The sequence below is a fragment of the Actinomycetota bacterium genome (assembly GCA_040881665.1).
In the GTDB taxonomy this organism is placed as follows: Bacteria; Actinomycetota; UBA4738; order UBA4738; family HRBIN12; genus JBBDWR01.
The window spans coordinates 434,453-546,276 of the sequence record JBBECT010000004.1; the positions used below are offsets into that span (position 1 = coordinate 434,453).

General features: G+C 68.2%; 112 protein-coding genes, 5 tRNA genes and 1 other RNA gene (1 of these 118 cut by a window edge). 73 read left to right on the top strand and 45 right to left on the bottom strand.

Going from position 1 to position 111,824, the window contains the following annotated elements:
• Window positions 1–593: 593 nt before the first annotated feature.
• Complete coding sequence (locus tag WEF05_03060; protein MEX1100879.1) at window positions 594–917, bottom strand: hypothetical protein; 324 nt, start codon at window positions 915–917, stop codon at window positions 594–596.
• Between the two features lie 243 nt (window positions 918–1,160).
• On the opposite strand from WEF05_03060, the gene WEF05_03065 reads away from it, so the two are divergent.
• Window positions 1,161–1,496, top strand: coding sequence for a DUF1801 domain-containing protein (locus WEF05_03065; GenBank protein ID MEX1100880.1), 336 nt, complete (start codon window positions 1,161–1,163; stop codon window positions 1,494–1,496).
• A gap of 121 nt (window positions 1,497–1,617) precedes the next feature.
• On the top strand, window positions 1,618–2,208 hold the full coding sequence (locus WEF05_03070; protein ID MEX1100881.1) for a hypothetical protein: 591 nt from the start codon (window positions 1,618–1,620) through the stop codon (window positions 2,206–2,208).
• A 2-nt stretch (window positions 2,209–2,210) separates the two neighbouring features.
• Here the strand turns inward: WEF05_03070 and WEF05_03075 are convergent, their stop codons facing one another.
• The 5 genes from WEF05_03075 to larB all read right to left on the bottom strand — a co-directional run bounded on the left by WEF05_03075 (window position 2,211) and on the right by larB (window position 7,491).
• Window positions 2,211–2,837, bottom strand: coding sequence for a hypothetical protein (locus tag WEF05_03075; protein MEX1100882.1), 627 nt, complete (start codon window positions 2,835–2,837; stop codon window positions 2,211–2,213).
• A 43-nt stretch (window positions 2,838–2,880) separates the two neighbouring features.
• Window positions 2,881–4,446 carry a HAMP domain-containing sensor histidine kinase gene (locus tag WEF05_03080; GenBank protein ID MEX1100883.1) on the bottom strand — a complete coding sequence of 522 codons (1,566 nt, stop codon included), beginning with the start codon at window positions 4,444–4,446 and terminating at the stop codon, window positions 2,881–2,883.
• Between the two features lie 44 nt (window positions 4,447–4,490).
• On the bottom strand, window positions 4,491–5,063 hold the full coding sequence (locus tag WEF05_03085; protein ID MEX1100884.1) for a DUF5317 domain-containing protein: 573 nt from the start codon (window positions 5,061–5,063) through the stop codon (window positions 4,491–4,493).
• Window positions 5,064–5,420: 357 nt separating this feature from the next.
• The gene (gene larC / locus WEF05_03090) at window positions 5,421–6,686 is read right to left on the bottom strand and encodes a nickel pincer cofactor biosynthesis protein LarC (GenBank protein ID MEX1100885.1); all 1,266 of its coding nucleotides are present in this window, start codon (window positions 6,684–6,686) and stop codon (window positions 5,421–5,423) included.
• Between the two features lie 4 nt (window positions 6,687–6,690).
• On the bottom strand, window positions 6,691–7,491 hold the full coding sequence (gene larB, locus WEF05_03095; GenBank protein MEX1100886.1) for a nickel pincer cofactor biosynthesis protein LarB: 801 nt from the start codon (window positions 7,489–7,491) through the stop codon (window positions 6,691–6,693).
• Window positions 7,492–7,551: 60 nt separating this feature from the next.
• Between larB and WEF05_03100 the strand changes: the two genes are divergently transcribed.
• The 3 genes from WEF05_03100 to serS all read left to right on the top strand — a co-directional run bounded on the left by WEF05_03100 (window position 7,552) and on the right by serS (window position 9,888).
• Window positions 7,552–8,052: a DUF4446 family protein gene (locus tag WEF05_03100; protein MEX1100887.1), complete on the top strand. Its 501-nt coding sequence runs from the start codon at window positions 7,552–7,554 to the stop codon at window positions 8,050–8,052.
• Window positions 8,049–8,558, top strand: a complete 510-nt coding sequence (locus WEF05_03105; protein ID MEX1100888.1) for a polymer-forming cytoskeletal protein — start codon at window positions 8,049–8,051, stop codon at window positions 8,556–8,558. Before WEF05_03100 ends, WEF05_03105 begins: the two co-directional genes overlap by 4 nt.
• 61 nt (window positions 8,559–8,619) lie before the next feature.
• Window positions 8,620–9,888 carry a serine--tRNA ligase gene (gene serS, locus WEF05_03110; GenBank protein ID MEX1100889.1) on the top strand — a complete coding sequence of 423 codons (1,269 nt, stop codon included), beginning with the start codon at window positions 8,620–8,622 and terminating at the stop codon, window positions 9,886–9,888.
• 9 nt (window positions 9,889–9,897) lie between these two features.
• Here serS and WEF05_03115 read toward each other — a convergent pair whose 3' ends face one another.
• The 4 genes from WEF05_03115 to WEF05_03130 form a co-directional block, all read right to left on the bottom strand.
• Complete coding sequence (locus WEF05_03115) at window positions 9,898–10,497, bottom strand: TetR/AcrR family transcriptional regulator (protein MEX1100890.1); 600 nt, start codon at window positions 10,495–10,497, stop codon at window positions 9,898–9,900.
• 269 nt (window positions 10,498–10,766) lie between these two features.
• Window positions 10,767–11,327, bottom strand: coding sequence for a hypothetical protein (locus WEF05_03120; GenBank protein ID MEX1100891.1), 561 nt, complete (start codon window positions 11,325–11,327; stop codon window positions 10,767–10,769).
• Window positions 11,328–11,388: 61 nt separating this feature from the next.
• Window positions 11,389–11,808 carry a PAS domain-containing protein gene (locus WEF05_03125; protein MEX1100892.1) on the bottom strand — a complete coding sequence of 140 codons (420 nt, stop codon included), beginning with the start codon at window positions 11,806–11,808 and terminating at the stop codon, window positions 11,389–11,391.
• Window positions 11,751–13,988 carry a PAS domain-containing protein gene (locus WEF05_03130; protein ID MEX1100893.1) on the bottom strand — a complete coding sequence of 746 codons (2,238 nt, stop codon included), beginning with the start codon at window positions 13,986–13,988 and terminating at the stop codon, window positions 11,751–11,753. Before WEF05_03130 ends, WEF05_03125 begins: the two co-directional genes overlap by 58 nt.
• A 168-nt stretch (window positions 13,989–14,156) precedes the next feature.
• Between WEF05_03130 and WEF05_03135 the strand changes: the two genes are divergently transcribed.
• From WEF05_03135 to WEF05_03165, 7 genes are all read left to right on the top strand, one after another.
• Window positions 14,157–15,956, top strand: a complete 1,800-nt coding sequence (locus WEF05_03135) for an ABC transporter substrate-binding protein (GenBank protein MEX1100894.1) — start codon at window positions 14,157–14,159, stop codon at window positions 15,954–15,956.
• Window positions 15,957–16,002: 46 nt separating this feature from the next.
• Window positions 16,003–16,980: an ABC transporter permease gene (locus WEF05_03140; protein ID MEX1100895.1), complete on the top strand. Its 978-nt coding sequence runs from the start codon at window positions 16,003–16,005 to the stop codon at window positions 16,978–16,980.
• Window positions 16,980–17,891: an ABC transporter permease gene (locus WEF05_03145; protein ID MEX1100896.1), complete on the top strand. Its 912-nt coding sequence runs from the start codon at window positions 16,980–16,982 to the stop codon at window positions 17,889–17,891. The genes WEF05_03140 and WEF05_03145 overlap by 1 nt, the downstream gene beginning before the upstream one ends.
• Window positions 17,888–18,871 carry an ABC transporter ATP-binding protein gene (locus WEF05_03150; protein MEX1100897.1) on the top strand — a complete coding sequence of 328 codons (984 nt, stop codon included), beginning with the start codon at window positions 17,888–17,890 and terminating at the stop codon, window positions 18,869–18,871. The genes WEF05_03145 and WEF05_03150 overlap by 4 nt, the downstream gene beginning before the upstream one ends.
• 32 nt (window positions 18,872–18,903) lie before the next feature.
• Window positions 18,904–19,875 (top strand): ABC transporter ATP-binding protein, encoded by a 972-nt coding sequence (locus tag WEF05_03155; protein ID MEX1100898.1) that lies wholly within the window; start codon window positions 18,904–18,906, stop codon window positions 19,873–19,875.
• A gap of 9 nt (window positions 19,876–19,884) precedes the next feature.
• Window positions 19,885–19,971 (top strand) — tRNA-Ser (locus WEF05_03160).
• Window positions 19,972–20,030: 59 nt separating this feature from the next.
• The gene (locus WEF05_03165; GenBank protein ID MEX1100899.1) at window positions 20,031–20,954 is read left to right on the top strand and encodes an IS481 family transposase; all 924 of its coding nucleotides are present in this window, start codon (window positions 20,031–20,033) and stop codon (window positions 20,952–20,954) included.
• 10 nt (window positions 20,955–20,964) lie between these two features.
• Here the strand turns inward: WEF05_03165 and WEF05_03170 are convergent, their stop codons facing one another.
• Complete coding sequence (locus WEF05_03170; protein ID MEX1100900.1) at window positions 20,965–21,321, bottom strand: hypothetical protein; 357 nt, start codon at window positions 21,319–21,321, stop codon at window positions 20,965–20,967.
• 555 nt (window positions 21,322–21,876) lie between these two features.
• On the opposite strand from WEF05_03170, the gene WEF05_03175 reads away from it, so the two are divergent.
• The 11 genes from WEF05_03175 to hemQ all read left to right on the top strand — a co-directional run bounded on the left by WEF05_03175 (window position 21,877) and on the right by hemQ (window position 29,868).
• Window positions 21,877–22,386: a DinB family protein gene (locus WEF05_03175; protein MEX1100901.1), complete on the top strand. Its 510-nt coding sequence runs from the start codon at window positions 21,877–21,879 to the stop codon at window positions 22,384–22,386.
• Window positions 22,387–22,489: 103 nt separating this feature from the next.
• Complete coding sequence (locus WEF05_03180; protein MEX1100902.1) at window positions 22,490–22,654, top strand: hypothetical protein; 165 nt, start codon at window positions 22,490–22,492, stop codon at window positions 22,652–22,654.
• On the top strand, window positions 22,651–23,190 hold the full coding sequence (locus WEF05_03185) for a hypothetical protein (protein ID MEX1100903.1): 540 nt from the start codon (window positions 22,651–22,653) through the stop codon (window positions 23,188–23,190). Before WEF05_03180 ends, WEF05_03185 begins: the two co-directional genes overlap by 4 nt.
• A complete protein-coding gene (locus WEF05_03190) occupies window positions 23,190–23,462 on the top strand; it encodes a hypothetical protein (GenBank protein ID MEX1100904.1) in 273 nt (90 codons plus the stop codon). The genes WEF05_03185 and WEF05_03190 overlap by 1 nt, the downstream gene beginning before the upstream one ends.
• The gene (locus WEF05_03195) at window positions 23,459–23,638 is read left to right on the top strand and encodes a YetF domain-containing protein (GenBank protein ID MEX1100905.1); all 180 of its coding nucleotides are present in this window, start codon (window positions 23,459–23,461) and stop codon (window positions 23,636–23,638) included. Before WEF05_03190 ends, WEF05_03195 begins: the two co-directional genes overlap by 4 nt.
• 83 nt (window positions 23,639–23,721) lie before the next feature.
• Window positions 23,722–25,263, top strand: coding sequence for a GAF domain-containing sensor histidine kinase (locus WEF05_03200; GenBank protein MEX1100906.1), 1,542 nt, complete (start codon window positions 23,722–23,724; stop codon window positions 25,261–25,263).
• On the top strand, window positions 25,260–25,706 hold the full coding sequence (locus tag WEF05_03205; GenBank protein MEX1100907.1) for a response regulator transcription factor: 447 nt from the start codon (window positions 25,260–25,262) through the stop codon (window positions 25,704–25,706). The genes WEF05_03200 and WEF05_03205 overlap by 4 nt, the downstream gene beginning before the upstream one ends.
• 44 nt (window positions 25,707–25,750) lie before the next feature.
• Complete coding sequence (gene hemE / locus WEF05_03210; GenBank protein ID MEX1100908.1) at window positions 25,751–26,815, top strand: uroporphyrinogen decarboxylase; 1,065 nt, start codon at window positions 25,751–25,753, stop codon at window positions 26,813–26,815.
• Window positions 26,812–27,786 (top strand): ferrochelatase, encoded by a 975-nt coding sequence (gene hemH, locus WEF05_03215; GenBank protein MEX1100909.1) that lies wholly within the window; start codon window positions 26,812–26,814, stop codon window positions 27,784–27,786. Before hemE ends, hemH begins: the two co-directional genes overlap by 4 nt.
• Window positions 27,787–27,790: 4 nt before the next feature.
• Entirely contained in the window at window positions 27,791–29,200 is a 1,410-nt protein-coding gene (gene hemG / locus WEF05_03220; protein ID MEX1100910.1) for a protoporphyrinogen oxidase, read from the top strand.
• The gene (gene hemQ / locus WEF05_03225) at window positions 29,197–29,868 is read left to right on the top strand and encodes a hydrogen peroxide-dependent heme synthase (protein MEX1100911.1); all 672 of its coding nucleotides are present in this window, start codon (window positions 29,197–29,199) and stop codon (window positions 29,866–29,868) included. The genes hemG and hemQ overlap by 4 nt, the downstream gene beginning before the upstream one ends.
• On the opposite strand, the gene WEF05_03230 is transcribed toward hemQ, so the two are convergent.
• Complete coding sequence (locus WEF05_03230) at window positions 29,865–30,239, bottom strand: carboxymuconolactone decarboxylase family protein (GenBank protein MEX1100912.1); 375 nt, start codon at window positions 30,237–30,239, stop codon at window positions 29,865–29,867. The two genes, hemQ and WEF05_03230, sit on opposite strands and share 4 nt — an antisense overlap.
• Before the next feature lie 111 nt (window positions 30,240–30,350).
• Between WEF05_03230 and WEF05_03235 the strand changes: the two genes are divergently transcribed.
• Window positions 30,351–30,701, top strand: coding sequence for a 4a-hydroxytetrahydrobiopterin dehydratase (locus WEF05_03235; GenBank protein ID MEX1100913.1), 351 nt, complete (start codon window positions 30,351–30,353; stop codon window positions 30,699–30,701).
• Entirely contained in the window at window positions 30,698–31,069 is a 372-nt protein-coding gene (locus WEF05_03240) for a nuclear transport factor 2 family protein (protein ID MEX1100914.1), read from the top strand. Before WEF05_03235 ends, WEF05_03240 begins: the two co-directional genes overlap by 4 nt.
• A gap of 113 nt (window positions 31,070–31,182) precedes the next feature.
• Here the strand turns inward: WEF05_03240 and WEF05_03245 are convergent, their stop codons facing one another.
• Both WEF05_03245 and WEF05_03250 read right to left on the bottom strand, forming a co-directional pair.
• Window positions 31,183–33,225 carry an ATP-dependent helicase gene (locus WEF05_03245; GenBank protein ID MEX1100915.1) on the bottom strand — a complete coding sequence of 681 codons (2,043 nt, stop codon included), beginning with the start codon at window positions 33,223–33,225 and terminating at the stop codon, window positions 31,183–31,185.
• A 76-nt stretch (window positions 33,226–33,301) separates the two neighbouring features.
• Window positions 33,302–33,805, bottom strand: coding sequence for a GNAT family N-acetyltransferase (locus WEF05_03250; protein ID MEX1100916.1), 504 nt, complete (start codon window positions 33,803–33,805; stop codon window positions 33,302–33,304).
• Between the two features lie 27 nt (window positions 33,806–33,832).
• On the opposite strand from WEF05_03250, the gene WEF05_03255 reads away from it, so the two are divergent.
• Both WEF05_03255 and WEF05_03260 read left to right on the top strand, forming a co-directional pair.
• A complete protein-coding gene (locus WEF05_03255) occupies window positions 33,833–34,381 on the top strand; it encodes a GNAT family N-acetyltransferase (protein MEX1100917.1) in 549 nt (182 codons plus the stop codon).
• A 60-nt stretch (window positions 34,382–34,441) separates the two neighbouring features.
• Window positions 34,442–36,118, top strand: a complete 1,677-nt coding sequence (locus WEF05_03260) for an amidohydrolase (protein MEX1100918.1) — start codon at window positions 34,442–34,444, stop codon at window positions 36,116–36,118.
• Between the two features lie 22 nt (window positions 36,119–36,140).
• Here the strand turns inward: WEF05_03260 and msrA are convergent, their stop codons facing one another.
• Window positions 36,141–36,641 carry a peptide-methionine (S)-S-oxide reductase MsrA gene (msrA, locus tag WEF05_03265; protein ID MEX1100919.1) on the bottom strand — a complete coding sequence of 167 codons (501 nt, stop codon included), beginning with the start codon at window positions 36,639–36,641 and terminating at the stop codon, window positions 36,141–36,143.
• A 151-nt stretch (window positions 36,642–36,792) separates the two neighbouring features.
• On the opposite strand from msrA, the gene WEF05_03270 reads away from it, so the two are divergent.
• The 4 genes from WEF05_03270 (at window position 36,793) to WEF05_03285 (ending at window position 40,420) form a co-directional block, all read left to right on the top strand.
• The gene (locus WEF05_03270; protein MEX1100920.1) at window positions 36,793–37,479 is read left to right on the top strand and encodes a CDGSH iron-sulfur domain-containing protein; all 687 of its coding nucleotides are present in this window, start codon (window positions 36,793–36,795) and stop codon (window positions 37,477–37,479) included.
• Between the two features lie 158 nt (window positions 37,480–37,637).
• Window positions 37,638–39,359: a long-chain fatty acid--CoA ligase gene (locus WEF05_03275; GenBank protein ID MEX1100921.1), complete on the top strand. Its 1,722-nt coding sequence runs from the start codon at window positions 37,638–37,640 to the stop codon at window positions 39,357–39,359.
• On the top strand, window positions 39,356–40,027 hold the full coding sequence (locus WEF05_03280) for a GAP family protein (GenBank protein MEX1100922.1): 672 nt from the start codon (window positions 39,356–39,358) through the stop codon (window positions 40,025–40,027). Before WEF05_03275 ends, WEF05_03280 begins: the two co-directional genes overlap by 4 nt.
• Before the next feature lie 168 nt (window positions 40,028–40,195).
• The gene (locus tag WEF05_03285; protein MEX1100923.1) at window positions 40,196–40,420 is read left to right on the top strand and encodes a hypothetical protein; all 225 of its coding nucleotides are present in this window, start codon (window positions 40,196–40,198) and stop codon (window positions 40,418–40,420) included.
• Between the two features lie 359 nt (window positions 40,421–40,779).
• On the opposite strand, the gene WEF05_03290 is transcribed toward WEF05_03285, so the two are convergent.
• Window positions 40,780–44,409 carry a hypothetical protein gene (locus tag WEF05_03290; protein ID MEX1100924.1) on the bottom strand — a complete coding sequence of 1,210 codons (3,630 nt, stop codon included), beginning with the start codon at window positions 44,407–44,409 and terminating at the stop codon, window positions 40,780–40,782.
• A 54-nt stretch (window positions 44,410–44,463) separates the two neighbouring features.
• Between WEF05_03290 and WEF05_03295 the strand changes: the two genes are divergently transcribed.
• A complete protein-coding gene (locus tag WEF05_03295) occupies window positions 44,464–44,934 on the top strand; it encodes a hypothetical protein (protein MEX1100925.1) in 471 nt (156 codons plus the stop codon).
• A 78-nt stretch (window positions 44,935–45,012) separates the two neighbouring features.
• Here WEF05_03295 and WEF05_03300 read toward each other — a convergent pair whose 3' ends face one another.
• Together WEF05_03300 and WEF05_03305 are read right to left on the bottom strand one after the other, a co-directional pair.
• Entirely contained in the window at window positions 45,013–45,354 is a 342-nt protein-coding gene (locus tag WEF05_03300) for a hypothetical protein (protein ID MEX1100926.1), read from the bottom strand.
• Window positions 45,355–45,570, bottom strand: a complete 216-nt coding sequence (locus WEF05_03305) for a hypothetical protein (GenBank protein ID MEX1100927.1) — start codon at window positions 45,568–45,570, stop codon at window positions 45,355–45,357.
• Between the two features lie 1,507 nt (window positions 45,571–47,077).
• Here WEF05_03305 and WEF05_03310 point away from each other — a divergent pair.
• Together WEF05_03310 and WEF05_03315 are read left to right on the top strand one after the other, a co-directional pair.
• Window positions 47,078–47,914, top strand: coding sequence for a hypothetical protein (locus tag WEF05_03310; GenBank protein ID MEX1100928.1), 837 nt, complete (start codon window positions 47,078–47,080; stop codon window positions 47,912–47,914).
• Between the two features lie 475 nt (window positions 47,915–48,389).
• Window positions 48,390–50,006, top strand: a complete 1,617-nt coding sequence (locus WEF05_03315; GenBank protein MEX1100929.1) for an NAD(P)/FAD-dependent oxidoreductase — start codon at window positions 48,390–48,392, stop codon at window positions 50,004–50,006.
• 56 nt (window positions 50,007–50,062) lie between these two features.
• Here WEF05_03315 and WEF05_03320 read toward each other — a convergent pair whose 3' ends face one another.
• The gene (locus WEF05_03320) at window positions 50,063–51,286 is read right to left on the bottom strand and encodes a hypothetical protein (protein MEX1100930.1); all 1,224 of its coding nucleotides are present in this window, start codon (window positions 51,284–51,286) and stop codon (window positions 50,063–50,065) included.
• Window positions 51,287–51,448: 162 nt separating this feature from the next.
• On the opposite strand from WEF05_03320, the gene WEF05_03325 reads away from it, so the two are divergent.
• Both WEF05_03325 and WEF05_03330 read left to right on the top strand, forming a co-directional pair.
• Window positions 51,449–51,901 (top strand): VOC family protein, encoded by a 453-nt coding sequence (locus WEF05_03325; GenBank protein MEX1100931.1) that lies wholly within the window; start codon window positions 51,449–51,451, stop codon window positions 51,899–51,901.
• A gap of 177 nt (window positions 51,902–52,078) precedes the next feature.
• A complete protein-coding gene (locus WEF05_03330; GenBank protein MEX1100932.1) occupies window positions 52,079–52,588 on the top strand; it encodes a hypothetical protein in 510 nt (169 codons plus the stop codon).
• Here WEF05_03330 and hemL read toward each other — a convergent pair.
• Genes hemL through hemB form a run of 4 tightly spaced genes read right to left on the bottom strand, consistent with a single transcriptional unit; the run spans window position 52,495 to window position 55,486 of the window.
• A complete protein-coding gene (hemL, locus tag WEF05_03335; protein MEX1100933.1) occupies window positions 52,495–53,787 on the bottom strand; it encodes a glutamate-1-semialdehyde 2,1-aminomutase in 1,293 nt (430 codons plus the stop codon). The two genes, WEF05_03330 and hemL, sit on opposite strands and share 94 nt — an antisense overlap.
• A gap of 28 nt (window positions 53,788–53,815) precedes the next feature.
• Window positions 53,816–54,211, bottom strand: coding sequence for a type II toxin-antitoxin system VapC family toxin (locus tag WEF05_03340; protein MEX1100934.1), 396 nt, complete (start codon window positions 54,209–54,211; stop codon window positions 53,816–53,818).
• Window positions 54,211–54,450 (bottom strand): ribbon-helix-helix protein, CopG family, encoded by a 240-nt coding sequence (locus WEF05_03345; GenBank protein ID MEX1100935.1) that lies wholly within the window; start codon window positions 54,448–54,450, stop codon window positions 54,211–54,213. The genes WEF05_03340 and WEF05_03345 overlap by 1 nt, the downstream gene beginning before the upstream one ends.
• A 49-nt stretch (window positions 54,451–54,499) precedes the next feature.
• Window positions 54,500–55,486: a porphobilinogen synthase gene (hemB, locus tag WEF05_03350; GenBank protein MEX1100936.1), complete on the bottom strand. Its 987-nt coding sequence runs from the start codon at window positions 55,484–55,486 to the stop codon at window positions 54,500–54,502.
• A gap of 81 nt (window positions 55,487–55,567) precedes the next feature.
• Here hemB and WEF05_03355 point away from each other — a divergent pair, with 81 nt between their 5' ends.
• Together WEF05_03355 and WEF05_03360 are read left to right on the top strand one after the other, a co-directional pair.
• Window positions 55,568–57,040 carry a choice-of-anchor Q domain-containing protein gene (locus tag WEF05_03355; GenBank protein ID MEX1100937.1) on the top strand — a complete coding sequence of 491 codons (1,473 nt, stop codon included), beginning with the start codon at window positions 55,568–55,570 and terminating at the stop codon, window positions 57,038–57,040.
• A 51-nt stretch (window positions 57,041–57,091) separates the two neighbouring features.
• Entirely contained in the window at window positions 57,092–57,688 is a 597-nt protein-coding gene (locus WEF05_03360) for a M15 family metallopeptidase (protein ID MEX1100938.1), read from the top strand.
• Window positions 57,689–57,703: 15 nt separating this feature from the next.
• On the opposite strand, the gene WEF05_03365 is transcribed toward WEF05_03360, so the two are convergent.
• From WEF05_03365 to hemA, 4 genes are read right to left on the bottom strand one after another with little or no spacing between them, the layout of a single operon-like run.
• On the bottom strand, window positions 57,704–58,351 hold the full coding sequence (locus WEF05_03365; protein MEX1100939.1) for a TetR/AcrR family transcriptional regulator: 648 nt from the start codon (window positions 58,349–58,351) through the stop codon (window positions 57,704–57,706).
• 29 nt (window positions 58,352–58,380) lie between these two features.
• Window positions 58,381–59,166, bottom strand: a complete 786-nt coding sequence (locus WEF05_03370) for a uroporphyrinogen-III synthase (GenBank protein ID MEX1100940.1) — start codon at window positions 59,164–59,166, stop codon at window positions 58,381–58,383.
• A gap of 4 nt (window positions 59,167–59,170) precedes the next feature.
• Window positions 59,171–60,067: a hydroxymethylbilane synthase gene (gene hemC, locus WEF05_03375; GenBank protein MEX1100941.1), complete on the bottom strand. Its 897-nt coding sequence runs from the start codon at window positions 60,065–60,067 to the stop codon at window positions 59,171–59,173.
• A 22-nt stretch (window positions 60,068–60,089) separates the two neighbouring features.
• Window positions 60,090–61,367: a glutamyl-tRNA reductase gene (hemA, locus tag WEF05_03380; protein MEX1100942.1), complete on the bottom strand. Its 1,278-nt coding sequence runs from the start codon at window positions 61,365–61,367 to the stop codon at window positions 60,090–60,092.
• 126 nt (window positions 61,368–61,493) lie between these two features.
• On the opposite strand from hemA, the gene WEF05_03385 reads away from it, so the two are divergent.
• From WEF05_03385 to WEF05_03400, 4 genes are all read left to right on the top strand, one after another.
• Entirely contained in the window at window positions 61,494–62,579 is a 1,086-nt protein-coding gene (locus WEF05_03385) for a P1 family peptidase (GenBank protein ID MEX1100943.1), read from the top strand.
• An 89-nt stretch (window positions 62,580–62,668) separates the two neighbouring features.
• A tRNA-Ser gene (locus WEF05_03390) sits at window positions 62,669–62,757 on the top strand.
• A gap of 174 nt (window positions 62,758–62,931) precedes the next feature.
• Window positions 62,932–63,372, top strand: coding sequence for a DUF6325 family protein (locus WEF05_03395; protein MEX1100944.1), 441 nt, complete (start codon window positions 62,932–62,934; stop codon window positions 63,370–63,372).
• Between the two features lie 5 nt (window positions 63,373–63,377).
• Window positions 63,378–63,650: an SHOCT domain-containing protein gene (locus WEF05_03400; GenBank protein ID MEX1100945.1), complete on the top strand. Its 273-nt coding sequence runs from the start codon at window positions 63,378–63,380 to the stop codon at window positions 63,648–63,650.
• Between the two features lie 35 nt (window positions 63,651–63,685).
• Here WEF05_03400 and WEF05_03405 read toward each other — a convergent pair whose 3' ends face one another.
• On the bottom strand, window positions 63,686–65,317 hold the full coding sequence (locus tag WEF05_03405; GenBank protein ID MEX1100946.1) for an MFS transporter: 1,632 nt from the start codon (window positions 65,315–65,317) through the stop codon (window positions 63,686–63,688).
• Between the two features lie 89 nt (window positions 65,318–65,406).
• On the opposite strand from WEF05_03405, the gene WEF05_03410 reads away from it, so the two are divergent.
• Window positions 65,407–66,393, top strand: a complete 987-nt coding sequence (locus WEF05_03410) for a sigma-70 family RNA polymerase sigma factor (GenBank protein ID MEX1100947.1) — start codon at window positions 65,407–65,409, stop codon at window positions 66,391–66,393.
• On the opposite strand, the gene WEF05_03415 is transcribed toward WEF05_03410, so the two are convergent.
• Window positions 66,304–66,669, bottom strand: coding sequence for an STAS domain-containing protein (locus WEF05_03415; protein ID MEX1100948.1), 366 nt, complete (start codon window positions 66,667–66,669; stop codon window positions 66,304–66,306). The genes WEF05_03410 and WEF05_03415 overlap by 90 nt on opposite strands.
• A 190-nt stretch (window positions 66,670–66,859) precedes the next feature.
• Here WEF05_03415 and WEF05_03420 point away from each other — a divergent pair, with 190 nt between their 5' ends.
• From WEF05_03420 to WEF05_03455, 8 genes are all read left to right on the top strand, one after another.
• Window positions 66,860–67,654: an IclR family transcriptional regulator gene (locus tag WEF05_03420; protein MEX1100949.1), complete on the top strand. Its 795-nt coding sequence runs from the start codon at window positions 66,860–66,862 to the stop codon at window positions 67,652–67,654.
• A gap of 96 nt (window positions 67,655–67,750) precedes the next feature.
• Window positions 67,751–68,719 (top strand): hypothetical protein, encoded by a 969-nt coding sequence (locus WEF05_03425; GenBank protein ID MEX1100950.1) that lies wholly within the window; start codon window positions 67,751–67,753, stop codon window positions 68,717–68,719.
• Between the two features lie 49 nt (window positions 68,720–68,768).
• On the top strand, window positions 68,769–70,562 hold the full coding sequence (locus WEF05_03430) for an ABC transporter substrate-binding protein (GenBank protein MEX1100951.1): 1,794 nt from the start codon (window positions 68,769–68,771) through the stop codon (window positions 70,560–70,562).
• The gene (locus WEF05_03435) at window positions 70,472–71,530 is read left to right on the top strand and encodes an ABC transporter permease (protein MEX1100952.1); all 1,059 of its coding nucleotides are present in this window, start codon (window positions 70,472–70,474) and stop codon (window positions 71,528–71,530) included. Before WEF05_03430 ends, WEF05_03435 begins: the two co-directional genes overlap by 91 nt.
• A gap of 1 nt (window position 71,531) precedes the next feature.
• A complete protein-coding gene (locus tag WEF05_03440) occupies window positions 71,532–72,443 on the top strand; it encodes an ABC transporter permease (GenBank protein ID MEX1100953.1) in 912 nt (303 codons plus the stop codon).
• Window positions 72,440–73,252, top strand: a complete 813-nt coding sequence (locus tag WEF05_03445; protein ID MEX1100954.1) for an inositol monophosphatase family protein — start codon at window positions 72,440–72,442, stop codon at window positions 73,250–73,252. Before WEF05_03440 ends, WEF05_03445 begins: the two co-directional genes overlap by 4 nt.
• Window positions 73,253–73,293: 41 nt before the next feature.
• Window positions 73,294–73,692, top strand: a complete 399-nt coding sequence (locus tag WEF05_03450; GenBank protein ID MEX1100955.1) for a cupin domain-containing protein — start codon at window positions 73,294–73,296, stop codon at window positions 73,690–73,692.
• A gap of 30 nt (window positions 73,693–73,722) precedes the next feature.
• On the top strand, window positions 73,723–73,986 hold the full coding sequence (locus WEF05_03455; GenBank protein ID MEX1100956.1) for a GlsB/YeaQ/YmgE family stress response membrane protein: 264 nt from the start codon (window positions 73,723–73,725) through the stop codon (window positions 73,984–73,986).
• Window position 73,987: 1 nt separating this feature from the next.
• Here WEF05_03455 and WEF05_03460 read toward each other — a convergent pair whose 3' ends face one another.
• The 4 genes from WEF05_03460 to WEF05_03475 all read right to left on the bottom strand — a co-directional run bounded on the left by WEF05_03460 (window position 73,988) and on the right by WEF05_03475 (window position 77,022).
• Window positions 73,988–74,602 carry a hypothetical protein gene (locus WEF05_03460; GenBank protein ID MEX1100957.1) on the bottom strand — a complete coding sequence of 205 codons (615 nt, stop codon included), beginning with the start codon at window positions 74,600–74,602 and terminating at the stop codon, window positions 73,988–73,990.
• Between the two features lie 20 nt (window positions 74,603–74,622).
• Window positions 74,623–75,273 carry a hypothetical protein gene (locus tag WEF05_03465; GenBank protein MEX1100958.1) on the bottom strand — a complete coding sequence of 217 codons (651 nt, stop codon included), beginning with the start codon at window positions 75,271–75,273 and terminating at the stop codon, window positions 74,623–74,625.
• 189 nt (window positions 75,274–75,462) lie between these two features.
• Complete coding sequence (locus tag WEF05_03470; protein ID MEX1100959.1) at window positions 75,463–76,239, bottom strand: alpha/beta hydrolase; 777 nt, start codon at window positions 76,237–76,239, stop codon at window positions 75,463–75,465.
• Between the two features lie 36 nt (window positions 76,240–76,275).
• Window positions 76,276–77,022 (bottom strand): SRPBCC domain-containing protein, encoded by a 747-nt coding sequence (locus WEF05_03475; protein ID MEX1100960.1) that lies wholly within the window; start codon window positions 77,020–77,022, stop codon window positions 76,276–76,278.
• Window positions 77,023–77,242: 220 nt separating this feature from the next.
• On the opposite strand from WEF05_03475, the gene WEF05_03480 reads away from it, so the two are divergent.
• From WEF05_03480 to WEF05_03495, 4 genes are all read left to right on the top strand, one after another.
• Window positions 77,243–77,320: transfer RNA gene (locus tag WEF05_03480), tRNA-Arg, on the top strand.
• Between the two features lie 112 nt (window positions 77,321–77,432).
• Window positions 77,433–78,227 (top strand): hypothetical protein, encoded by a 795-nt coding sequence (locus WEF05_03485; GenBank protein ID MEX1100961.1) that lies wholly within the window; start codon window positions 77,433–77,435, stop codon window positions 78,225–78,227.
• Between the two features lie 101 nt (window positions 78,228–78,328).
• Entirely contained in the window at window positions 78,329–79,138 is an 810-nt protein-coding gene (locus tag WEF05_03490) for a fibronectin type III domain-containing protein (GenBank protein ID MEX1100962.1), read from the top strand.
• A 45-nt stretch (window positions 79,139–79,183) separates the two neighbouring features.
• The gene (locus WEF05_03495) at window positions 79,184–80,155 is read left to right on the top strand and encodes an aldo/keto reductase (protein MEX1100963.1); all 972 of its coding nucleotides are present in this window, start codon (window positions 79,184–79,186) and stop codon (window positions 80,153–80,155) included.
• A gap of 3 nt (window positions 80,156–80,158) precedes the next feature.
• On the opposite strand, the gene WEF05_03500 is transcribed toward WEF05_03495, so the two are convergent.
• Window positions 80,159–80,995, bottom strand: a complete 837-nt coding sequence (locus WEF05_03500) for an IclR family transcriptional regulator (GenBank protein ID MEX1100964.1) — start codon at window positions 80,993–80,995, stop codon at window positions 80,159–80,161.
• 79 nt (window positions 80,996–81,074) lie between these two features.
• Here WEF05_03500 and leuC point away from each other — a divergent pair, with 79 nt between their 5' ends.
• Together leuC and leuD are read left to right on the top strand one after the other, a co-directional pair.
• Window positions 81,075–82,496 (top strand): 3-isopropylmalate dehydratase large subunit, encoded by a 1,422-nt coding sequence (gene leuC / locus WEF05_03505; GenBank protein ID MEX1100965.1) that lies wholly within the window; start codon window positions 81,075–81,077, stop codon window positions 82,494–82,496.
• 24 nt (window positions 82,497–82,520) lie between these two features.
• Window positions 82,521–83,111, top strand: coding sequence for a 3-isopropylmalate dehydratase small subunit (leuD, locus tag WEF05_03510; protein ID MEX1100966.1), 591 nt, complete (start codon window positions 82,521–82,523; stop codon window positions 83,109–83,111).
• A 1-nt stretch (window position 83,112) separates the two neighbouring features.
• Here leuD and WEF05_03515 read toward each other — a convergent pair whose 3' ends face one another.
• The 3 genes from WEF05_03515 to WEF05_03525 form a co-directional block, all read right to left on the bottom strand.
• Window positions 83,113–84,138 carry a hypothetical protein gene (locus tag WEF05_03515; GenBank protein MEX1100967.1) on the bottom strand — a complete coding sequence of 342 codons (1,026 nt, stop codon included), beginning with the start codon at window positions 84,136–84,138 and terminating at the stop codon, window positions 83,113–83,115.
• Window positions 84,139–84,241: 103 nt separating this feature from the next.
• The gene (locus WEF05_03520; protein ID MEX1100968.1) at window positions 84,242–85,639 is read right to left on the bottom strand and encodes a PQQ-binding-like beta-propeller repeat protein; all 1,398 of its coding nucleotides are present in this window, start codon (window positions 85,637–85,639) and stop codon (window positions 84,242–84,244) included.
• A 136-nt stretch (window positions 85,640–85,775) separates the two neighbouring features.
• Window positions 85,776–87,104 (bottom strand): nicotinate phosphoribosyltransferase, encoded by a 1,329-nt coding sequence (locus tag WEF05_03525; protein MEX1100969.1) that lies wholly within the window; start codon window positions 87,102–87,104, stop codon window positions 85,776–85,778.
• 47 nt (window positions 87,105–87,151) lie between these two features.
• Here WEF05_03525 and WEF05_03530 point away from each other — a divergent pair, with 47 nt between their 5' ends.
• The 4 genes from WEF05_03530 (at window position 87,152) to WEF05_03545 (ending at window position 88,228) form a co-directional block, all read left to right on the top strand.
• Entirely contained in the window at window positions 87,152–87,499 is a 348-nt protein-coding gene (locus WEF05_03530) for a metallopeptidase family protein (GenBank protein ID MEX1100970.1), read from the top strand.
• Window positions 87,499–87,942 carry a tRNA adenosine(34) deaminase TadA gene (gene tadA, locus WEF05_03535; protein ID MEX1100971.1) on the top strand — a complete coding sequence of 148 codons (444 nt, stop codon included), beginning with the start codon at window positions 87,499–87,501 and terminating at the stop codon, window positions 87,940–87,942. Before WEF05_03530 ends, tadA begins: the two co-directional genes overlap by 1 nt.
• Before the next feature lie 31 nt (window positions 87,943–87,973).
• Window positions 87,974–88,063 (top strand) — tRNA-Ser (locus WEF05_03540).
• Window positions 88,064–88,141: 78 nt separating this feature from the next.
• Window positions 88,142–88,228 (top strand) — tRNA-Ser (locus tag WEF05_03545).
• A gap of 57 nt (window positions 88,229–88,285) precedes the next feature.
• Here the strand turns inward: WEF05_03545 and WEF05_03550 are convergent.
• From WEF05_03550 to WEF05_03560, 3 genes are all read right to left on the bottom strand, one after another.
• Window positions 88,286–89,476: a hypothetical protein gene (locus tag WEF05_03550; GenBank protein MEX1100972.1), complete on the bottom strand. Its 1,191-nt coding sequence runs from the start codon at window positions 89,474–89,476 to the stop codon at window positions 88,286–88,288.
• Between the two features lie 245 nt (window positions 89,477–89,721).
• Window positions 89,722–90,657 (bottom strand): GNAT family N-acetyltransferase, encoded by a 936-nt coding sequence (locus WEF05_03555; protein ID MEX1100973.1) that lies wholly within the window; start codon window positions 90,655–90,657, stop codon window positions 89,722–89,724.
• Window positions 90,642–91,346: an MtnX-like HAD-IB family phosphatase gene (locus WEF05_03560; protein ID MEX1100974.1), complete on the bottom strand. Its 705-nt coding sequence runs from the start codon at window positions 91,344–91,346 to the stop codon at window positions 90,642–90,644. Before WEF05_03560 ends, WEF05_03555 begins: the two co-directional genes overlap by 16 nt.
• A gap of 65 nt (window positions 91,347–91,411) precedes the next feature.
• Here WEF05_03560 and ffs point away from each other — a divergent pair.
• The 5 genes from ffs (at window position 91,412) to WEF05_03585 (ending at window position 97,704) form a co-directional block, all read left to right on the top strand.
• Window positions 91,412–91,675, top strand: an RNA gene (ffs, locus tag WEF05_03565) — signal recognition particle sRNA large type.
• Window positions 91,676–91,716: 41 nt separating this feature from the next.
• Complete coding sequence (dnaX, locus tag WEF05_03570; protein ID MEX1100975.1) at window positions 91,717–93,531, top strand: DNA polymerase III subunit gamma/tau; 1,815 nt, start codon at window positions 91,717–91,719, stop codon at window positions 93,529–93,531.
• Window positions 93,532–94,128: a recombination mediator RecR gene (gene recR / locus WEF05_03575; GenBank protein MEX1100976.1), complete on the top strand. Its 597-nt coding sequence runs from the start codon at window positions 93,532–93,534 to the stop codon at window positions 94,126–94,128.
• Entirely contained in the window at window positions 94,128–96,254 is a 2,127-nt protein-coding gene (locus WEF05_03580; protein ID MEX1100977.1) for a prolyl oligopeptidase family serine peptidase, read from the top strand. The genes recR and WEF05_03580 overlap by 1 nt, the downstream gene beginning before the upstream one ends.
• 178 nt (window positions 96,255–96,432) lie before the next feature.
• On the top strand, window positions 96,433–97,704 hold the full coding sequence (locus WEF05_03585) for a DEAD/DEAH box helicase (protein ID MEX1100978.1): 1,272 nt from the start codon (window positions 96,433–96,435) through the stop codon (window positions 97,702–97,704).
• 9 nt (window positions 97,705–97,713) lie between these two features.
• On the opposite strand, the gene WEF05_03590 is transcribed toward WEF05_03585, so the two are convergent.
• A complete protein-coding gene (locus WEF05_03590) occupies window positions 97,714–98,814 on the bottom strand; it encodes a DUF4349 domain-containing protein (protein MEX1100979.1) in 1,101 nt (366 codons plus the stop codon).
• Entirely contained in the window at window positions 98,811–99,494 is a 684-nt protein-coding gene (locus tag WEF05_03595) for an RNA polymerase sigma factor (GenBank protein MEX1100980.1), read from the bottom strand. Before WEF05_03595 ends, WEF05_03590 begins: the two co-directional genes overlap by 4 nt.
• Window positions 99,495–99,568: 74 nt before the next feature.
• On the opposite strand from WEF05_03595, the gene WEF05_03600 reads away from it, so the two are divergent.
• The 3 genes from WEF05_03600 (at window position 99,569) to WEF05_03610 (ending at window position 103,573) form a co-directional block, all read left to right on the top strand.
• Window positions 99,569–100,813: an aspartate kinase gene (locus tag WEF05_03600; protein ID MEX1100981.1), complete on the top strand. Its 1,245-nt coding sequence runs from the start codon at window positions 99,569–99,571 to the stop codon at window positions 100,811–100,813.
• Entirely contained in the window at window positions 100,813–101,856 is a 1,044-nt protein-coding gene (locus WEF05_03605) for an aspartate-semialdehyde dehydrogenase (GenBank protein MEX1100982.1), read from the top strand. The genes WEF05_03600 and WEF05_03605 overlap by 1 nt, the downstream gene beginning before the upstream one ends.
• A 70-nt stretch (window positions 101,857–101,926) precedes the next feature.
• Window positions 101,927–103,573 carry an ATP-binding protein gene (locus WEF05_03610; protein MEX1100983.1) on the top strand — a complete coding sequence of 549 codons (1,647 nt, stop codon included), beginning with the start codon at window positions 101,927–101,929 and terminating at the stop codon, window positions 103,571–103,573.
• Window positions 103,574–103,622: 49 nt separating this feature from the next.
• Here the strand turns inward: WEF05_03610 and WEF05_03615 are convergent, their stop codons facing one another.
• The 3 genes from WEF05_03615 to WEF05_03625 are packed head-to-tail and all read right to left on the bottom strand — an operon-like array spanning window position 103,623 to window position 105,819.
• Entirely contained in the window at window positions 103,623–104,117 is a 495-nt protein-coding gene (locus WEF05_03615; GenBank protein MEX1100984.1) for a GNAT family N-acetyltransferase, read from the bottom strand.
• Complete coding sequence (locus WEF05_03620; protein ID MEX1100985.1) at window positions 104,114–104,398, bottom strand: MazG nucleotide pyrophosphohydrolase domain-containing protein; 285 nt, start codon at window positions 104,396–104,398, stop codon at window positions 104,114–104,116. Before WEF05_03620 ends, WEF05_03615 begins: the two co-directional genes overlap by 4 nt.
• A 20-nt stretch (window positions 104,399–104,418) precedes the next feature.
• Complete coding sequence (locus tag WEF05_03625; GenBank protein ID MEX1100986.1) at window positions 104,419–105,819, bottom strand: MFS transporter; 1,401 nt, start codon at window positions 105,817–105,819, stop codon at window positions 104,419–104,421.
• Between the two features lie 195 nt (window positions 105,820–106,014).
• Here WEF05_03625 and WEF05_03630 point away from each other — a divergent pair, with 195 nt between their 5' ends.
• The 4 genes in view from WEF05_03630 to WEF05_03645 are tightly spaced (at most 19 nt apart) and all read left to right on the top strand, a layout consistent with a single transcriptional unit that may run on beyond the window.
• Window positions 106,015–108,339, top strand: coding sequence for an HAD-IB family hydrolase (locus WEF05_03630; protein ID MEX1100987.1), 2,325 nt, complete (start codon window positions 106,015–106,017; stop codon window positions 108,337–108,339).
• A 19-nt stretch (window positions 108,340–108,358) separates the two neighbouring features.
• Window positions 108,359–109,561 (top strand): zinc-binding dehydrogenase, encoded by a 1,203-nt coding sequence (locus WEF05_03635; GenBank protein ID MEX1100988.1) that lies wholly within the window; start codon window positions 108,359–108,361, stop codon window positions 109,559–109,561.
• A gap of 15 nt (window positions 109,562–109,576) precedes the next feature.
• Window positions 109,577–111,163, top strand: coding sequence for a lactate racemase domain-containing protein (locus WEF05_03640; protein MEX1100989.1), 1,587 nt, complete (start codon window positions 109,577–109,579; stop codon window positions 111,161–111,163).
• Between the two features lie 13 nt (window positions 111,164–111,176).
• A protein-coding gene (locus WEF05_03645) for a lysophospholipid acyltransferase family protein (protein ID MEX1100990.1) crosses the window boundary here: on the top strand, window positions 111,177–111,824 show its 5' portion. The gene runs 258 nt beyond the window's last position; only the first 648 of its 906 coding nucleotides appear in the window; it begins with the start codon at window positions 111,177–111,179; the stop codon falls past the right edge of the window.

The window sequence follows — 111,824 nt, forward strand, 5'->3', positions numbered from 1 at the left end:
ATCCATAGACAGACCGAATCCGCACCGGCACGTGTTCCTGCTCTAGGCGCCGTCTCAGTCGCCCGACGGCCATTCGGACATGGCTCGTGTCGCTGTGGGCCTGGTAGTGCCATACGGCCGTGAGTAGTTCCTGGAAGGACCACGCCCTGATCGGCCGTCGTGCAAGGAGGCAAAGAAGGGAAAAGTCTTGCGGCGCCAAGTGAAGGACCTTCCCCTGCCACCGCGCTTCATGACGGGCGAGGTCTACCACGAGCTCGTCCAGTCCCTGATGGCTGGTGTCGCGGGTGTTCCGCTGCATGTCCGCCCTCGAACCCCCGATGCTCAATGGGTGGCTGCGGGCACCTTTCACGCGCAGAGTATGGCACCTGTTCGCGGGTTGGTATCGGGCAATTGGGCGCTGCCCTGTCGGTCTACGCGCAAACAACCCAGGGCACCGTGGTGACGATGTCGGTGGCGCACGGTTGGGGAGTACTTGGAGGTCTGGATCGCCCAAGCACCTCTCTGCCGTGGAGTTCCCACATCCACCTCCCTCAGAATTACAACTATCAATCCTGGCAGATCACCCTTGGATTAGTAGTTCGGTCGGACCCTACTCACCCCCAAGCTGCTCGAGGAGCGGCACAGCTGTATCGGCCCCCGGGAGTGATGCGGCGATCATGGCGCCGAATGTCGACCTCATCGCAGACGAGGAGATCAGGCGACCACTCGTCGGTCAACTCCAGAATGCGGGTGACCCGGCTGCGCGCCTCGCGCCTACAGTAGAAGTCGCGAAGAACACGGAACTCGCGTTCCATGTCGAACTCGATCAGCGAGGTGATCGTGCCGTCGTCCTCGCGGGATCCTGTTGGCGAGGCGAGCAGGGGGAACCCGAGTGCCTCGGCGACTGCCGTGCCGGAACGACGACCCGCGAACGCCACGGTGTGACCGGCCGCCCTGACGGCGTCGGCTATGTTGACGAGAGGATCCGCGTGACCGCTCCCGCCCGCGAAGGTGAACAAGACCCGCGCGATTCGGCTTCCTCCATCCTCAGCTGCGGAGCCCTCTCAGGAGTTCGGGGCTCCTACCGGCGCTCCACCTTAGGATGACTCCCTGGGCGATCGTCTCGATGGAAGAAGAAGGGGGCTGGCGTCGTGGGCGCACCGACCAGCGTTGAGGATTACATGGCGTCGATCCCGGCGGAGCCGCGCGGGGCTCTGGAGAAGCTCCGGACGACGATCAAGGCCGCCGCGCCCGACGCGACCGAGGCGATCAGCTACCAGATGCCCGCGTTCAAGGATCACGGTAGCTTCCTCGTGTCCTACGCCGCGTTCAAGGATCACTGCAGCCTGTTCCCTGCGAGCGATGCGGTCATGCAGGAGCTCGGCGACGAGTTGAAGCCCTACGTCGCCGGGAAGGGAACGATCCGCTTCCACGCGGACAAGCCCCTGCCCGCCGCGCTGGTGAAGAAGGTCGTCAAGATACGGCTCGCGGAGAACGCAGCGATCCGAGATCGCTGAGGACACGGCCGTCGGGCGGGTGAGTCGGTCTCCCAGTTGCCTCCCGGCAGCGCTCTGGACTTGCTTCGCAGCTCCCGAGTAGGGTCGCGGCAGGTTCTTCGAGCGGGCGATCGAGGCGAACATGCGCAGGCACTTCAGGATCACGATCGGGATGGTGATCGTCGCCGGCTTCCTCGCCGTTCCCACGGCGGCACAGGCCGCGGGCGAGTTCTGTACGGGTCACGTGACCACGATCTTCGGAACGAACGGGCCGGATTCCCCGGCAACGGGATTCGTGGGAACGTCGGGCGACGACGTGATGTTCGCCTTCCGTGGCGACGACGTCGTTCTCGGCGCGGCCGGTGACGACCAGCTCTGCGGATCCAAGGGAGACGACGAGATCGACGGTCAGGACGGTCACGACGGGCTCTACGGTGGCGACGACGACGACACGATCCGCGGGGGCGCGGGCCGCGACGTGATCTACGGCCTCGGCGACAACGACGTCGTCGGTGGAGGTCGGGGAGTCGACTACGTCGACGGCGGGTCCGGTGCCGATCGGGTGCGGGGAGGTTCCCACGCAGACGCTCTGTACGGTGGCACCGGCGACGACGTGCTGAACGCGATCGGGGGCGGCGCCGATCAGGTCTTCGGAGACGGTGGCGCCGACACCTGCCGTGTCGACGCGCTCGACACGTACGAGAGCTGCGAGTTCGTCGAACTCGTCGCTTGACCTCAGGGTGCGGGCGGAGCATCGATGCCGACCGCAACAGCGCGAACCGACATCGCGGCGTCGAGGCGTCGGAGGCGTTCCCCCTCGGATCGTTGGCGCCACCAGCCGAACGCGCAGCAGCCGAGCCCCGCGAGGACGAGCAGGGCGCCCCCGACCTTCACGATCGCGGCGATCGAGCCCGCGGCACCGAGCGCGTCGAGGCGTCCCAGCACGAACGCCCAGTCGTGGTGACCCCCGATCAGCTCGAGCTGCTGGATCGGGGCGTCCGCGATGTAGACGGATGCGTCCACCGCGCTCGTCCCGGCCCACGCCAGGCACACCGCACCGGAGGCGGCGTCGCTGCGGAGCCACACGAAATAGATGCCGAGGCCCAGTGGGACCGCGATCTGGGTGATCGACCCCATCGCCGCGGTCCACAGATCGGGCAGCGGATAGGTGAGTAGGTGGCCGAGCTCGTGGAACCCGAGATCCACGAGGCCGAGCAAGGGAACGCGAGTGTCGCGGACGAGCGGGAACCACGCCAGGAACAGGCACGCGCCGGCCGCGGCGACCCACTTCCACGTGTCCGACCACGTGGTCGCGGTGGGCGTGGAGCGAGCGAGGGCGGTCGGGGTCCGGGCGACGTTCATCCCTCCAGGTATCGACCGGAGGGGGCCGGGCGTTGACCCCGCCTCAGCCGACGGCAGAGCTGTCGGTCGAGGTGTCTTCCTCCGTCGCCATCGGGTGCTGGCGCGGGATCCGCACCGTGAACGTGCTCCCCTGGTCGGGGATGCTGTCGACATCGATCTTGCCGCCGAGGTGCTTGAGCAAGTCGGCCACCAGCGACAGGCCGAGCCCGGCGCCGCGGAAGGTTCGCGTCGACGAGGAGTCGACCTGATAGAAGCGATCGAAGATCCGGTCCACCTTCTCGGCGGGGATCCCGATCCCATGGTCGCGCACCCAGAACATGACGCCGTCCCCGTCGGCTCGCGCGCCCAGCTCGCACGGCGTCCCGTCGGGGGAGTACTTCAGGGCGTTGTCGATCAGGTTCGACACCACGCGCGAGAGCAGCTGGCGGTCGGTGTGCAGCACCGGCAGGTCGGTCGGAACGTCGACGATCACGCGGCTCGCTTCGCCCGACAGCCCCTCGACGACCTCGCGGCTGACGTCCTCGAACAGCACGCGCTGGATCGATAGCGGCAGTTCCCGGCTCTCCAGCCGTGAAGCTGTCAACAGGTTCTCGACCAGGCGCAGCAGCCGGTCGCCCTGACGTTCCATCCGTTCCAGGAACTCCTGGCGCAGCATCGCGTCCTCGGCAAACTCGCCCTGTTGGAGCGTCTTCGCGTACCCGATCAGCGCGGTCACCGGCGTCCGTAGCTCGTGGGAGACGACGGCGACGAACTCTCCCTTCATCCGGTTGAGCTCGCGCAGCTCGTCGACGGTCTCGACCTCCTTCTGGAGCAGCTGTTCCAGGCGCTCGGCCTGCTCCTGGAGCAGCTCGTTTCGTTCGGCGAGCTGGTCGGCGAGGGCGCGGCTGCGGAAGTACATCTGCCGGGCGAACACGAGCGGTGCGAGGAAGGCCACGACGGGCCACGCGCCCTCGAGCTCGTAGAACTGTGCGATCACGACGCCGAACAGTCCGAGCCCGAGGTAGGAGACGAGGAACTCCCACGGTCGCGCGCCGTGCATCCGCTCGATGACCTTGACCACGCTCGTGCGTTCGCGCAGCGACACGACGATCGCGACGACGGTCGCGTTCGTCGCGTAGGCGACGAGGGTCGCAGCCATCGCGGCGGGGAAGTCCCAGTACCAGGGGCCTTCATCGGGACGCAGCAGGTAGAACACCGCGCTACCCAGGATCACCGACAGCGCGACCTGGAATCGGTTCGAGAGGGCGTTGACCAGCCCGACCTCGCCGCGGAGTTCACGAGGGTCGATCGAGCCGAGCAACGCGATCAATCCCGCGACCGGAGGTGTGAAAGTGATCGCCACGGCGATGAGGATCGGGAACGAGAGCGAGAGTTGCATCCCGGCCCAGGCATTGACCGGGATCACGTCGACCGCAGTCACGGTCAGCGCGAAGAAGACGATCGACGTGAGCTGCAGATCGGCGCTATCGGTGCGAAGGAGCGCCACGATCATCCAGGCGCCCGTTACGAAGATCACCAAGAACTGCGCGATGCCCTCGACGAGCTTCAGGCGTTCGGCCGACATGGAGTGCCGTGACGTCTGGTTCTCTGCGCCCACCGTCGTGTCCACCGATGGTTCCTCGCCTGCGGGGGTGGTAGTGCTCCGCCGCCGACTCATCGCTCGACTCCGTCTCCCGGTCCGGATGGGGCAAGCTCCGCGTGTGGCGCGACCACGGGATGGCGCATCGCGGAGACGACGAAGATCCCCGCACCGACCCACATCACCAAGTCTCCGATGCTGATCGCCTGTTTGACCGGCGGCGGCACCGGGATCCAGTCGCTGAGCACGAGAAGCACGTCGTTGTCGGTGGCGATGTGATGCTTCGTCTGATCCATGGAGTTCAGGATGGCGATCGTGTCGCGCTGTCCGGATTCCTCGAGGGCATACCTCGTTACCGGCATACCGAAATTGGCCGTGATCACGACAGCGTTCATCGTGATCCCCACGAACACCAGCGCGAACCCAGACAACCGGACGTTGACGAGCGCAAACACGACGAGCATCGCGAATGAGGCGATCAAGAGGGGAACGAGGATCGGTCCGGGAACCGGACCGACCTGCAGCAGCAACCCCGCCACGGCGAGACCCCACCAGCGGAACCGCGTCGTGCTCAGCCCGGACAGACGTCCGCCGAACGCGTATCCCGCGACGACGCACGTGGTGATAACGATGAGCAGCGCTCGCATCCTGCGCTGACCTCGATCCTGGCCGATGAGCCCCGAACCGCCCGGGGCAGACGGAGATTCCGCCTGAATGGCGTATCGGGAGGCAACGCTACGCCCTTTACCCCGGCCGAACCGGGCCCACTCGGGGGACCCCTTAAAGGCTGAGGGCCGATTTGCCGATAGCGGCTGAGAGTGCCGCCTTGGAAAGGAGGGTGATGCCAATGAAGCGGTATCGCCGCTTGGTGGCTTCACTCGGAGGTCTCGCGGTCTTTCTCTTGGCTGCAGGGGCTCCCTGGAAGTGGTGAAGCTCTGAGGTAGGTACGCGACGCGCCGTCGTCGGTCCGGTGTCCGTGAGCACCGGGTCGAGGCGGCCGTCGTTCATCCGGAGCGATCGGGAGGACCGTCCGGCGAGCCGTTTCCCGGGCCGGGCCCGGCGGAGTCGTCGCCGAGCGCCTCGGAGGCCAGACGCATCGCCTCGTCGTGGATCTGCCGCGCCGGGACTCCGCCCTCCCGCGCGACGCGCGCCACGTCGTCGTACTCGGGAGCGGTCCGAACGACGCGCCCGTCGAGCACCCCGATCTTCACCCGGACGGTCCCCGCGCTCGTCGCGACCTCGATCGACCGGCGTTCGAGCACCCGCTTGTCCACCGGGGTGGAGCGCACGCCGAGGGTTCCGGTCTCGAGGAACAGCAGACGCGTGAGGTCCTCCTCGAGCTCGGAGGAGCACAGCACCGAGACCGTCACGGCAGCGCGACCTTTCTTCATCACGATCGGGGTACACCACGCGTCCTGCGCTCCCGCCCCGAGTGCGCTCTCCACCGTCGCCGCGATCAGTTCCGGCGAGAGATCGTCGACGTTGGTCTCCAGTACCACCTCGCGCGATCGGCCGGGTCCCGCGATCCCATGACCGTGACGTGCTCCCGCGCCGGTCGCCTCCTCGCCGAGGAGCACGCGCAGGACGTTGGGGAAGTCGAGCTGTCGGGTTCCGGCTCCGTACCCGGACGCATCCACCCGCATCGACGGCAGGTCACCGTAGCCCTCGACCGTCGCCGCGAGGATCGCCGCCCCGGTCGGCGTCGTCAGCTCGACCGGGACGCCGCGTGAATACAGGGGAACGCCGCGCAGCAGCTCGACGACCGCCGGCGCCGGGATCGGGAGCATGCCGTGATCGACCCGCACGAGTCCCATCCCGGTCGGCACCGCCGAGCTGAAGATCCGATCGGCGCCGAGATCGGTGAGCGCGAGCGCGACCCCGACGATGTCGACGATCGAGTCGACGGCGCCGACTTCGTGGAACGTGACGAGCTCGACCTCCTTGTTGTGGACCCGCGCCTCCGCCTCGGCGAGCCGGCGGAAGATGCGCTGGGCGAGCGCGCGGGCCGGCTCCGGGAGGTCGGCGGCATCGAGCACCTGCCGGATGCTCGCGTAGGTGCGGATCACCTCGCTCGCGGGCGTCTCGACGATCGCCCGCGTCGCGCCGATCCCGTCGGCCTCGACCTGCTCGAACGAGAGCTCGAACGGTTCGATCGGAAGCGCGTTCAACCGGTCGCGGATCGTGTCGCCGTCCGCGCCGGCGTCGACGAGCGCACCGAGTGCCATGTCCCCGGAGATCCCCGCGATGCAGTCGAAGTAGAGGAGCCGCACGGGGTCAGTCCGTCGAGCCGGCCCGGGAGCTCCGGGCGCGCGCGGTCCGCACGATCCGGTGCGCGACCTGGGCGGCTCCGAACCCGTTGTCGATGTTGACCACGGCGATGCCGGGTGCGCACGAGGACAGCATCCCGAGCAGGGCCGCCAGACCCTCGAACGACGCGCCGTAGCCCACGCTCGTAGGAACTGCGACGACGGGCGCCGATGTGAGGCCGCCGATCACCGACGGGAGCGCTCCTTCCATCCCGGCGACGACGATGACGGCGTCGGCCGCGTCGAACGCACCACGGTGTTCGAGGACCCGGTGCACGCCGGCGACCCCGACATCGGTGATCCGTTCGACCTCGTGGCCGAGCGCCTCCGCGGCGACGGACGCTTCCTCGGCGACCGGCAGGTCGGAGGTTCCGGCCGTCACGACGACGAGCCGTCCCCGGGACCCGGGAGCGACCTGGGCGGAACGGATCACCCACAGACCGGAGCGCTCGGCGTGCCGGGCGTCCGGGAACGCCGTCGACAGCGCCTCGGCGTGGGTGGCGTCGGCGCGTGTTACGAGCACCGCGCCGCCGCCGCGAGCCGCGAGCGCCCGGGCCGCGTCGACGACCTGCCGGGGGGTCTTCCCCTGGGCGAGGACCGCTTCTGCGGCGCCGGTCCGCAGCTCCCGATGGTGGTCGATCCGCAGGTCGTCGAGTGCCTCGTAGGGCAGATCGCGGAGCCGTTCGAGCGCCTCGTCGGCCGGGAGCTGCCCGGTCGCGACGTCGTCGAGCAGCTCGGTCAGCGCACGTTCGTCCACGATGTCGGCCATCGTATACGATGCCCATTCGCGAACAGCCTGGTCACACCCCATAGACAGCAACACCCATCCATGACCCTGCCGAACGAAACCCTCGTGATCCTCGTCCTCGTCAGCCTCGGGCTGAACGCGATCGCGTTGATCGCGCTGCTGTTCGGTTCGATGGCTCGCCGCCGCCGTGAAGCCCAACCGGTGGATCCGCAGGCACTGGACCCGACGGTCCGCGGGATATTCGAGGACCATCTCCATTCGATCAAGCGACTCGAGGGCGCAGCGCGTTCGCTCCACAAGAAGGATCTCGACCTCGAGGAGCTGCTCCATGCGTCCGTCCGGCGCGTCGGTCTCGTGCGCTACGACGCGTTCGAGGACGTCGGCGGACGTCTTTCGTTCTCGGCGGCGATGCTCGACGATGCGGGTAACGGCATGGTCCTGACCTCGATCAACGGCCGGCAGGACACGCGCGTGTACGCGAAACCGGTCCAAGCGGGCGAGAGTCCCTATAACCTCTCGGTCGAGGAGGCCGAGGCGATCCGTCAAGGGGTCTCCGGACCCCGCGAGGCGGTGAAGGCATGACGATCTTCAAGCGCGACGAGGTCGAGGACGTGCGGCACCCGGCCGGAGAGACGGGCGAGAGCCAAGCGGAGCAGCGTGGAGCCGCGGAGCGGCCCTCGCGACGGGAGGTGCGTCGGATGGAGCAGAGCGGCGAGGTGACGGTCATCGGTGGCGGAGCGAAGCTCGAGGGAACGATCGTGTCGGCCGGGTCTCTCCGGGTCGACGGTCAGGTCAAGGGACAGATCCAGGCCGACGGCGACGTCATGCTGAGTTCGGGCAGTCGCGTCGAGGCGGATGTGACGGCCGCGAGCGTGTCGGTCGCCGGCTCGTTGCGCGGCACCGTCACGGTCACCGGGCGCGCCGAGCTGAAGAGTGGTGGCCGCGTCGAAGGCAACATCTCGTCCGCGAGCCTCGTGGTCGAGGAGGGCGCGATCTTCGACGGGCAGAGCACGATGCAGCGCAAGGGTCAGCCGACGCCGGGAGAGCGATCGTCGGGCGAGCAACGCAAAGAGGTCTCCGTCCCCTGACGTCGGCCGGCTCTCGCAGCGCCCGCCGGACACCGACTTTCGCCCGGAGGGAGCACGCCGCATGCTCGACCTGAAAGCACTCCGAGACGACCCTGTCCCGTTCCGCGCGGGGCTCGCGCGACGCGGGATGGCCGATGTCGTCGACGAGCTTCTCGCGCTCGACGAGCGCCGCCGTTCGCTGACCACCGAGGTCGACCGGCTTCGCGCCGACCGGAACAAGGGATCGAAGGCGATCGGCGGAGCGCAGGGCGACCAGAAGCAGCAGCTGATCGCCGAGGTCGCGCAGGTCTCCGCGCGGCTGAAGGGGCTCGAGCCCGAGCTCACCGAGGTCGAGGAGCAGCTCCGGGCGATGCTCGGCCGCACCCCGAATCTTCCTCACGAGAGTGTGCCCGACGGAGGCGAGGACGACGCCGTCGAGGTCGGTCGCCACGGCGAGGTGCCCACGTTCGACTTCGAGGTGCGTGACCATGTCGCGCTCGGCGAGTTGCTCGGAGTGCTCGATACCGATCGTGCGGGGCGGACGAGCGGCTCGCGGTTCGTGTACCTGCTCGGCGATCTGGTGCTGGTCCAGTTCGCGCTTGTCCAGCACGCGCTGTCGATCGCGATGCGCGAGGGCTTCGTCCCCGTGATCCCGCCGGTCATGGTGCGCGAGGAGGCGATGTACGGCACGGGGTTCTTCCCCGGGGACGAGAGCCAGCTCTACGCCACCCGCGACGACGACCTGTACCTGGTGGGAACCAGTGAGGTGCCGCTTGCCGCCTTCCACATGGGTGAGATCCTCGATGAGGCCGAGCTCCCGCTGCGCTATTCGGGCTACTCGACGTGCTTCCGTCGCGAGGCCGGCACCTACGGCAAGGACACGGGTGGGATGTTTCGTGTCCACCAGTTCGACAAGGTCGAGATGTTCAGCTTCACCACGCCCGAGGAGTCGTGGAACGAACACGAGCGGATCCTCGCGATAGAGGAAGAGATCATGGGCAACCTCGGTCTGCACTTCCGCGTGGTGAACATCGCGATCGGCGACCTCGGTGCTCCCGCGGCCAAGAAGTACGACATCGAGGGTTGGCTGCCGGGTCAGGACGCCTATCGGGAGCTCACCTCGTGTTCGAACTGCACGGACTACCAGGCGCGCCGCCTGCAGACGCGCGTGCGCCGGCCCGACGGGTCGATAGAGGTGGTGCACACCCTGAACGGAACGGCGACGGCCGTCGGCCGGACCCTGATCGCCCTCCTCGAGAACGGTCAGCGTGCGGACGGATCGGTCGCGATGCCCGAAGCGTTGTGGCCGTGGCTGCCCGGATCGGCTCGCGAGCTCACGCCCAAGGGCTGAGCCTGTCGGTCAGGCGCGTTCGAGCTCGCGCGCGATCGCGCGCCGAGCTTCGATCAGGGCGTGGGTCCTCGAGGTCGGTGTCACCCGGAGAACGATCCTGAGCGCCAGTCCGTCCAAGGTCGTCAGGATGCGCTCGGCCGCCGGAGAGAGCGGGCCGTCGTCGAACTGTCGCGGTTGTTGACCGGAGGCCTCGAGGAGCAGGGCTCCGAGCGATCGACGGCGCGCGTCATCGCGGAGGACGAGAGGGCGGATCGTGGGCTCGTAGTTGATCGGTCGAGCCACCTCCAGCAGGAGTTGCCATCGGAGATCTCGCGGTCCTTCCGGGAGGTAGTCGTCGATGAACCTCCGCAAGCGATCCATCGGGGCCGCGATGGTCCGACCGTCGCGGTCGCTGGCGTTGCTGGTTCGGTCGTCGATCGCGATGAGGGTATCCAGCAGAAGGTCCTGCTTGGAGCGGAAGTAGTGCTGCACATGTCCCGGACTCATCTCGGCCCGTGCTGCGATGTCACGGAATCCCGTGTTCTTCACACCGCGGTAGCGGAGCATCTCCTCGGCGGCTCGAAGGATGTGCCATCGGCGCGCGTGACCCCACTCGGTGTGTGCCGGCACGGTACGGCTCCTCAGTCCTGGAACGGCGGGGAGAGGACGTGCGGATCGTAGCAGCAGGGTCCGACATCCACGTGTGTGCCAGCTGGTCGCGCGAGTGGTCGCGCAGGTGGTCGCGCACGCCCGAGATCGCGATCACACCCTGGTGCCTCGGGCCCGAAGGTGTCACGCAAGCTAGTACGCGGTACTAGGACCGCGTACTAGGACCGCGTACGAGCCTACGGCAGACCCACCCGCTCCCTGTCTGGGGCACCGCCACCATCCCGGGGCGCTCAGACGCCGGGAGTCGCGATCCAGGCGAGATCGACCGAAGCCGTCAGTCCTTGCGCCGCGTTCGTATGCTGCAGGGTCGCGACGATCCGATACGTGTGCGCCTCGCCTGCCGTCCACGTTCCCGTCGGGTCGGGGAGCGCCGTCGACGGCGTCCGCGGCAACCCACCGAGCGGCCCCTCGTACACCACCACCCGCGCGTCGCGCACGACCCGGACCTGGACGAAGTCCTCCAGGCCGGTTCCCTCGACCGTCGCGTACAGGCCGACGATCGCGGCGTCGCCGAGCACCCGGACCTGGACCGATTCGGCTGCGGTAGCTCCCGCACCCGCATCCGCGAAGGAAAGGTCTCCCCGAGCGTGGGCGAAGATGCCCGGTTCCCGGGCGAAGCCGGCTCCTCCGCCGGTCGCGCCCGGATCTCCGGCCGCAGCCAGGTTCGCGATCGCCAGGGGGCCCAAAGCGCCCACGACCAGCGCCGACAGGGCGAACCGACGCAGCAGCGCAGTCGGCCGAAGACGGGGCCGGAGGGTGATGCGTTCGAAAGTCACGGCAGCAGTAGCCAAGGCGGAGCCTCCTACCTAGAGAATCGGCTGTACCCGATTCCGGGTAGATGGCCCGTTCTACCTAATCGCGGGTAGGGGGGGCTACCGTCTTTCGGTCGGAACCGCCCGGGATCGAGCCGCCGAGCGCACCACCACCCTGCTCGCGCTGGAGCCGAGGGGTGATGTCGATCGCGATCCCGTGCCAGAAACGGGGCCGGCCCTCATCGTCACGGATCAGGGTGGCCCGGCTCTGGAGCCACACGATCGAGCCGTCCTTCGCGATCGCCCGGTACTCATGCGAGAAGGGCGAGCCGGTCCGCGAGGATCGGCGATCCTCCTCGGCGAACCCCGGCCAGTCGTCGGGGTGGATCAACCGCTGCAGATGGTTGGGCTCGGAGACGAGCTCGTCGGAGCTGTAGCCGAGCACCTCCTGGACCTGCGGGCTCACGAACACCACGCGGCTGATCGTCGGATCCGTGGCGTCGACCGCTTCGACGTACACGATCGCGGGGATCTGCTCGACCAGCGTTCGGTAGCGTTCCTCCGCTTCGAGGATCTGCCGCTCGTACTGCTTCCGTTCGGTGATGTCGAAGAACACGCCCTGGAACAGCCACGGCCCCCGTCCACGCCGCGCTCGACGAGCAGCGACTGGTCCATCACCCAGACGACGCGTCCGTCCTTCGCCAGGTACCGGTACTCCATCGCGAACGGTTCCCCGGTCTCCTCGCACCGGCCGGTTCCTCGGATCACCGCGTCGCGGTCGTCGGGATGGACGCGCTCGCGCCAGAACCCCGCACGCGCGGTCCACTCGGCCACCGTGTAGCCGAGCACCGAAGCGAGCTGGGGACTGATGTAGCCGACGGGGCTGGCTGCGCCGTCCGAACCGGCCTCCCAGACGTAGGCGACCGCCCCGGGGATCTGCTCGAGCAGCGCGCGCTGGCGATCCTCCGCCGCCCGGACCCGGTCCTCGGCCTGCTTGCGTTCGGTCACGTCGATCATGACGGCGTTGAACAGCTTCGGGCGGCCGTCGTCGGAGCGTTCCAGCAGCGCTGCTCGCTCACGCACCCACACGACGCGTCCGTCCTTGTGGAGGTAGCGCACCTCGAGGTCGTAGGGCTCGCCCGTGCGCTCGGATCGACGCGTCGCCGCGAGCATGAGGTCGTAGTCGTCGGGATGCACGCGCGACAGGTAGAAGTCGCCATCATGCCATTCCTGCACCGTGTAACCGAGGAGCTGTTCGATCGCGGGACTCGTGTACGCATCGGCGAACGTGCTCGTCGGATCGACCTCCCAGATGTAGGCGACCGCCCCGGGGATCTGTTCGACCAGTCCGCGGTACTTCGCCTCGGCTCTGCGCAAGCGGGTCTCGGTCGCCTTCCGTTCGGCGATCTCGAGCATCATCATCTCGTTCGCGTCCTCGAGGCTCGTCGTGCGCTCGCGCACCCGGAGGTCGAGCTCGTCGCGGGCGGTACGCAGTCCTTGTTCCGCGAGCTTCTGATCGGTGATGTCGAGACGGACGCCCTGCCACAGTTGCGGTCGCCCTTCCTCGTCGCGCACGAGCGTCGCATCGTCGCGGAACCACACCACGCGTCCGTCGTCGGCGATCAGGCGGTACTCCTCGGCGAATCTCCCGCCGGTTTCGTTCGCACGGTCGTAGGCGTCGAGCACGCGCTCCCGGTCGTCGTGGTGGAGCAGCTCCATCCAGATGTCGGGTTGGTCGAGCCACTCCTGACGGGTGTAGCCGAGCAGGCGTTCGACGTGCGGACTCACGTACAGGGTCGATCCGTCGCCGTCCGGAGCCAGGATGTAGACCACCGCGGGGATGTTCTCCACGAGCGCGCGGTACATCGCCTCGGACTCGTGCAGCCGCTGCTCCCGGATCTTCCGGTCGGAAACGTCGGATGCGAGCCCCTGCCGATAGCGCGTCGTCCCCGCACCGTCGCGCAGTCCGACGCTCCGGTCCTTGATCCAGATCCGTGTTCCATCGGCCCGCAAGAACTGGTACTCGTGTTCGAGACGCTCGCCGGTGGCACTCGCCGCCTTCCAGCGCTCCAGAGCGGTGTCGGCTCCCTCGCCCACGACGCGAGAGGCCCACAGGGTCGGATCGTCCTGGAACGCCGAGACAGGGAACCCCGTGACGTCCTCGATCGAGGGGCTGACGTAGATCGTTTCCGGCGGCCCGTCGACCGAGACGAGGTAGACGCCCGCCGGGATCTGCTCCACGAGGGCCCGGTATCGCTCCTCGCTCTCGCGTTGCGCCTCCTGCGCGAGCTTCTGCGCGGTGATGTCGAGCAGGACACCGTGCCACAGCCGGGCCCCGGCGCCGTCGGGGAGGATCGAAGCCCGGTCGTGGACCCATACGACCTCGCCGCTGCGGTGCACGAGCCGGTACTCGATGTGCCAGGGCTGGTCGGTGTCGTCCACGCGCCGGCTCTCGGCCAGCACCCGGTCGAGGTCGTCGGGATGGATCGTGCGCTCCCAGAGGTGGGGGTCGGCCATCCACTCCTCCGGGGTGTAGCCGGACAGGCGTTCGATCTGCGGACTGACGTGGAGGCACGGGAGGTCGGGCGACCCCGGTGGGATCACGTAGGTGACCGCGGGGATCTGCTCGACGAGGGCCCGGTAACGGGCATCGAACGAGCGATCGCCCTGCTCGGCGGGGCCGGGGGAGACGTCCGACATGGTTCCGCAGCCTACCGGGGCGGCCCGCCGGGGTCGAGATGAGCCCGGCGCCCGGACCGAACGTGTGCCTGGACTTTCGACGCTCGACCCTGTAATCATCCGGCCGATCGGCGGCAGATTCGAACATCGAACGGCCCGGGCTCGTCCGGGGAGCGGAGGGAGCGCACGATGATGGAGTTGCGTCGGATGTGGGTGGCACTGGTCACAGGCCTGGTGCTTGCGGCGGGGCTCCTCGGCTCGGCGGCGAGCGCCCAGGAGGAGAGTCCCTCCGCGGCACCCTCCGGCGGCGACGAGCCCGTCGTCTTCACGATCGGCGACACCCGAGAGATCCGCAACGTGAACCCGATCTCCCAGGTCAACGCGATCGACGGGTTCGTGTACTCGTTCATGTACGAGACGCTGATCGACTACGCCCAGAAAGACCTCGCACCGGTCCCCGGACTCGCCGAGAGCTGGACCCAGAGTGAGGACGGTCTGACCTGGACGTTCAAGCTCCGCGAGGGTCTCGAGTGGAGCGATGGAGAACCCCTGACCGCCCACGACTTCGCGTGGTTCGCGAACTTCGTCGTCGACGAGAACGTCGGCGAGTACATCGACGACTTCCCCTTCACCGACAGCATCACCGCGCCGGACGACACGACGATCATCTGGAAGACGACCCGGCCGACCGTTCAGCCCGGGCTGCCGGGCAAGCTCGTGTTGCCCGAGCACGTCTGGGGCGACATGACGAAGAAGGAAGTGCTCGAGTTCCCGAACGTCGACAACCCGGTCGTGTCGGGACCGTTCACGATCGCTGAGTGGGAGAAGGGCCAGTTCCTGCGGATGACACGCAACCCGAACTGGTACAAGGGCCAGCCACACATCGACGAGCTCATCTTCCGGCAGTTCGGGACCGCGGAGGCCGTCGTCCAAGGTCTCCAACGTGGCACGGTCGACTTCGCCGAGTACATCCCCGCGGCGCTCTTCGCCACCCTGGAGGACGATCCGAACGTCGAGACCCACGTCGGGGGAGCGGCGACATTCGTCAACCTGAACTTCAACGTCTACGAGGGCGACAAGGAGAGCACCGGACATCCCGCGTTGCTCGATGTGAACGTCCGACGAGCGATCGCGCACGCGATCGACAAGCAGAAGCTGATCGATGTCGCCGTGAACGGCTATGCCATCCCGGGCACGACGGTCATCATGCCGGCGTTCGCCCAGTGGCACTACGAACCGACCGCCGAGGAGATGATCCCCTTCGACATCGCCGAGGCGAACGCGATCCTCGACGAGGCCGGCTACGAGGACACCGACGGCGACGGGATCCGTGAAGACCCCGATGGCCAGCCCCTCGAACTGCGCCTCCTCTCGGACGGGAGCGATCCCGGGTCGGCGAAGATGGTTCCGTTCATCAAGGGCTGGCTCCAGCAGATCGGTATCGACACGAAGACGAGCGCGGTGACGAGTGGCGCGATCCTCGACCGGTACTACGACCTCGACTTCGACATGTACATCTATGGATGGTCCGCCGCCCCGGACCCGGACTTCATGCTGTCGACCTTCACGACCGACCAGTGTCTGATCTGGAGCGACACGTGCTACTCGAATGAGGAATACGACGCGCTCTACAAGGAGCAGCAGAAGGCGTACAAGATCGATGAGCGCAAGGAGCTCGTCGACGAACTACAGCGTCACCTGTACGAGAATGTGCCGGAGATGGTCCTGTACTACGACAACGACCTCGAGGCGTATCGCAGCGATCGATGGACGGGGTTCGTCGAGAATCCGTCTCCCGACGGCTACCTGATGTATCAGTTCTCTCCGTACTCCGCGTTGTCGATCCGACCGGTCGAGGGCAACGTCGGCACGGCGGCCGAGGCGGAAGGCGGCGTCGCCGGGGTGGTCTGGGTCGCCATCGCGGCCGGGGTGATCGTGCTGATCGGTGCAACCGTTCTGGTTCGTCGCAGGCGAGAGGAACGGGACTGACGGCTCGGTCGCGACGCGGACCGATGGGTGAGGGACGGCGCCGGCGGTGAGCGGCCGCGGGTACGCCCTCAAGAAAGTCGGTCAGGCCGCGTTCACGATCGTGTTCGTCGTCTCCTTCAACTTCTTCCTGTTCCGCATCATGCCCAGCGATCCTGTCGCGATCCTCACCCGCATCGAGGGCAAGCAGCTCAGCGACACGGAACGGCAGGAGAAGATCGCCGAGCTGGGACTCGACAAGCCGCTCGTTCCGCAGTTCTTCGACTATATGGGGGACCTCGCCCAGGGTGACCTGGGGACGTCGTTGATCTACGCGGCGCCGGTGACGAGCGTGTTCATGGAGTTCCTCTGGCCGACCCTGTTACTCGTCGGTGTCTCCACCGTATTCACGGTTGCGATCGGGCTCTACATGGGCATCCGCGGGGGATGGCGACGCGGGAGCCCGGGTGATCTGACCTCGATGGGGTTCTCGCTCGTCCTGTATTCGATGCCGGAGTTTTGGCTCGGGATGATGCTGCTCACCTTGTTCGCGACGACGCTCGGTTGGTTCCCGCAGGGTGGGTTCCGTTCGACCGACACGGGTGTCACGGGGATGGCCGCGGTCGTCGACGTCCTGAACCATCTGTTCCTTCCCGCGCTGACGCTCACGCTGGCCTACCTGGGTGAGTACTACATCCTGATGCGATCGTCGCTTCTCGACGTGCTCGGTGAGGAGTACATCACGACGGTTCGCGCGAAGGGCATCCGGGAGAACCAGGTGCTGTGGCGGCACGCGGTGCGCAACGCGCTGTTGCCCACGGTGACGCTCGTCGCGCTCAGCTTCGGCTTCGTGATCGGCGGTGCCTTGACCGTCGAGATCGTGTTCAGCTACCCGGGCGTGGGCAACCTGACGTTGCAGGCGCTCGACGCGCAGGACTACCAACTGCTCCAAGGCATGTTCCTGTTCTTCAGTCTCGCAGTCGTGCTGGCCAACCTCGGCGCCGACCTGATCTACGGCCGTCTCGACCCGAGGGTCCGCGAGGCCTGATGGCGACGGCCACCGCTCCCGCCCGCTCGTCGAAGGAGCTCGCGTGGTCGCGTCGTCGGGCGACCGTTCGGCGGGTGTGGGCCACCTTCCGTACGAGCAAGATGGGGATGGGCGGTCTCGCGATCCTGGTTCTGGCCGTGTTCGTGGCGGTCTTCGCCCCGTTCCTTGCCGACTACTCGGATCTGGACCCGACACGGATCGACGGCCCGATCCTGTCACCGCCGAGTTGGGCGTACCCGTTCGGCACCGACAACCTCGGGCGCTCGGTGCTGTCGCTGGTGATCTGGGGATCGCGTATCTCCTTGATGGTGGGCCTGCTCGCGACCGTTGTGTCGATGGTGATCGGATCGGGGATCGGGATCATCGCCGGCTACCGAGGGGGGTTCACCGACTCGGCGTTGATGCGTCTGACCGATTGGTTCCTCGTGATCCCCTGGCTGGCGCTGGCGATCACCTTGGCCGCGATCCTCGGGCAGTCGCTGCTGATCATCACGCTCGTGATCGGACTGACGTCGTGGGCGGGGACTGCGAGGCTCGTGCGCGCACAAGTGTTGTCGGTCCGTGAGCGGCTGTACGTCGAGCGCGCGCGCGGGCTCGGCGCGAAGCAACGGCATCTGATCGGGCACCACGTGCTGCCGAACGTGTTCCCGGTGATCTTCGCGAACACGATCCTCACCGTTGCCCTCGCGATCCTGTCCGAGTCGACGTTGTCGTTCCTCGGACTCGGCGACCCGGCCCGGATCTCGTGGGGTGCCATCCTCGAGAACGCGTTCGCGGAGGGGGCGTCGACCCTCGGCGCCTGGTGGTGGCTGGCGGCGCCGGGTGTAGCGATCGTCCTCGTGACCCTCGGGTTCACGATGTGCGGGTACGCGCTCGACGAGATCATCAACCCGAGGCTGCGCGGCCGATGAGCATCCTCGAGGTCGCCGAGCTTGCCGTCACCTACATCACCGAGGGCGGGGACGTTCCAGCCGTGCGCGGCGTCGACCTCCGGATCGAACCGGGCGAGGTGCTCGGGCTCGCCGGGGAGTCCGGTTGCGGCAAGTCCACGATGGGTCTCGCGCTGTTGCGACTGCTCCCCGACGGAACGAAGGTCAGCGGCCGGGTCCAGCTCGACGGGCGGGACGTCCTGGCGATGTCGAAGAGCGAGGTTCGTGCCGTGCGGTGGTCGCAGGCGTCGATCGTGTTCCAGGGGGCGATGCACTCCCTGGACCCGGTGATCCGCGTGGGAGACCAGATCGCCGAGGCGATGATCGCGCACGGGAGCCAGGACGGGCGCCGCGCGATCACCGCCCGGGTGAGCGAGCTGCTCGAACAGGTCGGGATCCCCGCGCGCCGCGCGCGGGACTTCCCCCACGAGTTCTCCGGCGGGCAGCGCCAGCGGGTGATGATCGCGATGGCGCTCGCGTGCGAACCCAAGCTCGTGATCGCCGACGAGCCGACCACCGCACTCGACGTGATGGTGCAGGCTCAGGTGCTCCGGTTGCTGAACGACCTGCAGCGCGATCTGGGGCTGGCGATGCTGTTCATCACCCACGATCTCTCGGTGCTCACCGAGGTCTCGGACCGGCTCGCGATCATGTACGCGGGCCGCATCGTCGAGGAGGGTCCGGCGCGCGAGGTTTTCGAATCCCCGCAGCATCCCTACACACGCGCGCTCGCGGCGGCGTTCCCGAAGATCGGGGACGAACGGTTCGTCGGCCGGCCCGCGGGTCTCGGGGGCGATCCCCCCGATCCGCGGGAGCTGCCGGCCGGCTGCACGTTCGCGCCCCGCTGCCCCGAGGTGTTCGATCGGTGCGTCCAGGTCGACCCGCCACTGTTCGCGGCGGGCGAAGGTCGCCGCTCGGCCTGCCTGCTCGTCGAGGACGCGTCGGTCGAGGGTGCCAGGTGAGCGGTCCGCTGCTGGAGGTGCGCGATCTGCACGTGACGTTCCGCTCGCGGACCGGATTCGTGGGCGGCCTGCTCGGCCGGAAGCCCGTGGCCGCCCGTGCGGTCGACGGCGTCTCGCTCGAGATCGGGGAGGGAGAGATCCTCGCGCTCGCGGGCGAGTCCGGGTGCGGCAAGACGACGCTGGCGCGCGCGATCATGGGCTTCGTCCGGCCCGAGTCGGGCGAGATCCGCTTCGATGGGGAACCGCTCGGCACCAGCGGTCGCGACCTGCGGGAGCACCGCCGGCAGGTGCAGATGATCTACCAGGACCCGTCCGGTGCATTGAACCCGCGACAGACCGTCTACGACGCGGTCGCCGAGGGCGTGCGGATCCACGACATGGAGGGCGACGAGGAACGGCGCGTCGCGGACGCGATGTCCCGCGCGGGCCTGCGCCCTCCCGAGCGCTCGTTCCTGTCGTACCCGCACGAGTTGTCCGGTGGTCAACGCCAGCGCGTCGTGATCGCGGGCGCGCTCGCGCTCGAGCCGCGGCTGATCGTCGCCGACGAGCCGGTCTCGAACCTGGACGCGTCGGTGCGCGGGGAGATCCTCCGCCTGCTGCTGCAGCTGCGCGACGACGCGAAGATCAGCCTGATGATCGTCACCCACGACCTCGGTCTCGCCTGGACCGTCGCGGACCGCGTCGCGGTGATGTACCTGGGCCGGATCGTCGAGGTGGGTCCGACGCGGTCGCTGCTGACCCGTCCGCTGCACCCCTACACGCAGGCGCTGCTCGCCGCGGTTCCCGAAACGGGCGGTCTCGATCGTCCCTTCCTCCAGGGGGAGCCTCCCGACCCCACGCGGATCCCCTCGGGGTGCCGGTTCCATCCGCGGTGCCCAGCGCTCGCCGACGGCCGCGCCGCCGCAGCGGGTGTGGCAGGGGCGTGCGAGAAGGACGACCTCACGCTCGTCGAACTCGAACCCGGCCACCACGTGGCGTGCCATCTCGCTGCGACCGAGCACTAGACTCGCCGCGGGAGGATGGCCGAGCGGACGAAGGCGACGGTCTTGAAAACCGTTAGCGGGGCAACTCGCTCGTGGGTTCGAATCCCACTCCTCCCGCTGTCTAGAACTGACGGACATCGTGTACACATCGGGTTCTCTCGGAGAAGGGGGAACCGATGACCGAGCGGGAGCTGTCCAGGGCGGCCGCCAGGCGACTGGCGATCATCCGCCATGCCGAGGAGGTCAGCGGCAACGTCGCGTTGACGTGTCGCTATTACGGGATCTCGCGAACGCTCTTCTATGCGTGGCGTCGCCGCTACGAGGAACTCGGGATGGACGGACTGCGCCCGCGTTCACGCCGGCCGCACACGAGCCCGAATGCGACCAGCGGTGAGGTGATCGGCAAGATCGTTCACCTGCGCACGAACTATCACTTCGGGCCGGCCAAGATCTCCATGTACCTCAAGCGCTACCACGACCTGCAGGTGAGCACCTCAGGGGTGTGGCGGATCCTCAAGCGCCTGGAGATGAACCGGCTGCCGGCCTCTCAGCGCTACAAGCGCCACGTCGATCGGTGGAAGCGCTATGAGAAGCCTCAGCCTGGGCACCGCGTGCAGATCGACGTCAAGTTCGTTGCCCCGCTGAAGGGCTCACGCCGCAAGCACTACCAGTTCACCGCGATCGACGACTGCACCCGGATCCGAGTATTGCGGATCTACGACCGGCTCAACCAAAAGACCGCGATCCAGTTCGTCGACTACGTGCTGGAGAAGCTCCCGTTCGCCGTCGAGGTGATCCAGACCGACAACGGCGCGGAGTTCGCCTCGCAGTTCCACTACCACGTACTGGATGCAGGGATCGGTCACGTCTACATCAAGCCGGCGACGCCGCGGCTGAACGGCAAGGTGGAACGATCCCACCGGATCGATCAGGAGGAGTTCTACCGGATGCTCGAGGGGGTGGTGATCGACGACACGGAGCTGTTCAACGATCGGCTGAAGGAGTGGGAGGACTTCTACAACTACAACCGACCCCACGGGGGTCTCGGGGGTCAGACCCCATATGAAAGACTGAGGGAGAAGACGACGAGCCCGGTGTAAACGAACACCGTCAGTCGCACACCACACCTCCCGCTCCGGCTCGTGAGCGAGTGGCTCCTCGGCCCTCAGCTAACAGAATCAAGGCACAGATCCCGGCTGCTCCCACAGCGATCCAGAAGGGGCGGCGGACCTTCGGCTCGTCCGCGAGATAACCGATGATCAGCAAGGCGCTCAGCATGACTGTGCCGAGCGCGCCGAGCGCCGCTGGTCGCGACAACCAGCCTGACAGCACGATCCCCATCGCGAACGGACCCCCGAACACCAGGAAGAATCCTCCGATCTCCGTCGTCTGCCATCCGAAGCGCGCATCGGCCGTCAGGAACGGGATGGAGGTTGCGACCACGAGTCCGAGTGCGACTGTGACCACCTTGACCCACGTTGGCCCGGTGGGGCCGGTCAGGTGCCGACGGATCACCACTACCAGGCACGCGATGACCCGTGATACCCATCGCGACTCCCAATCCAGCGGCAAGCAGCCGCAACGGCATCAAGCCGATGTCCGGGTAGCCACCGGTGGTCCCGAAGAAGGCTCCCCAGTGCTTGGTCGCATAGATCCCCCAGCCGCAGAGCTGTGCGGCGAGAACGAGCGAGGCACCGGAACACGCGGCGATGAGAGTTTCGACGCGGGGGAACAACAGGAGCATCAGCCCGGCGGCGAAGAGTCCGGCGAGCACGAACCACGTGTAGGTGGGATAGACGGTCGGTGACGAGAGCTGCGACGCGTCGCCGTGGATGCCGAGGACGACGGCCGAAGGAGCACAGGCTACAAGGACGATCCCCCCGACGATCCTGCTCGCCCGTTGGCGCGCGGTGTCGTCTTGGTCGAGTTCGACGCTGGCCGTCATGCTGCGATCATAGGCGTACCCCCTGCCCCGCGGTAGGTCTCGTCCCGAGTGCGATCGGGGTCTGCTACGGTCGACCGATGAGCGGGTCGGTGCTGGAGGACGCGTTCGCGCACCACGTCTGGGCAACGCTGCAGTTGCTCGATGCGTGTCTCGCGCTCAGTCCACAGCAGCTGGAAACCGCTGTCCCCGGGACGTACGGGTCGATCCTCGCGACGCATCGACACCTGATCGGGGCGGACTCGGGCTACCTGTTCGTGATGAGTGGCGAGTGCATCCCCGAGATCGACGAGGGTCACATGGACCTGCGCGAGCTGCGGGCCGTGATCGAGAGGAACGGTGCCGTCTGGGCCGAACTCCTGGAGGACGACCCCGATCCGGCCGCCGTCTTGTCGAGGCGTCGCGACGACGGGTCGGAAACCCAAGCTCCGATAAGCATCCGGCTCTCGCAGGTCCTCCACCACGGGACCGACCATCGGAGCCAGATCTGCACCGTCCTCACGACGCTCGGGGTGGAACCGCCACTCATCGATGTCTGGGACTTCGCCTGGCGGGATGATCGTCTCGTCGAAGTACCGCCGACGTCCTGACCACGACCCGTCGGGAGCCGTGGTGGGGAAGAGCGTTTCCGCGCTCGCACGGTCGGGTAGGTCCTCTGGGAAGTCTCTTCAGGCGAAGGATCGGAGGCACGGAATGGGTCTCGTCATCGTTCTCCTGCTGCTCGCGTTGATCGTGGGTGGCATCGGGCTCGTCGTGGAAGGTCTCTTCTGGCTGCTCATCATCGCGGGTGCCCTCCTGGTCGCAGGTGCGATCGCGGGCTGGATGAGCCGCAGCTCGGGCACACGCACCACGATGTGAGCGAACCGCCAGGGGTAGCCATGTCGTGGTCCACCGTCCCCACGGATCTCGATCTGCGGAGGCTGCACGTTTCGCGTGCCATCCGCCGGGTCGGGATCATCCTGCTCGTCGTGCTCGTCGGCGTCGGTGCGACCGGCTGGCTCGGGGTCAAGAGCGGAGCCGTCTCGGCGTCGGCCGCGGGAACGGGGCTCGACGTCCGGTTCGCCCGCGTCGCTCGTCCCGGGCTCGCGGCACCGCTGGTGATCGATGTCCGCCGCGATGGAGGGTTCGCCGGCCGAGACGTCGTCGTCGAGATCTCGACGTCCTACCTCGCCGCGTTCGACTGGAACACGATGTTCCCCGATCCCCTCGATCAAGTGCGAGAGGGCGATCGGCTGGTGCTGACGTTCCCCGCCCCCGAGGCTGATCGGTTGCGGATCACGCTCGATGCGCGGCTCAGCCCCTCGGTCCAAGCCGGCTTCGACGGAACCGTGGCCGTCCGCGAGGCAGGCGAGAGGATCGTGGCGGTTGCCTTCCGGACGGAGGTGATGCCCTGATGGAGGTCGTGATCCGCGCGCTCGTCGTGTACGTGTTCCTGATCCTGGTGATGCGTGCCCTCGGCAAGCGAGAGCTCACCGGTATGACCGCGTTCGATCTCGTGCTGCTGATCGTGATGGGTGACCTCGTGCAGCAAGGGATCACCCAGGAGGACATGTCGCTCACGGGTGCGTTCCTCGCGGTCGGAAGATCGCCGTGCTGCTGGCCGCGATGTCCTACCTGCAGTTCCGATGGCCGCGGCTCCGCGTCACGACGGAGGGTTCCCCGGTGATCGTCGTCCGCGACGGCGAACCGGACTTGGAACGCATCCGTACGGAGCGACTCACGATCGAGGACGTGAACGATGCCGCCCGCGAGCACGGGATCGGCGATCTCGCCGACGTGCGGTTCGCCGTCCTGGAGGCGGATGGGAAGTTCTCGTTCGTAAAGCGGGCCGACGCAGCCTGAGCTGCGGATCCCCCGGTCCCTCGACGCACCCTACGGCCGAAGACCCACTCAAGAGACGTTCGACGGAGGCCGATACCCCCCACATGAGAGTGCTCGAGGGGGAGCGCGCGGCTCCTGCTGTCGATGAACGGATCCGGCGCGAGGCGCGCGTCGTGGGTCTGCGCGACGTTCAGGGACCCTCCCTCGAGTCGGTCGAACGCCGCAGGATGCAGCTCTGGGTCCTGACCTCCGTCCTGCTGGTCGGGGTCAGCGCGGGGTTCGCCCTCCTGACGATGCTTCCCGACGACGCCAGGTTCGCGTCCCCGAACGCGCTCCGGATCGGCGTGGTCCTGCTCACGATCGGCTTCTGCGGATACGCGATCGAGAAGGAACTGCACCTGCGCAAGCTCTCGCGGATGCTCGTCGACGAGCGCGTGCTGTCGACGGCGCTGTCGAACCGGCTGCACGAGGTGTCTCTGCTGCTCGACGCCGGCAAGGCGATCAACTCCGTGCTCGAACTCGGGTCGGTCCTGGACGTGATCCTCCGCAGCGCGATGGACCTGCTTGACGGCAAGAGCGGCTCGATCATGCTCGTCGAAGGCGACGAGCTGGTCGCCGCGTCCGTGCGCGGGAACGAGGCCGCGCAGGGCGCGCGCCTGCCGATCGGCGACGGGATCGCCGGACGGGTGGCGATGACGCGTGACGCTCTGCTGATCAACGGCGCGCCCGATCCGACGGAGTTCCCCGGGCTCGGCTCCCGGATCGAAACCGTGGACTCCTCACTCAGCGTTCCGCTGATGAACCGGGCGGAGCTGCTCGGTGTGCTCAACGTGAACGCGATCGGGCAACGGGAGTTCAGCGAGTACGAGCTCCGCGCGCTCAGCCTGTTCGCCGAGCAGGCGGCCGCAGCGATCGCGAACGCGCGCCTGTACGAGGCCGAGCGCAGCCACGTCTCGCAGCTCCTCGAGCTCGATCGGATGAAGAACGAGTTCGTCGCCCGCGTCACGCACGAGCTTCGGACGCCGCTCACCTCGATCATCGCCGCGGCACAGACCGCGCAGCGGCCGGAGCGGTTCGACGAGCAGCCCGAGGTCGTGGCGATCATCGAGCGCCAGGCGCAGCGCCTGTCGGGCATGGTCGAGGAACTGCTGACCGCTTCGCGCCTCGAGCAGCAGGACACGATGCCGCCGCTGCAGCATGTGGATCTCGCCGGGCTCGTGCGGGTGGCCGCCCGGGACTTCGCGATCGCCGGCATGGGGGTCGGCGTCGACGCGCCGCGTGCCGTCGAGGTGATGGGCGATCCGGACTCGTTGCGCCGTGTGATCGACAACCTCGTGGAGAACGCGTTCAAGTACGGGAAGCCCCCCGTGACGGTGCGGGTCGAACACCACAGCACGACACGCGTCGTGCTGTCGGTTACCGACCGCGGCGCCGGGATCCCGGAGTCGGATCGTGAGCGCGTGTTCGACAAGTTCTACCGATTGCCGCAAGGCGGCGATCGTCCTGGCCTCGGCCTCGGGTTGCCGATCGTTCGCGGGCTCGTCGGCGCCTGCCGGGGAACGGTGTGGGTCGAAGCCGATCCGAGCGGAGGCGCGGCGTTCCGCGTCGAGCTCGGCGTCGCAGAACCGAGACAGGAGGCGTCATGATCCGCACGCAACGAATCGTGATCGTGGAGGACGAGCCCGACACCTTGCTCATGCTCCGGCTGAACCTCGAGGCGACGGGCTATGAGACCTCGCTCGCCGCCGACGGCGCCACCGCCGTGCGCAGGATCACCGAGGAGCAGCCCGACCTCGTCCTGCTGGACCTGATGCTGCCGGTGATGGACGGCTGGGCCGTCCTCGCGGAGCTCCAGACCTGGACGAACGCGCCGTCGGTCGTCGTCGTGAGCGCGAAGCACACGCCGCGCGATCGCGTCCGCGCGACCCAGCTCGGCGCTGCGGCGTACGTGGCCAAGCCGTTCGACATGGACGACCTGATCGGTGTGCTCAGCGAGGTCGCGCTCGCCCGCGGCAAGGCGCAGGTCGGGCCGATCCAGCGCCAGTCGCTCGACGAGCTCCCCGGCCTCGACGGTCTCGAACCCGCCTAGGGTTCCGCTCGGCGGCCTGCGCGGCCTGCTCGTATCCTGGGGGCGTGGCCCCGTTCGAAGACCGCTTCTTGCGCGCCTGCCGGCGTGAGGCGACCGATGCGACGCCTGTCTGGTTCATGCGCCAGGCGGGGCGTTACCTGCCCGAGTATCGGGAGCTCCGCGGCGACCGCGACATCCTCGAGACCTGCAAGGACCCGGCCGCGGCGGTCGAGATCACGTTGCAGCCTCTGCGCCGGTTCCCCGCCGACGCCGCGATCCTGTTCTCCGACATCATGGTGCCGCTGGCCGGCATCGGGATCGACGTGCGCATCGACCCGGGCGTCGGACCGGTGGTCGGCACACTGGTGCGGACGGCCGACGACGTCGCGCGCCTGCGGCTGCTGGAACCCGAGCGGGATGTTCCCGAGGTGCTGGAGGCGATCCGCCTGCTCCGCAAAGAGCTGTCTGTCCCGTTGATCGGGTTCGCCGGCGCTCCCTTCACCCTCGCGAGCTACCTGATCGAAGGCGGGCCGTCGCGGACGCACGAGCGAGCCAAGGCGCTGATGTACGGCGATCCCGCGACATGGAACGGGCTGATGACGATCCTCGGGAGCATCGTCGCGGCGCATCTGCGCGCGCAGGTCGCGGCGGGTGCGCAGGCGCTCCAGGTGTTCGACTCGTGGGTCGGGGCGCTGGGTCCCGACGAGTACGCGCGCTACGTGTTCCCCACGATGCGGTCGCTGTTCTCCGAGCTCGAGGGTCTCGATGTTCCGCTGATCCACTTCGGTGTCGGCACCGGTGAGCTGCTGCCACAGCTCCGCCGGGCCGGAGGTCAGGTGATCGGGCTCGATTGGCGCACCCCGCTCGACCTCGGGTGGGAGCGTGTCGGGTTCGACGTCGGCGTCCAGGGCAACCTCGATCCGGCCGTGCTCCTCGCGCCGTGGGACGTGGTCGAGGATCGCGCGCTCGCGGTGCTCGAGCGGGCCGGCGGCCGGCCCGGCCACGTGTTCAACCTCGGTCACGGGGTGCTGCCGGCGACCCCGCCCGACACGCTCGCGCGACTCGTCGATCTTGTTCACACGGAGACCGCACGGGACCGAGCCGCGCGACGGGAGGAACCCACCACATGACCGAGACGACCGGTCTGCTCGTGATGGCCTACGGAACCGCGAGTGGTCCCGACGACATCGAGCGCTATTACACCGACATCCGGGGGGGGCGCCCTCCTTCGCCCGAGCACCTCGAGGAGCTGATCGATCGCTACGCCGCGATCGGGAACGTGTTCCCGCTCACCGACATCACGACCGCGGAGGCCGACGGACTCGCCGCCACGCTGAAGGGGCGCGGTATGGGACCGTTGCGGCCCTACCTCGGGATGAAGCACTCTCCGCCGTTCATCTCCGAGGCGGTCGCTGCGATGCGTGCCGACGGGATCGAGCATGCCGTCGGGATCGTGATGGCGCCGCATTGGTCGGGGATGTCGATCCAGACCTACACCGACCGTGTGACGACGTCCGTGATCGAGAGCGGTGGTCCGTCGTTCTCCTTCGTGGAACAGTGGTACGACCACCGGTCGTTCCTCGCGTTCCTCACGTCTCGGGTTGCCGACGCACACGCGAAGCTGGCGGAGGACGAGCGCGCGAACCCGTACACGATCTTCTCCGCGCACAGCCTTCCGACCCGCACGCTCGACGACGGCTCGATGCGTTGCAAGTACTGCACGGCAGACCGGTGTGCCGATCGCTGCACCTACGGGGCCCAGATGCGCGACACGGCCGACCGGATCGCGGGGAGCCTGGGGCTCGCCGCGTACGGCACCGCATGGCAGAGCGCGGGCCGAACCGCCGACCGCTGGTGGGGTCCGCCGATCGAGGACGTGATCCCCGAGCTCGCGGAGAAGGGGCACACGGCGGTCGTCGTGTGCTCGGCTGGGTTCGTCACCGATCATCTCGAGATCCTCTACGACCTCGACATCGAGACCGCCGAGATCGCTCGCGACGCGGGGATCGCGTTCACCCGTACCGAGATGCCGAACGCCGATCCCGTGTTCATCGAAGCGCTCGGTGACGTCGTCGCCGACCACCTCGACGGATCGAGGTAGGCGCGTGCCTCGACGGGCGCCGGGTCGGGTCGTCGTCGTGGGCGGCGGGGTCGCAGGGCTCACCGCCGCCTATCGGCTCGGCTCCGGTCCCGACGCGGCAGACGTGACGGTCGTCGAGGCCGAAGGTGGGGTCGGCGGCAAGCTCACGTCGGTCCACGTCGGCGATCTCGAGTTGGAGGCCGGAGCCGACTCGTTCGTCGCGCGCAAGCCATGGGCGGTCGATCTGTGCCGGGAGCTGGGACTGGGCGGCGAGCTCGTGGCGCCCGGTGCGAGCGGCGCGTACCTGTGGACCACCCGCGGGTTGGTCCCGTACCTGAAGGACACCGCGTTCGGCATCCCGGGGGACGTGGGGGACGTGTTCCGCTGGCCGGGGCTGTCGCGGGCGGGTCGCGCCCGCGCACTGCAGGACCTGGTGCGCACGACACGCAAGGACCCGTCCGACGAGTCCCTGGGAGCGATGCTGCGCCGTCGACTGGGCGAAGAAGCGACCGATCGGTCGATCGCCCCGTTGCTCGGCGGCCTGTTCGCGGGCGACGTCGATCGTCTCTCGGTGCAGGCGACGTTCCCCGAGCTCGTCGCGTGGGAGCGGAGCCAGGGGAGCCTGATCCGTGGAGCCCAGGCCGCTCGTCGCGCCGCCGGCGGAGCGGCGGCACCGGGCCCGATGTTCCTGAAGCTGCGGGGCGGAACCGCGCGCCTGACCGACGCTTTGGCCGATGCGGTAGGCCCCGAGCACGTGCTGACCGCCGACCGGACGCTCCGGGTCGAGCCGCGCGGCCGGACGATCGTCGCCCACGGCCGCCTGGGCGCCCTCGAGGCCGACGCCGTCGTGCTCGCGACCCCCGCCACCGAGAGCGCTCGGCTGTTGGAGCCCGTCGCGCCGCCGACCGCCGCCGAGCTCGGCGCGATCCCCTACGCCTCGACCGCGGTCGTCTTCCTCGTGTATCCCGAGGGGACCGCGGATGCTCTCCCGGAGGGAACGGGCTTCGTCGTTCCGCGCGGCTGGGCGCCGATGACCGCCGCGACGTGGTTGTCGAACAAGTGGCCCGATCCGGCGTTCGGCACCCGCGCGGTGATCCGGTGCTACCTCGGCGGGGTCGGCTATCAGGACGTCGTGGACGAGCCGGACGAGGACCTCGTGGGGGCGTGCGTCCATCACCTCGCGGCGCTGCTGCCCCTGCCCGATCGCGCAACGGCGGCCGAGGTGGTCCGCTGGCGCCGGGCGATGCCGCAGTACGAGGTGGGGCACCTCGACCGGGTGACGCGCATCCGGGCTTGCCTCCCGAGCGGTATCTTCGTTACCGGCTCCGCGTACGGCGGGGTCGGGATCCCGGACACCGTTCGCGACGCGAACGACACGGCGACGCAGGTGCGCACGTACCTGCAGGTGAGCACACGACAGGAGACGCTGCGATGACCGACACCACCTACGCCCTCTACCCCGTGTTCCGCCGGCGTCCCCGGTTCGCCGAGATGGATGCGGAGGCGCTCGACGATGCCGCCCAGGAGGTTGAGAACCTCTTCAAGGAATGGGGCGACCGTGTCCAGGTCCGGGGAACCTACTCGTGCGTCGGCTTCCGTTCGGACGCCGATCTGTTCCTGTGGCTCGTCGGATCGACGCCCGACGACATGCAGCAGGCGCTCGTCGAGCTCCGACGCACGCGCGCCGGTCGCGAGCTGGACCTGACCCACACGTTCCTGGGTGTCGTGAAGCCGGCGGAGTTCACGCCGGACCACGCGCCCGCCTTCGTGAAGGGCGAACCACCGAAGCGGTTCCTCTGCGTCTATCCGTTCGTCCGCACCCCGGAGTGGTACCTGCTGGCGAAGGAAGAGCGCGGCGCGATGCTCGCCGAGCACGGCATCGCGGGCCGCGAGTTCCCCGAGGTGCTGGCGAACACGACGAGCGCGTTCGGCCTCGGCGACTGGGAGTGGATCCTCGCGTTCGAAGCGGACGAGGCCGATCGGCTCGTCGATTGCATCCGTCGCCTGCGCGACGCGAAGGCCCGCCTGTACACGAAGGTCGAGATCCCCTTCGTCACCGGCATCCGCAAGGACGTCCGCGCCGCCCTCGCCGACCTCGCCTAGCCCGGGTCCTCCGCGAGGACGTCGTCGAATCGAGCCCACGCGTTCATCGCGTTCGGAAAACCTGCGTAGGGAACCGTGTGCAGGATCACCTCGCGGACCTCATCGACCGTGACGCCCGCCGCGATGGCTGCCCGTAGGTGTGCCTGAAGTTGTGCCGCGGCCGCGCCCACCGCGGTCAGCATCCCGACCGTTACCAGCTGGCGCTCGCGCAACGATAACTGCGGTCGTGTGTAGATGTCGCCGTAGGCAAACTCCGCGATATATCGTCCTAGCTCGCCGAGTCCTTCGACCGTCTCGACCCCGCGGTCGCCGTGCACCTCGCGTAGACGTTGGACGCCTCGCTGTGTGCGCTCGTCGTCGGGTACCGGCATGATGCTGCCTCCTTCGGCGGATTCGGTGGGGTCACGATAGGGCCCCGCCACATGAGGCGGGCGCGGATCGGCCCGATTGACCGGGCGGGGGTGGGGGGTGAGGATGCGTCCATGACCGATGCTGCAGCAGATCTTGCCGCCAAAGAGTGCGTTCCCTGCAAGGGAGGTGTTCCGCCGCTCGAGGGTGCCGAGCTCGAGGGGTTGTTGGGTGCCCTGGGCAACGACTGGCAGGTCGTCGAGAGCCACCACCTGGAGAAGACCTATCGGTTCCCCGATTTCCGGGAGGCGCTCGGGTTCACCGGCCGGGTCGGCGAGCTGGCCGAGCGACAGAAGCACCATCCCGACATCTTCCTCACGTGGGGCAAGGTCCGGCTCACGATCTGGACCCACAAGATCGACGGCTTGACCGAGAGCGACTTCGTCTTCGCCGCGAAGGCCGATCGCGAGCTGGCGACCGCGTGAACCTCGACGACGTCGATCGCTGGATGGCCGGGTACATCCGCGCGTGGACCTCGAACGATGCGGCGGATGTCGGCGCGCTGTTCACTGATGACGCTGCGTACCGCACGGAGCCGTACGCCGAGCCCTGGGTGGGTCGCGCCGAGATCGTCCGTGGCTGGGTCGAGGCGAAGGACGAGCCGGGAACCTGGGAGTTCCGTTCCGAGCCCCTCGCCCTGGCCGGCGAGGTGGCGTTCGTCCGCGGGTGGACGACCTACACGGACGGCGAGCCTCGGACCTACCACAACCTCTGGGTGATCGAGTTCGCGGACGAGGGGCGCGCGCGCGGGTTCACCGAGTGGTTCATGAAGGAGCGCCGACCGAAGGTCTAGCCGGCCGAGTGCGGCCTACACCGAGCGTCTCCTCCTTCGCGACGATCGTGGTGCGCTTCATGACAGCATCTATCTCATGCACGGCCTGACAGGTCAATCGTGCCTGTGCCGCTTCAATCCGCCCAGAGATCCGCCAGGGCTGCGTGGACGCGGGCGACCGCGGCTCCGTCCGCGCCGGACGCAGGGTCGAGCTCGTCCGTGCGGACGTCGGGGGCGATCTGCTCGAAGCACGACCGAACCTCCTCGGGGGAGAGGAATCGGCTGAGCTGTGCGTAGGTGTGCGGGTCGCTCATGTCCCGGCGGCGGTAGTAGCGCTGGGGGAACAGCACCGTGAGGGAGTCCTTCGCGCGGGTCATCGCCACGTAGAGCAGGCGCCGTTCCTCCTCGATCTCGTCGTCGTCCCCCGTGGCCAAGTCGCTGGGGATGTTCCCGTCGGCGGCGTGGAGCACGTGGACCGAGTCCCACTCCAGCCCCTTCGCGGAGTGGATCGTCGACAGCACGAGGTAGTCCTCATCCAGCAACGGAGGTCCGGCCAGCTCGCCGGTCGACGAGGGAGGATCGAGGGCCAGGTCCGCGAGGAACCGCCCGCGGACCGGCTGGGCCGAGGCGAGCTGGGTCAACACGTCGAGGTCGCGCAGCCGCGCGTCGGCGTGCTCGTACCGACGCCGGACCGTGGCGTCGAGGAACGGCCGCAGCCGCTCGAGCTCGGCGGCGGGACCGATCTCGTCCTTCGCGCAGTCGACCAGCGCCTCGCGGAGCACGCGGAACGACCCCTTGGCGCCGGACGGGATCGGTAGCGGTGCGTCGGCGAGGGCCGCCAGCGGTGAGGCCCCCTCGCCCGCACCCCGGACGCCGAGCGCATCGACCATCGCGCGGGCGCCCGCGGGACCGACGCCGTCGAGCAGCAGCAGGGTGCGGAACCACGACACCTCGTCGTGCGGGTTCTCGAGCACCCGGAGCAGCGCGAGTGCGTCCTTCACGTGCGCAGCCTCGAGGAACTTCAGACCCCCGTACTTGACGAAGGGGATGTTCCGCCGCGCCAGCTCGACCTCCAAGGTGTCCGAGTGGTGCGCGGCGCGGAACAGCACGGCCTGTCGAAGCAATGGGACGCCTCGCTCCCGCGCCGACAGCACCGCGCGGCACACGACGTCGGCCTGGTCCGACTCGTCGACGCAGGTGCGGAGCTCGGGGCGCGTTCCGTCGGAACGCTGGGACCACAGGGTCTTGTCGTGGCGCTGCGGGGAACGGGCGATCACGGCGTTCGCCGCAGCCAGGATCGAGGGGGTCGAGCGGTAGTTCTGCTCGAGCCGCACGATCGTCGCGTCCGGGAACACTTGTGGGAACTCGAGGATGTTCGCCACGGTCGCTGCCCGGAACCCGTAGATCGCCTGGGCATCGTCGCCGACGACGGTGAGGTTGCGCGGGCCGCTCGCGGGGCGGAGGCGTTCGAGGATCCGCGCCTGCAGCGGGTTCGTGTCCTGGTACTCGTCCACGAGCACGTGGTCGAAGCGCTCGGCGAGCGCGGGACCCGCCTGATCCGAGGCGGCGAGTGCGTCCCAGAACAGCAGTAGGTCGTCGTAGTCGAGCGTGTTCGTCTCGCGTTTGCGCGCGGCGTACGCGGTGAAGATCGCGCGGACCCCCTCGAACTCCTCGGCGCACCAGGGGTACCAGCGACGCAGCACCTCGCGGAGCTTCTCGCCGGTGTTCACCGTGCGGGAGTAGATCTGCGCGAGCGTCTCCTTCCGCGGGAACCGCCGCTGTCCCGATCCGTAGCCGAGCTCGTTGCGCACCAGGTTCATCACGTCGGCGACGTCGGCCTGGTCGAGCACCGTGAAGTCGGGGAGCAGGCCGACCGAGCGCCCGTGCACCCGCAACAGCCGGTTCGCGACCGCGTGGAACGTCCCGCCCCAGACCTCGGCGGTCGCTCCATCGCCGGTGATCCGTTCGGCGCGAGCGAGCATCTCGGCGCCCGCTCGCCGGGAGAAGGTCAGCAGCAGGATGCGTGATGCCGGCACACCCCCTTCGAGCAGCCGCGCCACCCGGGCGGCGAGCGTCGCGGTCTTGCCGGTCCCGGCACCGGCGACGATCAGCAAGGGCCCCTCGCCGTGATCGACGGCGCGGCGCTGTGGCTCGTTGAGCGGGGGGAACTCGAACATACGTTCGGGCAGTGTACTCCTCGGCCCCGGTCGAGGTGTGGGTTTACGGCGCTCTCTACTGCTCGGCGACTGAGAACTACCGTAGTTCCTTGCGGAAGGTGACCACCGCGTCTCCTCGTGCATGGTGGTCGGGGGTAACGGCGACACCTTCGTCGTTCGGCTCGCCGATCAAGGCGAACCCCATCTGACGGTGGAACGCGATCGACGAGGAGTTCACGGGCGACGTGTGCGCCTTGAGGGCGGTGCATCCGCGGATGCGTGCCCGGCTCTCGAACTCCTCGTAGAGCGCCCGTCCGACCCCGCGGCCCTGGTGAGACCGACGAACCCCGACGAGGTGGATGTAGCCGACCGGCTCCGCCTGCGACCAGAACCCGAAGAGGTAGGCGACTACCCGGCCGTCCTCGCGCAACACGAGTGTGGTGTCATCGAACTCCGAGACGAAGAGGGGGTGATGGTAGCCGCGGGTTCGCGCGGCGCCTTCGGCTCCCCAGAAGTCCTCGAGATCGTCGACGATCTCGAGGAAGTCCTTCTTGGTGGCTCGCTCGAAGTTCACCCCGGGACCGTATCGCAGGGACGTCATCGGACCGACGGTTCTAGGATGGGGCGCATGCACGTGCAGGTGCGTGAGATCACGACCGCCCGGCTACGGTTGCGGTCCTGGAGCGACGCGGACATCGACGCCCTCGTCCCGATGCACGTCGACCTCGAGGTCGTCCGATACATCGGCGACGGCACGACCCAGGATCGCTCCGCGCTCGAGCGGGCCGTCGCCGGATGGAGGGACCACTGGGCCGAGCACGGGTTCGGCCTGTGGTGCGCGGAGCTGCGGGGAACGGGTGAGGTCGTGGGCTTCGTCGGTCTGGCCTATCCCACGTTCCTGCCCGAGGTGATGCCGGCCGTCGAGGTCGGGTGGCGGCTCCGCCGGGATGTGTGGGGCCGGGGGCTGGCGACCGAGGGCGGCCGTTCGGCGCTGGCGTTCGCGTTCGACGATCTGGGGCTCGAGCGGGTCGTGTCGATCACGCAGCCGGCCAACCTCGCCTCCCGCCGGGTGATGGACAAGCTCGGGTTCACACTCGACCGACGGACGGTGCATCCGCGCCTCGGCTACCCGGTCGAGGTGTTCGCGCTGGATCGGGCGGCGTGGCTCGATCGGTGAGAGACCCGTCGGGCTGGGGGTATGCTCCGCGCGCACGATCACCGGAACGCAGGAGCGCCCGTGAGCAACACCGCCCCAGCCGATCTCGCGATCGTCGGCGGAGACGTACGCACGATCGACCGAGCCGGAACGCGCGCGTCCGCCGTCGCGATCCGAGACGGCAGGATCGTGGCCGTCGGTTCGGACGAGGACGTGCGAGCCGTCAGCGATCCGTCGACGGAGCTGATCGACGCGCGGGGCCGAACGGTGTTGCCCGGCTTCCAGGATGCGCACATCCATGCGCCCTCCGCGGGGCTCGACCGGCTGCGGATCGATCTGCTGACCGCGCACTCGATCGACGAGTACGAGGAACGGGTGCTCGCCTACGCTGCTCGCAACCTCGACCGGGAGTGGATCCTCGGCGGGGGGTGGGTGAGCGAGCACTTCCCCGGCGGATGGCCGACCGCCGAGCTGCTCGATCGCTGGGTCGCCGACCGCCCGGTGTTCCTTGCGAACGCGGGGAACCACGGTGCCTGGGTGAACGGCCGCGCGATGGAGCTGGCGGGGATCACGCGCGACACGCCCGACCCGCCCGATGGGCGGATCGAACGCGATGCGCAGGGGGAGCCGACGGGCGTGCTCCACGAGGGTGCCATGGACACCGTGCGCCGCCTGATCGGGACGGTGGACCCGGACGAGCAGCTCGACGGGTTGCTCGAGGCGCAGCGGTACCTGCACGCCGTGGGGATCACGGGCTGGCAGGACGCGATCGTCGGCACGTACTCCACGCTCGACGACAGCTACGAGACCTACCTGCGCGCGTCCGGCACCGGCGCGCTGACCGCGCGCGTCGTCGGGGCGCTGTGGTGGGACCGCTCCCGGGACGAGTCGCAGCTTCCGTTCCTGCTCGATCGCCGCTCACGGGCGGCGCAGGTCGAAGGACGGTTCCAAGCCACGAGCGTAAAGATCATGGTCGACGGCGTCTGCGAGAACTTCACCGCCGCGCTGCTCGATCCCTACGTCGGCGAAGGCGGCGTACCGACCGACAACAGCGGCATCAGCTTCGTGGCGCGCGACGACCTGCTCCGGGTCGCGCCGCTGATCGACGCGGAGGGGTTCCAGTTGCATATCCATGTGATCGGCGACCGCGCTGCCCGCGACGCGCTCGACGCGATCGAGGCCGCGCGTGCGGCGAACGGTCCGAACGACCGGCGCCACCACCTGGCGCACCTGCACGTCGTGCACCCTGAGGATGTTCCCCGCTTCGCGCGGCTCGGTGTCGTAGCGAACTGTCAGCCGCTGTGGGCGGCCCACGGGATCGAGATGGACGAGTTCACGAGCCCCCAGCTCGGGGACCCCCGATGGCGGTGGCAATACCCGTTCGGCGGCCTGGCACGCAGCGGTGCGACGCTCGCGTTCGGCAGCGACTGGCCGGTGTCGAGCCCGAACCCCTTCGAGGAGATGCATGTGGCCGTGCACCGGATCGAGCCGCCGGGGGTCGAGGGAGCGAGCGACGTGCCGGTGTTCCTGCCCGACGAGCGTCTGGACCTCGACACGTCGATCCGCGCGTTCACGATGGGCAGCGCCTACGTGAACCACCTCGACGACGAAACGGGTTCGCTCGAACCCGGCAAGCTCGCGGACCTGATCGTGCTCGACCGGGCGCTCGACGACGCGGGCGCGGACGGGTTCTCCGACACCCGGGTGCTGCTGACCCTCGTCGAGGGAGAACGGGTGCACGAGGCGCCCGGCCTGTAGCACCGGGCGCGCTCGCGGGCGGCTACCGGGCGGTGGACTCGGTCGACGGCTGCGGGATCACGCAGCTCGCCAGTCCACGCTTCTCGAGGTAGCGCTGGTGGTAGTCCTCGGCCTCCCAGAACGCCGGGGCCGGCTCGATCACCGTCACGACCGGCTTGCGGTGGTGCGGCTGCTGGGCCGACCTCGATGCGGTCGCCGTCTCGGCCTGGGCGTCGGAGTGGGTGAAGATCACCGAGCGGTACTGGTCACCGATGTCGGGACCCTGCCGGTTCAGCTGCGTCGGGTCGTGTTCGTTCCAGAAGACCTGGAGCAGCTGTTCGTACGACACCTTCTCGGGATCGAACTCCACCTCGACGACCTCCGCGTGGCCGGTCGAGTGGGAGCAGACGTCCTGGTAGGTGGGCCGGTCGGTGAAGCCGCCGGCGTAGCCGACCCTGGTGGCCGTGACGCCCGGCGTCATGCGGAACTCCGCCTCGACACCCCAGAAACAGCCTGCACCGAACGTCGCCTTCTCGCTGGTCAAGGGAACCTCCTCGCGTTTCGTCTCTCATCGTGGCAGGGATGGCGGGATCCGTACACCGCGCCCTGCATCCCCTAGGAACACCCAGGAGTCGCATTCCGTTCCCGTGCGAGTAGGGTGGCTCCGCATCCGAGCGCGTGGAGCCCCATCCGACATGTCTGAGCAGGACGAACAGCCGCGTATCAAGGTCCAGACCGATGGTCCCTACCTCGTGTCCGGATCCGTCCGGCTGACCCGAACCGCGATCGAGGAGACCGATCACGGGGAGCCGGTCTCCTGGGAAGACGATGAGGACGTGGAGGGGACTCGACCTCGCTACGCCCTGTGTCGTTGTGGCCGATCGTCGAACAAGCCGTTCTGCGACGGAACGCACAAGACGTGGGACTTCAACGGGTCGGAGACGGCAGATCGAACGCCGCGGGAGGCACGGATCCGCACGTTCCGCGGCAAGGGCGTGACGATGACCGACGATCGTTCGGTGTGCGACCACTCCGGCTTCTGCGGGGACCGCGAGACCGACGTGTGGCACATGATCCGCCACACCGCCGACCCCGAGGTCCGGGAGCGGCTGATCGGCATGGTGCGCCGCTGTCCGAGCGGGCGCCTGGCCGTTGCGCCGCCCGACGGGAAGGGGAGCGACCTCGAGCCGACGTTCGATCCGTCCGTCGCCGTGGTCTGCGATGGGCCGCTCTGGGTGCGGGGCGAGGTCGAGGTCGTGAGCGCCGACGGCCAGACCTACGAGGTTCGCAACCGGGTCACGTTGTGCCGCTGCGGCGAGTCGTCGAACAAGCCGCTGTGCGACGGAACCCACCGCGAGAACGGCTTCCGCGACCCCGGGTAGGGGTTCTGCAGGGTCGAACGGCGTACTAGTACTGCGTACTAGCTTCCGGACCGGCCCCGCAGGGTCGAACGGCGTACTAGTACCGCGTACGAGCTTCCGGAACGGTGTCCGGGTCGATGCGTTGCCGGGCCCATCGAGACGTGGAAGTATCCCCGGCCATGCAGGATCGGCCATGGCTCGAGCACTACCCGCCCGACGTGCCGAAGACCCTCGCGCCGTTCCCCGCGCGTTCGCTCTTCTCCCTGCTGGAGGACTCCGCGCGTCGCCATCCCGACCGGCCCGCGACCGCCTTCTTCGGCAAGCACCTGACCTACGAGCAGTTGCTCGGGCGCGTGGAGCGATTCTCGGCCGTGCTCGCAGGCCTCGGCATCCGGCAAGGTGATCGGGTCGCGCTCGTCCTGCCGAACTGTCCGCAATACGTGATCGCCTACTACGCCACCGCCCGCATCGGCGCCGTCGTCGTCGGCAACAACCCGCTCTACACGCCGCGGGAGCTGGCGTTCCAGCTTTCGGACGCCGGCGTGAAGGCGACGGTCGTGCTCGAGCAGCTGTACCCGCTGCTCAGCAAGGCGCAGCAGGAAGGTGCCGAGACCGGACCGGTGATCGTCGCGAAGCTGAACGAGGAGATGCGGTTCCCGCTCAACCTGCTCGCGCCGATCAAGTTCCGCAGGGACGCGAAGGCCGAGGGGAACCCGTGGCCTCCCGTTCCTCGCGATGCGGACATCACGTGGTGGCGCGACGCCGTCAGCGCCGCGGGTGCGACCCCGCCGGTCGCGACCGTCGACGCAGCCACCGAGCCGGCCGGGTTCATCTACACGGGAGGAACGACGGGTCCGGCGAAGGCTGCGATGCTGTCGCACGCGAACCTCGTGGCGAATGCGATGCAGGGCCAGGCCTGGTTCCCCGATATCCGCGACGGGCACGAGGGCATGATGTGCATCCTCCCGTTCTTCCACTCGTTCGGGATGCTCGCCATGAACGTCGGGGTGATCTCGGCGATGAAGCTGATCATGGTGCCGCGCTTCGAGCTGCACATGGTCCTGAAGGAGATCGCCAAGGAGAAGCCGACCTACCTGCCTGGCGTGCCGCGCCTCTACATCCAGATCAACGAAGCGGAGGAGTCGCGCAAGTACGATCTGCGGTCCGTCACCGCTTGCGTGTCCGGGGCCGCCCCGCTCCCGATGGCGGTCGCGCGGAGGTTCAAGGAGGTCACCGGTGGCGCGGAGGTCGTCGAGGGCTACGGCTTGACCGAGTGTTCGCCGGTCACCCACGCGAACCCGTTCAACGGCACACGCAAGGAGGGGTCGATCGGCATGCCGGTCCCCGACACCGAGTGCAAGATCGTCGATCTCGAGAACCCCGACAAGATCCAAGCTGTCGGCGAACCCGGCGAGCTGTGCATCCGGGGCCCGCAGGTGATGCTGGGCTATTGGAACCGTCCCGAGGAGAGCGCGCTCGCGGTTCGTAACGGCTGGTTCCACACCGGTGACGTCGCGGTGATGGATGCCGACGGGTACTTCTCGATCGTCGACCGGTTGAAGGACATGATCTTGGTGAGCGGCTTCAACGTGTATCCCACCGAGATCGAAGAGGTGCTGTTCCGCCATCAGAAGATCCTCAAGGCATGCGTGGTCGGGGTTCCCGACGAGAAGACCGGCGAGGCCGTCAAGGCCTTCGTCGTTCTCAAGCCCGGCGAGCACATCACGGCCGACGATCTCGTCGAGTGGTGCCGTGACCCCTCCGGAGGAGGCCTGACCCGCTACCGCGTTCCCAAGCAGATCGAGTTCCGCGACTCCCTCCCCGAGACCCTCGTCGGCAAGGTCTTGCGCCGAGTGCTGCTCGAAGAGGAACGCAAGAAGCAGGAAGTCACCCGTCGATGACGCAGGCGATCGGCGAGCTGCTGCCGCTCGCGATCGGGGTGGCGATCAGTCCTGTACCGGTGATCGCCGTGATCTTGATGCTGTTCTCCGGCCGGGCTCGCGCCAACAGTCTCTCGTTCTTGCTCGGATGGCTGATCGGGATCGGCGGCGGGTGCTCGGTCCTCGTCGTGATCGCTTCGACCCAGGACCTGACGGCGGGCGGCGAACCGTCGAAGATCGTGTCGTGGGTGAAGATCTTCCTCGGTGTGCTGCTCTTGGCGCTCGCCGTGCATCAGTGGCGCTCACGGCCCGCGCCCGGCGCCGAGGCACCGATGCCGTCGTGGATGCGCCGGATCGATTCGCTCCGGCCCGTCGCCTCGATCGTGATGGGGCTGTTGCTCTCGATCGCCAATCCGAAGAACCTGCTGCTGATCGTGGCGGCCGCCCTGTCGATCGCGCAGGCGGATCTATCGGGGGGTTCCACGAGCGTTGTCGTGCTCGTGTTCTCCTTGCTCGCCGGGTGCACGGTTCTGATCCCCACCCTCGCCTATCTGTTCGCGGGTGGGCGCGTGCAGCCGGGCCTTGGCCGGATGAAGGTGTGGCTCGCAGCCAACGACGCCACGTTGATGGCGGTGCTGCTCCTGGTCCTCGGTGTCACCGTGGTGGGCAAGGGCATCCAGGGCTTGTAGCAAGGCCGCCCGCCGGCTTGACGGGAACACAGATAGTAGGCAAGAAACGCCCCTACCCGTGGACATCACCTTGAGGAGATCGACTCTTGGCTCCCCTCGAGCGGGAAACCCCCTACCGTGGCACGGCTTGACTTCGGAGAATGAGGATGGAAGTTTTCTGGCAGTCCCATGAGAAGCGCACGTTGGTTCCTCGCCCTGTCCTGGCTGCTGTGGGTGTTCGCGGCCACCCGCCTCATCGCAGCTATCCGGATGCTGGTCGAGGGCTACTACGACGTGGCGATTTTCGAGCTGCTGTTCCTCGCGGCGTTCATCAGCTTCGCCCTCATGGCCCGAAGGGCCTGGGCGGCCCGTGTAGCGGCCCACTTCGCCCAGATGCGCCGGGACCCCACCTAGCAGGGCCGGAGGCGCGACAGCGAACGAGCCATCGACCTGCCAAGTGCAGCCGAACTCGTCTGGGACGAGTCGGTTCAGGCTTTCGACGAGACCGAGCATGAGGAGTGATAGGGGTTCGGCGTTCGGGGTTCGCTCTGTCCGTAATCGCGGTTGCGATCCGGAGTCTGCTGCACCTCCAGTGGTCCCGCACTTGAGCTGCCCCGAAGGGAAGTGCGCCGACACGCGGCGTCATCCAGACGCGCATCAGCTCGGGCCCGGCTGCTTCGAACGAGATGGATACGCCACTACCCGCTGTGAGGAAACTCGTGCCGATCGGTTTGCCTCACCCATCGGACAATCGAAAAGCTGCCTCGATAGATTCAGGTCTCGTCCGTAAGTACCTTGCGCAGGATGATTAGGCGATCCTCCTCTCGGAGTTCGGCAATCAATCGCACTACTTCTGCCGCGGCGACCGGGCGAGGCAACTCCGACGTGAGGAGCGTGAAAACATAGGATCCCAATTCGCCCAAGGGATCGGTACGTCCGAAGTCGCTCCCAACCACCCTGGCTTGCTGCAAGAGCTGGGGGAAGAGGTCAGCTGACCATCCATTCAGCCAGAGGGCGAACGACATGATTCGTGCGGCTGCTTCCTCCCACGCTTCGTCACTTGCGGCAGCCAGGGCGATACCACGCAGCGCGGCTGTCACCCACAGAATTTCAGTCTCGGGCCGGGCCTGCGCACATGTGAGCAGAATCTGCCGGAACGCCGAAAACCCAGAGACAAAGCTCTCCCAGAACGTCGGTCGATTGAGCTGCATGAGGCCGGGACCGGAATTCCAGTAGCCGGTCTCGCCTAGTGCCACTACTTCGTCTGCAGTGGGAAGCAGGTCGATAGCCCAATTCTCCAAAAGTAGCTGCCGCAAAGAGTCAACGGTTCCCTGATCGGCTCTGTTCTCCTGCTGGAGAACCTGCACGAGAGATGGCAAACTGAAGACTGCAACTCCTTCAGACTCCGCAAGACGCTGCATGCCTACGTCATCCGAAAGGAGAGGTAGCCCCCTGTGCCTAGCCAGTTCCAAGGAGCCGACCCATGGTGCAATGCGCTCGGCCTGCTCATGAGTGAGTTCAGGTCTTCCGGGTGGGAGATTGCTTTGCGGAACGTCGAGCGATGACGCCGTTTCGGCTATCCAATCGGCGCGCGCAGCAAGGCTGTCCGCCATATCTTGCTCAATCTCGATCGTGATCAGTCGATCCGTTTCAATGTCCCAAGCCAGACTCGTGGTGCTCCTGCTTTGAAGAGCGACCCGCCCATTCCGAATGTCGAGAACCGCAGCCGGATGCATCGTCATGGTCCGGAATGATCCCTGGACCAGCCGCATCAACTGAGGCTGGAGCGAAATCGTCGCCAACGCGCTGACATCGAGTACGCACTCCCCATCGAGGGCGTTGCGCGCGGCTTCGCATTCGAGTTGGCGCGAGTCCGCCTCAGGCCGGAGAATAGGCATCACTCCAGCACCGCGTCGAATTAGCACCTCCGTGTACGTCCGGCCTGATAGCAGTGCCAGGACCCCTTGAGGGTGCCCATCCGCAAGCACCTTCTTGACGCCCTCTGTGAGGGCGGCAACCCCAGGCTCCAACCGCTCTCGGAGCTGCGGGACAAGCTCATCCACCGAGCCGAACTCGAGCCTTTCGAAGTAGGAGCTGGCTGGGAACCTATCGATGAAGGCTGCGGTCAGCCGGTGGAGATGGCTGACCAGTGACGCATCCAGCTGGATCTCGCCCGATTTTTCGTACGCAACCATAAGAGCGGCTGAGCAGATCACCTCATCTTCCTCGTAGTCCCAACCAAGCTCGACGCATCGAGCCACCAGCTGTTCATCTGCCTCCATCTCCCTGAGCAATGAGAGCAGCAGAAGCGCATGGTCGCGCGACGGGGGCACAAGCTCGTGATCAGATCTCAGCACGTCCACCGCGTCGGGAATCCGACCAACGTTGTTTAGGCCGACTAGGAGAGCCCACGTTAGGGAGGGATCGCCCTTCTCTTCGGCGAGGAATGCGGTTGCGTGCGAAACGACTTGACCCCAGTGGCCCAGTTGTGCAGCGATCTCGACGCGCAACCTCTGAAGCTCGAGCCACTGAAAGGTTCCTCCGGGAACCAAAGCCAGAGCTGCGTCAGCCTCTTCTCGGGCTCGCTCGGTGTCTCCATTCTGGAGAGCCGTTTCTACAATGCGAACCAAAGCCCCTGCATCTTGAAATCGATTGAACTCGCGATGGAGCGTGGCTACTGAGTCCTCGATGCGCCCAGCCTTCGCCTCAGTCATCGCAAGTAATTCCATCCCATGTCTGGAGCGATCGGGTCGCAGACGCTGAATCGCGGAATCGTATAGCCCCCGGGTCATCTCAGACATGGCGACACAGCGTTCGGCAACCTCACGTTCATCTGCGCGGAGCTCCTCAAGGCGCGGCAGCGGCCATTCGCCAACGCTTCCGAGCGATAGCAAGGCAGTACCCAGCTCGTCCGCGTTGCTAGCAAGACGACTGCATGTCAAGTACCTGTCGCGTGCGGTGGCGGAGTCGTCATTGCGCTCGGCAATCAACCCCTCAACGTGGCACCGTTCGAACTCACTAGTGAGAAGAGGTGCCAATTCACTGGCGACGTCGAAGCGCCCATTGGCAGTAGCAGCAGCGATCACCACTGGCATCACTTCCTGCGACTTGGCTTCCTCTGCAGTCGCCTCCCCGGCGGGCTGTTGTCGTCCTAGTTTCATGGCTAGGCCGAAGTCATGAATGAGAATCGCCGCTCGACACGCCAAACTCACCGCTTCATCGCTTGGGCCTTCCCACTCGCGCCGAAGATCGCGGCAGACCCGAAGTTCAGACATTCCCTCGCGCCAGTCCTGAACTGCGTTGGGTGTGCGTCCCTCCTGGATCCGGGACAAGAGAGCTCTAGCCAGCGTCAGATGCGCAGTTGTGATCTGCGAGTCCCGCTGTAGCCTCTCCCGACATGTGGTGATGCATTCGTCCCACCGGCGATCCAGGAGCTCGGCTTGAGCCTTGACACCAAGCGCAAAGTCAGCGTCTGGGTGCCCAGTCTCTTTGAGCCTGTGCGACACGTCCGCAACCAAACCCCAGTCTCCGCTGCGGAAACCCTCGTACAAGTCAAGGAGATCATCGCCGCCCGCGTTGCGAGCCCCATCCGCAAACTCTTGTGCGAGGCCCTCGTTCTCGGCCGCCATCGCTCCCAGCGCGGCCCTCACATACCAGCGAGCGGCATTCGGAGCGCCTGTTTCGATGGCGAGCTGGAATGCGCGAGCCGCGGCCTCAGTGTGGCCGTGGCCGAAGGCGACTTCGCCGAGACACAGCCAAGCGTTGGAGGCGGAGGTATCAAGCCAATTGGCGGGCTGCTCGAGGAGAGCCAGCACGGCTTTTGATACTCCGCGCTCGTCAAGGACCAATGCGTGCAGTAGCCGCCGTGCCCCCGCTCCATCAAGCTCGGCGTATTGTCGAACTTCTCGGCGGGAGTTTGGCGGAAGTTGTCTGACTAGCTCGGAGAACACCTCCTCACGAATCGTGTTGGCGACCCCCCATTGCCCGGGCTGGTGACCGAGTTCGTCGATCCGATTCGTGATGCGATCCGTGGCCACGGACACCGCTGAACTCGGATCCAAAGCTGACATGAATTCCGAGAGCAAGAAAGGAAGTGCCTCGTCGGCAACCCGTATTCGCGCTTCGCGGGTAGCGCTTCGTGGCCTAAACTTCGGCGTGAGCGCCTCCGCTAGGCCATTTCTCAGCTCCTCACCGTCTGCCTCCGTCCCGCGCGCCAGCAGCGCAAAGGTTCTCTCATCGCGAAGGAAGGCTCTGACGCGGCGCGCCTTGAGGCCCCTAACCCGTCGGGATGTCCGTCGCGCGAGCTTTCGCTCCCAGCCAGGCTGCAAGCGCTTCTGGGCCTCCTCGCCAAGGAGGGCGGCGACAGATTCAAGGAGCCACAAGGCGATCAGCGGGAGAGCCACTAACGGCTTTCTACCCGTATTCGCAGCGCGGCATCAAATGGAAGATCGAACCAGTTGTTCGAGCGGTTTGTCGGCCAGATCTTCATTGAATCGATGCCGCCCCACCTAGGGCAGGTGATTCTGCAGAGGACAGGAGCTCTTGGCTTTCGCCACCGCCCCGATGGAACTGTGGGCCGATGGGGCGCGATTCGCCCAGACATCGAGCTGCGTCGCGGTAGTCAGGTGCTGTCCGTGCTTGACACCAAGTACAAGAAAACGTCGGAGGGGTCCCTCAAGAACCCTGACTTCTATCAGGTTCTCTCCTACTGCGAAGCCGAATCCTCCAACCTTGGCGGGTTGATTTACCCACGCTCCGAGTACGCCTCCGACGACGAGATCAGGATCCGCAATTCACCGATCAGGATGCATCGTTTCGCTATCAATCTGGCTGTCCCCAGCGCGGACCTCATCGCAGAGGCGGAAAGGCTGGTGATGAGAGTTGCGGACTGGGTCCGCCGGGAAGAGCGACTTGCCGAGTCAGCCTAGCTGTGATGGGCCTTGTAGTCCGCAGCCGGTCCGCTCGATTGATCCACAGAGAGACAAGCTTCGCGTGCTGCTTCATCCCTAGGTGCTTCCATCAATGGCAGAAGCGATGTCGTTGGCGCCAGCCGACAGAGCAGCCACACCGAGGAACCCAAGCGCCAATACGAGGTATCGGTTTGATTTGTCGAGATCCTTCAATGCTGCCGCAAGCTTGGCCAATGCTTCAAACGATGGCCCTGCATCTGCCTGCTCAGCGAAACCAGATTCGGTCTTCTCCTTTGCAAGAGTAGCGCCCCTCTTGGCCGCAGCTCGCGCATCCAGCTGCAGCCGAACATCCAAGACCGCATAAGCGACGCCGATCACGATGCAGACTACGGCGCCGGCAATCGCTGCATAGGTGATGGCCTGCGTGATTGAATCCATCTACTGCTCCTCTTGCTCTCTTGCTGCGGGCAGGGGAGTGATTACAACTTTCACACCCCCAATGTTGTCAGGGAAGCTCGAGTGGTCACGGTCCATGTTTGTGAAGAGCTCGACGACCTCGCTCTCGGGATCGAACTCCCATCCCCACAAGTCGCCGGAGCGCTGCCGAGCTCGCGCGTATGTCTCGATGCCCCTCGCGCCTGTCTTGTTGTTCATGGTCGCAGTCTGACGTTCGCTTCTGAAAACTGGTAGGCGGCTTGCTGTATCAGGCTGTACGAACCCTGATCCCCGGCGACTATGTGGCCGGCGAGCGTAGGTCGGTCGCGAAAGAGTACCGGGGCGCCCGAATCCCCGGGCAAGGAGACAGAGCGATCCGTGATGTACACATTCCCCCAGCTGCCACCCGTTACATCCCTACCCCACGAAAGGGAGACGCCACGCACCCATCCCTGGCGAGTCCCACTTCGCCCATGGACAATCACGTGGTCACCTCTGCGCGCGTCGGCAGTACCTGAGATCGTGGGGCCGCCGGAGTCCTTCGCTCCGGAGTTGAGCTGAACGATGGCAATGTCTGCACAATCCACACCGGTGGGGCGCTTACTCAGGTGGTCCACGAAGATTGCTGACCCGACACCGTTGTGAACGGTCGCCCCAACCTCTTGCACAACATGACCGGCGGTCGTTATTAACGCCACACCCCTTCCGTCAGTGGCTTTGGCCCCCAGGGTGCCTAGACCACCGCTTGAAGATATCCCGGATCCGGGACTGGCTCTGAGCTCCTGAGCCGGCGGGAGCCCCACGGCGAATACCTCCCGAGAAGGAAATCTACTCGGCCAGATCGAGGAAATCGCGGCGGCAGGGGTCATCGCTAGGGGTCCCCCCGACCGCGGCGCCAGACCCTCGCGAACAAAGACAGCAGGGGTGACGAGGTCTCTGCGCGAGCGAAGCCATATCCCCGTGCCGAAGATTCCGGCTTCTGAGTAGGACCAGGATTCCTCGCGAAACTCCTCCGGGATCTGTCTGAAGTATCGCAGGGCGCTTTCTCTGAATTGGTGCTGGAAGCCCGGTTCGGTGGATAGCGACCTCCAGATCCGGCCAAGCTCTAAGGCGAGCTCGACCCGAATCGGATCCCCTTCTCCAAATTGGGACAGGATGCGCTCCCTGCCGGCGCGCTCCACGGTGGCCTCCGCGCTTCAGCGGTCTAGTTGCAACGATGCTACCTGCAGCGATTCTTCAACCAGTGAGGTCGCATGGACTCGGTGATCGCATCTGCTTTTCGCTCCAGGAGGATCCCCGGCTTCCTTGGCGGTCCCGAAGCACCAAGCAGTCTTAGAGAGCACACGGGTGCCGCTGAGCAGCCGCAGGTGATCTTGGTGCCGACGCCCCATTGCGCCTCCCAGCAACGACTCAACCCTCCACCCCTCCTACTCCTATGTCTTTAGGTGGCCGAATCGGTGAAACCGCAAATCTCGCCAGCAGATAGCTCAGACTGCCGAGCATGCACGCTGCCGGATGGGTTTCTCGGGGAAGGGAGGCGATCCTTCAGCTTCTCGAGATTGAGCACGCCGTTGTGTGGCCGGAGGTCGAGGCAAAGGTTGCCGACAAGAAGTGGGCCCCCCTCGGAGTTCATGTGCAGCCTCACCATTTGACAACCGCTCGGCAGCAGCTGCGCGACGAGGGCGCGATCGCTAGCACGGCCGGAAGAACTCGAGGGGGTCGCTCGGTGCCCGTCATTCACTTCGGTGACCTAACCGGCCGAAAGCGGAAGGTTGAGGACGCAGCCGCGCGAAAGCGGCTACTTCAGGCCCGATACCTGGCATGGGCAGTGACCCTTCATATCCTTGGTCCAGCGGGTGAACGCGCCACCCACGCATCTCTGCTCAAGGCCGCTCCAATTGCTGGATATCGGGTGGAACGACCGGAGGGTGGCCCAATCGGAAGCCTATTCGGGAAGAAGGTCGTGGGAGGTCCGCTCGACGACGCTGTGCATCTGCAGCTGAAGAATGAGCTGGGCGTCCCAACTGGGGTCGTTTCCGTCCCCATCGAGGTCAAGAACGTTCGAGAATGGATCTATCCTGGGTCCGAGAGGCTTCATCAGTTGCTGCACAAGGCCGCTGCCCTACAAGATGCCAACCCCGAACTCCCGATTGTTCCAGTCCTCGTTTGCCGCAGGGCCCCGTGGGCGACCTTCCGAATGGCGAAGGCCTTTGGATTTTATGTCGCAGATGCGAAGGCTCAGTTCCTGCCTGAGAGAGAGGATGTTTCCCAAACACACGTGGAAGAGATGCGTGTGGAACTTGGGTACTCAGATCTCGTGATCGACACCGGGCGAAACCGACTTCTCGACAAGCACTTCGGCAAGGCGCTGCCGGGAATCGCGGAGGATGCGGCGTCGAGCTGGGCGATCTTTGGCCCGCGATACTTGGAGACTTTCGAAGCGCTTCGCCAACCGACACTCTCCGAGGCTAGGCGCTCTGAGCTCACGCTCGAACTTGAATCCGAAGGGCGGAGAATCCTTCGGGATAGACAGGGCGATGAGGATGAGGACGAAGTGGATTAACCCACGGAATGACCTCCCAGGCCCAATCCGACTCGGAGCGATCAGACCTTTGCCCTGGGAAGCCTCCGAACGGTCCCTTCCCGGGCCACAAGGGTGGATTGCCTGCTTCAGTCTCCACGGGGTAGGGCGCTCTCCCGCTCGTAAGCGGCCGATCGCTTCCCCGACCGGTCAGGTATCGGTTGTAGCGGAGGTCCGGTCGCTCAATCGGTCAGCTCCCACCTCGCTCCTCTTGGATCACTTGTCCGCCCCCGCAGGGGATCTGGTCACGAAGGGTGGGTGGGTGAAAAGCCGTTCTGTAGAGGCTTTGGATCCCTGCATGCGCTAGGCGTCAAGCTTAGTCTGTCCACGGGTAGGGGCGTTTCTTGCCTACTATCTGTGTTCCCCCCGCTGGCTTGACAATCTTTGAACGGCCGTTCAAACTCCCTGCGTGTGGCCCCTGCGGGGGCTGTGTCCTCAAGCAACGGGAGTCGGAAACGTGAGTGCGAACAGCTACGACGCGATCGTGATCGGTGGCGGCCACAATGGTCTGATCGCCGCGGCCTATCTGGCGAAATACGGGGCCCGAACCCTGGTGCTCGAGGCGCGCGAGAAGACCGGCGGTGCGGCCGACACGATGGCTCCGTGGGACGAGGCTCCCGACATCAAGGTCACGACGCTGTCGTACGTGATGAGCCTGATGCCGCCGACGATCCAGAAGGATCTGCAGCTCGAGCGGTTCGGCTACAAGGTGCACGCGCAGGGACTGGGCTACCTGCCGCACCCGAACGGCGGCTCGATCATCCAGTCCGACGACGAACAGCAGACCTACGACTCGATCGCGAAGTTCTCCAAGCACGACGCCGAGCAGTGGCCGAGATTCGAGGCATGGATCGGCCGGATCGCGAACATCATGGGCCCGATGCTCATGAAGACCCCGCCGAAGGTCGGGTCGAAGAAGGCGGGCGACATCAAGGACATCGCACAGCTCGGCTGGACGCTGCGCAAGGAGATCGATCAGCAGACGGTCGCCGATATCACGCGGTTGTTCACGATGAGCTCGACCGATCTGCTGCGTCGTTGGTTCGAGAACGACGTGTTCATCGGCTTGCAGTCGGTGAACGGGATCATCGGCACGTGGGCCGGTCCCGACGCGCCAGGGACCGCCTACGTGCTGATGCACCACTCCGTCGGCGACATCGGCGACGGAGAGATCGCGAGCTGGGGCTACCCGGAGGGCGGCATGGGTGCCGTCGGCGACGCGTGCCGGCAGGCCGCCGAGTCCTTCGGCGCCGAGGTCCGCACCAGCTCGCCGGTCGAGCGCGTCCTGGTGGACAACGGTCGCGCGAAGGGCGTCGTCCTGAAGGGTGGGGAGGAGATCGCGGCGCCGCTCGTGGTCACCGCGATCCATCCGAAGACCGCGTTCCTCGACCAGATCGATCGGGGACAGCTCCCGGAGGCGTTCGTCGGCGACATCGAGAACTGGAAGACGCGCTCGGGCACGGTGAAGATCAACCTCGCCCTCGCGGAGCTGCCCGAGTTCACCGCCGACCCGGGGTTCAACCCCGACATCCACGGCGGTGCGATCCAGATCATGGATGACGTCGACTACCTGGAGAAGGCGTTCCAGGAGGCGCGGTTCGGCAAGGCGGCCGAGCTGCCGTTCAGCGACACCGCGATCCCGACCGTGTTCGACAAGACGCTCGCCCCCGAGGGCGTGCACGTGATGTCGATGTTCACGCAGTGGGTGCCCCACGAGTGGGCGAACGAGCCGCACACCGAGGAGCTCGAGCGCTACGCCGACCGCCTGATCGATCGAGTGAATGCGGTTGCCCCGAACTTCAAGGGCTCGATCATGCACCGCCAGGTGATCGGTCCCCACCAGATGGAATCCGAGTGGGGCCTGATCGGCGGGAACATCTTCCACGGCGAGCTCACAGTCGATCAGCTGTTTCACATGCGCCCGGCGCCGGGCTTCGCCGACTATCGCACCCCGATCGATGGTCTGTACCAGGCATTGAGCGCAACCCACGCGGGCGGCGGCGTGACGGGCATGCCCGGTCACCACTGCGTGCGCGAGATCGTCGCCGACAAGCGGGTCAAGCGCCGGCGCTGACTCCCAGAACGTTCACGCCGGCGGGGCGCCACACCCCCGCCGGCGTGGCGACAACCTCACGGCTCGGGCGGAACCTCGATCGCCGCGCCGTACAACGGCGGGAACTCCGTGCCGTCGTGGGTCCACACGAACCCCTCCCACGGCCCGGTGCTCGCCGCGGGAACCGCGAACGCGATCGTCTCCTCCCGCGCGGCTCCGGGGTCGGTGTCGTTGCCGACCCACGAGCACGCGGGCGTCCGGTTCCCGTCGGTGATCCACTCGGAGATGTGACGCGCGGGATCGCGATCGAAGGTGAGGACCGCGTCCTGCGTGGCTTTCCCGGTGCGGAGTGCGAACGTGGCCCCACCGGGGACGATCGACGCACCGACCACCTGATGCCCGGGACCGCCCGCCTCGAGCCAGCCGGCCGGGGTCGCATGGTTCGCGCCGTTCTTCTTCCGCGTATCGAATCGGTACAGCCGGAGCTCGTCGAACGACCCGTCGCCATCGGCATCCGCCGGGGTGCGTGGGATCAGGTAGATCGGCTTCGTGGCGACCGGTGCTCCCACATCGACGAACGCGGCCTCGACGTTCGGATGCACCCGGTTCGTGCGCTTGGCGTTGTTCCAGACCTTGATCGGGAACCGGGCCGGCTTGATCGCGCCCCCCTCGGATTCGTCGTCGAGCTCCGGATCGGTGCCGGTCTCGCCGAGCACGCCGATCCCCGTCTGCGTGAGATCCGGCTCCCAGACGCGGTAGGCGTTGATCTGGTCGCGCGAAACGGTGTTGTCGCCGGTGTCGAACAGCCAGAGCAGGTCGCGTGCGCCCTCGCGGTACTCGATCGACAGATCCTCGACGTCGGGAACGGGTCGGACGCTGTCGGTGGACGTCACACCGTCGGGCTCGGGGGGTCCGGTGAATCGCGGGTCGTCGGGGAACGCACCCGGCCGGATCCGGTAGCGGATCGCCAGGCTCCCGTCCGCGACGTCGTAGCCGAACAGGTACACGCGATCGTTCTCGACCTTGACCGCCTCGTTCGCCTTCCGGTCGCCGACCGCCCACACGATCTGTTGACCGGTGAGCGCGTCGGCGTTGTCGGTCGACACGGCGAGGCCGGAGAGGTGCCGGGCGCTGAAGGGAGCCCGGGTCTCCTTCTGCCCGAGCGGACCCAGCAGCACCGGTTCGCCCAGCACGGGGCAGGGAACCGGATCCGTGCCTGCCCCTGCGCCGATCGGGAGCAGGGTGAAGAGCGCCACGAGGGCGGCGAGCAGCGCGCGGGTGGGATGAGATGAACGCGACATGTGGGGGGTCGTGCGTCCGCAGCCGCCTGCGCCGCACCCACCAGTTGTACCGGCTCGGCGGGCGAAGGGTCAATCGGCCACGGGTAGGTCGATGCGCCCGAGTGCCGCCGAACGGCCGGGGTCGAAGGGCGGGGTGCGGGCGATCCGGGATAGCATGCCCGGATGGACCTGGAAGTCGCGACCGTCGTCTTCGACTGCGCCGATCCCGGCTCGTTGTCGGAGTTCTGGGAGACGATCACCGGCTACGAGGTCGCCGACGAGGACGAGGAGTGGGTCCTCCTCACCGATCCGGACGACGACACGCGGATCCAGCTCGGCTTCCAGCGGGTTCCCGAGGGGAAGTCGGCGAAGAACCGCCTCCATCTGGATCTGTATGCGGCCGACGTCGAGGACGCCGCCGAATGGCTCCGATCGCTCGGTGCGAAGCAGCTGTGGGTCTCCGACGATCCGGAAGACGTGTTCATCACGCTCGCCGATCCGGAGGACAACGAGTTCTGCGTGGTCGAGGCGGGAGCCGACGAGGACGACGAGGACGAGCTCGACGACGACGAGGATGACGACCTCGAAGTGCTCGACGACGACGAGGACGAGATCGAGCTAGAGGACGAGGACTAGCTCCGAGACCCCACGGTCGGGGACACCATCGGGCCCGGAGGGTAGCTGACCTGGGACGATGCGTCCTCAGACCCACCTGCGTGTCCCCCCTCCGGGGTCGGAGCGAATCGGTCGGACCCCCCATACCCCCCGCGGCTCGACCGGCCTACGCTGGGAACCTGACCTGAGGGGGCAGCCATGCGTCAATGGGAACTCCGAGGGATCACCGACGACCACGACCCGACCGGGATCGAGCTGGAATCACGCGCTCGTGACGGAGAGGCCACCCTGGTCGTCGAGGAAGCCTTCCCCACCGTGCTCTGGACGACCGACAGGAGTCTGGGGTTCACCTCCGGGCCACCGCCCGGCATCCTGTCGATCGATCTCCCGCTCGATCCGTCCGACGGCGATCTGTTCGACCTGTCCGGCAGCGAGGAACTCGGCGGGATGGAAGTCATCGAGGCGCACCTCTCCGCGCTGCGAGGCACCCCGGGGCGGTTCCGGATCCGTGAGCGCGGGCGCGAACTGCAGTGCGTGGTGTGGCCTGCCCCGGGCGAGGACGGTCAGGTCGCCGGAACGATCTGCGTCGCGACCGGATCCGAGGCGATCCGCGTTCAGCGCACGATAGATGCGGTATCCCGGGCCGAGCTCAGCAGCCGGTCCGTCTCGGGTTCCCCGAGGGCGGTCGAGAGCGTCCACAGCTCGTAGCCGCTCGGCGGCAGATACACGCCGCGTTCGAGCATCCCGTGGAAGAAGCGCGCGTACCGCTCGTGATCCGCGACCCCAGCGCCCGCGAAGTCCCGGATCACCGCTCCGGGTCGATCCGTGAAGAACACGCTGAACAGGGATCCGGCGCGGTTGATCGTCACGGGGATCCCCGTGTCCGCGAAGATCGCGCCGAGCTCGCCGGCGATCCGTTCCGCCGTGGCGGTCAGAGCGGGATAGGGGTCGGTGTCGGCCGCGAGTCGCAGGGCGGCGTTGCCGGCGGCCACCGCCACGGGGTTCCCGCTGAGGGTTCCCGCCTGGTAGACGGGGCCGGTCGGTGCGAGCCGTTCCATCACCTCGCGGCGACCGCCGAACGCCGCGCACGGGAACCCGCCGCCCATCACCTTCCCGAACGCGGTCAGATCCGGTGTCACGCCGAAAACCGACTGCGCGCCGCCGAAGGCGATCCGGAAGCCGGTGATCACCTCGTCGAACAGCAGCAGCGACCCGTACTCCTCGCAGAGCGCGCGCAACCCTTCGAGGAATCCGGGCTCCGGTGCAACGACGCCCATGTTCGCCGCGACGGGCTCGACGATGACGACGGCGATCCGTTCGCCGCGATCCGCGAACAGCGTGCGCACCGCCTCGAGGTCGTTGAAGGGGGCCGTCAGGGTGTCGCGCGCCGCTCCTTCGGTGACACCGGGTGAGCCCGGGATGCCGAGCGTCGCGACACCCGATCCCGCGCCCTTGGCCAGGAGGGCGTCCGAGTGGCCGTGGTAGCACCCGTCGAACTTCACGAGCAGATCGCGGCCCGTGACGGCGCGTGCGAGCCGGATCGCGCTCATCGTTGCCTCGGTACCCGAGCTCACGAGTCGAACCTGTTCCACGCTGGGAACGGCCGAAACGATGCGCTCCGCGAGCTCGACCTCGCCCTCGGTCGGCGCGCCGAAGGACGTTCCCTTCGCGGCCGCCGCGGTGACCGCCCCGACGATCGCCGGGTGGGCGTGTCCGAACAACAGCGCCCCCCACGACTGGACCAGATCGAGGTAGCGGTTCCCGTCGGCGTCGGTCAACTGCGCGCCCTCGCCGCGAACGATGAACGGCGGCGTGCCTCCCACCGCGCCGAACGCCCGGACGGGAGAGTCGACTCCGCCCGGGATCACGCGCCGCGCGCGCTCGAACAACTCGTCGGATCGCTGCATAGAACGGGATGCTAGTTGGGGATCGGTCTCACGCGTTGACCGGCCAGTGTTCCACCTGGACGTCCGGCATCGGGAAGTCCTTGGGATTCCCGGTGGCGAGCCGAGCGCTGCGTCCGACGGCTGCGGCGGCGATCAGGCAGTCGGCCTGGGCCAGGGTGCGTCCCCGCTTGCGATAGGAGCGTCGCCAGAACCCTGCGAGCCTCCCCTCGGGCATGCCGAGCGGCGCGATCGCGACCCCCCGGAAGAACGCTGTCGCACGTTCGAGCTCCCGTGGGCGGAGGCCGGCGGTCGCCTCCTCGACGGTGATCGCGCAGATATGCGGGTCGTCCCCTTGCGCGGCGAGCTGCTCGAGCGCAGCGACGGCCCCCGGGCGGCCCCGGAGGACATCGATCACCACCGTCGTGTCGAGGACGACCGCTGCCATCACCCCACCCGCCGAGGGTCCGCCCTGCGTTGCGCCCGAACCCAGGCGGCCGGATCATCGTCCCAATCGTGGCCCGCGTCGTCGATCGATCCATACGCGGAGCGGATCAGCCCCCACCGTTGGTCGCGATCGAGTGCCTCGCGGAGCGCGCGTTCCACGTACGCGCTGCGACCGCGCGGCCCGACGCGCTCGTCGAGTTGCTCCACGACGTCGTCATCGATGTGGATGTGGAGCCGCATGGCCACAGGATAGCACACTGATTGTCCCACTCTCCTCTCGGAGACCGGGTCAGTCGGTCGCGAGCCAGCTCGCGGCGTCCTTCGCGTGGTAGGTGAGGATTAGGTCGGCCCCGGCGCGGCGGATCGAGGTCAACAGCTCGAGCACGCTGCGGCGTTCGTCGAGCCAGCCGTTGTCGGCCGCAGCCTTGAGCATCGCGTACTCGCCGCTGACGTTGTAGGCGGCCGTCGGGAAGCCGGTGGCGTCTTTCACCCGGGCGACGATGTCGAGGGAGGGCAGTGCCGGTTTGACCATCACGATGTCGGCGCCCTCCTCGATGTCTGCAAGTGCCTCGCGGATCGCTTCGTCGGCGTTCGCGGGGTCCATCTGGTAGCCGCTGCGATCGCCGAAGCGCGGTGCGCCCTCGGCCGCCTCGCGGAACGGACCGTAGAAAGCGCTCGCGTACTTCGCCGAGTACGCCATGATCCCCGTGTCGAGGTGCCCCGCCTCGTCGAGAGCGTCTCGGATCGCCGCGACCTGCCCGTCCATCATGCCGCTCGGTCCGACCATGTGCGCGCCGGCCTCTGCCTGGGCGACGGCGATCCGCCGATAGAGCTCGAGCGTCGCGTCGTTGTCGACGTCGTCGCCCGCCTCGTTCAGCACGCCGCAGTGCCCATGGTCGGTGTACTCGTCCAGACAGAGGTCCGACAGCACGGCGTGCTCGTCGCCCAGCTCCTCGCGAAGTACACGCAGGCCCCGTTGCGCGATGCCGTCGGGGTTCCATGCCTCCGAGCCTTCGGGGTCCTTGCGTTCGGGGACGCCGAACAGCATCACCGCGGGGATCCCCACGCCCGCGAGCCCGGCCGCCTCCTTGCGCAGCGAGTCGAGGGTGTGCTGCCACTGCCCGGGCATCGATCCGATCGGCGCGGGGTCGCTGATCCCCTCCTTCACGAACAGGGGAGCGATCAGGTTCCCGGGGGTGAGTTCGGTCTCGCGGACGAGGGAGCGCAGCGCCGGAGTACGCCGCATCCGCCGAGGTCGCTGCCGTGGGAAGGCCATGTGGCCAGGGTACCGAACCGCTTCGGCCGAGGCCGTCCGGCCGATTGCTCGCCGCCGGCCGGTTTCGGTACCGTCGGGTCGATGGCCGTCCGCCACCTCGTCCGCATGCTCGCCGCCGCATCCCTCGCCGTCGGGATGACCGTCGCGGGCTCCGGTGCCTCCGCCGGAACCGACACCTTCACCGTCGACGTGACCACCGACGGCGTCGACGCCATCCCCGGGAACGGGAGCTGCGCGACGGCCGGCGGCGACTGCACGCTGCGCGCGGCGCTCATGGAGTCCAACGCCCTCGCCGGAGCGCAGACGGTCGTCGTTCCCAAAGACGTGTACGACCTGACGATGACCGGCGCGGGCGACGCCGGCGATCTCGACGTCACCGACGACCTCACGATCCAAGGTCGGGGATCGACGGTCCGCTGGGACGTCGCCGTCCCGCTCGCCAGCCGCGATCGCATCCTCCACCTCGTGGGGCCGTCGGGGCAGGATGTGCTCGTCACGATCCGCGACATCACGCTCCGGCAGGGGCGGCTCTCCGACCTCCCGGGTGCCGGGATCGCCGCCGAGGAGGCCGTCGGGCAGCTGACGGCCGACCTCGAGCACGTCGCGCTCGTCGGGAACGTCATCGTCGGAACCGCTTCCCAGGCGATCGGGGGAGGACTCTTCGTCGGGGCCGGAACGGATGTCACGCTGACCGATTCCACCGTCGCCGGGAACGAAGCAGATCGTGGGACGGGGATCTTCGTCAGCACCGGCACGTTGCGGGTCGAGCGGTCGACGATCTCGGGAAACGCCGGCCGCGTGGGTGGGATCGTGACGTTCGGGACCCTCCTGCTGCTGAACTCCACGGTGAGTGGGAACACGAGCACGATCGGAGGCGGCGGGGTCGCGGTCTCGGGCGGCGCCGCCGCGATCTCCCAGGCGACGATCGCGAACAACGACGGGGCCGACGTCACCCAGACCACCGGAGCGATGTCGCTCCAGAACTCGATCGTCGGCGGGGACTGCTCGCTGACCGGCGGCGCGAACTCTTCGTTCGGGGGCAACGCCGAGTCCGGGGACACGTGCGAGTTCCTCGATGACTCCGACCGGCAGGACGCGACACTGGCGTTGAAGCCGATCGCCGACACCGGTGGCCCGACCCTGACCCATGCGCTCGGTACGGCCAGCGATGCGCTCGGCCTGGCGAACGGGTCGTTCCACGTCGGATGCTCCGATACCGACCAGCGCGGGGTCCCTCGTGGCGGGGACCCCTGCGACTCGGGCGCCTACGAGCTGGCGCGCTGCGAGGGGTCGGTCGTGACCCGTGTCGGCACGTCCGCTCGCGACGTGCTGTCGGGAACCGGGCAAGCGGACTCCTTCCTGCTGCTCGGCGGTAACGACCTGGCGAAGGGCAAGGGGGGTGCCGACGCGATCTGTGGCGGAACGGGCCGGGATCGCCTCGAGGGTGGCGGGGGCAACGACGATCTGAACGGCGGCCCCGATCGCGACACCTGCATCGGAGGCAAGGGAACCGATCGGGCCCGCGGTTGCGAGCGGAAACGCTCGATCCCCTAGCGCCCGACCCTGCAACCGATCGCGGCGACCTCCGCGTGGGAGGATGCGCTGATGAGCACCTCCGGCCCCGTCTTCGACGCGCAGATCGACGAGATCGGCGACGCGCGCCGCCGACAGATGGAGGAGGCCTCCTGGCGCCCGGGCTGCCCGGTGCGGTTCGAGGACCTGCGGGTGATCCGGATGCCGCACTGGCACTTCTCCGGACGGGTCCGTGACGGAGAGCTCGTGATCCACGAGCGCGTTGCCGACGACGTCGCGGGGGTGTTCGGCGTGCTGTTCGCCGCGCGCTTCCCGATCGAGCGGATCGAACCGATCGATGCGTTCGAAGGGGACGACGATCGGTCGATGGCCGCGAACAACACGAGCGGGTTCAACGGCCGGGAGATCGCCCTGCGGCCGGGGGTGTGGTCGCAACATGCGTTCGGGCTCGCGATCGACCTCAACACCGTGCAGAACCCGTACGTTCGACGCGACGGCGAGGTGCTCCCGACGTCGGGTCGGCGGTTCCTCGATCGAGACCGCGACGAACCCGGCATGATCCGGGCCGGCGATGTGGTGGTCCGGGCATTCGCCGCGATCGGCTGGGGCTGGGGCGGGGAGTGGGAACCGCACAAGGACTTTCAACACTTCTCCGTGAGCCGAGATTGATCGGTAGGGGGCGGCTCAGACCGGGGAACGCAGGCCGTCGAGCAAGGTGTCGGCGACGGCGCGGGCGGCCCGGTCCGCGCGCGAGGGTGAGACCGCACCTCCGAGCAGGCCGCCGGTCGCCAGCGTCGTGAGCCCGTGCATGCTCGACCAGACCGCGATCGTGGCCGTCTCGACGTCGGTGTCGGCCCGTAACGATCCGTCCTCGATCGCATCCTGCACGACCGATCCGACCCGTTCCCTGACCTCGGTTGCCGCGAGGTGGACCTCGGCCCCCATCGGTCCGGAGACGGGCTCGGGCTCGATCAGCAGGCGCCACCTCGGTCGGTGTTCCAGGGCGAAGCGCGCGTAGGCGACGACGACCGCCTTCAGACGCGTCGCTCCGTCGCCTCGAGCCCGCCGGGCGGCGCTGCGCAGATGGACGGCGAGCAGCTCGAAGCTCTCGACCGCCGCCGCGGACAGCAGGGCGCTGCGGTCGGCGAAGTGGTGGTAGGGGGCGGCGTGCGACACGCCGGCGCGCCGGGTGACCTCACGGAGCGTCGTCGCCTCGAGCCCCCGTTCGTCGATCAGCTCGAAGGTGGCGTCGATAAGGGCGCGACGCAGGTCGCCGTGGTGATAGGGGCGTTCGGGGGTCGGCTCGTCCCGCGGCTCGGCCGGATCGTCCATCCCGCCAGCCTATCTTGACGCGGGTCAGATCAGCCGCGGCCGCCTCGCGCGCGTGCGAACACGCGCTCGAGAGCTGCGATCACACCGTCGGCGGTGTGTGGGCGGGCGACCGCGGCGACGGTGAACCCGTGGTCGCGGGCCTCGGCCGCCGTCACCGGACCGATACACACGACCTTCGGCGTTCCGCGGACGCGGCCGAGGGCGTGCACGAAGCCGCGCACCGTCGACGCACTCGTGAAGGTGACGGCGTCGACGGTTCCGTCGCGAAGGGCGTTCCGCGCATCCGGAGGCAGTGATCGGGGGAAGCGCGTTCGATAGGCGTCGACGCGGGTCGGTTCCCATCCCTTGGCGGCGAGCGCGTCCTCCAGGCCCTCCGGGGCGATGTCGGCACGGGCGCAGAGCACGCGGCCCGACCCTCGAGGGAACGCGCGTGCGAGCCCGGTGGTGGTGAAGGTCGGCGGGACCAGGTCCGGGTCGCGCCGCGCCCACCGGCGAAACTCCTCCGCCGTTCCTTCCCCGATCACGGCGACCTTCGCCCGGACGTCGCGCGGTCGGTCGAGCCGATCCCGCAGCATCGCGACCGTCGCCCGGCTCGTGAGGGTTACCCAGGCGAACCCGCCGCGTTCGAGGTCGCGCAGCGCGGCGGTCAACGCCGCCGACCGCGCGGGAACGATCGCGATCGCCGGAGCGACGATCGGCCGCGCGCCGAGCGCACGGAGCTCCCGGACGAGTGCGGCCGACTGCTCCTTCGGTCGGGTGACGAGCACGACCTTGTCACGCATCGGGCCCGCGGCGGTGCGGGTGCGTCGCGGCATCGGTTCAACCCTCGCGGACCGCGGCGAGGATCTCGCCCGCCCCCTGGGCAAGCAGATCGTCTGCGACGCGAGCGGCCGCATCGTGCGGAGAGGGCGCGAGCGCCTCGGCCCGCGCGATGCGGGCTCCGTCGGGCGAGGCGACGAGGCCGGTCAGGTGCACATCCCGCCGGCGGACGATCGCGTACCCGCCGAGAGGGAGCGCGCATCCGCCGCCGAGGCGCAGCATCAACGCCCGCTCGGCCTCCAGGGCGGTCCGCGAGGGAACGTCGTCGAGCAGGTCGATCGCCGCTCGCGCGCGCTCGTCCCCGGCGCGGCACTGGATCGCGAGCGCCCCCTGGCCCGGCGCGGGAACCATCTCCTCCAGCGCGAGCCTGGTCGCGTGCGCGGGGGTGATGCCGAGCCGCGCGAGTCCCGCCTCGGCGAGCACGAGCGCGTCGACCTCTCCGGCCTCGAGCTTCGCGAGTCGCGTGTCGACGTTGCCGCGCAGCTCTCGCACGGTCAGCTCCGGGCGCGACGCCGCGAGCTGCGCGCGGCGTCGCACGGCGGACGTGCCGACGACCGAGCCCGGCGCCACCGCGCCGTCCCGCGACACGAGCAGGTCGAGCGCGCTCTCGCGGGGGGGAACTGCGGCGAGTACAACGCCCTCGGTGTTCTCGGCCGGCAGATCCTTCGCCGAATGGACCGCGAGGTCGACGTCACCATCGATCAGGGCGCGGACGATCTCGGTCACGAACAGTCCTTTCAGTCCCTGGGGCGACGCGTCCGCGGGCACGCCCCGATCGCCGGAGGTCTCGATCGGAACGAGCTCGCCGCCGTTGCCGGTCGCGCGGAGCCGTGAGGCGACATCCTCGGCTTGCGCGAGCGCGAGGCGGGAGCCGCGCGTTCCGATCCGGAGGATCACGACGGCAGCGGCCGCGACCGTGTCACGCGTCGGGCGGGTCGATGTCGAACAGCTTGGCCAGCATCCGCGCGTAGACGTCGTCGGTACCGGGGGTCGAGCGCTCCTTCAATTGCACGATCGGGTCGTGAAGCAGCTTCGAGACGATGCCCCGGGCGATGCCTTCGACCGCGTCTATCTCGTCGGGGGTCAGAGACGACAGCCGGGAGCGGAACCGCTGCAACTCGCCGTCCATCACCATGAAGCCGCGTTCGCGGAGCGCGCGGATCAGCGGCGCCAGACGGTCCGAACGCCGTCGGACCGAGAAACGGTGCAACTCGTCGCGGACGATCGCGTTCGCGCGCTCGATCTCCGCGGCGGTCTCGGCGTCGTGCTCGTGGAGCGCCACCTTGAGCGCGTCGACGTCGGCCACGATCGCACCGTCGATCGCGGCGACCTCCGGCTCCACGTCGCGCGGCACGGCGAGGTCGAGGAACACGAGCGGACGCGGGTCGTCGCGAACCGCGAGCGCGTCGCGGACCGTGTCCGCGCCGACCACCGTTCCCGCGGCGCCGGTCGCCGTGATGACGAGGTCGGCCTGAGCGAGCGCCTGCGGGAGCGCGTCGAGGTGGTCGGCGTGTGCGTCGGTGCGCTCGGCCAGCAGCCGGGCGCGCTCGAGCGATCGGTTGAGGATCCGTACGGGGCCGACGCCGCGGGCGTGCAGATGTTTCACGGCGAGAGCGGACATCTGTCCCGCGCCGATCACGACCGCGCGCGCACCGGCGAGGTCGCCGAGCTCGCGACCGGCGATCGCCGCCCCCGCCTCGATCAGCGCGTCGGGTGCGGCACCGACGCCCGTCTCGGTGCGGACCCGGCGTCCGGCGCGAGCACCGGCGTGGAACAGCGCTGTCAGCTCCTCGTCGGCAGCGCCTTCGGCCTGTGCCCGCCGCAACGCCTCGCGAACCTGGGCATGGATCTGTGGTTCGCCGAGCACCATCGAGTCGAGCCCGCCCGCGACCGCGAACAGGTGCTCGGCCGCGTGCTCGTCGAAGTGGGAGTAGAGGGGTTCGGCCAGCTCGTCGGGGTCGATCTCCCGCGACTCGCACAGCAGTTCCTTCAAGGTGAGGAACCCGGCGTGGAAGCTCGGGACGTCCGCGTACAGCTCGACGCGGTTGCAGGTGGAAAGCACCACGAGGCCTCGGATCGCCTCGTCGTCCTCGGCGCGCCGGAAGGCCTTCGTGTAGTCGTCGTCGGTGAACGCGAGCCGTTCCAGCAGCTCGATCGGTGCGCGACGGAAGGAGGCCCCCAGGGCGAGGATCGCCATACTCGCCGCCCATCGTACCCGCTGCCCGCCTGGTCACGGGCGGCGTAGGGGCCGGGAGACGATCGCCCGTGTCGGGCCGCCCGAGGTGGGTACCATCGTGCGGCATCGATCCGGGGGAGGCACCAGGTGCAGCGAGGACGGGCACGGGAGCACGGCGTCGCGATCGGATGGCGTCCGGCGGGCGCGTTGAACGCGATCACCGACGTCGGCGGCGTTCGCGTCGGCCATCGCACGATCGTGCGAGACGACGGAGCCGTCGTGCGCACCGGGGTGACGACGGTGTTCCCCCACGAGGGCAATCCGTGGGAGGCGCCCGTCTACGTCGGCACGCACGTGCTCAACGGGTACGGCGAGATCATCGGGATCAACCAGCTCACGGAGTGGGGCATCCTCGCGTCGCCGGTGGTGCTCACCTCGAGCCTGCAGATCGGCAAGGCCTACGACGCGACCGTGAAGTGGCTCGCAGGCCGCGACCGGGAGCAGTCGGCCGACGACGCGGTGATGCCGATCGTGACCGAGTGCGACGACTCCTACCTGTCGGACGTGCTCGCGTTCCCGCTCACCGACGCGGACGTGTGGGCGGCCCTGGACGCGGCGGCGACCGGCCCCGTCGAGGAGGGCTGCGTCGGCTCGGGCACCGGGATGCAGTGCTTCGACTACAAGGGAGGGATCGGCACCTCCTCACGTGTGATCGACGAGGCGGCGGGCGCGTACACGGTCGGTGCCCTCGTGATGACGAACTACGGTGATCGCCCGGAGCTTCGGATCGACGGTGTCCGGGTCGGGAGGGAGCTCACCGACCTGATGCCCGGTGAAAACCCGGAGGGTTCCTGCGTGGTCGTGGTGGCCACCGATGCTCCTCTGTTGCCCCACCAGCTCCGGCGTCTCGCGCAACGCGCGGCGCTCGGGCTCGCACGAACCGGCTCGACCGCGAACAACGGCTCGGGCGAGTTGATGCTCGCGTTCTCCACCGCGACGCAGCTTCCGCATCCCGAGCGCGCCCGGGAGATCGATATCCGCGCCGTCGTCGACGGACCCGCGTGGAACACGGTCGGCGCGTTCTCCGAGCTGTTCGCCGCTACCGTCGAGGCGGTCGAGGAGGCGGTCGTCAACGCGCTCTTCGCGGCCGAGACCACGACCGGCCGCGACGGGAGCATCCTGCACGCGATGCCGATCGATCGCGTGCTCGAGATCCTCGCGGCCCACGGCTGACGTCCGGTAGCCCGGTCCGCCGTGCCTGGAACCGGTCGTCCCTCCCCGACCGACATCGCGGGGCCGTCGCGTTCCCTACAATCGGGAGCGGAGACGTGCCTGAGAGGCCGAAAGGAGCCGCCTGCTAAGCGGTTAGGGGCTTAAACGTCCCTCGAGAGTTCGAATCTCTCCGTCTCCGCTGCTTCGCACATGGTCGATCGGATCCGCTCCTCGCGATTCCGAACGCGGTCCCCGAACCCGGTGCTTCACACTATCGGCGACCGGATCAGCGGGAGGATGCCCACTCGGGCCAGACGTGCGATTCTCAGAGCAGCCGGGTGCGGACGCGCCCGTGCGAGTGAGGGGGGTTCGGATGAGCGATACCGACATCGAGATCGGTCCGATCGACTACCTGATCGTCGAATGGCCGGCGGGGAAGCAGCCGTCGGGGGAAGGGATGCCCTTGTTGGTCGACCTGGTCGACCGCGGTCTGATCCGCGTGCTCGACCTCGCATTCGTTCGGAAGGATGAAGACGGCATCATCTTCGGGCTCGATCTGAACGACATCGATGGCGACCCGACGCTGACGGTGTTCGAAGGAGTGTCGTCGGGATTGCTCGGGGACGACGACTACCAGGAGGCGGGCGCGGCGATCGAGCCCGGTTGTTCGGCGGCGCTGCTCGTCTACGAGAACTCCTGGGCTGCCCCCTTCGCGGGTGCCATGCGCCGCAGCGGCGCCCAGCTGGTCGCGAGCGGCCGTATCCCGGCCAACGCGATCGTCGCAGCGCTCGACGAACTCGACGGGAAGGAGTGATCTGGATGCCGGGTCTCATCCGAGGGGTCGCACGCACGGCCGCGATCGCCGGGACGGCGACCGCAGTATCGAACCGCGTAAGCCGGCGCCAGGCGAACCGGTGGGCGCAGCAGGAACAACCGCAGCAGTCCTACGCGCAGGAGCCGGCGCCGCCCGCCGCCGCTCCCGCCCAGGATCAGTTCTCGAAACTCAAGGAGTTGGGCGAACTCAAGGCATCCGGAGTGCTGACCGAGGCCGAGTTCGAGGCGCAGAAGGCGAAGATCCTCGCCGCCGGGTGAGACCTGATCGTTTTTAGCCGGGATGGGACGCCGTTCTATGGGGTGGGGATCCGCTCCTCGAACGAGCGTTCATCGAGTGCAGCCGCGTCGGATCGATCATGGGGATCCGGTTCGGTGTTCCCGGCCGCTTCGCGCTCGGCACCCGACGGCACGTCCCGGAGCATGACCGTAGCGAGCACGGCGATCCCGATGGCCACGACCGCCGCGACGGCGGTGCTCACCCGCATCCCTTGGATGAACGCGTCGCGCGCGCTTTCGACCAGCTGCGCGCCGAGCTGCGCGGGGAGCCCGTCGGCGACACCGACGGCCGCTCCCAGGGTGTCGCGTGCGATCGTCGCCGCCTGGGAGGGGACGTCCCCTGGCAGCAGGTCGGCCAGCTCGCTCCGATACACGACCGTCCCGATGCTGCCCAACACCGCGATCCCGAGCGCTCCGCCGAGCTCTGCGCCCGTCTCGGAGATGCCCGAGGCCGCACCCGCCCGTTCGGGAGGCGCCGATCCCACGATCAGGTCGGTCGTCGCCGTGAACACCGGAGCGAGTCCGAGAGAGATGATCACCGACGCCACGACGAGGATCGAGAGATCGGCGCTGCCGTCCACACGGGTCAGGAGCGCCAAACCGGCAGCCCCCATCGCCAAGCCCACGCCGATCACACCGGCGGGCCGGAATCGGCGCAGGATCCGGGGCGCGGCCGTTGACCCGACGATGAACCCGGCCGCGGAGGGCAGCGACCACATCCCCGCCTCGAGCGGCGAGAGCCCGAGCACCAACTGGAGGTACTGCGCGACGAACAGGAAATACCCGAACGCGATGAAGATGCCGAGCATGTTCGTGGCCAGCGAGGCGTTGAACGCCCGGATACGGAACAGGCTCAGGTCGATCATCGGATCGGCGAGGGAGCGCTGGCGCCGCACGAACACGACGCCCACCACGAGCCCGAACACGATCGAAGCGACCGGAAGCGTCCCGACTCCGTCCTGCGCGATCTCTTTCAGGCCGAAGATCACCGCGAGGATCGTGACCAGCGACAAGCCCGCGCTCGCGAGGTCGAGCTGGCCCGCATCGGGGTCGCGGTACTCGGGGAGCAGTTTCGGTCCGAGCACGAGCAGCAGACCCATCACCGGCACCGCCAACAGGAACACCGACCCCCACCAGAACTGTTCGAGCAGCACGCCGCCGAGCACCGGACCGATCGCCCCACCGGCCGAGAACCCGGCGATCCAGACGCCGATCGCGATCGTGCGCTGCCGGAGATCGTGGAACATGCTGAAGATGAGGGACAACGTCGACGGCGCCAGTGTCGCGCCCGCGACGCCCTGCAGTGCCCGCGTCAGGATCAGCATCTCGGCGCTGCTCGAGAACGCGGCGAGCACCGAGACCGCGCCGAAGGCGGTCGCGCCGATCATCAGCAGCCGGCGGCGGCCGATCCGATCGCCGAGCGTGCCCATCGTGATCAGGCAGCCGGCGACCATGAATCCGTAGATGTCGATGATCCACAGCAACTGTGCGCTCGTCGGTTCGAGATCCGCGCTCAGCGACGGGACGGCGAGGTGCAGCACCGTCAGGTCCATCGCGTACAGCAAACAGGCGAGGGTGAGCACGGCGAGCCCGATCCACTCGCGGCGTCCCGCCTGCGCCGGGGCGACGGTCTCGTTCTCGGGCAACATGTGCTACCTCCTGGTCGTCGGTCTCAGCTATGAGACGGCCGGCGTCTCCCGGATTCATCGGTGGCGCGACCGCCTATCATGGGCGTTCTGTGGTCGATGACACGAAGACGCTGGCATCCGAAGACCTCGAGCTCCAGCTCGAGCACCACCGGGTGGAGCTGACCGCCTACGCCTACCGCATGCTCGGCTCGGCGTTCGAAGCCGAGGACGCCGTTCAGGAGGCGTTGCTCCGCGCGTGGCGGAGCTTCGATCGTTTCGAGGGTCGTTCTGCGCTGCGCACCTGGCTCTATCGGATCACGACCAACGTGTGCCTCGACGTCCTGAGCGGCAAGGAGCACCGGGCTCGCCCGATGGATCTGGCGCCGCCGAAGACGGCCGACGCGCAGCTCGGCGAGGCCTTGCCGGAGGCGACGTGGATCCTGCCGGTGCCCGACGAGCGTGTTCTGCCCGCGGCGAGCGATCCGGCCGACGTGGCCGAGTCGCGCGAGTCGATCCGGCTTGCCTTCATCGCGGCGCTGCAGCATCTCCCGCCCCGCCAGCGCGCGGTGCTGATCTTGCGCGAGGTTCTGCGATGGAAGGCGTCCGAGGTCGCGGAGCTCCTCGACACCTCGGTGGCTTCGGTCAACAGCGCGTTACAGCGAGCTCGGACCACCCTCGCGTCGGCGCACGCGGATGCGATCGAACCGATCGATCGCATGGACGAGTCGCAGCGCGTGCTCCTGGATCGCTACGTGGATGCGTTCGAGCGGTACGACATGGACTCGCTGACCTCGCTCCTGCGTGAGGACGCCGAGTGGTCGATGCCTCCCTACGAGCTCTGGCTGCAGACCCACGACGACATCCGCGCGTGGTGTCTCGGGCCCGGCATCGGCTGTCGCGGTTCGCGTCTGATCCCGACCGCGGCGAACGGCTCGCCGGCCTTCGGGCAGTACAAGCCCGACCCCGGCGGCGGGCTCGAGCCGTGGGCCCTCCAGGTGCTCGAGCTCTCAGGAGGCCGGATCACCGGGATCACGTTCTTCCTGGACACGCCTCGGCTGTTCCCGCTCTTCGGTCTGCCCGACCGGCTCGACGCCTGATCCCTCCTCGCACGGCAGCACGTCGCGCAGCCCCATCAACTCGGTCAGATCCCGGAGTTCCCCACAGACGTCGCGGAATCGGATCGACCGGCCGAGCCGAGCGGCGGTCAGTTGCAGCCGGGCCAGAGCGTCGACCGTGACCGCATCGGGATCGACGAGCGCACCCACGTCGCACACGATGGGGCCGGGCGCGTCCTCCAGGAGCAGGCGGAGGCGCTCACAGAGCACCGGGATCGCGGCCCGAGCGATCCGGCGATCAAGGGGGAGGAGCCTCATGCATGGTTCGGTAGGTGGACGGTGTGCATGCGCCGATGCCGCGGACGGATCCTGAGGCTGGGTCAATCGCCGGTCTCCCTTCGCACGGTCCCCCCGGGAACTCGGACGGGTTCCAGGTTCGAAACTCGTCGGTACGCACACGTTGGTTCGGCCGCTGTGCGTGGTGACCTGGGCTTGCTACGGTCGGTCGATGCGCAGCACCGACGCCGTGGACCGGGTTGCCCGCGTCCTTGACCTGCTCGCCGATTCCCCGGACGGGATGGGGGTCTCGGAGGTCGCGGACGCGCTCGGGGTGCACAAGGCGACCGCCTCGCGGCTCCTCGGGACCCTCGCGGTCCGGGGGCTCGTGGATCGCACGCCCTCGCGCCGGTATCGGATCGGCGTCGGCATGGTGCGGTACGCGGCGAGCGCCGTGCCCGAGCTCGGCGGCGTCAGCCGCGCGCGACCGGAGCTCGAAGCGCTGTCGGCCGCGACGAACGAGACGGTGAGCATCGGTGTGCTCGACGGTCGCGACGTGCTCTACATCGATCAGGTGACCGGGTCCCAGCGTGTCGTCTTCGCCGACTGGGCGGGGCGCCGATCGCCGGCGCATTGCAGCTCCAGCGGCAAGGTGCTCCTCGCGCACCTGCCCGTGGACGAGCTCGAACGGTTCCTCAGCCGCGGGCTCGACGCCCGCACCGAGCGCACGATCACCGATCCGGACGAGTTCCGGGATCGGCTCGAGGAGATCCGGCGCCGCGGCTACGAGCGGACGGTCGGCGAGCTCGAGGAAGGCCTCAGCACGGCGGCCGCCCCGATACGGTCCCGGGGGCGCGTCGTTGCGGCCGTCAGCGTCGGTGGGCCCAGCGCCCGCCTCCCAGCGCGGGAACTCCCTCGCCTGGGCAAGCTCGCGATCGGGACCGCCCGCGTGATCGGCCGTCGACTGGAAGCGAGCGGGGGGGACGCCTTCGAGGTCCACGATCGAGCACACGGTTCCGCCCGATGAACAGTCGTGACGGTTGCCCTCAGGGCAACGATTGGCTGGTCCGCCGGTTCCGGTCGGCGTAGCGTGTGCCGACCGCGAACGAGGGAGTCACGAGGGATGATCACGCCGGGTCCGAACCCCTTCGACGCAGAAGGAGCGTGGCTCAAAGCCGCCTTGCACACGCACACGATCGCCTCCGACGGCGATCTCACGCCCGAGGCACACGTCTACCACCACGAGTGGGCGGGTTTCGACGTCCTGGCGATCACCGACCACTGGACGATCACGTCCCGGCCGTCGACCGAGCACCTGCTCGTGATACCGGGAGCCGAGCTGGCCGTCGATCCGATCGCGAAGGGCCGCTACACCGAGATCCTCGCGGTCGGCATCGAAGACATCCCGGAGGATCCCGGGGGCGATCGCGCGTACTGGGAGCCGATCGCCAACTATGAGTTCAAGACGTTCCCGGACCTGACGACCGCCGCCGCGAACATCAACGGGCAGGGCGGGATCGCCTTCGTCGCGCACCCGTACTGGAGTGGGCTCCCCCCGGAGATCGTCTTGGAGGCCGAGGGCCTCGCGGGCCTCGAGCTGTACAACTCCAGCGCGCACCGGGAGACCGGGCGAGGAGACTCCTCGTACGTGTGGGATCTCGCGCTCGACTCGGACAAGTTGCTCTTCGGGTTCGCGACCGACGACTGTCACTACCCCGGGTTCGACATCGGAGATGCGTGGACGATGGTTCGCGCACCGGAGCGATCTCGGGAGGGGGTGCTCGAGGCGTTGCGGACCGGGCTCACCTACGCATCGTCGGGGCCCGCGATCCACGGCGCGCACCGCGACGGCTCGGTGGTGGATGTGCACTGCAGCCCTGCGGCGTCGGTCCTGATGCGTGCTCGATGGGAGCTGGGATGGGGCGTGGGCGCCGGATCGCGCGGCCGGCAAGAGGAGGCACGCATCCTCGAACGAGACGATCACGGCGCGATCGTTCGGGCCCGGTTCGAACCCGAGGAGACGGAGCTGGGCTACGTGCGCGTCCAGGTGACCGACGCATCGGGACGTTCGGCATGGACCAACCCTCTATGAGGAACGGATCGATCGAGGCGGCGACGACGAGGCGAAAGGAACGGGTGCGATGAGGCGAGCAGTGGTCCTGATGATGGCGGTCTTCACGACACTGGCGATCGCGGGTGCTGCGCTGGCGCAGAGCCCCAGCGACACCGACGAGCAGAGCTCGCTGAACGTGGGGCTCACCTACGACCTGTACACCTCGAATCCGCTGCGCGCCTGTGGCTGCGGTGCCGAGTACGAGTGGCTGGCACTGAACTACGACCTGCTGATCCGGTTCGACGAGCAGACGCTCGGACCGGCCCCGGGACTCGCCGAGGAGCTGCCCACGGAGGAGAACGGCGGCATATCCGAAGACGGGATGACCTACACGTTCAAGATCCGCGAGGGCGTGACGTGGCACGACGGTGAGCCCCTCACCGCGCACGACGTCGCCTTCACCTACGAGTTCGTCCTGAACAACAAGATCGGAGCGTTCGACAACTACCTGCCGTTCGATCCGACCTTCGAGGTCCCCGACGACCACACCTTGATCTGGCACATGAGCGAACCGAACCTCTCGCCCCTCGCGCCGCCGTGGATCCCGATCCTCCCCGAGCACATCTGGTCCGAGTTCGACGGCGACAAGGAGGCAGCGCGCGCGTTCGAGAACGTCCCGGCGGTCGGTTCGGGCCCGTTCCAGCTCGTGGAATGGAAGGACGGGCAGTTCTGGCGTGTCGAGGCGAACGAGGACTACTGGGACGGTGCGCCGAAGGTCGACGAGATCGTGTTCCGCGCGTTCGACAACCAGGAGACGATGTCGCTCGCGTTGCGCGACGGCGAGGTCGACGTCGTCTCCGGACTGCTCCCGACCCTCGCTGAGTCGGTCGCGGAGCAACCCGACATCGACGTCCATGAGTCGGCGGGGCGTGGGTTCCTGAACTTCGCCTTCAACTTCGGCGGGCAAGGGGACAGCGCGACCAACCACCCCGCGATCAAGGACGTGGAGGTTCGCCGGGCCATCGGACACGCGATCGACAAGCAGGCGCTCGTCGATCGGGTCCTGCTCGGCTACGGGGAGGTGGGGACGGGACTGATGTCCACATCGAGTCCCTGGCATTGGGAGCCGGAGGAACCACGCGGGTTCGATCTCGAGCTGGCGAACCAGATCCTCGACGACGCGGGATACGAGGACACCGACGGGGACGGGGTACGGGAGATGCCGGGCGGCGGCGAACCGCTCGAGTTCGAGGTCTTCGCAGCCAGCAGCGTTCCCTCGGCGCCTCCGACCGCCAAGCTGATCGCGTCCTGGGTCGCCGAGATCGGCATCGAGTTGATCGTGCGACCGGTCGGAGACGGTGTGATGAACAAGGTATGGGGCGAGGGCTCGTTCGACGCGTACCTGTGGGGCTGGTATCCGGACCCGGATCCCGACTTCATCCTGTCGGTGTTCACGACCGCGCAGTGCGGGAACTGGAGCGACGGCTGCTATTCCGACCCGGCGTACGACGAGATGTACGAGGAACAGAGGCTCGCAACGACAGTCGAGGAGCGTCGCGAGGTCGTCGATCGGATGGAAGAGCACCTGTACGAGAACGTCGCGGAGGACATCCTCTACTACGAGGGCGGTCTCGAAGCCTATCGGACCGACACGTTCACGGGCTATTCGCCGTCGCCGGAGCCTGACGGCTACCTCGTGTTCGGCTACCTGCCCTACCAGTACATGGACATCGAGCCGCTGACGGCGGCCGACGGAACGGATGCCGAGGCGGGGTCCGACTCGATCCCGCTGTGGATCTGGGCCGCAGCGGCGATCGGCGTCGTGGCGATCGTGCTGGTGATCGGAAGGGTGCGCAAGGGCCGGGAGGACGATCGCATCTGAGCGGGGTACGCGGGTACGTCCTCCGCAAGATCCTGGGGGCGGTCGGCACCCTGCTCTTCGTGCTGCTGTTCAATTTCGTCCTGTTCCGAGTGATGCCCGGGAGCCCGGTCGACACGATCGCTCGCAACCAGCGGCTGTCGCCGACCGAGACGCAGGAGCTGATCGCCGATTTCGGCCTGGATCAGCCGGTGATCACACAGGTCCCGATCTACCTCTGGGACACGATCCGCGGCAACCTCGGCTCGTCGTTCACGTCGGGCCGTCCGGTCACCTCGGTGATCGCCGGCAGGGTCTGGCCCACAGTGATCCTGCTGCTTCCGGCGACGATCCTCTCGGTGGTGATCGGAATCTGGGCGGGGATCCATGCGGGTTGGAGCCGCGGGACGCGGCGCGACGTCGGCACGGTCGGGTCCTCACTGTTCCTGTATTCGATCCCCGAGGGATGGCTGGGGATGGTGCTGCTCGTCGTGTTCGGCACGATGCTCGGCATCTTCCCGCTGGGGGGATACGTGTCGAGTCCCCCGCCCGAGGGAGCCGCCTACATCGCCGACGTGATGACCCACGCGTTCCTGCCGGTCCTCACCCTGACGCTCGCCTACATCGGCGAGTACGTCCTGGTGATGCGCTCGTCGATGGTGGAGATCGCCGGCGAGGACTACCTGCAGACGGCGCGAGCGAAGGGGTTGCAGGACCGGGACGTGCGGCGGCGCCATGCGGTGCCCAACGCCCTGCTTCCGATCGTGACCCTCGTGTTCTACAGCTTCGGGTACATCCTCGGCGGGACGGTCGTGATCGAAGGGATCTTCAACTGGCCCGGCCTCGGGGTGCTCACCTATCAGGCGATCGACAATCAGGACTTCCCGGTGATCCAGGGCGTGTTCCTGTTCTCGAGCGTACTGGTGATCCTGTTCAATCTCGCCGCGGACCTGTCCTACGGCTACATCGACCCCCGGGTCCGGGAGGCCTGAGATGGCGCAGGAGGCTGCTCCCTCGTTCGGGCGCTCGGCCGCGTGGGTCCGGCGACGCCGGGCGTTCACGGCGTTCGTCACGGCGTTCCGCACGAACCGGATGGGGTTGGCGGGGTTCCTGATCCTGGTGTTCTTCGTGGCGGTGGCTCTCCTCGCTCCGCTGCTCGCCGACGAGAGCGGGACGCAGGAGGCGTTCGCGACGGGGATCCCCTTACAGGAGCCGAGTGCCGCCTTCCCGCTGGGAACCGACAATTTCGGCCGCTCGGTGCTCACGCTGACGATCTGGGGATCGCGGGTCTCGTTGCTCGTCGGGCTCGCAGCGGCGGCGATGACGGCGATCATCGGCACCTCTGTCGGCGTGACCGGCGGCTACGCAGGCGGACGCACCGACGGGGTCTTGAACGCGGTGTCGAACTGGTTCCTCGTGATCCCGTGGATCCCACTCGCGATCGCGCTCGCCTCGATCCTCGGCCCGACCCTGCTCAACGTGATCATCGTGATCGGGATCACTTCCTGGGCGCCGACGGCTCGACTCGTCCGCGCGCAGACGTTGACCGTCAAGCAGAGCCTGTACGTCGAGCGGTCGCGCGCGATCGGTTCGCGCGAATCGGCGATCGTGCTGCGGCACGTGCTGCCCAATCTGATGCCGGTCATCCTGGCGAACACGGTGCTCGCCGTCGCGCTCGCGATCCTGTCGGAGACCACCCTGGCGATCCTGGGTCTCGGGGACGTGAACAACGTGTCGTGGGGAACGATCATCTACGAGGCGTTCGCCAACGGCGCGATCAGCACCGGCGCATGGTGGTGGCTCCTGCCACCGGGACTGTGCATCGTGCTCGTCGTCCTCGCGTTCACGATGTGCGGATATGCGGTGGAGGAGATCCTCAACCCACGGCTCCGGGAGCGGAATTGACGGGCCGCCTCGAGAGCGAGCTCGCCTTCGCGGGAGCGCTCGCCGATCTCGCCGCGTCGATCTCGCTGCCCCGTGCCGGGAGCGATCTCGATGTCCGCAACAAGGCCGACGCGACGCCGGTCAGCGAGGTCGACATCGAGGTCGAGCGCGCACTGCGCCGGGCGGTGGCCGAGCGATACCCCGACGACGGGTTCGTCGGTGAGGAGGATGGCCTCGGGCCGGGAGGGCCCCGCGTCTGGACCGTCGATCCGATCGACGGGACCCGCAACTTCCTCGACGGGCTTCCGATGTGGGCCACGCTGATCGCGCTCGTGATCGACGGACACCCGGTGCTCGGGCTCGTCGATGCGCCCGCCCTCAGCGAGCGCTACGCGGCGGTCGAGGGACGCGGCGCCACGCTCGACGGCGAGCCGATCCGGGCGTCGGATCGCGCGGCGCTCGGTGATGCGTTCGTGCTGCATTCCGGTGTCGAGGAGTGGCTCGGTGATGACCGCTGGTCCGGGTTCGCGCGGATCGCGTCGGCGAGTCGGCGAACCCGGGGGATCAGCGACGCGTGGGGCCACATGCTCGTGGCGCGCGGCTCTGCCGACGCCATGCTCGAGCACGACCCGTGCGGCATATGGGACTGGGCGGCCGTCGCGGTCGTGCTCGGCGAGGCGGGTGGCCGGCTGACCACGCTCGACGGGTCGGCACTCCACGACGGGTGCGATCTCCTGAGCTCCAACGGGCGGCTGCACGCTGCGCTGCTCGGGGAGATCTCCGTCGGCGCGTCGGCCGAGGGCTCCGGCTCGCTGTCGCCGACGGCATAGGCCGTGCGAGACTGGCAGACGCTGGGCGATCGGAGGTCGACATGCTGGGATGGGTCGGCAACATCGAGCGGGAGACGCTCGACAACGAGACCTTCCGCACCGTGCTGCACACGGGCGAGCATGCCCAACTCACGGTCATGCGGATCCCACCGGGGGAGGACATCGGGTGGGAACAGCATCCCGACCGTGACCAGTTCCTCAGGATCGAGCAGGGCAGCGCGCGCGCGGAGTTCGGAACGAGCGGCGATTCCGTCGACGAGACCCATGACGTCACCGAGGACTGGGCCGTGGTTGTTCCCGCGGGCGTTTGGCACAACATCGTCAACACGGGAACCGCTGATCTGAAGCTGTACTCGCTGTACTCGCCGCCCGAACATCCCGCGGGAACGGTGCACCGGACGAAGGCGGATGCGGAGGCAGCCGAGCGCGACCACGACTAGGATGGCGCATCCGATCGAGAGGAGCGATCTGTGCTGATCCTGTACATCGTCGTGCTCGGGCTTGCCGCGGGGTGGCTCGCGAACCTGATCCTGGGCGGCGGCAGTCGTCCGTCGAGTTGGGGAGAGCTGCTGGCTGCAGGTCTGATCGGATCGTTCGTCGGAGGTCTCCTCGCGAGTCTGATCGCGGGCGACGGGCTCGAGGTCCGTGCGACCGGGTTGATCGGTTCGGTCGTCGGCGCGGTGATCGTCCTCGTGATCTGGCGCGGTGTTCGTTCGGGGCGCAGCGCGAGTTGAGCTATCGGCGAACCCGGATCGCGGCGACGTCGGACCAGTCCGCGGTCGCCTCGAGGCTCGGGCGAGAGAGCCTCGACCGGAACCGGTAGGTCCCCGACGTCGTGGGCTTGAACCGGCTCCCGGTGCCGGCGGCGGCGCGTTTCCAAACCTTCCATGCGCGACCCGGACGCTTGACCTGGACGATCGAGACATAGCCGTCGTCGGGGGGTGCGCTCGCCCACGTGACGTCGAAAGGACGGCTCGCCGTTCCGTCGCGCGGTCCGGCGCGGAGCGGAACCTTCACCCGTCCGAGCATGTCGACGTGCAGCGTGCAGATCACCGGGTAGATCGATGCGGCCCGGAACGCGAACATGTAGCTCGGCTGTCCCGGGTCGACGAGACCGGAGTCGAACAGGTCCATGCCCGTCCCGTCGGTCGCGGTGTGTGTCTGATCGCCGGCCGGATCCCACGACACGGTTCCGCCCTGGGCCACCTTGACGGTCGAGGGGTAGAAGTAGTCGTCATCCATGTCGACGTGCCTGGCCCCGTCCCCGCCGTTCCCGCCGCCCGCGGCGGCGAGGTTCGGGAGGGCGAGAAGGAGGACCATGACGAGGAGCTGCAGGCTGCGCCGACGCATGTTCGGTCTATCGGCAGGGCTCACCCACCCGCTTGATCGGGTGAGGACCCACCTGCACCGTCGGTGTCGGATTCCCCGCGGTGGTCGAACGTCAGCGCGTAGACCTCCTGGCCCTTGGGGTATTCCTTGGTCGGGCGGTACTCGCGCGTAGCCTGCACGCCCAGCCGCTCGTAGATGCCGTCCTGTTCCTCACGCACGCGTTCGCCGAGGAACACGTTCGCGATGATCTCGCCGGGGAGCTCGGCCGCTGTCACCATCCGCACCGCCCCGACCACCGGGGGGCCGACCACGGTCAGCTCGCCACCGATCTGGACGAGGTAGCCGGGACCAGCATCCAGACCCATCGAGAGTCCCGCGCCATGCGGCAGGTTCCGCGAGTTGCTGCGGAAGTCCTCGAGGACGCGCCGGTGGAAGAAGTCGACCAAGGTGTGCGCGGTGTGCACGAGGTTCCCCGCCGCCTGGACGAAGCGCTCGTCGTACACGTCCTCGGGACCCGACCGCACGATCCAGTATGCGAGGAACCCGTCGCCGGTGAACTTGTCGAACCAGCCACCGGGGGCTCGGATCCCGCGCCGAACCGCGGTCACGAACTTGTCCATGATGAAGGCGAACTTCTCGAACCGGATCGCTTCCTTCATCAGCATCGTCGAGCTTCGGATGTCGGCAGCCATCACGAACATCTGGAGCGGCCGTCCTTCGACGATCGCGTCCAGCAGGTCGTCCTTGTCGAAGCCTCTCTCCCAGCCGGCGGGCGCATGCGCCTCCAGGAGCTGTGCGATCCGAGCTCGCTCCTCGTTTCCCTCCTGTGTCGTCGGCGTGGGCTCGCTCAGCTGGACGTCCCTTCCTGGCTCGACCGGTGCTCAACCGGCGAAGAGCTCCCGAAGCGCCGGGACGAGGATCGCCGGATCGACATCGTGTCCCTGTCCTTCGAGGATCTTGGTGCGACCGTCGGGCAGGGCCGCCGCGAGCGCCTGGGCGGTCTCGCGCATCCAAGGGAAGTCCGCCCCGCCGGCGACCACGAGGGTCGGAGCCTTGACGGAGGCCGCGCGATCGATCGGCAGCGAGTAGTCGCCCATGACGGTCGCGTCGTAGGCGAGCGTGTGTGCGAGCGCTTCCTGGGCCGGCCACCACGGCTCCGAGCGGGCCTGGGCGGCGAACTCGGCGGGCATGCCCACCACCGTCGTCATGAAGTACTCGACCGCGTCGCCGCGACGACCCTCCGCGATCATCGTGTCGTACTGCGCGACCTGATCCGAGGGAGGGCGATCGTTCTCATCCAGGATGTAGGGGGGCTCCCACAGGGCCAGTTTCATGACGGGGAGGTCGGTCGCGGCCGCCTCGAGCGCAAGCGCCGCACCGGAGGACGTCCCGAACAGGAACGCCGAGCCTCCGGCGTCGCCGATCAGTGCATCGATGTCCTCGATCTCACGCTCCACCGCGTACGGCGGCGTGTCGCCGCTGTCGCCCCGGCCGCGACGGTCGTAGTTGAACACCGTGAAGTCCGAGCTCAGGAGCGCCGCGAGCCCGCCGTTCGCCATGCGATCGGTCGATCCACCGCACACGAGGATCACCGGTGGACCGTCGCCGATCCGGTCGAACGCGATCGTCGTGCGGTCCTTCGACGTGACCTTGTTCATCGAGATCCCCTTTCACTCGTGATGTGGGGTGGCCGCTCAGCCGAAGAGCCGATCGAGCCAGATCCGCCAGGTCTTTTCGGTCTGCTGTTGGTCGATGTCGGCGGAGAAGATGTGGTGGCCCACCATCGACGAGCCGTCGAACGATGCGATGAACCGGTATAGCCCGTCGTCGGTCCGCACGCCGAGGAAGCTCGGCGACACGTAGTCCACGACGCCCTCCAGCGGCGGAAGGCCTTCGGGGGCGAGATGGACCTCCTCGTCGACGACCACCGGACCGGAGAGCCCGAGACCGCGCCGGAACACGGTCCAGGTCTCGTCCGGGTCGGGTATCTGAGGGCCGACGACGTCGATCGGCGTGGCGGTTCGTCCCACGAAGTAGGTCAGGTACTGGGCCAGCTTGTGCAGGTACATCGGGTCGCCCTCACCCATCGCCTCATACTCGGCCTCCCAGTGGTCGCCACCGATGAAGCCCGAGTGCAGCCACCGGATCGTAGTGCCACCCTCCGCGCGCGGTTCGACGCGGTAGTCGAACGAGTGGAAGGAGCCGTCCTGCCCCTCGTCGCTGCGGGTCGCGAACCGGGTGGGTGGGTCCCAGGCGGTGACGGTCGTCTCCAGCGTCCAGCCGGGGAAGGAGGTCCGGGCCGTTCCACCCTCACGGGGTTCGACCTCGTTCCGTCCCATGAACCAGGAATCGATCTCCGGACCCGTGGTGATCGCGTCCCATGCCTGTTCCGGGGTAGCAGGGACCTCGATCTGCTTGTCGATCTCGAACGGGTGGCCCATCTCACGGTTCCTTCCTATCGCCGTCGCGACCGTGGTACCTGTTCCGACCCCGCCCGGCCGGAGAACTCATCGTCCGCCGCGGTTGCCTGGATCCCGAGCCGCGGTGCTCCGCTGACGGTACCCAGCTCTCTGCGGACCGTCGAATGCCGTCGGGGCCCGTTAGACTCGAACGCGTGCCTGCGGACCTCACGCATGTGTTGGAACAAAACCGCAGGCAGATGCGCCCGTAGCTCAATCCGGATAGAGCGTCTGACTACGGATCAGAAGGTTGCACGTTCGAATCGTGCCGGGCGCGCCAGAGCCTCCCAGCGCCGTAGCTCGACTGTGCATCCCTCGGGCCATAGGATTCGCCCCCAACGACATCCACGGGAGGACGCGTGCGCGCTCGCAGGCAAACGACGACGGGGCACATGGTCGGTGTCATCCTCGCGCTCGCGGCGGCGATCTCCGCGTGCACGGGTGGTGGCGACGATCCCACCCCCTCGCCCGGCACACCCGTGGACTCGCCCGTCCCCACCACGCTCGGCCGGCCCGGCGACGTGCGCGCCGACACCCGGGGGTGGAACGGGGACCCGAAGTCGTGGGAGGTCCGGTTGCGATGGCGCGCTCCGGAGGGCGAGGTCGACGGCTATCGCGTGCTGCGCGACGGTCGTGAGATCGGCACCACACGCGAGGCCTCGTTCACCGACCGTGACGTGACGCCCGCCACGCCGTACTCCTACGGGGTGATCGCGGTCGGGGCGGACGAGGTGGAATCCGCGGAAGCGCGCAGCCGGGTCCGTACGCGGTCCTTGCCCACCGCCGATGCACGGCTCGAAGGACGGTTCGCGATCCGTTTGAAGGCCGCTTCGAGTTCGGTCGGGGCGAACAACGCCGCGATGCTGTTCATGTTCGATCCTGCATGCAGCTCCGGCCCGTGCCCGACACGGATGACCGTTCGCCGGCGTACCGCCTCGGGAACCCTGAGCGTCTCTGGTGACCGGTACTCGGGCACCGCATCGGGAACGTTCCTGATCCTCGACTGCCGCGGCGGTTCCGTGACGGAATCGCTCGACGTCGCGCTCGAGATCACGCGCGCCGCGCCCATCCGCGACGAGTGGCGAGCCACGAGGATCTCCGGATCGATCGACGAGGACGCCCCCGCGGTCTCCGGGTGTCTGTCCGGATCGACCGACTGGTCGTTCACGGGCGTCGTGCAGTCGTGAGTTCGACGCCGCAACCGCCGGCCGACGCGAGCCTCCCTCCCGCGCCGCCGGGCAACGAACCCACGACCCCGGGCCCTCCTCAGGGTCGAGCGGCGCTTGTCGTGGTCGGGGCGGTGCTCGGCGCCGCGGCGGTGGGCGTCGTCGTGCTCCTGCTCGCCGGAGGGAACGAGGACCCCGTGGCCGCACCGCTCGGACCGCCGCGATCGCTCACCGCGGAGGGCGCGAAGTGCTTGCCGCCCGAGTGCGACGCTGTCTCGGCGAAGGTCGAGCTCGCGTGGGCGGCTCCACTCGAGGGTGTAGCGAGCGAGTATCGGGTCGCCCGCGGGGAGGAGGACCTGCTGAGGGACGATCCTGCCGAGACAGCGCACGTCGACACGAACCTCCCTCCCGGCGGCAGCCTCGTGTACACGGTTCGCGCGATCGGAGCGGCGGGGCAAGCCGGACCGCCGGCGGAGGTCGAGGTGGTCACGCCGAGGTTGTCGTTGCGGGACGCCTCGGTTCAGGGGACCTACGACGTGACGTTGACGGTGACGCGCTCCACCGGGCTCGCGCGCTTCCTCGGGATCAAGGACCCGCTCCCGGGGCGACGCGAACAGGTCCGGTGGCCGCTCCACCACGATTGCAGCGGGGGCGTGGGCCGATGCGAGATCTCGTTGTTCCCCCCGGACGTGCTCCGCCAGCACGGAACCACCTACGAGGGAACGACCCGCAGCGAGGCGAACTGCACCCGCGGGACCACCGCCCAGGCCACCGAGGAGATCCGCCTCCGGGTGACCCAGGCCGCGACGCACCGCGGAGAGTGGCGGGCGACCGCTTTCACCGGCGAGATCCAGGTCCACTTCGACTGCGGTGGGTTCGGACCCGCCTCGAGCGGGGCCGCCGACGTGCTCGGTCGCCTCCCCCGGCGCTAGGCCTCGCCGGTCAAGGGAGTCCGCCTGGAGCCGTAGACTGGCCCGATGGAGTACACACACCTGGGTCGCTTCGGCGTGAAGGTCTCCCGTCTGTGCTTGGGGACGATGAACTTCGGACCGCACACGAGCGAGGAGGACTCCCACGCGATCATGGATCAGGCTCTCGGCCACGGCCTGAACTTCTTCGATACCGCGAACGTGTTCGGGAGGCATCTGGGAGCCGGCGCGACCGAGGAGATCCTCGGCCGCTGGTTCGCCAAGGGCAGTGGGCGGCGCGACAAGGTCGTGCTCGCCACGAAGGTCTACGGCCAGATGGGTGATTGGCCGAACGAGTCGCGGCTGTCGGCGCTCCATATCAAGCGTGCGTGCGAGGAGTCGTTGCGCCGTCTGCAGACCGACCACATCGACCTGTACCAGATGCAGCACATCGACCGCGAAGCCTGGTGGGACGAGATCTGGCAGGCGATGGAGCAGCTCGTCCAGGAGGGCAAGGTGACCTACGTCGGCAGCTCGAACTTCGCCGGGTGGCATATCGCCCGCGCCAACGAGATCGCTCGCCATCGACACTTCCTCGGCCTCGTGTCCGAGCAGAGCCTGTACAACCTGAACGCCCGTCACGTCGAGCTCGAGGTGCTCCCCGCCGTCAAGGAGTACGGCATGGGGTTCATCCCGTGGAGCCCTCTGTCGGGAGGCCTGCTGGCCGGCGCCCTGAACAAGGTGACCGAGGGGCGCAGGAACGATCAGTACATGCGCGGAGAGATCGAGCAGCACCGGGACAAGCTCGGGCGCTACGAGAAGCTCTGTGCCGATCTCGGAGAACGGGCATCCGACATCGCCCTGGCGTGGCTGCTGACCAACCCGGTCGTGACCGCGCCGATCATCGGTCCACGCACGATCGAGCAGCTCGACGGGGCGATGCGGGCGTTGAAGGTCGAGCTCCCGCCCGAGGCGATGGACCAGCTCGACGAGATCTTCCCGGGGCCCGGTGGTCACGCGCCCGAGGCGTACGCCTGGTAGATGCTAGGCCGGTGCGATCGGATCGGTCGCGCCGATCGCGCGTTCTATCTCGCGCGCGGCGGTGGTGACCGCGGCGCTGTAGTGCTTGCCGGGCGATCGCCCCAGGCGATCGATCGGTCCCGACACCGAGGCGACCGCGAGCAGGAATCCCATCCCGTCGAACACGGGGGCGCTGACCGACGCAACGTTCTGCTCCCGCTCGGCGACGCTCTCGGCCCAGCCCCGACGTCGGGTCAGGTGCAGCTGGCGCTCGATCCGTTCGCGCCACGGCAGGCCGCCGATCCGGTTGGGAGGCTCGGGGGCGGTGTCGAGCAGGTGGGTGATGTCGTTGCGTGCGAACGCGAGGAACACCTTGCCCGCCGACCCTGCATTGAGCGGCAGGTGAGCGCCCACCGGAACGATCGTCCGCAGTTCCTCGTCGGACTCGGCCACCTCGACGCAGAGGCGCTCGTCGCCGGCGCGGACGTACAGCTGGGCGCTCTCGCCGGTGACTGCTGCGAGCCGCTCGAGCGCGGGGCGCGCGAGGTCTCGCCAGGGGAGCTCACGTTGCGCCGTCGCGGCGAGTGCGAACAAGCGCGGACCGAGGCGATAGCCGCGACGGGCGTCCCGTGCGAGGAACCCGTGCGCCTCGAGCGCGTTGGCGAGCCGGCTCGCGGTCGGCTTCGACAGACCGGTGGCGTCGATCAGATCGCGGAGGGAGCCGTGTCCGCGCTCGACCGCGTCGAGGATCGCGACGGCACGGTCGAGGACCCCGACGCCGGTCGTGGTTCCCGGCTCGGTGCCGGTCGGGGTCAGTTCCCTGGCATCTGAGGGATGGGGCGCTGGTACACTGCGGTCCATATAGTGAGACAGTGTCTCATATATTGAGACACCCTCACGACACCATGCCCGCCGTACTTCGTCAGGAGGCTGACGCGAGATGCCATCGACGCCCGCTCCCCAGACCCTTCCCGAGAAGCTCTGGGAGCGCCACGTGGTGCGACGCGCGGACGGAGAACCCGACCTGCTCTACGTCGACCTGCATCTGGTGCACGAGGTGACGAGCCCACAGGCGTTCGACGGCTTGCGCCTGCACGAGCGATCCGTCCGCCGCCCCGACCTGACCGTCGCGACGATGGACCACAACGTGCCCACGACCGACGGCCCCGTCACGGATCGGATCTCAGCGAAGCAGATGGAGGCCCTCTCCCGCAACGCCGAGGAGTTCGGGATCACGCTCTACCCGATGGGATCGGCCGGTCAGGGCATCGTCCACGTGATCGGCCCACAGATGGGCCTCACCCAGCCGGGCATGGTGATCGTCTGCGGTGACTCGCACACCTCGACCCACGGTGCCTTCGGTGCGCTCGCGTTCGGGATCGGCACCTCGGAGGTCGAGCACGTGCTCGCCACCCAGACGCTGCCCCAAGCCACACCGGGAACGATGTCGATCACGGTCGACGGCGACCTCCCGGAGGGTGTCACCGCGAAGGACATCATCCTCGCGATCATCAATCGGATCGGCACGGCAGGAGGCGTCGGCCAGGTCGTCGAGTATCGCGGTTCCGCGATCCGTTCCCTCTCGATGGAGGGCCGCATGACGATCTGCAACATGTCGATCGAAGGCGGAGCCCGCGCCGGCATGATCGCGCCCGACGACACGACGTTCGCCTACGTGGAGGGCCGGCCCCATGCCCCGAAGGGCGCCGATTGGGAGCGCGCTCTCGATGACTGGCGTTCGCTGACCACCGACGAGGCGGCGACGTTCGACCGCGAGGTTGCGATCGACGCCGCGACGCTGAAGCCGTACGTGAGCTGGGGGACGAACCCGGCACAGACGACGACGATCGACGGGGTCGTGCCCGATCCCGAGGCCGAGACCGACCCCGCCAAGCGCGAGGCGCTGGAGCGAGCCCTGCACTACATGGACCTGCGGCCGGGAACGCCGATCCGCGAGATCCGGCCCGACACGATCTTCATCGGCTCGTGCACGAACAGCCGGATAGAGGATCTCCGCGCGGCCGCCGCGATCGTCGACGGCAGGAGGATCCGGGGTGAGCTGCGCGCGCTCGTGGTTCCCGGCTCGGCGCTGGTGAAGCAGCAGGCCGAGCAGGAGGGACTCGACCGTGTATTCACCGCGGCGGGGTTCGAGTGGCGTGGCGCGGGGTGCTCGATGTGCCTGGGCATGAACCCGGACATCCTCGGCCCGGGGGATCGCAGCGCATCGACCTCGAACCGGAACTTCGAGGGCCGCCAGGGCAAGGGCGGCCGTACCCATCTGGTGAGCCCCCAGGTCGCGGCCGCGACCGCGGTGCTCGGTCGTTTCGGTACCCCCGACGAGCTGCCCCCCGCCTCGGTCTGACCGACAGAGAGGAACCCAACAGCGATGGAGAAGTTCACGGTCCACACGGGTCGCGCACTGCCGCTCGACCGCTCCGATGTCGACACCGACCAGATCATCCCCGCCCAGTACCTCAAGCGGGTCGAGCGCACGGGCTACGGGCAGTTCCTGTTCGACGAGTGGCGCAAGGACCCGGCCTTCGTCCTCAACGACTCCCGGTTCGACGGCGCGTCGATCCTGATCGCCGGGCCGAACTTCGGGAGCGGCTCCAGCCGTGAGCACGCGGTGTGGGCGATCGAGGACGCCGGGTTCCGCGCGGTGATCGCTCCGAGCTTCGCGGACATCTTCCGCAACAACTGCACGAAGATCGGAGTGCTGCCCGTGGAGCTCGAGCTCGAGGCGGTCCGTGCGCTGTTGGACGCCGTGCTCGACGATCCCTCGACCGAGATCACGATCGACCTGCACGACCGCCGGGTCACCGCCCCGGACGTCCAGGAGTCCTTCGAGATCGACGACTACACGCGCTGGCGTCTCACCGAGGGATTGGACGACATCGGGCTGACGATGCAGAGCGCCGACACGATCACCGCGTTCGAGGCCACCCGCCCCGGCTGGCTCCCCGCCGCGACCTCCTGAGCTACGGCCCGCTGCCGGTCGGCAACGGGAGCCGCTTGCGGCCCGTGATCGATCGGCCGACGTCGGGCGCGATGCGCGTCGGAGGCAACACGTCGGTCGAGTAGATGTTGGCCTGACCGGCGTTCCCGCACCCGAACCGGCTGAAGTACACGGGTTCGGGGAACGATGAACCCGGCACCGTGGAGATGTCGTTCACGTCCTTCCCGTCGTCGAGGACGTGGACGAGTTGCCGGCTCTCGGAGCCCAAGGGCACGGCGACGATCTGTGCGTTCGCACCGCACGCGTTGCCCGAGCGCACAAGGTAGCTGACTCCGTTCTCGTTCGGAACGCCGAAGTACTGCTGCTTCTGCGGCTCGTTGGTCACGCGTGTCGTCGTCGCGGTATCGATCTGATGCACGAACACCTGGCAGACGGGAGAGCACTTCGTCCAGGTCGCGTAGTTCCCGGAGATCTGTCCCGGGTACAGGCACCGGCAGCGGTTCTTCGCCGTCGCCAGGACGCGCTTGGTCTGGTTCGGGTCGCCGAGATCGGCCAGCACGACCTTCCACGGGGCGTCGGGCGCATCGAAGCGGTTCTCCCCGTAGAGGAGGTGGTCCCCGTCGATCGACGGACGCCACTGCCACAGTGAGGTGTTCACGTCGGAGCGGCCGAGCGGAACCCCGGCGCCCGCCGAGGCGTCGTAGAACCGCAGATCCGACTGCCCCTTCTTCACCTGCTGCCAGACGAGCCGATCGGTCCCCGACGCGAACGCGCCGGTGTACCCACGGGTCTTCTCCGGGTTCACCTTGATCCTCGGACCGCCATTGACCTGGAGGAACGCGTTGAACCGATCGGGCGTGCTCTTGCCGTCCGCGGTCCATGCGATCAGCGAGTTCATGCCCGCGTCTGCGGCGGCGGGGAAGTCCTCCCAGACATCGGGGTTCACCTTCACCGGATCGACGACGGCAGGGCCGGCGGGTGCCTGGGTCACGGCCACCAGGCCGATCGCGAGCGCGACGGCCGAGGTGATCACGATCCGGGCGTGCATTCGCAAGGGGCCTCCGAACGGGTGGCGGGCTCGACAGACCGGAACATGCTGCCCTACGAGCAACAGGGCGACAACCGTGTCCTCCCGCGCGAGCGCTAGCCGCTCAGCCCGCGAGCTGATACGCGGAGACCACGATGTCCTGACCGATCGGAGGCGGCCGGGCGAACCAGCCCGTCACGAAGGCAAGCGTCGCTCCCGCGGTCACTGCGACGCCGCCGTCATCGCCCGTGGGATCGCCCGAGCGGTCCTTCCATCGAAGGAGCCCCGAAGGATCGAACGCCAGCGTCATCACGTCCGCGTCGCCCCCCTTGCCCGCGCTCGTGCCGGTGACGACGAGGGTGCCGTCCTCTGCTCGGGTGATCTGACGCGCGACGTCCACGGCGTGCGCCGGACCGTCGTAGGTCCGCTCCCAGACACCGACACCGTCCGACGCGCGCCGAGCGAGCACGACGTAGTCTTCGTGCGGGTCCGTACCGGTTCGCTGCGTGGAGCCGGCGAGGAACAGCCTGCCACCGTCCCGTCGGACCGCGATCGAGCTCCCGTCGTCGAACCCGTCTCCGTCACCGTTCCAATGTGCGTCCCACGCGATCTCCCCGTCGTCGGGCGCGAGGGAGAGCGCCAGGACGTCCGATCGGTTCCCCATCCGCTCGCTCGATCCCACGAGGAACAGCGCGGTGGGCGCCACCGCGAGCTCCGCCGCCAGATCGGGACCCTCGGCGGGACCGTCGTAGGTCGTTGCCCACCGGCGCTGTCCGGTCGGGCCGCGGTAGGACACAACGTGCACGTCGCCACCGATCCCGGTCCTGCTGAGCGCGGTCGCAGCGGTGACGGCGTTGCCGGCCGGATCGAAGACGAGGTCGACGGGTATCGGACGGAACCCCTCACCCGGTGCGTCCCCCTCGAAGCTCTCCCATACGGGTGTGCCGGAGGCTGCGTCGAGTCCGGCGACGTAGGTGCGGACGGGCGCCGTCCAGGTTCGACCGGCGACGACGACCCGTCCCCCCGAGGGAGAGACGGCGATCATCGTCGTCTGCACGCGGTCCTGTGGCACCTGGAGGGAGGTCTTCCAGAGGCGAGCTCCGGTCGTGGCCTCGTAGGCGACGACGAGCGCGTCGTCGCTGGGTCCCGCGTCGACACCGTCCCTGCCCGTCACGTAGACGCGCCGACCGGCGGGATCGAATGCCACGTCGAACATCCCGTCGTCGGGACCGTCGTTCTCGATCGCGGTCCACACGACCGCTCCGCTGGTCGCGTCGTGGGCGATCGTCACGGCGTTGGTCCGTGCGCGCGGCGTCGCGCTCTCGCCGGTCGTGACCACGAGCGATCCGTCCGGGGACAGTTCCTGCGCTCGGGGAACGTCGTCTTTGGTTCCGGGCCCGTCGTAGGCCTGGCTCCACGCCGGGTCGAGCTGGGCGGCCGTCGCGGCGCCCGATGTCGACCCCGCGATCAGGGCAGCTGCCAGCAGCGACACGAGCAACGGGCGGGCGGCACGACGCGACATCTGAGCCCTTTCGTGGTGGGAGGGAGGCGAGCGATGCTACGTCGACCCTTCGCTGTCGGGCAAGCGTCCTACGCCCGATTGCCCTGCAGCGGATGTGGGGGTTCGGTGTCGCGCACCGGGCCGATCTCGTGGCCGATCAGCGAGGCCGGCGATCCGACCGGAGGCGGGTGGCGAGGTCGGCGAGGCGAGAGGAGAACGCCACCGGCGCCGCCTCGGGCCGCGAGAGGGCGCGGGCCGCCGGAGGGAGCGCCGCGAGCTCCGCCGCGAGCCGATCCCGCGTGCGTTCCAGGGAAGGAACCTCCGCCACACGGGCGCCCGAACGCACGACCGCTTCGAGCAGAGCGACGGTTCCTTCGGGAGCGGTCTCCTCCCGAAGTCCGAGCACGTCGGGTTCCGATCCGCGCTCTACGGACCGGAATACTTGCTTGGCTCCCGGCAATGTCGACTTGCCCGTGGACAGCTTCATGACCGGCTGCTCTCCGACGGAGACCAGCTTGTAGACCGAGTCCAACGACGGCGCGTCCGCGGAGACCCCCATCTGTGTCCCGATCCCGAATACGTCGATCGGCGCGCCGTCGCCGACCAGCCGCCCGACCTCGTGTTCGTCGAGTCCGCCGCTGACCACGATGCGCACCGATCCCAGTCCCGCCTCGTCCAGCAGCGCGCGCGTCCGGCGGGAGAGCGCGTCGAGGTCTCCGCTGTCGATCCGGATCCCGAGCGCTCCCTCCAGGTGCAACTCCTCGATCGTGTCGATCGCTGCACGAACCCCCTCGACCGTGTCGTAGGTATCGACGAGAAAGGTCACCGGCCCGCGCCGGTCTTGCGCGTACGCGCGGAACGCCTCCCGTTCGGATCCGAACGCCTGCACGTAGGAGTGCGCCATGGTTCCCGATGCCGCGAGACCCAGATCCCGCGCGGCGCCGACATTGCTCGTCGCCGCGAAGCCCGCGATCGCGCTCGAACGCGCTGTCGCCCACGCCGCGTCGTGCCCGTGGGTCCGGCGGTAGGCGAAGTCGACCAGGTCGGCGTCGGGAGCGGCGAGCCGGTACCGAACGGCCTTCGAGGCGAGCACCGTGTGCGTCGTGATCACGTTCAGCAGGACGGTCTCGACGAGCTGTGCGATCGGGAGCGGCGCGTCGACCTCGAGGATCGGTTCGTTCGCGAACACGACCGTTCCCTCCGGAACGGCCCACACGTCTCCGTCGAACCGCAGCGACGCGAACGCATCCACGACGTCCGCGTCGAAGTCCAGCTCGGTGCGCAGGTAGGCGAGATCGTCGTCGTCGAACGAGAGAGTCTCCAGGTAGGCGAGCGCCGGCTCGAGGCCCGCGGCGACCAGGAACCCGCGCGTGGGTGGAAGGTCGCGGATCGACAAGCTGAACGTCGCGCGCTGAGTCATCCCGCGGCGGAGGTAGCTCGCCGCCATGTGCAGCTCGTAGAGGTCGGTCCGCAGGCCCGCTCCCATCCTCGATCCAGGCTACGCGAGTCGGCGGCGCGGGTACGCTGGACCGCATGGTGGATCGCGCACGGTTCCAGGAGCTCGCCGCGGAAGCGATCGACGGTCTCCCCACGTGGGTCCACGACCGGATGGAGAACGTCGACGTGACGATCGAGGAGCTCGCGCCGCCCGACGAACCCAACCTGCTCGGCCTGTACCAGGGGATCCCGCTCACGCAGCGCGACGGTGGCTACACCGGCGTGATGCCCGACCGGATCACGCTGTACCGGTCGACGATCATGCGCCGCTCCGGGCACGACGAGGACCGCGTCCGGGCCGAGGTCGCCCACACCGTGAAGCACGAGGTCGCGCACTTCTTCGGCATCTCCGACGAACGGCTCCACGAGCTCGACGCGTACTGATGGACGAGACATGGATGCGCGCGGCCCTCGAGCAGGCTCGGGCGTGCATCGCGTGGGGCGACGTACCGATCGGCGCGGTCGTGGTGCGCGAGGAAGCGGTGCTCGCTGCAGCCGGCAACGAACGCGAGCATCGGCAGGATCCCACGGCGCACGCGGAGATCCTCGCCCTCCGCGCAGCCGCCGAACGGGTCGGTTCCTGGAGGCTCGACGGCTGCACGCTCTACGTCACGCTCGAACCGTGCGCGATGTGCGCCGGCGGCTCGGTGCTCTCGCGCATCGATCGTCTCGTGGTGGGGGCTCCCGATCCGAAGGCCGGTTTCGTCGGTTCCCTCGGCGATCTCGCGCGGGACGACCGGCTGAACCATTGTGTCGAGGTGACCTCCGGGGTCCTGGCGACCGAGTGCGGCGATCTCCTTCGTTCGTTCTTCCGCGACCGCCGCTGAGCTGCGCAGACCCCTTGCTAGACTCGGCGGCGGAGGCGTGCCGGAGCGGACGAACGGGACCGCCTCGAAAGCGGTTAGGGGTCTAAAACGCCCCTCGAGAGTTCGAATCTCTCCGCCTCCGCCCTCCGCGTCGGCCGTCCCAGTCCGGGGCGGCCGTCGCCGTTCCGGGGCGACCGAGGGCTTCCGTAGACTGGGCGGCGGTGGCCTGCCCGAGCGGCCGAAGGGACACGCCTGGAAAGCGTGTAGGGGGGCAACTCCCTCGAGGGTTCGAATCCCTCGGCCACCGCCGACCTCGGCCACCGCCGAAGGCGATGTCATTCGCCGGCGGCCAGCGTTGCCCTGCTCATGAGGGAGGGTGCGCCGTGGCGGGGGGTTGTCGTCGAGCGACAACGATCGCAACCACGGTGGTCACGACCATGCCGACGATCGCCACGCGACCGACGGCAACGGTCGGGTCAGAGTCAGATTCGGCCGCGAACCCTAGAGCGCTCGACGCCACGAACGACATGAGCCATCCCATGAGGATCACCCCCACCCCCCGGGGCCACGAGGGCCACCTCCTACGGCCGAACAGCCACATCGCGAGAGCAAGGATCGGTCCGAACACGAGCAGGCCCCAGGATGCCGCGGTCTCGATGGGGGTTGCTGCGATGGGAGGTGCTGAAAGCACACGCGTCGCCTCCCATCGCCCGTTCTCGTGACGGGTGAGGACACCGTCAGCTCCTAGGCTCGCGACAACGTTCGGACCCGGTCGACCTTCGGCCACCGCGACCGAACCGAGGATCCCGACGTGGCCACCCGCGCAACCGGTCGAGATGGCCGAGAACTGCGCGTCGCTGAGACGCAGTTCCTCGACCCGATCTCCACCGGGTGATCCACGTTCGATGACCCGCTGACCGCGGAGGTGCCAGCACGTTCCGTCGGAGGCGCACGCCTTCAGCGGTCCCGTCGGACCGGGGTCCTCGAAAGGGGAGCCGGGTCGTGGGGAGGCCGGTTGCATTCCCTGCGGCGGCGCACTTCGTTCCCACGAATGTCCCCCGTCCTCGCTGCGAGCCCACTCCGGGTCACCCCACCCTCGGCTGACGAGCGCAAAGAAGGTCTCGTCTGCAACGACCACCCGGGTGACGGCAGGGCTGGGGTCACAGCTCGTCGCGGTCGCAGCGATGACCGCGACGATGGCTGCCGCGAGGGGGACACCGGCCGACATCCCGGCGCGCAGTCCACGAACGAGCTGTCCGGACCCGAGAACGGGGGTTCCTGCACCCCCGACGGACGATCGGAACAGGCGCGTCATCGGAATCAGGATCGTGAGTGCGACGAGGTCGCTGGCATCTCGGGCGGTGACGCCACCAAGGAGGGGGCGAGCGGCCTCCGCGAAGCCCGGGGTCGTCTTGAGGAGCAGGAACCCAGTGCCGACGAGCGCGAGACCGCGCCGTGGCCCGATGAGCACCGCCGCGAGCGTTCCGGCGACGGCGACACCGGCGAAGTCGCTGATCTTTCCCGTCCACCAACCGGGAAAGTGCTCCTTCAGCACGTGGTCATTCAGGGCCAATAGGAGAACGGAGGCGATGAACCTCGGGTCGCCCGCCCATCGCCACCGTCCACTGAATGGTGAGGACGGGTCTCTGTCGTCGGTCAGCCCTCGAGGCGGCACGCGCTCATTGTCTCTCGTCGACGTCGTGTGCGGGTGCGGGTCACACACTCACTGGAGCGTTCTCGGAACATGAGGTGTGAGCACCCGTGATGACGCCCCGGATACGGACCGGGCGACGTTGGAGCTCAGCGCAAGCGCTTGCTCCAGTACGCGTAGCTGTTGTGCACGACCATCCCGACCTTCAGGTACAGGTCCTTCGCACCCGTTCGTGAATCGGTGGACAGGCCGACCTGCGAGGCGCCTCGTGAGCGCAGCGCGCCGAACGCCTCGCGCAGCAGGCTTTGCGCGATCCCCCGTCCGCGACGGTCGGCGCGCACCGCGAGGTCGTGGACCCACCCCTCCTCGGGAGTGACGAGTCCGAAGGCGGCGCCGACGATGTCCTCGTCGGGCCCTTCGACCGCCACGAGGAGCAGGGAGGGGTCGAAGTCGGCGCGATCGATCGAGGTCGCGCGCCACAGGTCGAAGGGTTCCGACCCTCGTTCCTCCCACTCGGTGAAGGCGTCGTCGATCACCCGATGGACGGCGCGGGTCTCGGTCTCGGGACGGAACGGACGGATCCGGACCCCGTCGGGAAGCGGTCGGTCGTCGATCTCGACCTCCGAGGGCAGGCGGAAGGTCCAGGCGACCCGTTCGGCCTCGTACCCGCGGGATCGGAACAGGGCCACCGTCCCGGTCGCGCGATCGGGCACGCCCTGACCGACGCGCAGCGGTCCATCGGGGCGTTGTGCGAGCGCCCGTTCCTCGAGCCACGACAGCAACGCGCTGCCGATCCCGAGGCCTCGCGAGGAAGGATGCACCGTCGCTTCGAGCCGTTCCCGGAACAATTCACCCTCGGCGACGATCGCTCCGCTGCTGTCGATCACGGCGGTTGCGTCGACCCCGACGTTGAACCCGGGACGTTCCCACTCGCCGCGGACGTCCTCCGTGCTCATCGAGGACTCGCCCTCGTCGTGGAGCTCCCCGGCGCGGTACAGCGCAGTGACCTCCTCGAGGTCCGTGGGCGTCGGCGGGCGGAACCGGAAGCCGTCGGGCAACGCCCCGTGCGTCAGGGCGTGCTCCATCCCGGGCACGTCGGCGGCTCGACAGCGCCCGGGAGTCCGTCGATCTCCTCGAGCACGGTCCGGACATCTTGGAAGTCCTCGTACGGCAGGAACGGCACCCCGTCGGACCGGCAGATGGCGACGAGGGCGTCCTTCGCGAACACGACGTCCGCGTAGAGGGCTCCGTAGCGATCCGACAGTCCTTCCCCGATGAACGCCACGGGTCCGTACTCGCGCCGGGCTCGCTGCACGACGAGCATCTTGCAGGTCCCACACCCGTTGCATTCCGGATGCGCGTTCGGATGCGAGAGCGCGGCCGGTCCGCCGTCGTGGTCGAACGACAGCCGGTTCGTGATGACCTCGAGGTGGCCGAGACCTTCCCGCTGGAGCAGCGGTGGGATGTAGAAGGCGAAGCCGTCGCTCGCCAGTTCGACCGGGAGGTCGTGCGCCTCGGCCCACGAGACGAACGGACGGAACGTCGGGTCCATGCGGCACTGATCGAGCGCGAAATCGATCATCGTTTCGCGATCGGTATCGAGGAGGGCCGCCTGCGCCTGCGCGGCCTCGCGCAAGCCCACCTCCCCCCGATCGACCCGTTCGTCCCAGTCGCGCCAATCGGCGGTACCGAACCGCTCGAGCAGCACCTCGGACACGTCATCGAGGCATGCCGTTCCGTCGAAGTCAACGACGATCGAGCGGATCGGATGCATCGAGCCAGGCTACCGAACGACCCGCACGGCGTATCCGAGCGCGCCCGTATACTCGCGGGCGGTGACCGTGCTAGGCGGGGAGCCAGCGGTGCCCTGTACCCGGAATCCGCTTACCGGGGCCGAATCCCCGCCCGCGGCCCGGATGGTCGAGGCAGCCCTCGGCACGGAGCGATGATGGTCGGGTCCTACGCGACACCAACCTGCGAACCCCGTCAGGTCCGGAAGGAAGCAGCGGTAAGCGGGCCCTGGTGGGTGCCGTAGGGACGCCTGGCCGGAGCCACCGGCCGTCGAAGCGTTCGTGCCGTCCGCGGTCAACGGCGGGTGCACGGTCACCCTTACAGCTTCGCCGCGGGGCATAGAGGGGATACCGATGGCCGAGGATCGACCACACCAGGCGCTGTACCGGCGTTACCGCCCACAGAACCCTCAGGAGATCCTCGGCCAGGACCACGTCGTGCGCGCCCTGACGGGCGCGATCGCCGAGGACCGCCTCGCGCACGCGTTCCTGTTCTGTGGGCCCCGAGGTACCGGCAAGACCTCGACCGCTCGGATCCTCGCGAAGATGGTCAACTGCGAGCAGGGTCCGACGGCCGAACCGTGCGGCACATGCGACCAGTGCGTGGCGATCCGCGACGGCCATCACATCGATGTCTTCGAGATCGACGCCGCATCCCACGGGGGTGTGGAGGATGCCCGTGACCTGCGCGAGAAGGCTCCGACCGCTCCGGCGTACGGTCGCGAGAAGGTCTACATAATCGACGAGGCGCAGCGGCTCTCCCGAGAGGCGTTCGACGCCCTGTTGAAGGTCTTCGAGGAGCCGCCTCCAGGCGTCCGGTTCGTCCTCGCGACCACCGAGCCGCACAAGATGCCGGCCACGATCGTCGGGCGGTGCCAGCGGTTCGACTTCCGGCGCGCCTCGCTCGACACGATCTCCGATCATCTCGAGCACATCGCGAAGGACGAGGGTGTCGGCTTGACCAGCACGGCCGCAGCGGCGATAGCGCGCCAGGCGGAGGGCTCGTTCCGCGACTCGTTGTCGCTGCTCGATCAGGCGATGGTGATCGCCGGAGGCGGCGAGGTCGACGATGCCGTGGTCGCGACGATGCTGGGAACGCCGCGTGCCGAGATCCAACGCGAGCTCGCCGACGCGGTCGCGGTCGGCGACGCGAAGAGCGTGTTCGAGATCGTCAACCGGCTCGTCCTCGAGGGTCAGGACCTGCGCCACCTCACCTCCGAGACGCTCGAGCACTTCCGTAACCTGCTGCTCGTTCGAACCGCTCCCGGGCACGATGACCTTATCGACGTCACTCCCGACGAGTACGAGCGGCTCCGTCAGCAGGCGGAGAAGTTCCAGCCGGCCGAACTCTCCCGTGTGATCGCGCTGCTGCTCGACGCGCAGGCGGACATGCGGTGGACCACCTCACCACGCATCTCGCTCGAGCTCGCACTCGTGCGCGCGACGATGCCCGAGACCGATCCCCAGCCCGTGGGCATGCTCGCGAGGATGGAACGTCTCGAACGCCTCGCGGGACTCGAAGGTGCTCCCGGCGTGGCGACCAGTGCTCCCGCTCCGGCCGCGTCACAGCCCACGGCAACCGGCCCAAGGAAGGCGTCTCCCGCGACCGATCCCCCCGACGACGCCGTTCCCGTGGTCGCCAAGGCGGTCGAGGCGACGCAACCGATCGGTGGCGACGCGACGCGATCCGAGCCCGCCTCCACGACGTCGAAGCGGAAGGCGAAGCCCGAGGAGAAGGCGAGCGCGCCCACGCCTCCCGCGCAGCCGGTGATCCACGCGGCCTCCACCGGGTCGGTCGACGTCGAGCTGCTCCGCAAGTCCTGGCCATCGTTCATCGAGCACCTCCAGGCTCAACGGCAGCCGATCCTCAAGGCGCTGCTCGAGACCGCGACCCCCGTCACCTTCGACGGTTCGACGCTCGAGCTCGCGTTCCCTCCCGACCGGACCTTCGGGGTGAAGAAGGTCGAGGAACGCGCTCCCGAGCTCCGCGAGGCCCTCGAGGCCGTGTTCGGTATCGCGCCGCAGGTCCGGTGCGTGGTCCGCGAGGCCGGCGCGAAGGCGAACGAACCCGACCCCGAGGTCGACGACGAGCCACCTCCCTCGGAGGAGGAGGCGCTCAAGCGGCTGAAAGAGGCGCTCGGCGCCGAGGTCGAGGGAGACGGTTCTTAGGTGGCCTACGAGGGGCCGATCCAGGATCTGATCGACGAGCTGTCCCGGCTGCCCGGCGTCGGGCCGAAATCGGCCCAACGGCTCGCGTTCTGGCTCGTGAAGGCTCCCGACGACGATGCGAAGCGGCTCGCACACGTGATCGTCGAGGCGAAGGAACGGATCGCCTTCTGCCGCGAGTGCGGCAACGTCGCCGAGGGCGAGCTGTGCCGTGTGTGCCGCGACCCGGGCCGCGACGCCACCGTGCTATGCGTCGTCGAAGAGCCGAAGGATGCCGCGACGATCGAGCGCGCCGGTGTGATCAAGGGTCGCTATCACATCCTCGGCGGGGCGATCTCGCCGCTGGACGGCATCGGGCCCGAGGACCTCCGCATCCAGGAGTTGCTCGACCGCGTCGAGCGCGACGGTGTCACCGAGGTGATCCTCGCGACGAACCCGAACCTCGAGGGGAACGCGACGGCGATGTACGTCGGGGCCCTCCTCAAACCCCTGGGTGTTCGCGCGACCCGGCTGGCCAGCGGTCTGCCGGTCGGCGGCGACCTCGAGTACGCGGACGAGGTCACCCTGTCGCAGGCGCTCGAAGGCCGCCGGGAGCTGTAGTGCTCACCGAGGAGGAACGAGAGTTCCCCCGACGGTACGCGCGCACCGGTCGCTTCACGAACGGCTCTCCTCGGGCGATCACGGTCGCGCCCGACGGGTCGCGCGTCGTGTTCCTGCGCTCGTCCGGACCCGAGGATGACGCGAACGCGTTGTGGGTCCTCGATGTCGATGGGTTCCGCGAGCGTTCGATCGCCGATCCGCGCGAGCTGGGTGCCGACGCCGACGATCTTCCGGCCGTCGAGCGCGCGCGCCGGGAGCGCGTCCGCGAGTCGGCGGGCGGCATCGTCGCCTACGCCTGCGACGACGCGGTGTCGGTCGCGACGTTCGCGGCGGGGGCAACGCTGTTCCTCGCCGATCTGGGATCGGGCGAAACCCGCCGGTTGTCCGCGGAGCCGCCGGTGTTCGATCCGCGCCCGGATCCGACCGGCTCGCGCGTCGCCTACGTGGCCGGCGGTGCCCTCCATCTCGTCGACGTGGCGGGCGGTGTGGACCGGATCCTCGCGGCGGATCCCGACCCGGACGTGTCGTGGGGGAGCGCGGAGTTCGCCGCGGCCGAGGAGATGGGCAGGATCCGCGGGTTCTGGTTCTCCCCCGACGGGGAACGGATCGCCGCCTGCAGGGTCGACGAACGGCGGGTCCCGGTCTGGTTCATCGCCGATCCAACCGACCCGAGCGCGGCTCCCGCAATCGTGCGCTACCCGGTCGCCGGCTCGACGAACGCCGACGTCTCGCTCGCGCTGTTCGACGTTGCCGACGGCGCTCGGCTGCCGGTGCAGTGGGACCGTGAGGAGTTCCCCTACCTCGCCCGCGTGTCGTGGACACCGAGCGCCCCCCTGACCCTGCTCGTCCAGTCGCGCGACCAACGCGTTACCCAGGTGCTCGAGGTCGACGCCGCGACCGGAAGGACCGCGCTCGTCCGCGAGGATCGAGACCACGCCTGGGTCGATCTCGTTCCGGGCTCGCCGGCGCGGCTGACCGACGGGCGACTCGTCTCGACTGTCGACGCCGATGACACCCGGCGCCTGGCGATCGACGGATCACCGGTGACCCCGCCCGGGCTCCAGGTGCGGTCGATCGTTCGGGCCAGTGACACGATCGTGATCACCGCGTCGACCGATCCGTACGAGACGCATCTGTACCGCGTGACCCCCGGCGATGCCGGACCACCCGAGCCCCTGACGACCGCCTCGGGTGTGCACTGGGGCAGCACCGGCGGCGACACGCTCGTCGCGCTGTCCCGCACGCTCGAGGACGATCGGACGAGGGCGGAGGTCTGGCGCGACGGCGCGAGGATCGGTGTGATCGGCTCGTCCGCCGAACCACCGCCGCTGGACACGCGGCCGTCCTTCTCGTTGCTCGGCACGCGGGAGCTTCGGTCGGCCCTGCTGATCCCCCGCGACGTGCAACCGGACCGCTCGGGTCCGTTACCCGTGCTCCTCGACCCGTACGGGGGACCGCACCACGCGCGCGTCGTGCATGCGCGGCAGGACTTCCACGGGTCGCAGTGGTTCGCGGACCGAGGGTTCGCCGTGCTCGTGACCGACGGCCGCGGAACGCCCGGCCGTGGCCCCGCGTGGGAGCGCGGTGTTCGCGCCGACCTGGCCGGTCCGGTGCTCGAAGATCAGGTCGACGCTCTGGCCGCCGCGGCGGTGAGGTATCCGGGCCTGCTCGATCTCGACCGGGTCGCGATCCGCGGATGGTCGTTCGGAGGGTTCCTCGCCGCGCTCGCGGTCCTGGAGCGCCCCGACATCGTCCACGCCGCCGTGGCCGGCGCCCCAGTCACCGACTGGGCGCTCTACGACACCCACTACACCGAGCGCTACCTGGGCAGCCCCAAGGACGATCCGGAAGCGTACGGGCGCAGCTCGTTGGTGCGTCTGGCCGGCCGGCTCGAGCGCCCCCTGCTGCTCCTCCACGGCCTCGCCGACGACAACGTCGTGGTCGCGCACACCCTGCGCCTGTCGACGGCGCTGTTCGAGCACGGCAAGCACCATGAGATGGTGCTGCTGCCGAACGCCACGCACATGACGCGCAGCGAGGTCGTGGTCGAGCGCCGCTTCGATCTCGAGCTCGATTTCCTCCGCCGGTCGCTGGGGCTCGTGGAGGGCGTGCGGTCGAGCTCGTGAGATGTCAGGTACGCTGCTAGTCAGGTAGCGCTCCACGTCGTTCCCCCTCCACGGAGACCCGACGTGATCGAGCCGCCCCGATCCACGGGGTTCCCGCGCTCAGCGCCCGCCCACGACGCATCCGCTTTTCCTCGCGGCGACGTCGACCTCGCCGCTTCACGAGCAGAAGGCAGATGTGATGACCCAGACCGAACTCGCTCCACGCGACGCCGACGAGCGTCGTGCTCCGTCCACTCCCGAGGGGTTCGCCGACCTCGGCGTCTCCGGGGAGGTCGTCCGCGCGCTGCAGCTTCGCGGGATCGACGCCCCGTTCGCGATCCAGGCACTCGTCCTCCGTGACGCGATCGCCGGAAGGGACGTGCTCGCCAAGTCGCGGACGGGCTCGGGCAAGACCCTCGCGTTTGCCGTGCCGATCGTGGAGCTGCTCACAACGAGCGGTCGTTCGCCGTCGGCATTGATCCTCGCTCCGACGCGCGAGCTCGCCAGTCAGGTTGCCGAGGAGTTCCGTGCGCTCGCCGACGTCCGCGGCCTGAAGGTCGCGGTCGTCTACGGCGGGGTGGGCATCACCCCGCAGGCCAAGAAGGCTCGGCACGCCGACATCGTGATCGCGACCCCCGGCCGGCTGCTCGACCTCGTGGCGCGCAAGCTCCTGCGGCTCGACCGGGTCCGGATCGCCGTGCTCGATGAGGCCGACCGAATGCTCGACATGGGGTTCCTGCCGGACGTGCGCAGGATCCTCGACCTGCTGCGTCCCGAGCGCCAGACGATGCTGTTCTCCGCGACCCTCGACGGACAGATCGGCACGCTCGCCGCTGGCTACACGGAGAACGCGGTGCGCCATGAGGTCAAGGACGACCGACCCGTGGTGTCGGATGCGATCCATCGCTTCGTGGCCGTCGACCGCCCGGACAAGCAGCGGGCGCTCGTGCGGGAGCTGGCCGCCGATCGAGGGCTCACCCTCGTGTTCGTGCGGACCAAGCACGGCGCCGACCGTCTCGCGCGCAACCTGAAGAAGGAGGGGTTCCGCGCCGGTGCCCTCCACGGCGGTATGAGCCAGCCGCAGCGCGAACGGGCGCTCGGCCACTTCGCCGCCGGACGCAACGACGTGCTCGTCGCGACCGACGTCGCGGCGCGTGGGCTCGACCTCGAGCACATCTCGCACGTGATCAACTTCGACGCCCCGGAGGATCGCGATGCCTACGTCCATCGCGTCGGGCGCACCGCTCGCGCCGGCCGCAGCGGCACGGGAGTGACGTTCGTGACGCCCGAGCAGCGCAACGAAGTCGGCAAGATGGCGAGGGAACTGAAGCTGCACACCGAATACTCCGAAGCCGGCCTCCGTGCCGGACCGACCGGAGGTCAGGGCTCGAAGTCGAACCGATCGCGGCAACGGAGCGGCAACGGCAGCAACGGCCGGCCCCGCCAGCAGCAGCGCCGACGCCGCCGCTGAGACTCCGGATCAGCCGCGCTCGGCGGGGCGACGCCGCATCGAGCGGGCGACGAACCAGCCGATCGCTCCGAGCACGAGCAGCGGGAGCAGGTAGCCGACCCCGATCACGATCGCGCCGACCACCCGGATGAACCCGTCGATCGACGACGTCCAGGCGTCCAGGATGCTTGCCTCGTCGTCGCCCTGCGGCTCGACACCCTCCTCGTGCAGCTCGACGCTGATCGTCGCCTTGCTCGTCTGATCGTTGATCAGCTTGACGCGACCCTTGAGCTCCTCGATCCGGATCAGCACGTCGTCGACGGCGTTGGTCAGCCGCAGGATCTCCTCGAGCGAGTTCGCCTTCCGCAGGAGCGTCGTGAGCGCGGTGCGGCGCGCCTGCAAGATCTCCAGACGTGCCTTCAGGTCGAGGTACTCCGCCGTGACGTCGGCGCTCTGGATCGCGTCGCGGTCCGTCCGGATCCCAAGGTCCTTCAGCAGGCCGCGCGCGCGATTGAAGTACCTCGCGGGAACGCGCATCACGAGGGACCCGGACCGCACGCCGGCCGACTGGGTCGTGACGAACCCGCCGAGGTCCTCGGCGATCAGCGAGGCCTGCTGGAACCGGTCACCGAACGTGTCCCTCGGGATCTGCACGGACAGGTCGGCCGTCTTGATCACCTTCGAGAACTCACCGGGGATCCCCGCCGCGCCGGGGATGTCCTCGACAGCTCCGTTCCCCCCGCCGCCGGTCAGCCCTGCATCGTCGGTGGCGTAGTTGCTCCCGAACCCGAATGCCTCTTCGTCCGAGCCGTTCCCGACCCGGGCGAAGTCGCTCCCGGAGGCGGGCTCGTCCTCCGGAGCCGGCGCCGGCGACTGGAGGGCACGCTCAGGCATGGCCGCCGAGGTCGACGCGGCATCGTCCTCGCCGCCCCCGCCGGTCACCTGCGTTCCGACGATGCCGGCCACCGTGAGGAACGCCGCCGCTGCCGCTCCGACCTTCAGCCAGCGACGCGAGCCACGTCGTCGTGCCGGCAGAGGAGTGGCGGGCGAGTGCGACACCGTTTCACGGGCGGCGGCCAGACGGAGATCGTCGCCGAGCTGGTCCAGGAAGTCGATCTTCGTGTCGGTCATCGGTCGCTGACCTCCATCTCGAAAGCGGGTTCGAGCTCGCGCGCTCGCGGTTCGAGTTCGGTGGCGAGCCGTCGCATCGCACGGCTCACGCGTTGGCGGGCGGTGGCTTCCGTACAGTCCAGTGCAGCCGCTACTTCCGCGTACGGGCGTTCCTCGATCACGCGGAGTTGCGTCGCGTTCCGCTGATCGTCCGGAAGTCCCCCGAGCGCCTGCGCGATGTCGTCGCGCAGCGGAGCGAAGTCGATCAGCTCCTCGATCCGGTCGAAGTCCTCGGAGGAGAGCTCGCGTTCGGGGAGTCCCAGCTTGGCTCGCGCTCGCGCGTCGACGCCGCCGCGGCGACGGAACCGGGAGAGCTGGTGGTTCGCGATCCCGTAGAGCCAGGCAGCACCGTCGGATCCTTCTCCGCGGAAGCTCGCTCGCGACGCGAAGGCCTCGGCGAAGGTCTCGGCGGTGAGATCGGCGGCGGTCTCGGGGTCGAACGTGCGCCGAGCGAAGAAGCGGAGCAGGGGCCGTGCGTGACGTTCGTAGAACATCGAGAAGGTCTCCGGTCGCTGGCTGGAACGGAGCACGAGCTCCGCGTCGCTGGTCGTTTCCATCGGCACCTTCTGATCGCCCGGGTCGGTGTCGGTGCTGTCACGAACCTCATGCCGCAGCGTCATGAACATGTGACGCCCGGGCACGACCGCCAGGTTCCCATCTCGCGAACGGACCCCTCCTACCAGGGACGTTAGGTGGCAGTTGGTACCGTTGGTGCATGCCGGTGATCGTGCAGAAGTACGGCGGGACCTCGGTCGGCGACGTCGGCCGGATCCGTGCCGTCGCGGATCGTGTCGTGGCCGCCCGAGAGGACGGTTACGACGTCTGCGTCGTCGTCTCGGCGATGGGCGACACGACCGACGATCTGATCGGCATGGCGAACTCGCTGACCCCCGCCCCGCAGCCTCGCGAGCTCGACATGCTCCTGACCTCCGGGGAGCGGATCGCGATGTCCCTGCTGGCGATCGCGATCAACGCCCGTGGGTGCAAGGCCGCGAGCTACACGGGATCGCAGGCCGGCATCATCACGACGACCGAGCACGGCAAGGCCAAGATCGTCGACGTCCGTCCGGGTCGCATCAAGGAGGCGCTCGAGGGCGGCAACGTCGTGATCGTCGCGGGGTTCCAGGGCGTCTCGACCACGCTCGACGTGACGACGCTCGGCCGCGGGGGGTCGGACACGACCGGCGTGGCGCTCGCTGCCGCGCTCGGAGCGGACTTCTGCGAGATCTACACGGACGTCGACGGTGTCTACACGACCGACCCCCGGATCTGCGGGGACGCGCGCAGGATCGACGCCGTCAGCTACGAGGAGATGCTCGAGATGGCCGCGAGCGGTGCGAAGGTCCTGCAGCTGCGGGCGGTCGAGTACGCTCGACGCCACGGTGTCCGCGTGCACGTGCGCTCCTCGTTCACGGCCGAGCCCGGCACCTGGGTGCAAGAGGAAGGAACGCAAGGGATGGAGCAGGCGCTGATCTCCGCGGTCGCCCTCGACGACACGGAGGCGAAGATCACGATCGAGGAAGTGCCCGACCGTCCGGGTGTGGCCGCGAACATCTTCAAGGCCGTCGCCGACGAGGGCATCAACGTCGACATGATCGTCCAGAACGTGTCGCATTCGGGCACAACGGACATGTCGTTCACCGCGCCGCGGGCCGATCTTCCCAAGCTCCAGGATGTGCTGGATCGCATCGTGAAGGAGATCGGTGCCGTCCGCTTCGTGGTCGACGACGGCATCGCGAAGGTCTCCCTGATCGGGGCGGGGATGAAGTCGCACCCGGGCGTGGCGGCGGACATGTTCCAGGTGCTGGCGGCCGAGGGCGTGAACATCGAGATGATCTCGACCTCGTCGATCCGGATCTCGTGCGTGATCCGCAGTGACGAGGCCGATCGCGCCGTGCGTGCGGTCCACGTCCACTTCGAGCTCGGCGAGGGGACCGTCGAGCGCGGAGCCGCGGTCTGATGGGCTACCGGGTCGCCGTCGTCGGCGCCACCGGAGCCGTCGGTCGCCGGATCACGGCCATCCTGGCCGAGCGCGCCTTCCCCGTCGACCAGCTGATCCCGCTGGCCTCATCACGCTCTGCAGGGTCGAAGATCGAGTTCCGGGGCGAGCAGATCGAGGTCCGAGAGCTGACCGACGTCGCGCTCGCCGAGGCCGATCTCGTGCTCGCGTCCGCGGGCGCCGCCGTGTCGGAACGCTTCCTCCGGACCGCGGCGGAGGCCGGCGTCACATGCATCGACAACTCGAGCGTGTTCCGCATGGACGAGGACGTGCCCCTGTCGGTCCCCGAGGTGAATCCCGAGGCGCTTCGGGGATCCCCCCCGCCCAGGCTCGTCGCGGTGCCGAACTGCACCACGATCACGGCTGTGCTGCCGCTCGGTCCGCTCCACCGCGAGGCCGGCCTCACCGAACTCGTGCTCTCCAGTTACCAGTCGGTCAGTGGGGCCGGTCAGAGGGGGATCCGCGAGTTGCAGGAGCAGGTCGACGCCCTCGATGGCGATCTCGAGACCGAACTCGCTGTTCCCGACGCCGACACGCTGCTCCGAGGAGACACCTTCGGCAAGCCGATCGCCTTCAACGCGGTCGCGAAGATCGGCGCGTTCCAGGATGACGGGTTCACCGGGGAAGAGGTCAAGATGATGGCCGAGCCGCGCAAGATCCTCTCGGCGCCGGGCCTGGAGGTGGCCGCAACGAGCGTGCGGGTTCCGACGGTGGTCGGTCACGGAGTGTCGATCGCCGCCACCTTCTCCCGCCCGATCACGGTCGAGGAGGCGCGCGCGATCCTCGCGGAAGCCCCGGGCGTCGAGCTGCGTGACGATCCGGCGAACGGCGTCTACCCGAGCCCGGTCGAGTCCGCAGGCCTCGACGTCGCCCTCGTCGGCCGGATCCGTCAGACCCCGGGCCGGAACGACCAGCTCCTGCTGTTCAGCTGCGCCGACAATCTCCGAAAGGGCGCCGCGCTCACGGCCGTCCAGATCGCGGAGCTTCTGATCCCCCGGACCTGAGTAGCGAACGTCTGTTCGACTTTGTCAGGTTATGCCATACTTGATCCGCCACGGTCAAGGAGGGTCAAGTATGGCAACAATGGGATTTCCACCCTTCCATCCCAGGTCAGGGGATATCCCGTTCCTTCTCAGCGAGCAGGAGTTCGCGCAGGCGTTCCCTCGGGAAAGCGATCTTGTGGAGTGGAAGGAGGGGGCGGGGCAGGACGCGATACAGCGTGCCGTAGTCGCCTTCTCCAATTCGAACGGTGGGGTGATCCTCATCGGTGTGGACGACAGCGGTCGGGTTGTGGGCCGTGACCCTGATGGCGCCTCCCGAGTGGTCCATCAGGCCGTAGCGACGTGCTACGAGCCCGGGACGTACTGGATCCATGTGCTGCTAGTCGGGGATAAACGAGTCACGGTTGTTGCCGTTGCCCAGCGCACACAAGGGTTCGCTCAAACATCGAAGGGCGAGCTGCTAGTTCGTCGGGGCGCCAGCAATCGGGCTCTTCTCGGTGGAGAACTCCAGCGGTTCATATCGTCGCGAGCCTTCGCTCGTTTCGACCTGACCGAAACAACGACCCCGTGGTCGGATGCCAGTCAGCCGCTCATCCGTCAGATTGCGGAATCCTATGGGTGGGTCAACATGGACCCCCGACGATTCATCGATGAAGAGCTGGCAGCTGATGGGCCCGATGGACCGGTCCTCACCGTTGCGGGTGCGTTAACCCTCCTACCGGATCCATCCGCAGTGATTAGCAAGTCATTCGTCGAGGTGCTCCGGTTTCCCAACGAGGGATCTGAGTACGATCGCCGCCTCGAGATCCGCGGCTCGGTCCAAGAGGTAGTGGTCAGTACAACGGATTTCCTAGTCGAAGAGCTCGGCATCGATGTGGTGGTCACCGGTGTTCGAAGGCTGGAGTTGCCTCGACTCCCGACCGTGGTCATCCGCGAAGCGCTTGCGAACGCGGTGGCGCACCGAAGCTACGAAGACGTTGGTCGCCCCATCCAGGTCGAGATCTTTCCGAGTCGGTTGATCGTCACGTCCCCAGGGGGACTGGTTGAACCGGTCACCGAGGAGAACATCCGCGACGCCCACTCCTCGAGGAACGCCAAGCTGCTTCAGGTCTTGCGGCGCCTTCGGTTGGCTGAGGAACTCGGTCGTGGTGTCGACGTGATTCAGGACACGATGGCTGAAGCCTTGCTGGATCCGCCGAGTTTCCGAGACAGGGGGCACTCTGTGGTCGTCGAGCTCCCTATCAGGGGTGCCGTGACGCCTCAGGAGAAGGCATGGGTGCGTGAGGTTGAGCGCTCAGGTGAGATCCGACCGAGCGACCGCCTGCTCCTGGTCCAGGCGGCGAGGGGCGAGGTCCTGACGAACAAGCGCGTTCGTGAGGTTCTAGCGGTGGATAGGGGAGAGGCAGTGGCAGCTCTCCATCGCCTTCGGGATGCAGGTTTCTTGCGCCAGTCCGGAACTCGCGGTGGAACGAGCTACGTTCTCGGAGAGAGTGTAGCTTCCCCGCCGTGGTTCCGAATGACGCCCACGGATCTTCGCGAACTCGTCGTCGATCTGGCGGCGTCCGGTCCCATCACCAACGCCGACGTTCGCCAGGCAACAGGACTCGATCGGGTCGCAGCCCTACGGGTTCTTGATGCTCTCGTGCGTGAAGGTTTGCTGCGTCGCCATGGCGAACGTCGCACCACACGATACGAATTGGCAAGCCCTCCCACGACCTAGTGGCGTGGAGAGTACACACCCATCCATCCCGGCTAGGTGTCGTCCACGGCTAGGTGTCGTCGCGGATCGGCTGGCCACTGGGGGCGACGTCGTCGACGAGCGGCTTCACGAACCACTTGCCGTAGTCGGCCCATCCCAGCCGTTCGTAGAAGTTGTGCGTGTCCTCGCGCCATCCGGCCGTGACGAGCGACATGCGGAAGCAGCCGCGCTTGCGCGCGAGCTCCTCCGCCCGGCTCAGGAGCAGCTTGCCGACCCCCTCGCCGCGGGCGCGCTCGGTGACGACGACGTCGTTCACGCGAGCCTGGGGCCGATGGTCGCCCAGGCGCTGGTGGTACTCCATGTCGAGCACCCCGAGGAAGTCCTCGCCGCGCTCTGCGATCAGGTTGACGACCTCGAGGCGGCGCAGGTGGCCTCCGAACTGCATCTGGTGGGTGGGGTTGTCGGCCGTTCCCTCGGCCACGCCGCGCCCGAGCTCGACGAGCAGACCGGCAACGGCGGGCCAGTCCCCAGGTCGGGCGGATCGCACGACGATCTGCTCGCTCACGACGGGCACTCGCACGGGGCGGAACCACACTTGGGGCAGCCGTTCTCGTAGCGTGATGCCGCGCGCTCGAGGTCGATGCCGGATAGGTTCGCGAGCGAACCGAGCCAGGCGAGTACGTCGCCGAACTCGTGCTCGAGGTTCTCGCGATCCTCGCGCCGCAGCGCGCGTGCGAGCTCGCCGACCTCCTCGGTCATCCAGCGGAAGGTCGCGTCGCGCCCGCGGCCGGCGTCGCGCTCGTAGTACGTGCGCCGCAGGATCTCCTGTAGCTCGGTGATCTCCATGAACGCGAGTGTAGCTTCGGTCAAGTGGTCTCGCGGGCGGAGGCCGTACCCGACCCGGGGATCCTGCGGGCGATCACGAGCAACGGAAGCATCATCACGAGCCCGACGACGAACGCGCCCGCCAGTCCGGCCGTCGTCGCCGCGCCTCCCTCCTCGAGCAGGGCGATCGCGCTGCCGCCGAGTCCCGCTCCGATCCCGACGCCGAGCATGTCCATCAGCAAGGTCGACGACAGCTCGCCCGCCTGGCTGTTCTCCGATGCCGCGTTCATCACCGATAGCGGGATCGTGGGGAACGCGATCCCCATGCCGAGTCCCGCCACGCCCCATCCCACGTACGTGACGATGATCGGGAATCCTTCGATCAGACCGCTGGCAACGCCGACGGTTCCGAGGAAGATGAGCAGGACGCCGATCGTGACGAGGCGTCCGAGCGGCACCGCGCCGGCTTGCCGGGACTGCCAGAAGCTTCCGATCGCCCACGTCACCGTCGCGGCGGAGATGACCAGACCCGCGACCGCGACGCTGAAACCGCGGAGCTCGGTCAGCATCAGGGGCACGAACGCGTCCACCGCGAAGAACGCGCCGCTCAACAGGAACGCCGCCGCCGCCGCGGCCGGCAGCCCGGGGCGAGCCGAGAGCGTTCCGCGCGGCACGATGTGCAGCAGGGCCGGGAGACCGATCGCCGCTCCGACGATGAGCAGAGGAACGCTCCAGACGGTCACGTCGGTGATCGCCGCCAACACCATCCCCGCTCCGAGCATCAGCTGCAGAGGCCAGCGGACCGGCAGGTGGCTCTCGTCGTCGATCGCGCCCGGAACGTTGCCGAGTCCGGGGAAGATCAAGGCCGATGCGATCAGCAGCACGGGGATCGGCGCCACGAACGCGTAGCGCCAGCCGATCGTGCCGGCGATCGCCGCGCCGACCGGAGGTCCGAGCAATCCGGGGAGGATCCACATCGAAGCGAGCAGCGCGAGCACGCGCGGACGCAACCGCTCCGAGTAGCTCTTCGCGACGGTGCCGAGTGAGAGGGAGTACAGCGCTCCCGCTCCCGAGCCTTGGACGAACCGGCCGACGACGATGATGAACATCGACGGGGCGAGTGCGGCGATCACGAGACCGGCGACGTACACGAGCAGCATCACGATCAGGGGTTTGCGCGTGCCGAACCGGTCGGCTGCGCGCCCCGCGATCGGGATCGACCCGAACGTCGCGAGTGCGAACGCACTGAAGGCCCACCCGTAGAGTTCCACGTTGCCGAGATCGCTCCGCACGTCGGGAAGGATCGTGGTGACGATGAGCGCCTCGACGGCGATCAACGCCTCGAGCAGCAACAGGCCGATCGTGAGCCGCCCGCGCCTGCCGTGGAAGACTTCCCTCCAGGACGCGGGACCGGGTGTCGCCCGGGTTGCCTCTTGAGCCACACACCCTCCTCAGCGGGGACAGCCAGGGCGACGCCCGGCTCGAACGGTCGTTCCAGAGCGTAGCGTTCGCCCCGCCGGTCACGGCGCGGACGGCGGGCACGGTCGACGCACGCGCTCGCGCCCGGGATCCGGGTACCGCGACCCCTCGGTCCGATGGACTTGTCTACCAACCGGTAGATGTGCATAATCTGCCGCATGGTAGACACCCCGGCTCGCCCGGATGACGCCTCGCCCACCCCTGAGGGGGAGCCCGGCCGCTCCCTCCCGGCACTGCTTGCGGGCAAGAGGACGCTGGTCACGGGCGTGACCGGGTTCCTCGGTCAGGCAGTGGCCGAGCGGCTGCTCCACGACTTCCCCGACACGCCGCTCGTCGTCCTGATCCGCCCCCAGCACGGCGTCTCCGGTCGCAGCCGGCTCGAGAAGGTGATGAAACGGCCATTGTTCGACCGGCTCCGGGAACGGGAAGGTGGTGACGACGGGATCTCGAGGCTGCTCGACCGCCGCGTGCTGGTCGTGGAGGGTGACTTCACGCGCGAGGCTCCCTCCTTCCCGAACGATCTCGACCTCGTGATCCACTGCGCGGCCGCGGTGTCGTTCGACCCACCGATCGACGAGGGGTTCCAGACGAACCTGCTCGGGACCCAGCGCTTCTACGGGTCGATCGTCGCCAGCGGTTCGACGCCCCACCTCGTCCACGTGTCGACGGCGTACGTCGCGGGGACTCAGAAGGGCGTGATCTTCGAGCGCACGCTCGACCACAAGGTCGACTGGCGCGCCGAAGCGGACTTCGCGCTGCAGGCCCGCCGCGACGTCGAGGCGGCGAGCCGCCGGCCCGAGCAGCTCGACTCCTTCATGGACGAGGCGCGCAAGGAGCACTCGCGCGCGGGCCCGCAGACCGTCGCGACCGACGCCGAGCAACGACGGAAGGACTGGGCGACCAAGCGCCTGATCCACTACGGCCGCGCTCGCGCGCAGACGCTCGGCTGGCCGGACAACTACACGTTCACCAAGGCGATGGGTGAGCGAGCCACCGAGGAGCTCGCCGCGGAGCACGATCTGCCGCTGTCGATCGTGCGTCCATCGATCATCGAGAGCGCCTACACCCACCCGTTCCCCGGGTGGATCGAGGGCTTCAAGATGGCCGAGCCGATCATCCTGGCCTACGGGCAAGGACAGATCACCGAGTTCCCCGGGATCCCCGAGGGGATCGTCGATATCATCCCGGCCGACCTCGTGGTGAACACGATCCTCGCGGTCGCGGCGAACCCGCCGCCGCCGAACGAGCCCGGCTACTACCACGCGAGCTCGGGTGACCGGAACCCGTTGATGTACTACGAGCTGTACGAATGGGTTCGCGAGTACTTCGAGGCCCACCCGCTGCCCGAACGAGGACGCGGGTACGTGAAGCCCCCGACCTGGACCTTTCCCGGCAACCTCAAGGTCGAGCGGATGCTCCGCACCGGGGAGCGACTCGTCGACATCGCCGACACCGCCGTGCGCCGGCTCCCGAAGTCCAAGCGCACGCGCGAGTTGATCGCGCGCGTCGATCGGGACAAGTCTCGGGTGGAGTTCGTCCGGCGCTACGCGGACCTGTACGGCACCTACACCGAGGCCGAGGTGATCTACACCGACACGAACACGCTGCGACTGTTCGACTCACTCACCGACCAGGACAAGGCGCGGTTCCCGTTCGACTCGGCGATCGTGGACTGGAAGTACTACCTGATCGACGTGCACTGTCCGAGCGTGACCTCGTCGCTGCGCAAGCTCTCGTCGAAGAAGCGCACGCCGTCGGTACAGATCCGTGAACGCGAGGAACCGACCCTGGCGGTGTTCGACATGGAGGGAACGATCATCTCCTCCAACGTCGTCGAGTCCTACGTCTGGACGAAGATGGCCGACCTCGAGTGGATGGACTGGCCGAAGGAGCTCGTGGACGTGTTCGGACGCGTTCCCGGCTACCTGATGGCCGATCGTCGCGACCGGGGGGAGTTCCTCCGCACGTTCTTCCGGCGGTACGAGGGCGCCTCGGTCGAAGGCGTGCAGGAGATCATCGACGACCACGTCGGCGAGTTCATGTTGCAGAAGGCGAGTCCGGCGGCGATCCGGAGGATCCGCGAGCATCGCGCGGCAGGACATCGCACGTTGCTGCTCACCGCCGCGGCCGAGATCTTCATCCAGCCGCTCGCCCCGCTGTTCGACGTGATGGTGGGCGCCGAGCTCGCCGAGCGAGACGGGCGCTACACCGGCTTCATGGCCACGCCGCCCCTGGTCGGAGAGGCTCGCGCAGCCTGGCTGCGCCGGTATGCGGCGGATCACGGCGTCGATCTGAAGCAGTGCTACGGGTACGCGGACAGCCACTCCGACCTGCCGCTGCTGCGCGCCGTCGGGAACCCGGTCGCGGTTTCGCCGGACTCCGCGCTGCTGCGGATCGCGCGCAAGCGCCGCTGGCCGGTCGAGGAGTGGGCGATGAGCACGCCGATGCCGCGCGTGCGGTTCCCGAAGCCGGCGATCCGATGAGCCGGGGAGGAGGCTAGCGATGGCCCTGCAGCTCGAGTTGTATCGCAGCGCCCCGCGCTACCTCACCGAGCGCGCGCTGTCCGGCCGGGTGCCCGGCGTCGTGACGAGCCCCGTCGCGCCCTTGCGGCTCGCGACCGCGAAGGATCCGCGGGTGCCCGGTCCCGGCTGGGTCGGGGTGAAACCGCTGCTGTCGGGGATCTGCGGTTCGGACCTCGCGACCGTGGCCGGCAAGTCCTCGTTCTACTTCTCCCCGCTCGTCTCGCTCCCGTTCGTCCTCGGACACGAGGTCGTCGGGGAGCTCGCCGACGACTGCGACGAGCTGGCCTCCGGCACCCGGGTCGTGATCGAACCGGTGCTCTCCTGCCTGGCGCGCGGCGAGGACCCGCCCTGCCGCAACTGCGCCGCGGGCAACCGTGGGCGCTGCGATCGCGTGACGGTCGGTCACGTCTCGGCCGGGCTGCAGACCGGCTACTGCAAGGACACCGGCGGGGGGTGGAGCCGTCAGTTCGTCGCGCACCGTTCCCAGCTGCACGTGGTTCCCGACGGCCTGGCCGACGATGCGGCGGTGCTGATCGAACCCCTCGCGTGCGCGATCCACACGGCGATGCGCGCCCGGGTCGAGCCGAACGACGAGGTGCTCGTCGTGGGCGCCGGGACGGTCGGCGCCCTCGTGACGCTCGCCCTGCGCAGCCTGACCTCCGCCGGCCGGATCACGGTGGTGGCGAAGCACCCCAAGCAGCGTGAGCTCGCCGAGCGGATGGGAGCGGACGAGGTGATCGAGCCGAAGCAGGCCACGAACGCCGTCCGCCGGTCGTCCCACACGATGAAGCTCTCACCGGAACGAGGACCGGACTTCCTGCTCGGGGGGGTCGACGTGGCGATCGAGTGCGCCGGCTCCCGCGGGGGCCTCGATACCGCCCTGCGGACCACCAGAGCGGGTGGCCGCGTCGTGCTCTCGGCGATCCCCGCGAGCGGTGCCGACCTCACGCCGGTGTGGTTCCGCGAGCTCGAGGTGGCCGGCGCCTACACCGGGGGGGTCGAGCGTGTGGACGGAGAGTCGCGCGGCACCTTCGAGCTCGCCGTCGAGCTCGCCCAGCGATCCCCGCTCGAGGGCATCGTCGGTGCCCGGTACCCGCTCCGGCGCTGGCGTGAGGCGATCGACCACGCCCTCGGAGCCGGCAAGCTCGGAACGTCGAAGGTCGTCTTCGACCCCAACGCCTAGGAGAGGGGAACAGCCGTGCCCAGACCAGGTTTCGTCTTGGAGGTGGACGAGCGCACACCGCCGCTGCTCGTCAACGAGGGCGAGGGATTCCGGCTACAGAAGTTCCCGCTGGGCTCACGCGTCGTGTACTCGCCCGATCCGCTCCCGGGGATCCGCGACGTGAACGGAGCGATCCGCCAGGCGCTGCTGCACCCGCACGACTCCGAACCGCTCCCCGACCTGCTGAAGCCGGGGATGAAGCTCACGATCGCCTTCGACGACATCTCGCTGCCGTTGCCGCAGATGGTGCAGCCCGACATCCGTCAGCGGATCATCGAGGCCGTGGTCGAGCTCGCCGCGCGCAAGGGCGTGACCGACCTGCAGCTGATCGTCGCGAATGCCCTGCACCGGAGGATGACCGCGGACGAGATCAAGCGCGCCGTGGGCGAGCGGGTGTTCCGCAGCTTCTGGCCGAACGACCTCTACAACTTCGACGCGGAGGACGCCGAGGCCCTGGAGTTCATCGGCACAACCGATCAGGGCGAGGAGGTCGAGATCTCCAAGCGGGCGGCCACGTCCGATCTGGTCGTCTACGTCAACATCAACCTCGTGGCGATGGACGGCGGTGACAAGTCGGTCCCCGTCGGTCTCGCCGGGTACCGGAGCCTGCGGCATCACCACAACGTGCACACGATGCTGCACTCGAACTCCTACATGGACCCGCGTCCGGAGCACTCGGCGATCCACGCATCGACCAAGCGGATGGGTGATGTGATCCGTGACGCCGGCATCAAGATCTTCAACATCGAGACCACGCTGAATTCCGAGACGTTCCCGAAGGAGCTCGACTTCCTGAACAAGCGCGAGTGGGAGTGGTCGCTGAAGGACCAAGCTCTGATGCTCGCGGCGCGCAAGGCGAACGAGCTGGCCCCGCCACGGATCCGCAGGGAGGTGTTCCGCCGGATCGAGGCGCCGTACAAGATCACGGGCGTGAACGCGGGGGCGACCGGTCCGGTCCACGAGCGGACGCTGGCCAAGCTCCACGAGCAGCAGCTCGTCGAGGTCCAGGGACAGAGCGACGTCGTCGTGTTCGGACTGCCCTACGTCTGTCCGTACAACGTGAACTCCATCATGAACCCGATCCTCGTTCACTGCCTCGGGCTCGGGTACCTGTTCAACATGTATCGCAACAAGCCGCTCGTTCGGCCGGGTGGCGCGGTGATCATGTTCCACCCGGTGCCGTGGGAGTTCCACCAGATCCACCACCCGAGCTACATCGACTTCTTCGAGGAGGTCCTGTCGGAGACGACCGACCCGGCAACGATCGAATCGAAGTTCGAGCAGCGGTACGCGGAGGATCCGTGGTACATCCATCTGTACCGGACGAGCCACGCGTACCACGGCGTTCACCCGTTCTACATGTGGTACTGGGGCGCACACGGTCGCGACTACGCGGGCGACGTGATCGTCGTCGGCGGCGACCCACGCACGTGTGGGCGGATGGGGTACCGCGTGGCGGGGAGCTTCCGCGACGCGCTCGAGATGGCCTCGGACACCGTCGGACGCTCGCCCTCGATCACCTACTTCCACGCCCCGCCGCTCGCGATCGCGGACGTGCGATGAGGGGGGATCGCTGATGCCGTCGTTCTCCGATGAGCTGCGCGACCTCGCGAAGGGGTTCCGCTGGGGTCGCCGTTCCCTGACCCCCGCCACCGCCGAGGAGCACACCCCCGAGAAACAGGACTGGACCTTTCCCACCGCCTGGGCGCGCACCGAGACCGGTGTCGACGTGCGCGAGGCGATCCTCGACTACTTGATGCGTCCGCTCGTGTGGTCCCAGACTTCACCCGAGGTCTACGGCACCGACAACCTCGACGGGCTCGAAGGACCTGTGCTCTTCGTGTCGAACCACTCGAGCCACCTCGATGCGACGCTGATCATGACGACGCTGCCCTCCCGCTGGAAACGGCGGACGGCCGTCGGCGCCGCGAAGGACTACTTCTTCGACGTGTGGTGGCGACAGGCCTTCACCGCGCTCGTGTACGGCGGGTTCCCGATCGACCGCACGGGAGGCGGGAAGGGAACGGCGACCGCGAGCGATCTGGTCGCCGATGGCTGGAGCATCGTCGTGTTCCCCGAGGGCGCGCGCAGTCCCGACGGGTGGATGCAGCGGTTCCGGCACGGGACGGCGCGGATGGCGATCGAGTTCGATGTGCCGATCGTGCCGATCGGGATCCGCGGCGCGTACCAGGCGATGCCGAAGGGGCGCTTCTGGCCCAAGCCC

What these genes read in the sequence shown, in the direction of transcription:
- dnaX (MEX1100975.1), top strand. Translation starts at nt 91,717, where the DNA reads ATGGCCGAGGATCGACCACACCAGGCGCTGTACCGGCGTTACCGCCCA.
- hemL (MEX1100933.1), bottom strand. Translation starts at nt 53,787, where the DNA reads ATGCAGCGATCCGACGAGTTGTTCGAGCGCGCGCGGCGCGTGATCCCG.
- WEF05_03325 (MEX1100931.1), top strand. Translation starts at nt 51,449, where the DNA reads ATGGACCTGGAAGTCGCGACCGTCGTCTTCGACTGCGCCGATCCCGGC.
- WEF05_03425 (MEX1100950.1), top strand. Translation starts at nt 67,751, where the DNA reads ATGATCACGCCGGGTCCGAACCCCTTCGACGCAGAAGGAGCGTGGCTC.
- WEF05_03420 (MEX1100949.1), top strand. Translation starts at nt 66,860, where the DNA reads ATGCGCAGCACCGACGCCGTGGACCGGGTTGCCCGCGTCCTTGACCTG.
- WEF05_03070 (MEX1100881.1), top strand. Translation starts at nt 1,618, where the DNA reads ATGCGCAGGCACTTCAGGATCACGATCGGGATGGTGATCGTCGCCGGC.
- WEF05_03270 (MEX1100920.1), top strand. Translation starts at nt 36,793, where the DNA reads ATGTCTGAGCAGGACGAACAGCCGCGTATCAAGGTCCAGACCGATGGT.
- WEF05_03285 (MEX1100923.1), top strand. Translation starts at nt 40,196, where the DNA reads ATGAGAAGCGCACGTTGGTTCCTCGCCCTGTCCTGGCTGCTGTGGGTG.
- WEF05_03600 (MEX1100981.1), top strand. Translation starts at nt 99,569, where the DNA reads ATGCCGGTGATCGTGCAGAAGTACGGCGGGACCTCGGTCGGCGACGTC.
- WEF05_03180 (MEX1100902.1), top strand. Translation starts at nt 22,490, where the DNA reads ATGGGTCTCGTCATCGTTCTCCTGCTGCTCGCGTTGATCGTGGGTGGC.
- WEF05_03205 (MEX1100907.1), top strand. Translation starts at nt 25,260, where the DNA reads ATGATCCGCACGCAACGAATCGTGATCGTGGAGGACGAGCCCGACACC.
- WEF05_03340 (MEX1100934.1), bottom strand. Translation starts at nt 54,211, where the DNA reads ATGGCAGCGGTCGTCCTCGACACGACGGTGGTGATCGATGTCCTCCGG.
- WEF05_03255 (MEX1100917.1), top strand. Translation starts at nt 33,833, where the DNA reads ATGCACGTGCAGGTGCGTGAGATCACGACCGCCCGGCTACGGTTGCGG.
- WEF05_03470 (MEX1100959.1), bottom strand. Translation starts at nt 76,239, where the DNA reads ATGAACAAGGTCACGTCGAAGGACCGCACGACGATCGCGTTCGACCGG.
- WEF05_03300 (MEX1100926.1), bottom strand. Translation starts at nt 45,354, where the DNA reads ATGGATTCAATCACGCAGGCCATCACCTATGCAGCGATTGCCGGCGCC.
- WEF05_03280 (MEX1100922.1), top strand. Translation starts at nt 39,356, where the DNA reads ATGACGCAGGCGATCGGCGAGCTGCTGCCGCTCGCGATCGGGGTGGCG.
- WEF05_03245 (MEX1100915.1), bottom strand. Translation starts at nt 33,225, where the DNA reads ATGTTCGAGTTCCCCCCGCTCAACGAGCCACAGCGCCGCGCCGTCGAT.
- WEF05_03250 (MEX1100916.1), bottom strand. Translation starts at nt 33,805, where the DNA reads ATGACGTCCCTGCGATACGGTCCCGGGGTGAACTTCGAGCGAGCCACC.
- WEF05_03175 (MEX1100901.1), top strand. Translation starts at nt 21,877, where the DNA reads ATGAGCGGGTCGGTGCTGGAGGACGCGTTCGCGCACCACGTCTGGGCA.
- WEF05_03135 (MEX1100894.1), top strand. Translation starts at nt 14,157, where the DNA reads ATGATGGAGTTGCGTCGGATGTGGGTGGCACTGGTCACAGGCCTGGTG.
- WEF05_03400 (MEX1100945.1), top strand. Translation starts at nt 63,378, where the DNA reads ATGCCGGGTCTCATCCGAGGGGTCGCACGCACGGCCGCGATCGCCGGG.
- WEF05_03450 (MEX1100955.1), top strand. Translation starts at nt 73,294, where the DNA reads ATGCTGGGATGGGTCGGCAACATCGAGCGGGAGACGCTCGACAACGAG.
- WEF05_03130 (MEX1100893.1), bottom strand. Translation starts at nt 13,988, where the DNA reads ATGTCGGACGTCTCCCCCGGCCCCGCCGAGCAGGGCGATCGCTCGTTC.
- WEF05_03065 (MEX1100880.1), top strand. Translation starts at nt 1,161, where the DNA reads ATGGCGTCGATCCCGGCGGAGCCGCGCGGGGCTCTGGAGAAGCTCCGG.
- WEF05_03515 (MEX1100967.1), bottom strand. Translation starts at nt 84,138, where the DNA reads ATGCACGCCCGGATCGTGATCACCTCGGCCGTCGCGCTCGCGATCGGC.
- WEF05_03345 (MEX1100935.1), bottom strand. Translation starts at nt 54,450, where the DNA reads ATGCGGCTCCACATCCACATCGATGACGACGTCGTGGAGCAACTCGAC.
- WEF05_03370 (MEX1100940.1), bottom strand. Translation starts at nt 59,166, where the DNA reads ATGCCGCGACGCACCCGCACCGCCGCGGGCCCGATGCGTGACAAGGTC.
- WEF05_03085 (MEX1100884.1), bottom strand. Translation starts at nt 5,063, where the DNA reads ATGCGAGCGCTGCTCATCGTTATCACCACGTGCGTCGTCGCGGGATAC.
- WEF05_03235 (MEX1100913.1), top strand. Translation starts at nt 30,351, where the DNA reads ATGACCGATGCTGCAGCAGATCTTGCCGCCAAAGAGTGCGTTCCCTGC.
- WEF05_03500 (MEX1100964.1), bottom strand. Translation starts at nt 80,995, where the DNA reads ATGGACCGCAGTGTACCAGCGCCCCATCCCTCAGATGCCAGGGAACTG.
- WEF05_03100 (MEX1100887.1), top strand. Translation starts at nt 7,552, where the DNA reads ATGACCCTGCCGAACGAAACCCTCGTGATCCTCGTCCTCGTCAGCCTC.
- WEF05_03415 (MEX1100948.1), bottom strand. Translation starts at nt 66,669, where the DNA reads ATGAGGCTCCTCCCCCTTGATCGCCGGATCGCTCGGGCCGCGATCCCG.
- WEF05_03365 (MEX1100939.1), bottom strand. Translation starts at nt 58,351, where the DNA reads ATGGACGATCCGGCCGAGCCGCGGGACGAGCCGACCCCCGAACGCCCC.
- WEF05_03230 (MEX1100912.1), bottom strand. Translation starts at nt 30,239, where the DNA reads ATGCCGGTACCCGACGACGAGCGCACACAGCGAGGCGTCCAACGTCTA.
- WEF05_03190 (MEX1100904.1), top strand. Translation starts at nt 23,190, where the DNA reads ATGGAGGTCGTGATCCGCGCGCTCGTCGTGTACGTGTTCCTGATCCTG.
- hemA (MEX1100942.1), bottom strand. Translation starts at nt 61,367, where the DNA reads ATGGCGATCCTCGCCCTGGGGGCCTCCTTCCGTCGCGCACCGATCGAG.
- serS (MEX1100889.1), top strand. Translation starts at nt 8,620, where the DNA reads ATGCTCGACCTGAAAGCACTCCGAGACGACCCTGTCCCGTTCCGCGCG.
- WEF05_03075 (MEX1100882.1), bottom strand. Translation starts at nt 2,837, where the DNA reads ATGAACGTCGCCCGGACCCCGACCGCCCTCGCTCGCTCCACGCCCACC.
- WEF05_03630 (MEX1100987.1), top strand. Translation starts at nt 106,015, where the DNA reads ATGGTAGACACCCCGGCTCGCCCGGATGACGCCTCGCCCACCCCTGAG.
- WEF05_03585 (MEX1100978.1), top strand. Translation starts at nt 96,433, where the DNA reads ATGACCCAGACCGAACTCGCTCCACGCGACGCCGACGAGCGTCGTGCT.
- WEF05_03620 (MEX1100985.1), bottom strand. Translation starts at nt 104,398, where the DNA reads ATGGAGATCACCGAGCTACAGGAGATCCTGCGGCGCACGTACTACGAG.
- WEF05_03520 (MEX1100968.1), bottom strand. Translation starts at nt 85,639, where the DNA reads ATGTCGCGTCGTGCCGCCCGCCCGTTGCTCGTGTCGCTGCTGGCAGCT.
- WEF05_03610 (MEX1100983.1), top strand. Translation starts at nt 101,927, where the DNA reads ATGGCAACAATGGGATTTCCACCCTTCCATCCCAGGTCAGGGGATATC.
- WEF05_03525 (MEX1100969.1), bottom strand. Translation starts at nt 87,104, where the DNA reads ATGGGAGCGGGCCTGCGGACCGACCTCTACGAGCTGCACATGGCGGCG.
- WEF05_03330 (MEX1100932.1), top strand. Translation starts at nt 52,079, where the DNA reads ATGCGTCAATGGGAACTCCGAGGGATCACCGACGACCACGACCCGACC.
- leuC (MEX1100965.1), top strand. Translation starts at nt 81,075, where the DNA reads ATGCCATCGACGCCCGCTCCCCAGACCCTTCCCGAGAAGCTCTGGGAG.
- WEF05_03355 (MEX1100937.1), top strand. Translation starts at nt 55,568, where the DNA reads ATGGCCGTCCGCCACCTCGTCCGCATGCTCGCCGCCGCATCCCTCGCC.
- WEF05_03305 (MEX1100927.1), bottom strand. Translation starts at nt 45,570, where the DNA reads ATGAACAACAAGACAGGCGCGAGGGGCATCGAGACATACGCGCGAGCT.
- WEF05_03275 (MEX1100921.1), top strand. Translation starts at nt 37,638, where the DNA reads ATGCAGGATCGGCCATGGCTCGAGCACTACCCGCCCGACGTGCCGAAG.
- WEF05_03440 (MEX1100953.1), top strand. Translation starts at nt 71,532, where the DNA reads ATGGCGCAGGAGGCTGCTCCCTCGTTCGGGCGCTCGGCCGCGTGGGTC.
- hemQ (MEX1100911.1), top strand. Translation starts at nt 29,197, where the DNA reads ATGACCGACACCACCTACGCCCTCTACCCCGTGTTCCGCCGGCGTCCC.
- WEF05_03635 (MEX1100988.1), top strand. Translation starts at nt 108,359, where the DNA reads ATGGCCCTGCAGCTCGAGTTGTATCGCAGCGCCCCGCGCTACCTCACC.
- WEF05_03360 (MEX1100938.1), top strand. Translation starts at nt 57,092, where the DNA reads ATGAGCACCTCCGGCCCCGTCTTCGACGCGCAGATCGACGAGATCGGC.
- WEF05_03105 (MEX1100888.1), top strand. Translation starts at nt 8,049, where the DNA reads ATGACGATCTTCAAGCGCGACGAGGTCGAGGACGTGCGGCACCCGGCC.
- WEF05_03530 (MEX1100970.1), top strand. Translation starts at nt 87,152, where the DNA reads ATGGTGGATCGCGCACGGTTCCAGGAGCTCGCCGCGGAAGCGATCGAC.
- WEF05_03430 (MEX1100951.1), top strand. Translation starts at nt 68,769, where the DNA reads ATGAGGCGAGCAGTGGTCCTGATGATGGCGGTCTTCACGACACTGGCG.
- WEF05_03405 (MEX1100946.1), bottom strand. Translation starts at nt 65,317, where the DNA reads ATGTTGCCCGAGAACGAGACCGTCGCCCCGGCGCAGGCGGGACGCCGC.
- WEF05_03145 (MEX1100896.1), top strand. Translation starts at nt 16,980, where the DNA reads ATGGCGACGGCCACCGCTCCCGCCCGCTCGTCGAAGGAGCTCGCGTGG.
- WEF05_03555 (MEX1100973.1), bottom strand. Translation starts at nt 90,657, where the DNA reads ATGGAGCACGCCCTGACGCACGGGGCGTTGCCCGACGGCTTCCGGTTC.
- WEF05_03460 (MEX1100957.1), bottom strand. Translation starts at nt 74,602, where the DNA reads ATGCGTCGGCGCAGCCTGCAGCTCCTCGTCATGGTCCTCCTTCTCGCC.
- WEF05_03590 (MEX1100979.1), bottom strand. Translation starts at nt 98,814, where the DNA reads ATGACCGACACGAAGATCGACTTCCTGGACCAGCTCGGCGACGATCTC.
- WEF05_03605 (MEX1100982.1), top strand. Translation starts at nt 100,813, where the DNA reads ATGGGCTACCGGGTCGCCGTCGTCGGCGCCACCGGAGCCGTCGGTCGC.
- WEF05_03165 (MEX1100899.1), top strand. Translation starts at nt 20,031, where the DNA reads ATGACCGAGCGGGAGCTGTCCAGGGCGGCCGCCAGGCGACTGGCGATC.
- tadA (MEX1100971.1), top strand. Translation starts at nt 87,499, where the DNA reads ATGGACGAGACATGGATGCGCGCGGCCCTCGAGCAGGCTCGGGCGTGC.
- WEF05_03395 (MEX1100944.1), top strand. Translation starts at nt 62,932, where the DNA reads ATGAGCGATACCGACATCGAGATCGGTCCGATCGACTACCTGATCGTC.
- WEF05_03200 (MEX1100906.1), top strand. Translation starts at nt 23,722, where the DNA reads ATGAGAGTGCTCGAGGGGGAGCGCGCGGCTCCTGCTGTCGATGAACGG.
- WEF05_03560 (MEX1100974.1), bottom strand. Translation starts at nt 91,346, where the DNA reads ATGCATCCGATCCGCTCGATCGTCGTTGACTTCGACGGAACGGCATGC.
- WEF05_03495 (MEX1100963.1), top strand. Translation starts at nt 79,184, where the DNA reads ATGGAGTACACACACCTGGGTCGCTTCGGCGTGAAGGTCTCCCGTCTG.
- WEF05_03485 (MEX1100961.1), top strand. Translation starts at nt 77,433, where the DNA reads ATGGTCGGTGTCATCCTCGCGCTCGCGGCGGCGATCTCCGCGTGCACG.
- leuD (MEX1100966.1), top strand. Translation starts at nt 82,521, where the DNA reads ATGGAGAAGTTCACGGTCCACACGGGTCGCGCACTGCCGCTCGACCGC.
- hemB (MEX1100936.1), bottom strand. Translation starts at nt 55,486, where the DNA reads ATGGCCTTCCCACGGCAGCGACCTCGGCGGATGCGGCGTACTCCGGCG.
- WEF05_03320 (MEX1100930.1), bottom strand. Translation starts at nt 51,286, where the DNA reads ATGTCGCGTTCATCTCATCCCACCCGCGCGCTGCTCGCCGCCCTCGTG.
- hemH (MEX1100909.1), top strand. Translation starts at nt 26,812, where the DNA reads ATGACCGAGACGACCGGTCTGCTCGTGATGGCCTACGGAACCGCGAGT.
- larB (MEX1100886.1), bottom strand. Translation starts at nt 7,491, where the DNA reads ATGGCCGACATCGTGGACGAACGTGCGCTGACCGAGCTGCTCGACGAC.
- WEF05_03465 (MEX1100958.1), bottom strand. Translation starts at nt 75,273, where the DNA reads ATGGCTGCCGACATCCGAAGCTCGACGATGCTGATGAAGGAAGCGATC.
- WEF05_03475 (MEX1100960.1), bottom strand. Translation starts at nt 77,022, where the DNA reads ATGGGCCACCCGTTCGAGATCGACAAGCAGATCGAGGTCCCTGCTACC.
- WEF05_03150 (MEX1100897.1), top strand. Translation starts at nt 17,888, where the DNA reads ATGAGCATCCTCGAGGTCGCCGAGCTTGCCGTCACCTACATCACCGAG.